The organism is Thalassobius sp. Cn5-15 (genome assembly GCF_022347685.1).
Taxonomy (GTDB): domain Bacteria; phylum Pseudomonadota; class Alphaproteobacteria; order Rhodobacterales; family Rhodobacteraceae; genus Thalassobius.
This window is the reverse complement of record NZ_JAKRGF010000005.1, coordinates 1-112,720: the sequence shown is the minus strand read 5'-3', so window position 1 is coordinate 112,720 and position 112,720 is coordinate 1. Positions and strand designations below refer to the sequence as shown.

Annotated in this window: 112 protein-coding genes, 1 tRNA gene and 1 other RNA gene (1 of these 114 cut by a window edge); 42 read left to right on the top strand and 72 right to left on the bottom strand. The window is 58.3% G+C overall.

Annotated features, from left to right (window positions below; all coding sequences use genetic code 11):
• Positions 1–374: the beginning of a signal recognition particle-docking protein FtsY gene (gene ftsY / locus MHM86_RS12320; RefSeq protein ID WP_239199994.1), read on the bottom strand. 739 nt of this gene lie to the left of the window's left edge; 374 of the gene's 1,113 nt are visible here — the first part of the coding sequence; it begins with the start codon at positions 372–374; its stop codon lies beyond the left edge, outside the window.
• 546 nt (positions 375–920) lie between these two features.
• Here ftsY and MHM86_RS12315 point away from each other — a divergent pair.
• Complete coding sequence (locus tag MHM86_RS12315; protein WP_239199992.1) at positions 921–1,919, top strand: alkane 1-monooxygenase; 999 nt, start codon at positions 921–923, stop codon at positions 1,917–1,919.
• 86 nt (positions 1,920–2,005) lie between these two features.
• Here the strand turns inward: MHM86_RS12315 and MHM86_RS12310 are convergent, their stop codons facing one another.
• The 5 genes from MHM86_RS12310 to xseA form a co-directional block, all read right to left on the bottom strand.
• Complete coding sequence (locus MHM86_RS12310; protein WP_239199990.1) at positions 2,006–3,709, bottom strand: ABC transporter ATP-binding protein; 1,704 nt, start codon at positions 3,707–3,709, stop codon at positions 2,006–2,008.
• A 7-nt stretch (positions 3,710–3,716) separates the two neighbouring features.
• Positions 3,717–4,667: an ABC transporter permease gene (locus MHM86_RS12305; RefSeq protein ID WP_239199988.1), complete on the bottom strand. Its 951-nt coding sequence runs from the start codon at positions 4,665–4,667 to the stop codon at positions 3,717–3,719.
• 9 nt (positions 4,668–4,676) lie between these two features.
• Positions 4,677–5,639: an ABC transporter permease gene (locus MHM86_RS12300; protein WP_239199986.1), complete on the bottom strand. Its 963-nt coding sequence runs from the start codon at positions 5,637–5,639 to the stop codon at positions 4,677–4,679.
• Positions 5,640–6,021: 382 nt separating this feature from the next.
• Positions 6,022–7,599, bottom strand: a complete 1,578-nt coding sequence (locus MHM86_RS12295) for an ABC transporter substrate-binding protein (RefSeq protein ID WP_239199984.1) — start codon at positions 7,597–7,599, stop codon at positions 6,022–6,024.
• 152 nt (positions 7,600–7,751) lie between these two features.
• Positions 7,752–9,281: an exodeoxyribonuclease VII large subunit gene (gene xseA / locus MHM86_RS12290; RefSeq protein WP_239199982.1), complete on the bottom strand. Its 1,530-nt coding sequence runs from the start codon at positions 9,279–9,281 to the stop codon at positions 7,752–7,754.
• Positions 9,282–9,364: 83 nt separating this feature from the next.
• Between xseA and purD the strand changes: the two genes are divergently transcribed.
• Positions 9,365–10,627 carry a phosphoribosylamine--glycine ligase gene (gene purD / locus MHM86_RS12285; protein ID WP_239199980.1) on the top strand — a complete coding sequence of 421 codons (1,263 nt, stop codon included), beginning with the start codon at positions 9,365–9,367 and terminating at the stop codon, positions 10,625–10,627.
• A 716-nt stretch (positions 10,628–11,343) separates the two neighbouring features.
• Here purD and MHM86_RS12280 read toward each other — a convergent pair.
• A complete protein-coding gene (locus tag MHM86_RS12280; protein WP_239199977.1) occupies positions 11,344–12,057 on the bottom strand; it encodes a VCBS repeat-containing protein in 714 nt (237 codons plus the stop codon).
• Positions 12,057–12,380: a 2Fe-2S iron-sulfur cluster-binding protein gene (locus tag MHM86_RS12275; protein ID WP_239199974.1), complete on the bottom strand. Its 324-nt coding sequence runs from the start codon at positions 12,378–12,380 to the stop codon at positions 12,057–12,059. The genes MHM86_RS12280 and MHM86_RS12275 overlap by 1 nt, the downstream gene beginning before the upstream one ends.
• A 253-nt stretch (positions 12,381–12,633) precedes the next feature.
• Here MHM86_RS12275 and MHM86_RS12270 point away from each other — a divergent pair, with 253 nt between their 5' ends.
• The gene (locus MHM86_RS12270; protein WP_239199972.1) at positions 12,634–13,176 is read left to right on the top strand and encodes a peptidoglycan-binding protein; all 543 of its coding nucleotides are present in this window, start codon (positions 12,634–12,636) and stop codon (positions 13,174–13,176) included.
• Positions 13,177–13,254: 78 nt separating this feature from the next.
• On the opposite strand, the gene MHM86_RS12265 is transcribed toward MHM86_RS12270, so the two are convergent.
• The 5 genes from MHM86_RS12265 to gor all read right to left on the bottom strand — a co-directional run bounded on the left by MHM86_RS12265 (position 13,255) and on the right by gor (position 18,613).
• The gene (locus MHM86_RS12265; protein ID WP_239200360.1) at positions 13,255–14,643 is read right to left on the bottom strand and encodes a Do family serine endopeptidase; all 1,389 of its coding nucleotides are present in this window, start codon (positions 14,641–14,643) and stop codon (positions 13,255–13,257) included.
• Between the two features lie 250 nt (positions 14,644–14,893).
• Positions 14,894–15,088, bottom strand: coding sequence for a DUF2065 family protein (locus tag MHM86_RS12260; RefSeq protein WP_239199969.1), 195 nt, complete (start codon positions 15,086–15,088; stop codon positions 14,894–14,896).
• A 10-nt stretch (positions 15,089–15,098) separates the two neighbouring features.
• A complete protein-coding gene (hflC, locus tag MHM86_RS12255) occupies positions 15,099–15,977 on the bottom strand; it encodes a protease modulator HflC (protein WP_239199967.1) in 879 nt (292 codons plus the stop codon).
• A 3-nt stretch (positions 15,978–15,980) separates the two neighbouring features.
• Positions 15,981–17,138 (bottom strand): FtsH protease activity modulator HflK, encoded by a 1,158-nt coding sequence (gene hflK, locus MHM86_RS12250; RefSeq protein WP_239199965.1) that lies wholly within the window; start codon positions 17,136–17,138, stop codon positions 15,981–15,983.
• A gap of 110 nt (positions 17,139–17,248) precedes the next feature.
• The gene (gor, locus tag MHM86_RS12245; protein WP_239199963.1) at positions 17,249–18,613 is read right to left on the bottom strand and encodes a glutathione-disulfide reductase; all 1,365 of its coding nucleotides are present in this window, start codon (positions 18,611–18,613) and stop codon (positions 17,249–17,251) included.
• A 289-nt stretch (positions 18,614–18,902) separates the two neighbouring features.
• Here gor and guaD point away from each other — a divergent pair, with 289 nt between their 5' ends.
• On the top strand, positions 18,903–20,219 hold the full coding sequence (gene guaD / locus MHM86_RS12240; RefSeq protein WP_239199961.1) for a guanine deaminase: 1,317 nt from the start codon (positions 18,903–18,905) through the stop codon (positions 20,217–20,219).
• Here the strand turns inward: guaD and MHM86_RS12235 are convergent.
• The 4 genes from MHM86_RS12235 to MHM86_RS12220 all read right to left on the bottom strand — a co-directional run bounded on the left by MHM86_RS12235 (position 20,216) and on the right by MHM86_RS12220 (position 23,611).
• Positions 20,216–20,608, bottom strand: a complete 393-nt coding sequence (locus tag MHM86_RS12235; protein WP_239199928.1) for a CAP domain-containing protein — start codon at positions 20,606–20,608, stop codon at positions 20,216–20,218. The two genes, guaD and MHM86_RS12235, sit on opposite strands and share 4 nt — an antisense overlap.
• A 186-nt stretch (positions 20,609–20,794) precedes the next feature.
• Positions 20,795–22,132 carry an 8-oxoguanine deaminase gene (locus tag MHM86_RS12230; protein ID WP_239199924.1) on the bottom strand — a complete coding sequence of 446 codons (1,338 nt, stop codon included), beginning with the start codon at positions 22,130–22,132 and terminating at the stop codon, positions 20,795–20,797.
• A gap of 235 nt (positions 22,133–22,367) precedes the next feature.
• Positions 22,368–23,168 (bottom strand): histidinol-phosphatase, encoded by an 801-nt coding sequence (gene hisN / locus MHM86_RS12225; protein ID WP_239199921.1) that lies wholly within the window; start codon positions 23,166–23,168, stop codon positions 22,368–22,370.
• Positions 23,169–23,239: 71 nt separating this feature from the next.
• Positions 23,240–23,611: a helix-turn-helix domain-containing protein gene (locus tag MHM86_RS12220; protein ID WP_239199918.1), complete on the bottom strand. Its 372-nt coding sequence runs from the start codon at positions 23,609–23,611 to the stop codon at positions 23,240–23,242.
• Between the two features lie 433 nt (positions 23,612–24,044).
• Here MHM86_RS12220 and MHM86_RS12215 point away from each other — a divergent pair, with 433 nt between their 5' ends.
• Positions 24,045–25,004, top strand: coding sequence for an NADPH:quinone oxidoreductase family protein (locus tag MHM86_RS12215; RefSeq protein ID WP_239199915.1), 960 nt, complete (start codon positions 24,045–24,047; stop codon positions 25,002–25,004).
• Positions 25,005–25,062: 58 nt separating this feature from the next.
• On the opposite strand, the gene MHM86_RS12210 is transcribed toward MHM86_RS12215, so the two are convergent.
• Entirely contained in the window at positions 25,063–25,914 is an 852-nt protein-coding gene (locus MHM86_RS12210) for a LysR family transcriptional regulator (RefSeq protein WP_239199912.1), read from the bottom strand.
• A gap of 136 nt (positions 25,915–26,050) precedes the next feature.
• Here MHM86_RS12210 and MHM86_RS12205 point away from each other — a divergent pair, with 136 nt between their 5' ends.
• Positions 26,051–26,269 carry a DUF1127 domain-containing protein gene (locus tag MHM86_RS12205; protein ID WP_239199909.1) on the top strand — a complete coding sequence of 73 codons (219 nt, stop codon included), beginning with the start codon at positions 26,051–26,053 and terminating at the stop codon, positions 26,267–26,269.
• 173 nt (positions 26,270–26,442) lie between these two features.
• Positions 26,443–27,201 (top strand): Bax inhibitor-1/YccA family protein, encoded by a 759-nt coding sequence (locus tag MHM86_RS12200; protein WP_239199906.1) that lies wholly within the window; start codon positions 26,443–26,445, stop codon positions 27,199–27,201.
• Between the two features lie 198 nt (positions 27,202–27,399).
• Here MHM86_RS12200 and rpmG read toward each other — a convergent pair whose 3' ends face one another.
• The 3 genes from rpmG to MHM86_RS12185 all read right to left on the bottom strand — a co-directional run bounded on the left by rpmG (position 27,400) and on the right by MHM86_RS12185 (position 29,726).
• Positions 27,400–27,567 (bottom strand): 50S ribosomal protein L33, encoded by a 168-nt coding sequence (rpmG, locus tag MHM86_RS12195; protein WP_007814563.1) that lies wholly within the window; start codon positions 27,565–27,567, stop codon positions 27,400–27,402.
• Between the two features lie 164 nt (positions 27,568–27,731).
• Positions 27,732–28,142, bottom strand: an RNA gene (gene rnpB / locus MHM86_RS12190) — RNase P RNA component class A.
• A 72-nt stretch (positions 28,143–28,214) separates the two neighbouring features.
• Positions 28,215–29,726, bottom strand: a complete 1,512-nt coding sequence (locus MHM86_RS12185; RefSeq protein ID WP_239199903.1) for a M81 family metallopeptidase — start codon at positions 29,724–29,726, stop codon at positions 28,215–28,217.
• Positions 29,727–30,136: 410 nt separating this feature from the next.
• Between MHM86_RS12185 and MHM86_RS12180 the strand changes: the two genes are divergently transcribed.
• The 7 genes from MHM86_RS12180 (at position 30,137) to MHM86_RS12150 (ending at position 38,626) form a co-directional block, all read left to right on the top strand.
• Positions 30,137–30,931 carry an N-formylglutamate amidohydrolase gene (locus MHM86_RS12180; protein WP_239199900.1) on the top strand — a complete coding sequence of 265 codons (795 nt, stop codon included), beginning with the start codon at positions 30,137–30,139 and terminating at the stop codon, positions 30,929–30,931.
• A gap of 45 nt (positions 30,932–30,976) precedes the next feature.
• A complete protein-coding gene (locus tag MHM86_RS12175) occupies positions 30,977–32,569 on the top strand; it encodes an ABC transporter substrate-binding protein (RefSeq protein ID WP_239199897.1) in 1,593 nt (530 codons plus the stop codon).
• 112 nt (positions 32,570–32,681) lie between these two features.
• Positions 32,682–33,647, top strand: coding sequence for an ABC transporter permease (locus tag MHM86_RS12170; RefSeq protein ID WP_239199894.1), 966 nt, complete (start codon positions 32,682–32,684; stop codon positions 33,645–33,647).
• Positions 33,648–33,659: 12 nt separating this feature from the next.
• Complete coding sequence (locus MHM86_RS12165; RefSeq protein WP_239199891.1) at positions 33,660–34,595, top strand: ABC transporter permease; 936 nt, start codon at positions 33,660–33,662, stop codon at positions 34,593–34,595.
• A gap of 3 nt (positions 34,596–34,598) precedes the next feature.
• Entirely contained in the window at positions 34,599–36,302 is a 1,704-nt protein-coding gene (locus MHM86_RS12160; RefSeq protein ID WP_239199888.1) for an ABC transporter ATP-binding protein, read from the top strand.
• Between the two features lie 72 nt (positions 36,303–36,374).
• Complete coding sequence (locus MHM86_RS12155; protein WP_239199885.1) at positions 36,375–37,286, top strand: LysR family transcriptional regulator; 912 nt, start codon at positions 36,375–36,377, stop codon at positions 37,284–37,286.
• A 245-nt stretch (positions 37,287–37,531) separates the two neighbouring features.
• Positions 37,532–38,626 (top strand): DUF4114 domain-containing protein, encoded by a 1,095-nt coding sequence (locus MHM86_RS12150; protein WP_239199882.1) that lies wholly within the window; start codon positions 37,532–37,534, stop codon positions 38,624–38,626.
• Between the two features lie 219 nt (positions 38,627–38,845).
• On the opposite strand, the gene MHM86_RS12145 is transcribed toward MHM86_RS12150, so the two are convergent.
• Positions 38,846–38,932: transfer RNA gene (locus tag MHM86_RS12145), tRNA-Leu, on the bottom strand.
• A gap of 102 nt (positions 38,933–39,034) precedes the next feature.
• Positions 39,035–39,604, bottom strand: coding sequence for a tetratricopeptide repeat protein (locus MHM86_RS12140; RefSeq protein ID WP_239199879.1), 570 nt, complete (start codon positions 39,602–39,604; stop codon positions 39,035–39,037).
• 93 nt (positions 39,605–39,697) lie between these two features.
• On the opposite strand from MHM86_RS12140, the gene MHM86_RS12135 reads away from it, so the two are divergent.
• Positions 39,698–40,444, top strand: a complete 747-nt coding sequence (locus MHM86_RS12135) for a rhomboid family intramembrane serine protease (protein WP_239199876.1) — start codon at positions 39,698–39,700, stop codon at positions 40,442–40,444.
• On the top strand, positions 40,441–40,821 hold the full coding sequence (locus MHM86_RS12130; protein ID WP_239199873.1) for a GFA family protein: 381 nt from the start codon (positions 40,441–40,443) through the stop codon (positions 40,819–40,821). Before MHM86_RS12135 ends, MHM86_RS12130 begins: the two co-directional genes overlap by 4 nt.
• 78 nt (positions 40,822–40,899) lie before the next feature.
• Here MHM86_RS12130 and MHM86_RS12125 read toward each other — a convergent pair whose 3' ends face one another.
• Both MHM86_RS12125 and MHM86_RS12120 read right to left on the bottom strand, forming a co-directional pair.
• Positions 40,900–41,694, bottom strand: a complete 795-nt coding sequence (locus MHM86_RS12125; RefSeq protein WP_239199871.1) for an inositol monophosphatase family protein — start codon at positions 41,692–41,694, stop codon at positions 40,900–40,902.
• A gap of 241 nt (positions 41,695–41,935) precedes the next feature.
• Entirely contained in the window at positions 41,936–42,841 is a 906-nt protein-coding gene (locus tag MHM86_RS12120; RefSeq protein WP_239199869.1) for a LysR family transcriptional regulator, read from the bottom strand.
• A 101-nt stretch (positions 42,842–42,942) separates the two neighbouring features.
• On the opposite strand from MHM86_RS12120, the gene metF reads away from it, so the two are divergent.
• Both metF and MHM86_RS12110 read left to right on the top strand, forming a co-directional pair.
• The gene (gene metF / locus MHM86_RS12115; protein WP_239199867.1) at positions 42,943–43,833 is read left to right on the top strand and encodes a methylenetetrahydrofolate reductase [NAD(P)H]; all 891 of its coding nucleotides are present in this window, start codon (positions 42,943–42,945) and stop codon (positions 43,831–43,833) included.
• Between the two features lie 83 nt (positions 43,834–43,916).
• Complete coding sequence (locus MHM86_RS12110) at positions 43,917–44,414, top strand: PaaI family thioesterase (RefSeq protein ID WP_239199865.1); 498 nt, start codon at positions 43,917–43,919, stop codon at positions 44,412–44,414.
• Here the strand turns inward: MHM86_RS12110 and MHM86_RS12105 are convergent.
• The 6 genes from MHM86_RS12105 to MHM86_RS12080 all read right to left on the bottom strand — a co-directional run bounded on the left by MHM86_RS12105 (position 44,395) and on the right by MHM86_RS12080 (position 50,193).
• A complete protein-coding gene (locus MHM86_RS12105) occupies positions 44,395–45,537 on the bottom strand; it encodes a DUF2235 domain-containing protein (RefSeq protein ID WP_239199863.1) in 1,143 nt (380 codons plus the stop codon). The two genes, MHM86_RS12110 and MHM86_RS12105, sit on opposite strands and share 20 nt — an antisense overlap.
• Entirely contained in the window at positions 45,524–47,812 is a 2,289-nt protein-coding gene (locus tag MHM86_RS12100; protein WP_239199861.1) for a xanthine dehydrogenase family protein molybdopterin-binding subunit, read from the bottom strand. The genes MHM86_RS12105 and MHM86_RS12100 overlap by 14 nt, the downstream gene beginning before the upstream one ends.
• A 154-nt stretch (positions 47,813–47,966) precedes the next feature.
• Positions 47,967–48,527, bottom strand: coding sequence for a periplasmic heavy metal sensor (locus MHM86_RS12095; RefSeq protein WP_239199859.1), 561 nt, complete (start codon positions 48,525–48,527; stop codon positions 47,967–47,969).
• Between the two features lie 16 nt (positions 48,528–48,543).
• Positions 48,544–48,993 carry a hypothetical protein gene (locus MHM86_RS12090; protein ID WP_239199857.1) on the bottom strand — a complete coding sequence of 150 codons (450 nt, stop codon included), beginning with the start codon at positions 48,991–48,993 and terminating at the stop codon, positions 48,544–48,546.
• Positions 48,986–49,570 (bottom strand): RNA polymerase sigma factor, encoded by a 585-nt coding sequence (locus tag MHM86_RS12085; RefSeq protein WP_239199854.1) that lies wholly within the window; start codon positions 49,568–49,570, stop codon positions 48,986–48,988. Before MHM86_RS12085 ends, MHM86_RS12090 begins: the two co-directional genes overlap by 8 nt.
• A 110-nt stretch (positions 49,571–49,680) precedes the next feature.
• Positions 49,681–50,193, bottom strand: a complete 513-nt coding sequence (locus tag MHM86_RS12080) for an EF-hand domain-containing protein (protein WP_239199852.1) — start codon at positions 50,191–50,193, stop codon at positions 49,681–49,683.
• 294 nt (positions 50,194–50,487) lie between these two features.
• Between MHM86_RS12080 and MHM86_RS12075 the strand changes: the two genes are divergently transcribed.
• Together MHM86_RS12075 and MHM86_RS12070 are read left to right on the top strand one after the other, a co-directional pair.
• Complete coding sequence (locus MHM86_RS12075; RefSeq protein WP_239199850.1) at positions 50,488–50,877, top strand: DUF983 domain-containing protein; 390 nt, start codon at positions 50,488–50,490, stop codon at positions 50,875–50,877.
• A gap of 30 nt (positions 50,878–50,907) precedes the next feature.
• On the top strand, positions 50,908–51,606 hold the full coding sequence (locus MHM86_RS12070) for an NUDIX hydrolase (RefSeq protein WP_239199848.1): 699 nt from the start codon (positions 50,908–50,910) through the stop codon (positions 51,604–51,606).
• Here the strand turns inward: MHM86_RS12070 and MHM86_RS12065 are convergent.
• Both MHM86_RS12065 and MHM86_RS12060 read right to left on the bottom strand, forming a co-directional pair.
• On the bottom strand, positions 51,569–52,465 hold the full coding sequence (locus MHM86_RS12065) for a DMT family transporter (protein ID WP_239199846.1): 897 nt from the start codon (positions 52,463–52,465) through the stop codon (positions 51,569–51,571). The genes MHM86_RS12070 and MHM86_RS12065 overlap by 38 nt on opposite strands.
• A 22-nt stretch (positions 52,466–52,487) precedes the next feature.
• The gene (locus MHM86_RS12060) at positions 52,488–53,534 is read right to left on the bottom strand and encodes an aldo/keto reductase (RefSeq protein WP_239199844.1); all 1,047 of its coding nucleotides are present in this window, start codon (positions 53,532–53,534) and stop codon (positions 52,488–52,490) included.
• 211 nt (positions 53,535–53,745) lie between these two features.
• Here MHM86_RS12060 and metG point away from each other — a divergent pair, with 211 nt between their 5' ends.
• Entirely contained in the window at positions 53,746–55,458 is a 1,713-nt protein-coding gene (gene metG / locus MHM86_RS12055) for a methionine--tRNA ligase (RefSeq protein ID WP_239199842.1), read from the top strand.
• Between the two features lie 235 nt (positions 55,459–55,693).
• Here the strand turns inward: metG and MHM86_RS12050 are convergent, their stop codons facing one another.
• From MHM86_RS12050 to MHM86_RS12015, 8 genes are all read right to left on the bottom strand, one after another.
• A complete protein-coding gene (locus MHM86_RS12050; RefSeq protein ID WP_239199840.1) occupies positions 55,694–56,206 on the bottom strand; it encodes an alkylphosphonate utilization protein in 513 nt (170 codons plus the stop codon).
• A 78-nt stretch (positions 56,207–56,284) separates the two neighbouring features.
• A complete protein-coding gene (locus MHM86_RS12045) occupies positions 56,285–56,941 on the bottom strand; it encodes an N-acetylmuramoyl-L-alanine amidase (protein WP_239199837.1) in 657 nt (218 codons plus the stop codon).
• Between the two features lie 12 nt (positions 56,942–56,953).
• Positions 56,954–57,667 carry a hypothetical protein gene (locus tag MHM86_RS12040; protein WP_370644137.1) on the bottom strand — a complete coding sequence of 238 codons (714 nt, stop codon included), beginning with the start codon at positions 57,665–57,667 and terminating at the stop codon, positions 56,954–56,956.
• Between the two features lie 103 nt (positions 57,668–57,770).
• Positions 57,771–59,258, bottom strand: coding sequence for an Asp-tRNA(Asn)/Glu-tRNA(Gln) amidotransferase subunit GatA (gene gatA / locus MHM86_RS12035; protein ID WP_239199834.1), 1,488 nt, complete (start codon positions 59,256–59,258; stop codon positions 57,771–57,773).
• Positions 59,258–59,545 (bottom strand): Asp-tRNA(Asn)/Glu-tRNA(Gln) amidotransferase subunit GatC, encoded by a 288-nt coding sequence (gene gatC / locus MHM86_RS12030; RefSeq protein WP_239199831.1) that lies wholly within the window; start codon positions 59,543–59,545, stop codon positions 59,258–59,260. Before gatC ends, gatA begins: the two co-directional genes overlap by 1 nt.
• 34 nt (positions 59,546–59,579) lie before the next feature.
• Positions 59,580–60,230 carry a ceramidase domain-containing protein gene (locus MHM86_RS12025; protein ID WP_239199829.1) on the bottom strand — a complete coding sequence of 217 codons (651 nt, stop codon included), beginning with the start codon at positions 60,228–60,230 and terminating at the stop codon, positions 59,580–59,582.
• A gap of 35 nt (positions 60,231–60,265) precedes the next feature.
• On the bottom strand, positions 60,266–61,030 hold the full coding sequence (locus MHM86_RS12020) for a LamB/YcsF family protein (RefSeq protein WP_239199827.1): 765 nt from the start codon (positions 61,028–61,030) through the stop codon (positions 60,266–60,268).
• 67 nt (positions 61,031–61,097) lie between these two features.
• Complete coding sequence (locus MHM86_RS12015; protein ID WP_239199825.1) at positions 61,098–62,369, bottom strand: FAD-binding oxidoreductase; 1,272 nt, start codon at positions 62,367–62,369, stop codon at positions 61,098–61,100.
• Positions 62,370–62,646: 277 nt separating this feature from the next.
• On the opposite strand from MHM86_RS12015, the gene MHM86_RS12010 reads away from it, so the two are divergent.
• Positions 62,647–62,937, top strand: coding sequence for a Dabb family protein (locus tag MHM86_RS12010; protein ID WP_239199823.1), 291 nt, complete (start codon positions 62,647–62,649; stop codon positions 62,935–62,937).
• A 314-nt stretch (positions 62,938–63,251) separates the two neighbouring features.
• Positions 63,252–63,848: a LysE family translocator gene (locus MHM86_RS12005; protein WP_239199821.1), complete on the top strand. Its 597-nt coding sequence runs from the start codon at positions 63,252–63,254 to the stop codon at positions 63,846–63,848.
• Between the two features lie 71 nt (positions 63,849–63,919).
• Here the strand turns inward: MHM86_RS12005 and MHM86_RS12000 are convergent, their stop codons facing one another.
• Genes MHM86_RS12000 through MHM86_RS11975 form a run of 6 tightly spaced genes read right to left on the bottom strand, consistent with a single transcriptional unit; the run spans position 63,920 to position 70,483 of the window.
• Positions 63,920–65,086, bottom strand: coding sequence for an ABC transporter substrate-binding protein (locus MHM86_RS12000; protein WP_239199819.1), 1,167 nt, complete (start codon positions 65,084–65,086; stop codon positions 63,920–63,922).
• 33 nt (positions 65,087–65,119) lie between these two features.
• The gene (locus tag MHM86_RS11995) at positions 65,120–66,967 is read right to left on the bottom strand and encodes a long-chain fatty acid--CoA ligase (protein ID WP_239199817.1); all 1,848 of its coding nucleotides are present in this window, start codon (positions 66,965–66,967) and stop codon (positions 65,120–65,122) included.
• The gene (locus MHM86_RS11990) at positions 66,958–67,722 is read right to left on the bottom strand and encodes an ABC transporter ATP-binding protein (protein WP_239199815.1); all 765 of its coding nucleotides are present in this window, start codon (positions 67,720–67,722) and stop codon (positions 66,958–66,960) included. Before MHM86_RS11990 ends, MHM86_RS11995 begins: the two co-directional genes overlap by 10 nt.
• Complete coding sequence (locus MHM86_RS11985; protein ID WP_239199813.1) at positions 67,719–68,510, bottom strand: ABC transporter ATP-binding protein; 792 nt, start codon at positions 68,508–68,510, stop codon at positions 67,719–67,721. Before MHM86_RS11985 ends, MHM86_RS11990 begins: the two co-directional genes overlap by 4 nt.
• Entirely contained in the window at positions 68,507–69,604 is a 1,098-nt protein-coding gene (locus MHM86_RS11980) for a branched-chain amino acid ABC transporter permease (RefSeq protein WP_239199810.1), read from the bottom strand. Before MHM86_RS11980 ends, MHM86_RS11985 begins: the two co-directional genes overlap by 4 nt.
• A gap of 3 nt (positions 69,605–69,607) precedes the next feature.
• A complete protein-coding gene (locus MHM86_RS11975; protein ID WP_239199807.1) occupies positions 69,608–70,483 on the bottom strand; it encodes a branched-chain amino acid ABC transporter permease in 876 nt (291 codons plus the stop codon).
• A 484-nt stretch (positions 70,484–70,967) separates the two neighbouring features.
• Here MHM86_RS11975 and MHM86_RS11970 point away from each other — a divergent pair, with 484 nt between their 5' ends.
• Entirely contained in the window at positions 70,968–71,963 is a 996-nt protein-coding gene (locus MHM86_RS11970) for a nitronate monooxygenase family protein (RefSeq protein WP_239199804.1), read from the top strand.
• A 64-nt stretch (positions 71,964–72,027) separates the two neighbouring features.
• Here the strand turns inward: MHM86_RS11970 and MHM86_RS11965 are convergent, their stop codons facing one another.
• Positions 72,028–74,484 (bottom strand): heavy metal translocating P-type ATPase, encoded by a 2,457-nt coding sequence (locus tag MHM86_RS11965; protein ID WP_239199801.1) that lies wholly within the window; start codon positions 74,482–74,484, stop codon positions 72,028–72,030.
• 191 nt (positions 74,485–74,675) lie between these two features.
• Here MHM86_RS11965 and MHM86_RS11960 point away from each other — a divergent pair, with 191 nt between their 5' ends.
• Positions 74,676–74,873, top strand: coding sequence for a heavy-metal-associated domain-containing protein (locus MHM86_RS11960; RefSeq protein ID WP_239199798.1), 198 nt, complete (start codon positions 74,676–74,678; stop codon positions 74,871–74,873).
• 17 nt (positions 74,874–74,890) lie between these two features.
• Here MHM86_RS11960 and MHM86_RS11955 read toward each other — a convergent pair whose 3' ends face one another.
• The 4 genes from MHM86_RS11955 to MHM86_RS11940 are packed head-to-tail and all read right to left on the bottom strand — an operon-like array spanning position 74,891 to position 78,177.
• Positions 74,891–76,162, bottom strand: coding sequence for a molybdopterin-binding protein (locus MHM86_RS11955; protein ID WP_239199795.1), 1,272 nt, complete (start codon positions 76,160–76,162; stop codon positions 74,891–74,893).
• Positions 76,159–76,671 (bottom strand): molybdopterin-guanine dinucleotide biosynthesis protein B, encoded by a 513-nt coding sequence (gene mobB, locus MHM86_RS11950; protein ID WP_239199792.1) that lies wholly within the window; start codon positions 76,669–76,671, stop codon positions 76,159–76,161. Before mobB ends, MHM86_RS11955 begins: the two co-directional genes overlap by 4 nt.
• On the bottom strand, positions 76,668–77,294 hold the full coding sequence (mobA, locus tag MHM86_RS11945) for a molybdenum cofactor guanylyltransferase MobA (protein WP_239199789.1): 627 nt from the start codon (positions 77,292–77,294) through the stop codon (positions 76,668–76,670). The genes mobB and mobA overlap by 4 nt, the downstream gene beginning before the upstream one ends.
• The gene (locus MHM86_RS11940) at positions 77,287–78,177 is read right to left on the bottom strand and encodes a formate dehydrogenase accessory sulfurtransferase FdhD (RefSeq protein ID WP_239199786.1); all 891 of its coding nucleotides are present in this window, start codon (positions 78,175–78,177) and stop codon (positions 77,287–77,289) included. Before MHM86_RS11940 ends, mobA begins: the two co-directional genes overlap by 8 nt.
• Before the next feature lie 122 nt (positions 78,178–78,299).
• Here MHM86_RS11940 and MHM86_RS11935 point away from each other — a divergent pair, with 122 nt between their 5' ends.
• Positions 78,300–78,566, top strand: coding sequence for a sulfurtransferase TusA family protein (locus tag MHM86_RS11935; RefSeq protein ID WP_239199783.1), 267 nt, complete (start codon positions 78,300–78,302; stop codon positions 78,564–78,566).
• On the opposite strand, the gene MHM86_RS11930 is transcribed toward MHM86_RS11935, so the two are convergent.
• The 3 genes from MHM86_RS11930 to MHM86_RS11920 form a co-directional block, all read right to left on the bottom strand.
• Positions 78,567–79,337 carry a substrate-binding domain-containing protein gene (locus MHM86_RS11930; RefSeq protein WP_239200356.1) on the bottom strand — a complete coding sequence of 257 codons (771 nt, stop codon included), beginning with the start codon at positions 79,335–79,337 and terminating at the stop codon, positions 78,567–78,569. It lies immediately after the preceding gene.
• Between the two features lie 71 nt (positions 79,338–79,408).
• Positions 79,409–80,137 carry an energy-coupling factor ABC transporter ATP-binding protein gene (locus MHM86_RS11925; RefSeq protein ID WP_239199780.1) on the bottom strand — a complete coding sequence of 243 codons (729 nt, stop codon included), beginning with the start codon at positions 80,135–80,137 and terminating at the stop codon, positions 79,409–79,411.
• On the bottom strand, positions 80,131–80,835 hold the full coding sequence (locus MHM86_RS11920; RefSeq protein ID WP_239199777.1) for an ABC transporter permease: 705 nt from the start codon (positions 80,833–80,835) through the stop codon (positions 80,131–80,133). Before MHM86_RS11920 ends, MHM86_RS11925 begins: the two co-directional genes overlap by 7 nt.
• Positions 80,836–81,042: 207 nt before the next feature.
• Between MHM86_RS11920 and MHM86_RS11915 the strand changes: the two genes are divergently transcribed.
• The 3 genes from MHM86_RS11915 to MHM86_RS11905 all read left to right on the top strand — a co-directional run bounded on the left by MHM86_RS11915 (position 81,043) and on the right by MHM86_RS11905 (position 83,545).
• A complete protein-coding gene (locus MHM86_RS11915) occupies positions 81,043–81,618 on the top strand; it encodes a hypothetical protein (RefSeq protein WP_239199774.1) in 576 nt (191 codons plus the stop codon).
• Positions 81,615–82,919, top strand: a complete 1,305-nt coding sequence (locus MHM86_RS11910; RefSeq protein ID WP_239199771.1) for an MFS transporter — start codon at positions 81,615–81,617, stop codon at positions 82,917–82,919. Before MHM86_RS11915 ends, MHM86_RS11910 begins: the two co-directional genes overlap by 4 nt.
• A gap of 149 nt (positions 82,920–83,068) precedes the next feature.
• Positions 83,069–83,545, top strand: coding sequence for a fasciclin domain-containing protein (locus MHM86_RS11905; RefSeq protein ID WP_239199768.1), 477 nt, complete (start codon positions 83,069–83,071; stop codon positions 83,543–83,545).
• Between the two features lie 158 nt (positions 83,546–83,703).
• Here MHM86_RS11905 and nqrF read toward each other — a convergent pair whose 3' ends face one another.
• The 6 genes from nqrF to MHM86_RS11875 are packed head-to-tail and all read right to left on the bottom strand — an operon-like array spanning position 83,704 to position 89,562.
• Positions 83,704–84,927, bottom strand: a complete 1,224-nt coding sequence (gene nqrF, locus MHM86_RS11900) for an NADH:ubiquinone reductase (Na(+)-transporting) subunit F (RefSeq protein ID WP_239199765.1) — start codon at positions 84,925–84,927, stop codon at positions 83,704–83,706.
• A 13-nt stretch (positions 84,928–84,940) separates the two neighbouring features.
• A complete protein-coding gene (nqrE, locus tag MHM86_RS11895) occupies positions 84,941–85,549 on the bottom strand; it encodes an NADH:ubiquinone reductase (Na(+)-transporting) subunit E (protein ID WP_058318173.1) in 609 nt (202 codons plus the stop codon).
• On the bottom strand, positions 85,549–86,202 hold the full coding sequence (locus tag MHM86_RS11890) for an NADH:ubiquinone reductase (Na(+)-transporting) subunit D (protein ID WP_239199762.1): 654 nt from the start codon (positions 86,200–86,202) through the stop codon (positions 85,549–85,551). The genes nqrE and MHM86_RS11890 overlap by 1 nt, the downstream gene beginning before the upstream one ends.
• Positions 86,202–87,023, bottom strand: coding sequence for a Na(+)-translocating NADH-quinone reductase subunit C (locus tag MHM86_RS11885; RefSeq protein WP_239199759.1), 822 nt, complete (start codon positions 87,021–87,023; stop codon positions 86,202–86,204). Before MHM86_RS11885 ends, MHM86_RS11890 begins: the two co-directional genes overlap by 1 nt.
• Complete coding sequence (locus MHM86_RS11880; RefSeq protein ID WP_239199757.1) at positions 87,016–88,215, bottom strand: NADH:ubiquinone reductase (Na(+)-transporting) subunit B; 1,200 nt, start codon at positions 88,213–88,215, stop codon at positions 87,016–87,018. The genes MHM86_RS11885 and MHM86_RS11880 overlap by 8 nt, the downstream gene beginning before the upstream one ends.
• 3 nt (positions 88,216–88,218) lie before the next feature.
• Positions 88,219–89,562: a Na(+)-translocating NADH-quinone reductase subunit A gene (locus MHM86_RS11875; RefSeq protein ID WP_239199755.1), complete on the bottom strand. Its 1,344-nt coding sequence runs from the start codon at positions 89,560–89,562 to the stop codon at positions 88,219–88,221.
• 177 nt (positions 89,563–89,739) lie between these two features.
• Between MHM86_RS11875 and MHM86_RS11870 the strand changes: the two genes are divergently transcribed.
• Together MHM86_RS11870 and nqrM are read left to right on the top strand one after the other, a co-directional pair.
• Positions 89,740–90,759, top strand: a complete 1,020-nt coding sequence (locus tag MHM86_RS11870; protein ID WP_239199753.1) for an FAD:protein FMN transferase — start codon at positions 89,740–89,742, stop codon at positions 90,757–90,759.
• A gap of 17 nt (positions 90,760–90,776) precedes the next feature.
• Complete coding sequence (nqrM, locus tag MHM86_RS11865; protein WP_239199751.1) at positions 90,777–91,010, top strand: (Na+)-NQR maturation NqrM; 234 nt, start codon at positions 90,777–90,779, stop codon at positions 91,008–91,010.
• A 90-nt stretch (positions 91,011–91,100) separates the two neighbouring features.
• Here the strand turns inward: nqrM and MHM86_RS11860 are convergent, their stop codons facing one another.
• Entirely contained in the window at positions 91,101–91,301 is a 201-nt protein-coding gene (locus MHM86_RS11860; protein WP_239199749.1) for a hypothetical protein, read from the bottom strand.
• Positions 91,302–91,385: 84 nt separating this feature from the next.
• On the opposite strand from MHM86_RS11860, the gene MHM86_RS11855 reads away from it, so the two are divergent.
• Positions 91,386–91,916 (top strand): CBS domain-containing protein, encoded by a 531-nt coding sequence (locus MHM86_RS11855; protein ID WP_239199747.1) that lies wholly within the window; start codon positions 91,386–91,388, stop codon positions 91,914–91,916.
• A 55-nt stretch (positions 91,917–91,971) separates the two neighbouring features.
• On the opposite strand, the gene MHM86_RS11850 is transcribed toward MHM86_RS11855, so the two are convergent.
• A complete protein-coding gene (locus tag MHM86_RS11850; protein WP_239199745.1) occupies positions 91,972–93,249 on the bottom strand; it encodes an FAD-binding oxidoreductase in 1,278 nt (425 codons plus the stop codon).
• Positions 93,246–95,435 (bottom strand): alpha-ketoacid dehydrogenase subunit alpha/beta, encoded by a 2,190-nt coding sequence (locus MHM86_RS11845; protein WP_239199743.1) that lies wholly within the window; start codon positions 95,433–95,435, stop codon positions 93,246–93,248. The genes MHM86_RS11850 and MHM86_RS11845 overlap by 4 nt, the downstream gene beginning before the upstream one ends.
• A 145-nt stretch (positions 95,436–95,580) precedes the next feature.
• Here MHM86_RS11845 and MHM86_RS11840 point away from each other — a divergent pair, with 145 nt between their 5' ends.
• Positions 95,581–96,483 carry a LysR family transcriptional regulator gene (locus tag MHM86_RS11840; RefSeq protein WP_239199740.1) on the top strand — a complete coding sequence of 301 codons (903 nt, stop codon included), beginning with the start codon at positions 95,581–95,583 and terminating at the stop codon, positions 96,481–96,483.
• On the opposite strand, the gene MHM86_RS11835 is transcribed toward MHM86_RS11840, so the two are convergent.
• From MHM86_RS11835 to MHM86_RS11825, 3 genes are all read right to left on the bottom strand, one after another.
• Positions 96,437–97,567, bottom strand: coding sequence for an aminotransferase (locus MHM86_RS11835; RefSeq protein ID WP_239199737.1), 1,131 nt, complete (start codon positions 97,565–97,567; stop codon positions 96,437–96,439). The genes MHM86_RS11840 and MHM86_RS11835 overlap by 47 nt on opposite strands.
• A 101-nt stretch (positions 97,568–97,668) precedes the next feature.
• Positions 97,669–98,319, bottom strand: a complete 651-nt coding sequence (locus MHM86_RS11830) for a glutathione S-transferase family protein (protein ID WP_239199734.1) — start codon at positions 98,317–98,319, stop codon at positions 97,669–97,671.
• A gap of 81 nt (positions 98,320–98,400) precedes the next feature.
• Positions 98,401–99,180: a transporter substrate-binding domain-containing protein gene (locus MHM86_RS11825; protein ID WP_239199731.1), complete on the bottom strand. Its 780-nt coding sequence runs from the start codon at positions 99,178–99,180 to the stop codon at positions 98,401–98,403.
• 195 nt (positions 99,181–99,375) lie between these two features.
• Here MHM86_RS11825 and MHM86_RS11820 point away from each other — a divergent pair, with 195 nt between their 5' ends.
• The 3 genes from MHM86_RS11820 (at position 99,376) to MHM86_RS11810 (ending at position 101,768) form a co-directional block, all read left to right on the top strand.
• A complete protein-coding gene (locus MHM86_RS11820) occupies positions 99,376–100,095 on the top strand; it encodes an amino acid ABC transporter ATP-binding protein (RefSeq protein WP_304651014.1) in 720 nt (239 codons plus the stop codon).
• 9 nt (positions 100,096–100,104) lie between these two features.
• The gene (locus tag MHM86_RS11815; RefSeq protein WP_239199728.1) at positions 100,105–100,842 is read left to right on the top strand and encodes an amino acid ABC transporter permease; all 738 of its coding nucleotides are present in this window, start codon (positions 100,105–100,107) and stop codon (positions 100,840–100,842) included.
• Positions 100,843–101,162: 320 nt separating this feature from the next.
• Positions 101,163–101,768 carry a helix-turn-helix domain-containing protein gene (locus MHM86_RS11810; protein WP_239199725.1) on the top strand — a complete coding sequence of 202 codons (606 nt, stop codon included), beginning with the start codon at positions 101,163–101,165 and terminating at the stop codon, positions 101,766–101,768.
• A gap of 35 nt (positions 101,769–101,803) precedes the next feature.
• Here MHM86_RS11810 and MHM86_RS11805 read toward each other — a convergent pair whose 3' ends face one another.
• From MHM86_RS11805 to MHM86_RS11795, 3 genes are all read right to left on the bottom strand, one after another.
• On the bottom strand, positions 101,804–102,580 hold the full coding sequence (locus tag MHM86_RS11805; RefSeq protein WP_239199722.1) for an ABC transporter ATP-binding protein: 777 nt from the start codon (positions 102,578–102,580) through the stop codon (positions 101,804–101,806).
• Positions 102,577–103,638 (bottom strand): iron ABC transporter permease, encoded by a 1,062-nt coding sequence (locus MHM86_RS11800; RefSeq protein ID WP_239199719.1) that lies wholly within the window; start codon positions 103,636–103,638, stop codon positions 102,577–102,579. The genes MHM86_RS11805 and MHM86_RS11800 overlap by 4 nt, the downstream gene beginning before the upstream one ends.
• A 64-nt stretch (positions 103,639–103,702) precedes the next feature.
• Positions 103,703–104,857 carry an ABC transporter substrate-binding protein gene (locus tag MHM86_RS11795; protein ID WP_239199715.1) on the bottom strand — a complete coding sequence of 385 codons (1,155 nt, stop codon included), beginning with the start codon at positions 104,855–104,857 and terminating at the stop codon, positions 103,703–103,705.
• A 544-nt stretch (positions 104,858–105,401) separates the two neighbouring features.
• Between MHM86_RS11795 and MHM86_RS11790 the strand changes: the two genes are divergently transcribed.
• The 5 genes from MHM86_RS11790 to MHM86_RS11770 all read left to right on the top strand — a co-directional run bounded on the left by MHM86_RS11790 (position 105,402) and on the right by MHM86_RS11770 (position 109,319).
• Complete coding sequence (locus MHM86_RS11790; RefSeq protein ID WP_239199712.1) at positions 105,402–105,551, top strand: hypothetical protein; 150 nt, start codon at positions 105,402–105,404, stop codon at positions 105,549–105,551.
• 121 nt (positions 105,552–105,672) lie between these two features.
• Entirely contained in the window at positions 105,673–106,584 is a 912-nt protein-coding gene (locus MHM86_RS11785; RefSeq protein ID WP_239199709.1) for a siderophore ABC transporter substrate-binding protein, read from the top strand.
• A 26-nt stretch (positions 106,585–106,610) separates the two neighbouring features.
• Positions 106,611–107,570, top strand: a complete 960-nt coding sequence (locus MHM86_RS11780) for an ABC transporter permease (RefSeq protein ID WP_239199705.1) — start codon at positions 106,611–106,613, stop codon at positions 107,568–107,570.
• Positions 107,563–108,564: an iron chelate uptake ABC transporter family permease subunit gene (locus MHM86_RS11775; protein ID WP_239199702.1), complete on the top strand. Its 1,002-nt coding sequence runs from the start codon at positions 107,563–107,565 to the stop codon at positions 108,562–108,564. The genes MHM86_RS11780 and MHM86_RS11775 overlap by 8 nt, the downstream gene beginning before the upstream one ends.
• Positions 108,561–109,319 carry an ABC transporter ATP-binding protein gene (locus tag MHM86_RS11770; RefSeq protein ID WP_239199698.1) on the top strand — a complete coding sequence of 253 codons (759 nt, stop codon included), beginning with the start codon at positions 108,561–108,563 and terminating at the stop codon, positions 109,317–109,319. The genes MHM86_RS11775 and MHM86_RS11770 overlap by 4 nt, the downstream gene beginning before the upstream one ends.
• Before the next feature lie 19 nt (positions 109,320–109,338).
• Here the strand turns inward: MHM86_RS11770 and MHM86_RS11765 are convergent, their stop codons facing one another.
• Complete coding sequence (locus MHM86_RS11765) at positions 109,339–109,632, bottom strand: DUF2218 domain-containing protein (RefSeq protein ID WP_239199695.1); 294 nt, start codon at positions 109,630–109,632, stop codon at positions 109,339–109,341.
• Between the two features lie 143 nt (positions 109,633–109,775).
• Here MHM86_RS11765 and MHM86_RS11760 point away from each other — a divergent pair, with 143 nt between their 5' ends.
• Positions 109,776–110,255, top strand: a complete 480-nt coding sequence (locus MHM86_RS11760; protein ID WP_239199692.1) for a MarR family winged helix-turn-helix transcriptional regulator — start codon at positions 109,776–109,778, stop codon at positions 110,253–110,255.
• 124 nt (positions 110,256–110,379) lie between these two features.
• On the opposite strand, the gene MHM86_RS11755 is transcribed toward MHM86_RS11760, so the two are convergent.
• A complete protein-coding gene (locus tag MHM86_RS11755; RefSeq protein ID WP_239199689.1) occupies positions 110,380–112,428 on the bottom strand; it encodes a TonB-dependent receptor domain-containing protein in 2,049 nt (682 codons plus the stop codon).
• Positions 112,429–112,720 lie beyond the last annotated feature (292 nt).

The following is a 112,720-nucleotide window of genomic DNA, read 5'->3' as shown; positions in this document are numbered from 1 at the left end:
TTGGCGGTCACGCGGGTTGCGGTTTCCACCCCCATGTCAGAGGCGATCAACAATTCCTCGAGCTGTTCCAACATATCGTCGTCGAGCACACGGCGAGTCACTTCGCGTGGCTCGGCCCCAGCCTCGGACCGGCCCATCAGGCGGCCGAAGAAACCGGGCTTTGCCGTCTCAGCCTCGGGCGCCGTTTCCGGCGCTTCTGAGGTGTTGTTCTGCGCGGGGAGAGAGGCCAGAGCCTGCGGCGCCTCAACCTGAGCGGGCTGAGTGGACTCTGCCGCCTCAACCTCGCCGCCCTCTTCGACAATAGCGTCCAGCCCATCCTCAATCCGAGAGGAGGATTTGGTCAAACGTTGCTTTAATTTGCCGAAAAAAGACATCGGGGACTCCGCCAGTGTTTGAAATGACCTAGCCAGTTCCCGCCCCCTATGGAAGGCCAAGCCCTTGTTTTCTTGGGGATTAGCCTGTGGAAAACCCTGTGAGACTCAATGTATTTTAACGCGATGAATCCATAAAAAATAAGCACTTGGCAGATGTGGGAAAACCAAATTGGCGCCACTCCGCCGATCCAGTGCCAAAACGGACACATGGAGCCAGAAAATCGCCGAAATCGCCGTTTTTCCGGCTCCGGTGCCCATTTTCGCAGAGAAAGAGGGAATCGGTTTGGTTGAAAGCACTCAATCGCAAACGGCGTGCAACCCAGCCACCAAAATGGTCAAATCATACGTTTGAACAGCACCTGTCCGCCCGAAGTATCGCACCTTCAAAACGAAACTATGGGTGGGAATTGCGCCGATAATTGTCCGATGGAATCCAATTCACAGATCTATCCACAAAACATCCCACGTGACCCTGCGCCGCGTTTGCACGCAGGCATTTGCGCCGCTACAGTTGCCCAAACGGCAGGTTTGCGGAAATTCTTAACCATGTGGCTCTTTACCTTTGCAACCTTCCTGCCAACTGCTCTGCTGATCCTTGGCGCCGTGTTTGGCGGTGTCTGGGTCTGGGCGGCGCTGCTGACCATTACAGTCTTCACTTGGGTGGTTGATAAACTAAGCGCCCGCGCCGCTAACCCGCAGGCTGAGTTTCCCAGTGGCGATATGCTCTCTGCCACTCTGGCGCTGCTGCATTTGCCGATGCTGGCACTGGCGGTCTGGGCCATTGGCGGTGACACCAGCCTGGGCATTGCAGAACGGTTTGGCCTGTTGATCAGTTACGGGCTGTTTTTCGGGCAGGTCGGCCATCCCAACGCGCATGAGCTGATCCACCGTCCCAATCGCTGGCTGCGGCGGCTGGGAAAGATGATCTATTCAACGCTTCTGATCGGCCATCACGCCTCTGCACATCCGCTGGTGCATCATGTGCATGTGGCCACAGAACGTGACCCCAGTTCCGCGCCACGCGGACAAGGGTTTTGGCAATTTGCACCACATTGCTGGCTGCGCGGGTTCCGTGCCGGCCTCGTGGCAGAGAACAGGCGATATGCAACGCGCAGCGTGCTGGCTCATCCATACCTGCACTACACCCTGATCGCACTGGCAACGCTAGGCGCGGCAGGTTTGATGGGCGTGGGGCCTCTCTTCGCCCTGCTGGCAGTTGCAGGCTATGCGCAGATCCAGATCATGCTCGCGGATTATGTGCAGCACTACGGGTTGCGGCGCGACATCATTGAAAATGGTCGCGTTGAGCCTGTTGGCCCACAGCACAGCTGGAACACACCGCACCGCTATTCATCGGCGATGATGCTAAACGCGCCGCGCCATTCGGACCATCACCTGAACCCAACGCGTCCCTACCCCGGCCTGCGGCTGGATCATCGGATGCCGCTGTTGCCCTATGCGCTGCCGACCATGGCGGTGATCGCCCTGTGGCCACGTCTATGGCGCCGCGTCATGGATCCACGGCTGGATGCCCTGGTAAAATAGTAGCAGCAGACGGCGCGTTTCATGATCCAGAAAACGCAAACGGCGCCCCGTGGGGGGCGCCGTCCTAAACTCTCTAAATCTGTGGATCACGCCCCGTCCGGCGCGTCCCCCAGATCCTCAAGCCGTGGCATCAGATCCAAGAGCGACTTGGTGTAGTCGGTCTTCGGCGCGTTAAACAACGCTTCAGTCTCTTGCAGTTCCACCAACTGACCCGCCTTCATCACCGCCACGCGGTCACACATCTGGCGCACCACCGGCAAGTCATGGCTGATAAACAGCATGGTCAGGCCCAGATGTTCCTGCAAATCCTTGAGGATATTAAGGATCTGCGCCTGAATAGACACATCCAATGCGGACGTCGGTTCATCACAGATCAGGAAGCGCGGCTGGGTGGCCAGCGCCCGTGCGATCGCGATCCGCTGCCGCTGACCGCCAGAGAATTCATGCGGATATTTAAACGCAGCCTCTGCGCCCAGACCCACACGCTCCAGCAGCTCTGCCACCCGTTGATCAACAGCCTTGCCATCCAGCAGTCGGTGGTGGCGGATCGGCTCTGCCACGATCTGGTCCACCCGCATCCGCGGGTTAAGCGACGAATATGGATCCTGAAAGATCATCTGGATCTCTTTACGATATTCTGCCTGACGGGCTTTATCGCTTAGATCACTGACCAGTTTTCCGTCAAATTCAACCGACCCACCGTCCAACTGATAGAGGCCGGAAATCATCCGTGCGATGGTGGATTTACCGGAACCAGATTCGCCCACAACACCGAAGACTTCACCCGGACGGATGTCAAAGCTGACATTGTCCACGGCAGTGAAGTAATCGCGGTCCCATGGCAAGAGGCCCTGACGCTTTATGAAGGTCTTGGTCACACCCTTCACTTCCAACAGCGGACGGGAAGGATCGTTTTCCACCTTCGGCCAAGAGCGCGCCAGATCCTCAATCGCAAAGCGTGTTTCGCGGCCACCGTAGGACAGCTGCGGGAAACGGTGCAGACGACGCTGTGGACGCGGCACGGCCGCGATCAGAGATTGGGTGTATTCATGACGCGGTGCGCCGATCACCTGCGAGGTGTCGCCTGTTTCCACCACTTTACCGCCATACATCACAGTCACCTTATCGGTGGTGTCGGCAATCACGCCCATATCGTGGGTGATCAGGATCACGCCGACCTGACGCTCATTTGCCAGCTCGCGGATCAGATCGAGGATCTGCGCCTGAACCGAAACATCCAGCGCGGTTGTGGGTTCATCTGCAATGATCACCTCTGGCTCTGAACACAGCGCCAATGCGATCACCACCCGTTGACGCATCCCGCCAGAAAACTGGTGCGGATACTGATCCAATCGGCTGTCAGGATCAGGGATGCCCACGCGATCAATAAGATCGCGAGCGCGTTTATTCGCCTCAGCCTCGCTCACATCTAGATGGGCGCGGATGGTTTCCACCAGCTGCTGACGCACGGTGAACAGCGGGTTGAGCGACGTCAGTGGATCCTGAAAGATCATCGAGATACGACGTCCGCGCAGCGAACGCATCGCCGTCGCATCCAGACCGCTGATCGCATCGCCCTGCAACTCAATCGCGCCTTGGGCAATACGGCCGGGACGTTCCAGCAGACCCATGATGGCCGCACCGATGGTGGATTTACCCGCGCCGGATTCGCCGACGAGGCCGTGAATTTGTCCCGGTTCCACCGACAGGTCGGCAGCGTCCACAGCGGTGAAGACACCGCGGCGGGTTGGAAACTCAACCGTGAGGTTTTTGATATTCAACAAGCTCATGATTTCATCACCGCAGTTTGGGGTTCAACGCATCGCGCAGCCAGTCGCCCAGCAGGTTTACACTGAGCGCAAGCGCCAGCAAGGTGCAGGCTGGGAAGAAGAGGATCCACCACTCACCCGAGAAGAGGAAGCCCTGACCGACACGGATCAAAGTGCCAAGGCTCGGCTGGGTAGGCGGCGCCCCCACACCCAAGAAAGACAGTGTTGCCTCAGCAATAATCGCCAGCGCCAGCGAAATGGTGGCAATCACCAAAACAGGCGACAGCACGTTCGGCAGGATGTGACGGAACATGATCGGAATGCTGCCGCGTCCGATCAGACGGGCGGCTTGAACGTATTCCTTATTCTTTTCCACCATAGTTGCGCCACGCACAACACGGGCAAACTGCACCCAGTCAGACAAGCCAATCGCAAGAATCAGCACCCAGATCGCCATTTGGTCGCGGTATTCCACTGGCGTCACGCCCTTGGCGATGCCGAATATCAACATGGCCACAAGGATCGACGGGAAGGTCAGCTGCACATCCGCGGTACGCATGATCAGCGTGTCAGTCCAGCCACCGTAGTAGCCAGAAACAAGACCTGCGATCACCCCCAGCGTCAGGCCCAGCATGACGGCGGCAAAGCCTACAAAGAGCGAGATGCGCAGACCATAGAGGATGGTCGAGAACACATCCCGGCCCTGATCGTCAGTACCCAGCCAGAAGGTATTGCCGGTAAAGGCGTTAGGCTCATTCGGCGGGGTGAAGCCGTTCATCAGATTCAGCGTCGCCGGATCAAACGGATTGTAAGGCGCGATCAGCGGCGCAAAAATCGCCGCAAGGATCAGCGTCATCGCCACCGCGAGCGAAATCATTGCCACGGGGGAACGGCGGAAAGCATAGGCCAGATCGCTGTCCCAAGCCCGCGCGAGGCGGGATTTGGGTCGCGATTTCGAGGTTGTTGTTGTCTCAGTCATCTCTTTTCCTCACCCGCGCAGACGTGGGTCAATCGCCACATAGAGCAGATCGACAATCAGGTTGATGCCCACGAACAGGACAGAAATCATCATCAGATAGGCGGCCATAACTGGCACATCAACGAACTGCACCGCGTTGATGAACAACAGACCAACACCCGGCCACTGGAACACGGTTTCGGTAATGATCGCGAAGGCGATGATTGAGCCAAGTTGCAGGCCGGTCACAGTGATCACCGGCACCATGGTATTTTTCAACGCATGGCGGAAGTTGATCAGCCGCTCCGACAGCCCGCGCGCACGGGCGAAACGGACGTAGTCCTGACGCAGGACCTCCATCATTTCAGACCGCACAAGGCGCATGATCAGCGTCATCTGGTAAAGCCCGAGCGTGATTGCCGGCAAGATCAGAGCCTTCAGCCCGCTGGCGGTCAGGAAACCGGTGGTCCAATTGCCCACCTGCACAACTTCACCACGGCCAAAGGACGGCAGCAGGTCCAACTCGACCGAGAAGACGTAGATCAGCAGGATCCCGATCAGGAAAGTCGGCAGCGACACGCCCACCAGTGATACAGTCATCACCGCGTTGGTCAGCCAGCCATCGCGGCGGATCGCGGTCACAACCCCCAAAACAATGCCGAAGAACAGCGCAAGGAAGCCCGAAACCAGCGCCAGTTCCAGCGTTGCAGGCAGGCGTTCAGCGATGATGTCGGTGACGGGACGGCCCTGACGGTAGGACACGCCCATGTTGCCGTCAGCGGCGTTCATCAGGAACTTCCAGTATTGCACCGGAAACGGCTGATCCAGACCCAGTTGGGCGCGCAGGCGGTCGATATCCTCCTGCGTGCGCTCCTGACCTAGCATGTTATCGATGGGATCCCCAACGAAATTGAACATCGCAAAGGCCACCAGACCCACGACGAATAGAACGATGACGGATTGCAAAACCCGTCTGACAATATAGGAAAACACGTTGTCCCCACTTTGATGATTTTGCCGCACCCACGGACGGTGCAGCGTTACATTTCAGTTTATTTGGTGTCGAAACTGATCGCGGATCATCTTGAGGTCCCAAGATCAGCCAACACTGTCTTCTGCGCTCGCTAGGATGGCTCTACCGGCCAATTATGCGAACAGTCGCTCTGCCTGCCTGTTTGGGTTGCGCCAGAGAGCGCGTACCTGAATACTGGCTGGCCCTCCAAAGGGCGACTCATGAAAAACGTTGAAACTATAGACCACCGCGAGGTGCAAGCGCTTTGTCTGCGCATGATGCACTATGGCACTGCTGGGGCGATCACAAAACACTGCCCCGCAAAAGAAACCCCGGCGCCATGTCTGGCACCGGGGCAATATCTTACTTCATGGTGAAGTATTTGACCTTTGGCTGGTCTTCGGCATCAACCTCAATGCCAACCCCATCAGCCATCGCCCAGTTCAAAACCTGGTGGTGGATCGGGATGTAAAGCTGTTGATCCTGAACCTCGGACCAGATCGCAGCGATATCTGCGTTTCGCGATGCGAGATCCGTGTTGGAAGCCAGTGATTTGATCTTGGTGTCGATCTCATCGTTATCGTAACCTGTGCCATTCCAGGTGCCGATGTCGGCTTCACGACCGTGGACAAGGAAGTTGAAGATATATTCCGAGTCATAGGTCGGCACACCCCAACCGAGCATGTAAAAATCAGTCTTGCTGTCGGTGATCAGCGGGAAGTGCTGCGCCTTGGGCTTCGCGTCCAGATTTACCTTCACGCCGATTTGCGCCAGCATGCCGACGGAGGCCTGACAGATCGCTTCATCGTTGATGTACCGGTCATTCGGGCAATCCAGACGGATGGAGAAGCCGTCTCCGTAACCCGCTTCGGCCATCAGAGCTTTGGCTCCTTCGAGGTCGGTTTTCGAAGAGGCGTCCATTTCAGCCGACCAGCCGTTCACAAACGGCGGCGAGATCATGCCCGCAGGCACCGACTGACCACGCATCACAACCTGACGGATTGCATCGCGGTTGATCGCCAGCGACATCGCCTTGCGCACGCGCACGTCGGCCAGCGGATTTTTACCCTCGACGTTGTCGGCTTCGATATCCGCAGCGCCTTGGTTCATACCAAAGAAGATCACGCGGTTCTGCGGTGCCTGTTTCACACCATACCCTGCGGCGCCATCAACGCGCTGCAAATCCTGAACCGGCATATCCTGAAGGAAGTTCACCTCACCCGACAGCAGCGCAGCAACGCGGGTCGGCGCGTTCTGGATCGGCGTGTAGATGATTTCAGTCACGTCCATTGGGAACTGATCGATGCCCCAATAGTTTTCGTTCTTGACCATGACGGTTTTCACGTCCTGCTCACGGCTGACCAGCGTGTAAGGACCAGTGCCGTTCACATTGGTGGTGGCATAGGTGATTTCACCACCTTCAAAGTCCTGAACCTTGGTGGTGTTGTTCGCCTCGGCCCAGCCTTTGTCCATAATGAACAGGTTGGTCAGGTTGTTGGGCAGGATCGGGTTCGGGCCTTCGGTGACCAGCTCAACGGTGTAATCATCCACAGCACGCACGTCGGTGATCGAACCGATCAGCTCTTTCATGTCCGAGTTGGGCTGTTTCGCGCGCTCGAAGCTGAACACAACATCTTCGGCGGTGAAGTCAGCGCCGTCGTGGAATTTCACGCCCTGACGCAATTTGAACACCCAGACGTTCGGGTCAGATTCGCTGGGCGCCCATTCGGTTGCCAGCGCCGGTTCAAACGCGCCGGACACGTCGCGGATGATCAGCGGCTCATACATCTGGTGACGGATGGTATGGGTCGGGCCCTCGTTCTGGGCGTGCGGATCCAGCGTCAGCGCGTCACCTGCGCGCGCCCAGCGCAGCGTTTCCGCCTGCGCAGCAATGGTGCCGCACATCAACGCAGCAGACAGACCGATAATACGGGTAATCATATCATTCTCCCTCGAATGGATTTGTGAGGAGAGATGACCATGAGTGCCCGCCATGTGCAAGTTTTAGCGTTAACTTTTTTGACCGCCCGGACAAACAAGCCGATCAAGCGGCTTATTTTCAAAGCAATATACACGTGCGCCGTGCGGGGCGCTCAGAACAGGTCGCCCTGTTCTGGCGGGGCTGGTTTTGGCTTTGGTTTGCTTGCGGTCTTGGCCTTGGGCGGACTGGCAGGCTTGGCAGGTGATGCCCCCCCTGCCTCTCCTGCCCTGACCGCGACGCGCCCATCGGCAAACTGGATCTCCAGATGCGCAGCGGCAGTGGCAGCAGCTTGCGTCGTCACCACATCACTGTCGCCCCGCACCACTGCATAACCGCGTTCCAGCGTCGCCTCATAGCCCAGCGTTTGGCGCAACCGCTCCAATCCATCAAGACGGGTGTGCCAGCCCTCCACCTGACGCTGGCTAACATCTGACAGGCGTTTGGACAGGCGATCCAAAGTCTCGCGCTTCTGACGCACCTCGCGGCCCAGCGCGTTCTTAAGCCTTCCCTCATAAGGGGGCAGCCGAAGTCGATCCCGCTCAATCCGCTGACTAAGGCTCCCCGGACGCAGAGCGCCAGCCGCTTTGCTCAGGCGGATTTGATGCTGCTGCACGCGCCCAGCCAGCGCCCGGGGCAGTTTGTCCCCCCACGTATCCAGCCGCTGACGCGGCCCGTCCAGCAGCGCATCAGCCCTTGGCAAGGCACGGGACAGGTCGCGCAGACGCTGGCCGCGTTGACTGATCCCTTGGCTCAGTGCGGTGGATAGCCGTGCGTTTTGTTGATCAACCCATGCCATCAGCTCCATCCGCACCGGCACGGCCAGTTCCGCCGCTGCCGTGGGTGTCGGCGCACGTTGATCGGACACATAGTCGATCAGCGTCGTATCAGTTTCGTGTCCGACCGCCGAAATCAGCGGAATATCCGATGCGGCTGCGGCGCGGGCCACCACCTCTTCATTGAAGCCCCACAGATCCTCAACAGACCCGCCACCACGGGCAACGATCAGCAAATCAGGCCGCGGCAAGGCACCGCCCGGTGTCAGCGCGTTAAACCCCTGGATCGCATTTGCCACTTCTGGCGCACAGCGTTCACCCTGTACCGCAACCGGCCAAATCAGCACCTTGCGTGGAAAGCGATCCCGCAAGCGATGCAGAATATCGCGGATCACCGCACCGGAGGGCGAAGTGACAACGCCGATGACGCCTGGCAGGTAGGGGATCGGCTTCTTACGTGCAGCGTCAAACAGACCCTCAGCCTGCAGCATCGCCTTACGCTTTTCCAGCATCGCCATCAGGGCGCCCATACCCGCTGGCTTCAGATTCTCAATCACAAGCTGATATTTCGACTGCCCGGGGAAAGTGGTCAGACGCCCTGTTGCCACCACCTCCAGCCCTTCCTCAGGGCGGGTCTGCACACGGGCGGCAACGCCTTTCCACATCACGGCAGCAATCACGGACCGGTCGTCCTTCAGGTCCAGATAAACGTGGCCTGAGCGCGGGAAAGACACGCGGCCAATCTCGCCTTTGATACGCACATGAGAGAACTCCCCCTCGATCATCTTCTTGATCGCGCCGGACAGCTCACTAACGCTGAATTCCGGGGCGTTTTCGCCCTCTCTGGGATCATCAAAAAGCTCTGACATGCCTATGCGCTGCTCTGTTCACTTGTTTCCTGTTGCCACCCACCTTAGAACGCCCCCAACAGAAGGCCAAGCGGAGAGAGCCGATGAATATCCTCATCCTCGGAAGTGGTGGACGTGAACATGCCCTAGCCTGGGCAGTGATGCAGAATCCGAAATGCGACAAGCTGATCGTCGCGCCCGGCAACGCAGGCATCGCGCAGATCGCCGATTGTGCCAGCCTCGATATCCTCAGCGGCGCGGCGGTGGTGAACTTCTGCGAAGAAAACGCCATTGATTTCGTTATCGTCGGCCCAGAGGCCCCGCTGGCCGAAGGTGTTGCTGACCGTCTGCGCGATGCAGGCGTTCTGGTCTTTGGTCCCTCAGCTGCAGCGGCGAAACTGGAAGCGTCGAAAAGCTTCACCAAGGAGATTTGCGACGCGGCAAACGCCCCCACCGCAGGGTATGGCCATTTCACCGATCCCGAGGCCGCGAAGGCCCACATCCGCGCAAAAGGCGCCCCCATTGTGGTCAAGGCCGACGGGCTGGCGGCGGGTAAGGGCGTCATCGTTGCGATGGACGAACAAACCGCGCTGGCCGCCATCGACGACATGTTCGGCGGTGAATTTGGCGATGCGGGCGCCGAGGTGGTGATTGAAGAATTCATGGAAGGCGAAGAAGCCTCCTACTTCATTCTGGTGGACGGCGAGGACTGTCTGGCCATCGGCACCGCGCAGGACCACAAACGTGTGGGCGAAGGCGACACTGGCCTGAACACCGGCGGCATGGGCGCCTACTCCCCTGCCCCTGTCCTGTCGGACGCCATTGCTGAAAAAGCGATGAGCGAGATTATCAAACCCACGATGAAGGCCATGGCCGATCGTGGCATGCCCTATCAGGGCGTTCTCTACGCTGGTCTGATGATCAAGGACGGCCAGCCGCGTCTGGTGGAATACAACGTCCGCTTCGGTGATCCCGAATGTCAGGTCCTGATGTTGCGTTTGGGTGCGCAAGCGCTGGATCTGATGCAGGCCTGTGCCGAAGGTCGTCTGGCAGAGGCACAGATCAACTGGGCCGATGATCACGCGATGACCGTGGTAATGGCGGCACAGGGCTACCCGGGTTCTTATCAGAAGGGGTCTGCAATCAACGGTCTGGATGCGCTGCCGGAAACCAGTTCGGAAATGTGTTTCCACGCCGGCACGGGGTCGAAGGACGGCCAGATCATCGCCACCGGCGGCCGTGTTCTGAACGTCACCGCCCGTGGTGCGTCGCTCAAAGAGGCGCAGGAACGGGCCTATGCGATGGTTGATCAGATCGACTGGCCCGAAGGCTTCTGCCGCCGCGACATCGGCTGGCGCGCGCTGTAAGCGTTCTAAAATCAACAAGCCCCAGAACATGGTCCTGGGGCTTGTGACATTTCTGGCGTGCGCCTTACCACATCAAAGGCACGGGGTCTGTCATTGACAGATATTGTGGGACGAGACGCGCAGTGACAGCCTTCTCAAGCCACCGACCTTCTGGTTACACTGCGGTTTTCCAGCCCCCGCAAGGCACACCGCCGTTGGGCGCAGTGTGACAACGTCCGGATCTTGCGAGACTTCCGCCGAACGCAAAACCATATATGAGCCCACCTCGCTCTGACCAGCCTTGCCGTCCAGCAACAACATCATACGCCCGTTTTGATCCGCATAAATGCGCGCAACTGGTCCCTGACCACCGGCGAAGGCTGGCGCACCTTTAACAACCTCAATCGTGGACGGCCAGCATGGCCCGTTGGCCAATTGCAGATAGGCGGGTGCTTTCTCACTCATTGAGCGTGAAATAACGGCCGCTAACGTATTTTCAGGATTGGGTGTCTGAGCAATTGAGGCGGTGGCAGATGAAAGAGCGCAAAACGCTATGTAGGCACAAAATAAGGGTCGCACGGCAGCCTCCGATAATATTGGTAGCTGCCGAAAGTCGGTGGCTTACGTCGTCGCAATGTTGTCGCGCCACCATAAGCTGATTAAGAGCAAAGTCACACCCTTAAATTCAAACAGTTAGAGACCGACAGAGGTCCGGTTGCATGCCGATTGACGCGCACTCACTCACACAGTGTCGCGCGATCCAAACTCTTTGGCCCGTCGTAGGCCCCCAAATCACGGCGCATCAGTTGGTCGCCCTCCAGCCGCGTCGCCACAATCCGTGACCAGCCCGCATCGGCGGTGATCAGTTCCGGCATGTCGTCACAGGCCAGCAGGCCACCAGCGATGAAATCCCAGCCGATTTTGTGGTTGGTCAGACCCTTGGTGCTGGCAATCTGGATCAGATTGCCATCTGCGTAGCGCCAGACGCGCAGGGTTTTGGCCAGATGAGGCCGGTCGATATAGGCTAATTCAACGTACCCATCACCATCCAGATCCGCAGCCCCGATAGGCGCCAGCCAGCGGTTGGTGGTGCCGATATGGGGCGTTTCTGCCAGCTTGCCATCAGCGTTGTAAATCGCCAGCGCTGCGCCACGCGCAGCATCAGTTTCGATCACAACCACCTCTGGCACGCCATTGCCCGTCACATCGACCAGACGCGGCGCCAGATCCTCAAACACATGATCCTGCGGTAGGGTGATGGTCACCCGCTGACGCGTATCGCCCTCAGCTACCTCCAGCACCAGCTGACCATATTCCACCGCGTCACCCAGAACCCCGTGAGGATAGCGCGTCGTCGGTTCATCAAAACGAGCCGACAGGATCAGCGGGTCCGCGGCAGCCACAGTACCGGACAGACACACCAGTGCCACAAAGAGACCCGCGCGCAGCATCAGATCTGCTTCTCAGGCATTTTGACAACCAGACCGTCCATCGCGTCGGTCACCTTGATCTGGCAAGTCAGACGCGAAGTGGCCGGGTTCGGCTCAAATGCGAAGTCCAGCATATCCTCTTCCATATCGTCTTTGGCCGGGATCTTCTCTACCCATGCAGGATCCACGTAGACGTGGCAGGTCGAACAGGCACAGGCACCGCCGCAATCGCCTTCGATGCCGGGGATGTTGTTGTCACGGGCCCCTTCCATCACAGTCAGGCCTGCGGCTACCTCAACGGTGTGTTCGGTGCCATTGTGTTCAACATAGGTGATCTTGGCCATGCGGCTACCTCCGATCGGATCGTTTTGCTGTTCATGTCCCCACCGTCCTAGCGCCGCCTGCGCGTCAATTCCAGCCCCATTGCACACCCCTGACAGATTGGTGACCCACTGCGTCCATCAGACAAGGTTCGCGCCACTTCAAGCCCATCAGATCGTGACGCTTTATCGGGGCAGTTTTTGCCGCTATGCTACCGCGCAACGAAGCACGCCCACGCAATTAAGCCAAGAAGCGGGGCGGCAAGAGGCAAAGCAGATGCGCAATGAAATCTATCCCACAGTCTTGGGCCTGCTGGGCAGTGGGCTGATGCTATCGGCCTGTGTCGAAAGCCTGCCCGTCCCACATCTGAGCGCGACACCAGAGGTGGCGCAGTTGGTCGATGATGCGCCGCCCGGTGCGCCGTCGGGCAGTTGCTGGGGTAAACGGATCCAGCCTGGTGTTTATGAAACAGTGACCGAACAAATCATCCTGCAACCGGCTGAGGTACTGGCCGATGGTACGGTCCTCAGCCCCGCGATCTACAAGACAGAGACGCGGCAGGCCGTGGTCAAACAACGGCAGGAAATTTGGTTCGAGGTGCCCTGCACCACGATGATGACACCCGATTTCATCGCCTCCGTCCAGCGGGCGCTGGCGGCGCGTGGGCTCTATCGTGGCATTGTGACCGGTGAAATGGACAACCGCACCCGCGCCGCGATCCGCGCCTACCAGCAGCCCGAAGGTCTGGACAGTGGTATCCTGTCACTGGCCGCGGCACGCCGGCTGGGATTGGCGACAGTTCCGCGCGACGGGATCTGATCCGCCACAGACAAAAACATAACATTAAAAAATGAAAGCCGCCCAATCGGGCGGCTTCCTCGTTTCTATGCGCTGCGCTTACTCTTCGCCGACCGACAGGGCGATAAAGCGTGGCTCACCGCCACGGCGTACCAACAGCAACAGCGATTTGCGGCCCGCCTCGCGCGCCTCTTCGACGCGATCCTGCAGGTCACCGACACGCGACAGTTTCTGCTGTCCCGCCTCGGTGATCAGATCGCCACGGCGCAGGCCTTTTTCAAAGGCCTCAGTGGTGTCATCAACCGACATCACCACCAGCCCCGTAGTGCCATTGGGCAGGTCCAGTTCGGCGCTCAGTTCTTCATTGACCGGCGACAGCATCATGCCCAGCACCTCAGTCGGTTCTGCGGGTTTTTCCGCATCAGGTGTGGTGGCAGGGATGGCTTCGGCATCTTCGCGGCGACCCAGCTTAATCTTCAGCGTCACGGTCTTGCCATCGCGGAAGACAACAACGCGCACGGTCTTACCGACCTCAGTGTTACCGACCTGACGCACCAGCGCGCGGGTGTCTTTCACATCAACACCGTCAAAGGTTACGATCACATCCCCCTGCAGCACACCAGCATCCTTGGCAGGACCTTCGGGCACACCAGCAACAATTGCACCGTTGGTGTTTTCCAGACCCAGCGCTTCGGCCACGTCGGCGTCCAGATCCTGAATACGCACGCCCAGCCAACCACGGCGGGTTTCCCCAAATTCACGCAGCTGATCCACCACACGGGTCACAACGTTCGACGCCATAGAAAAGCCGATCCCGATGGAACCGCCGTTGGGCGACAGGATCGCGGTGTTCACGCCGATCACGTCGCCGTCCATGTTGAACAGCGGACCACCTGAGTTGCCACGGTTAATCGCCGCATCCGTCTGGATGTAGTCGTCATAGCTGCCCGACAGCGCACGGTTACGCGCCGAAACGATCCCAGCGGAGACCGAGAAGCCCTGCCCCAGCGGGTTGCCCATTGCCACAACCCAATCGCCAACGCGGGCCATGTCACTGTCACCGAAGTTCACGAAAGGCAGCGGTTTGTCCGCCTCTACCTTCAGCAGTGCGATATCGGTGTTGGGATCAGTGCCAACGATTTTTGCTTCCAGCTCTTCGCCGGAGAAGAATTCGATAAACACTTCATCAGCGCTTTCGATGACGTGGTTGTTGGTGACGATATAGCCATCCTCAGAAATCACAAAACCGGACCCCAGCGCCGAGGACCGACGCGGGCGGTCGCCCTGATTGCGGTCCTGAAACTCGCGGAAGAAATCTTCAAACGGGCTGCCATCAGGGATATTAAAGTTCGGTCCCTGGCTGCCCGCGACAACGGTAGAGGTTGTGATGTTCACAACTGCGTCGCTAATCTCATCCGCCAGATCGGCGAAACTGTCCGGGCGGGCTTGCGATTGAACCGCCTGCAGCAGGATCAGCGCCGAGGCCATCAGCCCCAGCCAGAACGCCCGTTGCAGCAGGATCGACCGCTGCGGGAGGGGTGCGGCAATTGCCTGTGCACGTTTATGGGTCACGCCCTTAATCTCCTCTCAATATGTCAGGATCCGACATTGCGCCGAACCGTTTGGTTTAACATTGGCCGAACAGGCGCAATGTTCAACTCATCCAGACCAAAGATTATTCAACTGCCTGTGAACAGGCAAGTCGCCGCCGATAGGAAACCGACGCAAGATCAGCATCTTACGCACCCAAACTCTTGGCCAGCCACACCAATACCAACCCCAGTGCCAGCGCCGCCAGCCCCATGTTTCGACGTGTCGCCACCGGCAGCGCGCGCAGCATCTCAAGTAATTCTTCAATAAAAGAAGGGGCCAGCGCATAGGCCAGCCCCTCTACCATCAAGACCAGCCCGAGGGCCAGAATGACATGTTCCATAAAGGCCCCCTTACTGAGCCACCTGATCCGATTTCAGGTAATCAAAAAACTCGCTGTCCGGCGTCATCACCAGCGACGAGTTGCTACCCTTCAGTGCATTCTCATAGGCCTGCAGCGAGCGGTAGAAGGCAAAGAATTCGGGATCCGCACCGAACGCTTCGGCGAAAATGCCGTTACGCTCTGCGTCTGCTTCACCACGCACAACCTGCGCTTCACGTTCGGATTCCGACAAGGTTTCCACAACAGTACGATCCGCCTGCGCACGTACACGCTGGGCTGCTTCGTTACCGCGCGCAACCTCATCAGCCGCCTCACGCTCACGTTCGGCACGCATCCGTGCGAAGGTGGCGTTCAGGTTCTGCTCGGGCAGGTTGGTCTGCTTCAAACGCACATCCACCACATCCAGACCAAGACTGCGTGCCTCGGTACGGGCTTGGTCACGGATCCGCACCATCAGTTCGGCACGGTTTTCCGACAAGATGGTGTCAGAGGTCACCTGATCGGCACCCAGCACTTCGCGGATTTTCGAGTTCAGAATCGAGCTCAGACGCTCTTCGGCCAGACGCACACCGCCGGCGCCAACGGCCTGACGAAACTGCACCACATCGCTGATGCGGTAGCGGGCAAAGGCGTCCACAACCAGACGACGGTCATCGGACGGTGTCACCTCGATGGTGTCGGTGTCCAGTGACAGGATACGGTCGTCGTAACGCACCACTTCCTGAATGAGCGGGATCTTGAAGCTAAGCCCCGGTTCCTGCTTCACCGCACGGATCTGGCCGAACTGCAGCACCAGCGCCTTTTCGCGTTCATCGACCACAAAGACCGACGACAGCACGCCAACAATCGCAATCACCACGACAGGGATAAGGAATGTTATCTTACGCATGGATCAGTTCCCCCCCGTTTTGCGCAGCTCGTTCAGCGGCAGGTAAGGCACCACGCCCTGCCCGCCATCGCTACCGGTCAAGGCGCTGTCGAGGATGGTTTTATCAACACTACCCAGCACCTTTTCCATGGTTTCGATGTAAAGACGTTTGCGCGTCACCTCTGGGGCCTTGTCGTATTCCGCTCGCACGGCAGAGAAGCGGCTGGCTTCACCCAATGCGTCGTTCACCACTTGGGCACGGTAGGCTTCGGCCTCTTCCAGCTTCTGCGCTGCTTCACCACGAGCCTGCGCCAGAACGCGGTTCGAATAAGCATCCGCTTCGCGTTGCAGACGGTCACGTTCCTGTTCGGCAGCCTGCACTTCGCGGAAACTGTCGATCACCTCACGCGGCGGGTCGGCTTTTTCAAGGTTCACACGCACGATGGAAATGCCAGACTCATATTCATCCAGAATGGTCTGAATGCGGTCTTTGGCACCATCAGCAATGACACCACGGTCGCGGTTCAGGATCGGTGCAAGGTTCGATGCTGCGATAATCTCGCGCATCACCGATTCCGACACCGCCTGCACGGTCAGTCGCGCATCGCGGATGTTGAACAACAGCCGCGCAGGATCATTGATATTCCAGACCACCTGAAAGTCGATGTCCACGATATTTGCATCCGTGGTCAACATCAGGCCGGTGTCCTGCGACCCGCGCGACAGACCGATGCTTTCGGTCCGTTCAGACGTCACATTAACCACCTCTGCAGTAACCAATGGCCACGGTGCGAAGTTCAGACCGGGGTTGCCGGTTGCAGAATATTCCCCAAGGAACAGTTCAACAGACTGTTCTTCGGGCTTCACAGTATAGAAGCTGGAGAACGCCCAAAGCGCCACCGCCGCCAGACCACCCAGAACAAAGGTGCCCTTGGGCAGGCCCTGCGGGCCACCGGCACCGCCGCCACGCTGATTGCCGCCGCCATCGCGACCACCCATCAGAACCTTTAGCTGTTCCTGACCCTTTTTAACCAATTCGTCTAGATCAGGGACCTGAGGGCCCTCATCCTGCGGGCCACGACCACCATTGTTACGGCCGCCGTTATTACGACCCCCGTTATCGCGGCCGCCGCCACCATTGTTTCCGCCGCCGCCCCAAGGGCCGCCAGAATTGCCTGACATGGGCTATGTTACCTCTCTACGTTGACACCGATTGCACGGGTTATGACACAACCTGTGCAATCGGCGGAAAATTTCAAGCTCTTTGGCTTTTTTGACGCAACTTGTAGCGCTTAACCAGCGGTGCGTGTTGGAGTCTTCATTGTTACCATCTCCTCGGACATGGTGGGGTGCACGGCAACCGTACGATCGAAGTCCTCTTTGGTCGCACCCATTTTAACCGCGATACCGGCCAGCTGAATCATTTCACCGGCAGCAGGTGCCACGATATGACATCCCAGAACCACACGGGTATTCGCATCCACAATCAGCTTCATCAGCACCTTTGCATCGCTGCCCGCGAACATCGAGCGCATCGGGCGGAAGCTGGTGGCATAAACCTCAATCGGGCCTTTGGCAGCGGCTTCTTCCTCGCCCATGCCGACGGTGCCAATCTCGGGCTGGGTGAAGATCGCGGTGGGGATCAGGTCGTGATCCACCTTGGTCGGGGTGCCTTTGAACACGGTATCAACAAAGGCCATGCCTTCGCGGATCGCCACCGGCGTCAGGTTCACACGGTCGGTTACGTCACCAACGGCGTAGATCGAGGGCACATCGGTCTGGCTGTAGTCATCCACCACAACCTCACCCTTGCGGCCCAGTTTCACACCGGCCTCTTCCAGCCCCATATCGTCCGTGTTGGGGGCACGACCAGTGGCAAACATCACCTGATCGAACAGATGCTCAGCGCCATTGGTGTCCACCACTCGGATCGCACCCGATGCGTCACGCTCCAGCGACACAACGTTAGTGTTCAGCTGCAAATCGATGCCGCCACGGATCATTTCATCCGCGACCAGCGTGCGGGTTTCATTGTCAAACCCGCGCAGGATCTGCTCGCCGCGATAGAACTGGGTGGTTTTCACGCCCAGACCGTTCATCACACCGGCAAATTCGCTGGCAATATAGCCGCCACCCACGATCAGCATAGAGCCGGGCAGTTCATCCAGATGGAAAATCTCGTTCGAGGTGATCGCCAATTCCGCCCCCGGCACGTCCAGCTTGACTGGGCGCCCCCCCATCGCCAGCAGGATATGTTTCGCGGTCTTGCGTTCACCGGTGGACAGCTCAACAGTATGAGCATCCACAACTTTGGCCCGCGCATCAAAGGTTTCCACGCCAGAATTGGCCAGCAGACGGCGATAGATACCTTCGAGGCGATCCAGTTCCGCGTGCAGCTTGCCCTTGAAGCTGCCCCAGTTGAAGTCACCTGTGGGCATGACCCACCCATAGGCGCGCGCCTCGGCGGCCATTTCGGGGAATTCGCTGGCAAAGACCATCAGTTTCTTCGGCACACAGCCACGAATGACACAGGTGCCGCCATAGCGGTCCTCTTCTGCCAGGGCGACTTTGGCGCCAGTATCGCCGGCTGCAACGCGCGCTGCACGCACACCGCCAGAACCGCCACCAATTACGAAGAGGTCAAAGTCAAAGCTCATCAGGTCATTACCTTCATGTGAATCCCAAGTGTTTGCGCCAAACTAATGGCAAGGGCGCCCCGTTGTAACCCAGCCCACACAGATATGTGATCCAAGCGCAGCGCAACACCTTCTCTCTGGCAACGACAATAGCGATAAAAGGTGTAGGCGCCACGCCGATTTGCACTACCGATCCAGAAAGATTACGTCACCTCCCCTCAGTTTAACGGTGCAAGGGTTTCCATCCCGTTCATCCCCATCTAAAATTTAGGAAGAACGCTGCTTTTTATTATAGATCAAAGGATTGCCCATGCCGAACCCGACACCAGATGCGGTCCTGCTGATCGGCCAGACCCTGCAGTTCAGCGGTGATCCATTGGTGGAAGGACTATCAGCCGTCCGCCACAACAGTACCGGTGCCGTTCTGATCCGCGGCGGCCATATCGCAGAGGTCGGCGATGCGACCAGCCTGCGCGCGGCCCATCCGACTGTTCGCGTGCAGGATTACGGCGACCACCTGATCGTCGCAGGTTTCGTCGATGCGCATGTACATTATCCGCAGACTGCCATCATCGCCAGCTGGGGCAAGCGGCTGATTGACTGGCTGAACACCTACACCTTCCCCGAAGAAATGCGGTTTGCAGACCGCGTCTACGCGGATGAGGTCGCAGCGCGCTATCTGGACCTGACGCTGAACCACGGCACTACAACCATCGCCAGCTATTGCACCATCCACCCTGAAAGCGTCGATGCGCTGTTTGCGGCCGCACAAGCGCGGGGACAACGCGTTGTCGCGGGCAAGACCTGCATGGATCGTGACACGGCCCCTGGAGCTCTGCGCGACACGGCGCTGTCGGCCTATGATGACAGTAAGGCCTTGATAGAACGCTGGCACGGGGTGGAGCGCCTTTCTTACGCGATCACGCCACGGTTTTCGCCCACCTCCACCCCCGATCAGCTACGTGCGCTCGGTACGCTATGGGACGAACACCCCGATGTGTTGATGCAAACCCACCTCAGCGAGCAGGTGGATGAAATCGAATGGGTCAAATCCCTCTACCCTAAGGCGCGCGATTACCTTGATACCTATGAGGCCTATGGGCTGCTAGGCAAAGGAGGGCTCTATGGTCACGCTATCCATCTGGAACAGCGGGAAAAAGACCGCCTGAAAGAGACTGACGCCAGCCTGATCCACTGCCCTACGTCCAACACCTTTATCGGCTCGGGCCTCTTTGACATGGCGGGTCTCAGCGCTGAGGGTTTGCGCATTGGTCTGGCGACAGACACCGGCGGCGGATCCAGCTTTTCAATGCTGCGCACTATGGCCAGCGCCTATGAGGTCGCGCAATTGCGCCACCACCCCCTGCACGCGGCAGAGCTGATCTATCTGGCCACAGCCGGTTCCGCGCGCGCCCTGCGGATGGAGGATAAAGTGGGTAATATCACCCCTGGGATGGAGGCGGACCTGGTTGTTTTAGACCTACACTCCACCCCAGACATCACCCAGCGTGCAGACCGCGCAGATGATATTTGGGAGGCACTGTTTCCAACGCTAATGATGGGTGATGATCGCGCGATTGCCGCCGTCTGGATGAACGGCACCTGCCGCAAAGAAGCTAGCGACTAAACGCAGGGTCCGGCCAGCACCATCACGTAGTACCCCTGATGGCTGGCCACGCCATAGCGGGTGTAATGCGGCCCCATCATGTTGCGCTGATGTCCGGGCGATCCCAGCCAACCCTGAAACACCTCTGCATCATCGGCCTGACCTGTTGCGATGTTTTCTGCCACTGCCGCACGGCAGCCGCCTGCCGCCCGCATGCGGTCCGTCGGTGTGCCTCCATCGGGGGCGACATGGGCGAAATAGGCCCGCGCCGACATATCCCGCGCATGAGCAGCTGCGGCACGGACAAGGGCGGGATCCTCGACCACAGGGCGCAGGCCGCGCCAGATGCGTTCACCGTTAAGCGCCGCCTCCATCCGGCCATCACCGGCAACGGTGGTCAGCTGCGGCACTTGTCCTCCCTTTGGCGCAACTGCTGCTGTTGTGGACGTGCCCCCGCTACAGGCCGCGAGCACACCAACAAGAGCCAAACCCAATCCCAGTTTCAAACGCCGCATCTCTGGCCCCTTGCCTACTTATTGCCGTCGCAGGATTGCAGGCACCGCCCCCAAAGCCAAGCCCCCAATTCAGCCTCAGCATCACCGCGCCGCCAATTGCAAAGCCAAGGCACGCTGCCGTTCCAACACCTGAGGCAGATCCAGCGTCGCCATCTGATAATCGCGCACCACCTGTCGCCCCTCGACCAGAAGGTGGCGCACCTTCTGCGGCCCCGCCAAGAGCAGCGCCGCCGGATCCCAGCTGCCCGCGCTTTCAATCCCGCGCACGTCCCAGATAGCGATATCCGCACGTTTACCGACGGCCAACTGGCCACAATCAGACCGGCCCAGCACCTCTGCCCCGCCGCGGGTGGCAATCTCCAACGCCTCGCGCGCACTCATCGCATCCGCACCGTAGGCAACGCGCTGCAACAGCATGGTCTGGCGCGCCTCAGCCATCAGATTGCCACTGTCGTTGCTGGCTGACCCATCAACCCCCAATCCCACCTGCACGCCCGTATCACGCATAGGGCGCACCGGCGCGATACCGGACCCCAGACGACAATTGGAACACGGACAATGCGCAACGCCAGTGCCCGAGCGGGCAAAAAGATCGATTTCCTGCCCGTCCAGTTTCACACAATGGGCATGCCACACGTCGGGACCGGTCCAGCCCAGATCCTCGGCGTATTGCCCGGGGCGGTAGCCGAATTTTTCCAAAGAATAGGCGATGTCCTCGTCATTTTCAGCCAGATGGGTGTGCAGCATCACGCCCTTATCCCGCGCCAGGATCGCAGCATCGCGCATCAGATCGCGACTGACTGAGAATGGCGAACACGGCGCAACGCCGACGCGACACATCGAGCCATCGCTGGCATCATGATGGGCATCAATCACCCGGATGCAGTCGTTCAGGATATCCTCTTCCCGCTCCACCAACACATCGGGCGGCAGGCCTCCATCGCTTTCGCCGATACTCATCGCGCCGCGTGTGGGGTGGAATCGCAACCCCACCTCTGCCGCTGCGGCGATCGTATCATCCAACCGTCCGCCGTTCGGGTAGAGGTAAAGATGATCAGAGCTGAGCGAACAGCCAGACAGCGCCATTTCTGCCAGTCCGACCTGAGCAGAGACAAAAAACTCTTCCGGCCCGAAACGCGCCCAGATCGGATAGAGCGTCTGCAACCAGCCAAACAGCAATGCGTCCTGCCCACCGGGCACCGCACGGGTAAGACTCTGATAGAGATGGTGATGCGTATTGACGAGGCCGGGTGTCACCACGCAGCCGCACCCGTCGATCACCTCCCCCCGTATGGGCAGGCTCTGCCCAATCTCTTTGATCTGCCCCCCTGCCACGTAAATATCCGCGCACGCCAGTTCACGGCGATGATCATCCATCGTCAGGATGTGATCCACATTGCGCAAGGTAAATTCAGTCATGCCCTAAAACTCCACACACGATTTAGCCCCCTTCGGTGTTCGTGTGTGGCCCGCGCGACAGAAAGGGGCAAAGGACTCGCGCAGATCCAAGGATTTTGCGCAAAGCTGTTCTGGAAGCAAGAGGATAAGGGCGCTGCCCCTCTTTGGTCATCACAGATGCCCAAATTTATCCCGGGATATTGCTGGAATAGCGAAAGCGCTTTTCACTGTTCCAGAATACCCATGCCTATGGCGGTTAGGCAGACGCGACTTTGCATAGGTAAGCCAGAGCCGCCGCATGTAGTTCTGCCGTGGCAGCGGCAACCACGCGGCCGCCATCGTGAGCCGGACCGCCCTGCCAGTCAGTGACAATGCCGCCGGCGGCTTCAATCACTGCGATGGGGGCCTGAATGTCATAGGCCTGCAGGCCTGCTTCGATCACCAGATCAATCTGACCAGCAGCGAGGAGCGCATAGGCGTAACAATCCATGCCGTAGCGGGTCAGTTTGACCTGACGCATAACCGCCTCAAAACCAGCGCGTTCTACCACCGTGCCGACTTCTGGAAAGGTGGTGAACAGGACCGCATCCTCTAGCGACGTGACCTTGCGCACCCCCAAGGGACGTGCCCCAAGCGGACCCTGCATCTGGGCCTCTGTTGCGTTGCCCCAGAACCGTTCGCCGATATAGGGCTGATCGATCATGCCAAACTGCGGACCCGTCGCATCCGACAGGGCAATCAATACGCCCCACGTCGGTGTGCCGGACATAAATCCACGGGTGCCATCAATCGGATCCAGCACCCAATGCAGACCGCTGGTGCCTTCTGTAGTACCAAACTCCTCGCCGAGAATACCATCGTTCGGGCGGCGCTCTGCCAGCACCTCTCGCATCGCCAGCTCCGCCGCACGGTCGGCGGCGGTGACGGGATCAAACCCTTCGCTCAGCTTGTTTTCAGTCGCCAATTCCGTACCACGGAAATAGGGCAGGATCACCGCTCGCGCCGCATCCGCCATTTTATGTGCTGTTTCTAGAATATCCGGGTCGGTAAAGGCCATTATCTTATCCCCAATCGCTTTGATCGAGTGGTACTATGACCGCCCCAATGCGGCAAGCCTTGGCGGCCCTCTCAGGCCACGTCAGCCAGACAGCGCACCAATTCGAACAGACGCTTACGTTGATGACCGGGGATCGCATAGTAGGAGCGCACCAGATCCAGCGCTTCTTTATCACCGATCAAATCGGCAGGACCGATACCTGCGGGCAGGCCTGGCTCTTCATCACGTTCAAGACCCTCGAAGAAGAAGCTGACGTCCACCTTCAGCGCGTTGGCAATATGCCAGAGCCGTGAGGCACTGACCCGATTAGCGCCAGTTTCATATTTCTGGATCTGTTGGAACTTGATTCCCACTTCGCTGGCCAGATGTTGCTGTGTCATACCTGCCATCCAACGACGGTGGCGAATACGTTTGCCCACATGCATATCAACGGGATGAGCCATCAGTTCTTTCCTTCATACATACCTTGGAACGCCCCAAATAACCGCGCTGCGCGCAGCAGAAAGGGCGCTCACCGAACCCCAGTTCCGGTCAAGCAACACCAGCGCAACTCACATAACTATAGGTTTAACTTACAATTTTATCTCGCGCGACCCAACAGAATCCAAAGGTAAACTTGTGTATTTCTGGCGCAGCCTTTCATAAATCGCACAAAATTTAATCACTTTATCAACCTATTGATGCGGCCACACCAAAGGATTTAGCGATCTGCGGCCAATCGGAATAACGCCGCAGAATAAAGCGACAAAGCGCGACAATCAGACAGAATCACTCATATCAACACAACCGGACGCCTTGCTGCCGCAGCGCAATTTTTGACTCAATTGCCGCAACGCGACATAAGCAGGCCGCATATCGTCGCGCAGGGAGGGGTAGATGAAAGCGTTTCAGGTTCACGGATTTGAGGAAGCACCGAAACTGGTAGAGGTTGCAGAGCCGACCCCAGCACAGGGGGAGGCGCTCTTGCGCATCAGCGCCTGCAGTCTGAATTTTGCCGACCTCTTGATGAGCCAGGGCAAATATCAGGACACCCCTGCCCTGCCATTCACGCTGGGTCTGGAAATGGCCGGCGAGGTTGTGACACTGGGACCGGACACCGAGGGCCCTGCCGTTGGCACGCGGGTGGCAATCTACGCTGGTCAGGGCGGTTTGGCCGAATATGGCTGTTTTCCGGTCGACCGTCTGGTGCCGCTCCCCGATGCCATGTCCTATGAAGATGCCGCCGCCTTTCAGATCGCCTATGGCACCAGCCATGTGGTCCTCAATCACCGCGCCCGAATGCAGCCCGGTGAAACACTGCTGGTGCTCGGCGCTGCGGGTGGCGTTGGCCTGACCGCGGTTGAAATTGGCAAACTAATGGGTGCCACAGTGATTGCCTGCGCCCGCGGGCAGGACAAGTTGGAGATCGCACGCGCCGCAGGCGCCGACCATCTGATCGACGCCAAAACCGCCGACATCCGCGCCGAGGTGAAGGCGCTGGGTGGTGCCGATGTGGTCTATGATCCAGTGGGCGGCGCACAGTGGGAAGCAGCCTTTCGCGCCTGCAAGCCAGAGGCGCGACTGATCCCGATCGGATTTGCCAGCGGGGATGTGCCGCAAATTCCGGCCAACCATGTGATGGTGAAAAACCTGACCATCCTTGGCCTCTACTATGGCGGCTACCGCAACTTTGCCCCCGAGGTACTGACCGACAGCATGACACAATTGTTCAAATGGTATGAGGATGGAGCGCTGAAACCCCATATCAGCCATGTCCTGCCTCTGGACCGTGCCGATGAGGCGCTAGAACTGCTGCGTCGTCGTAAATCCACCGGCAAGGTGGTGGTGACGCCCTAAAACGCGCCCCCCAAAGGCAATAGTTCCAGAGACTGGGGCGTGTCTATTGGATGCGCCCCTACATCATCGTAAAGGCCTGCCGTAGCTGATCGCACAGGGCCTCTACCGCTTCGCCTTTGCCTTTATCGGCAGCATATAGGTTGATCTTTTGCTGGGTCAGCTCAGGCAGCGCGCCACCGTGGTCAATGACCTCCAGATGATCGGGCTTCGTCCCCTCCAGCATCGCTGCAACCGCCAAATCGGCGCTGACTGTCGCTTCGATCGTGCGATCGCTTTCGGTTTCCACCGCCATGTCCCAGGCAATGGCCCGTGCCTCTAACGATTTGATCGCGCCGCTGCGGAAAATGCAGTGGCGGCCAAAGGCCAGCCGCAGCGGGCGCTGTTTCCATGCGCTGCCATTCAGTGCGCCGACCCATTGCAGGGGTTTGCTGGCCAGCGTCTCGCCCTCGGGATCAATGCCGATTTCAGTAGTCAAGATCACATCCACTTCACCCCGGCGGTATTGATCCTTCAATTCGCGGGTGTAGCTGGTCAGCAGTTGCACCTTCATGCGCGGAAAGCTGGCATTAAACATCTGCAGCACCTTGGGCACCGCCGGATAGACGATGTCATGCGGCACGCCCAGAATAATCTCCCCCTGCAGCGATTGATCGGTGAGGCGCGACATGACCTCATCATTCAGGCTGACCATACGGCGCGCGTAACTCAGCAGCTGTTCGCCAGAGGCGGTCAGGCTGACCGCGCGACTGCTGCGGTCGATCAAAGAGAGGTTCAGCAACTCCTCCAGACGCTTCAACTGCATAGAGACGGCAGATTGCGTGAGGTTCAGGAAACCCGCAGCGCGGGTCACGCCGCCCAGTTCCGCAACCGCCACAAAAGAGCGCAGGGTGGTGACATCGAGATTTCGCATTCATCACACTCCTTGATGATAACCTTGCCAAACATTCATTTTCAAAATGAACCACATTGCGGCATACACATCAACAGAAATGATGCGACATCGCACGTTCATCACAAAACGAAAACAAATAGAAGGTGAGACAGCCATGACCACGATGACCAACCGGCGCGCTGCTGCGCTGCGCTCCTCCCGTCCCTTTTCGCTGCTGAGCCGCATGCTGGCAATGCAATCGCTTTACCGTCAGCGCCGCGCCCTCAGCGCGCTTGATTCGGCCGCTCTTAAGGATCTGGGCCTGACACGTGCAGAGGCCGAAGTAGAGGCCGCGCGCCCGATCTGGGACGCGCCGAACCACTGGACCAACTGAACCCGTTAAAATAAGGCTTAAATGCCCCGCCTTTTTGCGGGGCATACCGGCGAATGAAGCGCAAAAATACGCTCGAACCCACCTGCCGCGCCTTGAAAAAGACGCATCTGTCACCGATATTTGAGTTAACCCTCCGGATCACCGGGGGATGGTCCATATTATCGGAGGCTATAATGGCTGAATTCGACACCATCCGAAGCGCAGCGGGTGCCCGTGCCGCACAGATTGACGAGGGTCTGCGCGCCCACATGAACAAAGTTTACGGCACCATGTCTGTTGGCATGCTCATCACCTTCCTTGCCGCATGGGCATTGGCAGGTCTGACCGTTGTGCGTAACGACGCTGGTGAGATGATAGGCCTGACCCAGCTAGGCGCCACCCTGTACGCTTCGCAGCTGAAATGGGTTGTGATGTTCGCGCCTTTGGCCTTCGTCTTCGGCTTTTCGGCGATGATCAACCGTATGTCAGCCGCAACGGCGCAGGTAGTGTTCTACGCGTTTGCCGCTGTCATGGGCATCTCGATCAGCTCGATCTTTCTGGTATTCACCGGCCAGTCGATCATTCAGATCTTCTTGGTCACCGCGATCGCCTTTGCTGGCCTGTCCCTCTACGGTTACACCACCAAGAAGGATATCTCCGGCTGGGGTTCGTTCCTGATCATGGGCGTTATTGGCCTGTTTGTTGCGTCAATCGTCAACATTTTCCTAGGTTCTGGCGTTCTCAGCATGGCCATCTCTGCCATTGGTGTGCTGATCTTTGCCGGCCTGACAGCCTATGACACCCAGAACATCAAAACCACCTACCTGGCACACGCCCATCACGGCGACCAGGAGTGGCTGGGCAAAGCAGCCATCATGGGCGCGCTGAGCCTGTATCTGGACTTCATCAACATGTTCATGATGCTTCTGAACCTGCTGGGCGAGCGTGAATAAACACTTCGACATAGCAAACAACAAAGGCCGGTCATTTCGACCGGCCTTTTCTTTTGGTGATATGATCGCCGAAATTTGGTGCTAATTCAGCTTGCGAAAAGAACGCCATTTTCGCCGCCCCAAGGCTGCAGCTACGCAAAAGAAAACGCCGTGCAGGACCTTTCCTACACGGCGCTTACTTGTCCAAGAGGGCCGATCTTACTTGATCTTGCCTTCTTTGTATTCGACGTGCTTACGCACAACCGGGTCGTACTTACGAACAACCATTTTTTCGGTCATGGTGCGGGCATTTTTCTTGGTCACATAGAAGTGGCCCGTGCCAGCGGTCGAGTTCAGACGGATTTTGATCGTCGTCGGCTTCGCCATTGTTAAATCTCCAGTCGCTTTCGATACGGGTCAGTCGGGCCGCCCGCGGAATCCTTGAAGCCTGCCTTTTAAGGGATCACCCCCCCGAGTCAACAGCAATATGACAGGTTTCTGTGCACAAAAGGAAAAGGCAGGAATTTCCTTCACAAAAACCGAACATAAACATACGCGGAGGGCCTGTAAGCCGGATTCTGTCATAGATGGTAACCCATCCGAGATGACCATTCATCTAGACCTGCTGTTACCAACAGATCTCTAGCTGCCAACCCGGGCCTCTGGGTCAAGGCAGACCCTGCGGACACGCCGCGTGAAGCCCCTATTCGGCATTGCTCCGGGTGGGGCTTGCCGTGCCGGTTCTGTTGCCAGACCCGCGGTGAGCTCTTACCCCACCGTTTCACCCTTACCCCGACGGGGATCCCTATGGCGAACCAAAGAGCCGCGGGGCGGTCTGTTTTCTGTGGCGCTTTCCCTGGGGTTGCCCCCGCCGGGCGTTACCCGGCACCCTTACCTTGTGGAGTCCGGACTTTCCTCTCGTGGCCGGTTACCCTGCCACCAGCGGCCATCCGGCCCTCCGCGCTTGGCTGGTGTAGGCAGTTCGCCCCGTAAGGTCAATCATCCACCGTAATCCATCGACGCGCTCTGAGTGTTCAGCGCGGTTCATTCACAATACCAGCCTCTGCTGCGCACCAAACCGTTTCTGCATCCAGCGGGTGGATCGGACGCGGTGTCCGTTTGAACGGGATGCGCGACAGAACCGGCGTGGTCAGACCCGGCCCGTCAATTTCCACGACACGCTCTGGCGGGAAGTATTCATCAAAGCCCGCACGAAAATGACCCCGGGATTTCACCACAACGGTTTGAAAATCGGCGATCTCAAGCCCGAACCGCTCAATAAACGCTGGATCACAAAGCTGGCGGCGAATACTTGAGATGATGACCAGCACGCCATCACACTCCAGCAGCGCGCAAACACCCAGATCCTGACGACTACCCGCGTAAAGACCACGCCGGCAATCCACCATACCGTCTGCCACCTTCAATACTCTGACCTCGGTGGTCAATTTGCCGGATTGCGGATGTTCCTCGGCCCGGTTGAACCGCGCCTCAAATGTGGCCCCTTCCCCTAATGTGGCCGCTTCAGCGGCAAGCGCAGGATCATAAAGCATGCCGACAATGGCATTGGTCACCCCGCCTTCCAGCATCGCCTTCAAGGTAGCCAATGTGTTACCGCGCCCCCCGCCGCCAGGGTTGTCAGCCACATCACCATAGATATGCGCCGCCGCATCCGATGCCATCAAAGCAACCGCATCGGCAACGGGCGTGAGGGAGATATTAAACTCCTCCCGGGCGTCCCAGAACGCCTGCCCGATGTCGCGCGCCGTACGCAGCGCCACCTCATCAGTGTCGGCGGTCACGGTGACATTCACCCCTGCCTTAGAGGAATCACCGACCGAAAACCCGCTGCAAAGCGACACATTCCAAACCGCGCCTTCAGCACGTGCCACCGCCGCATCCATCATCCGACCATAAGGCCCCGCATCAGTGTTGAGCGTGGTTGAAGGTGGAATAAACGGCAGCTGTACCAGGGCGCGCGCGGTCTTTTCCCCCGCAAATAATCGCCGCATCGCGCGCCCTGCCTCCTGACCACGTTCGAACTGATCGACATGTGGATTGGTGCGGTAGGCAGACAGGAAATCCGCACCGTTGATCATTGCAGGGCTGACGTGGCAATGCAGGTCCAGCGTTACAACCAACGGCGTTTTGGGTCCGATAATGTCGCGCACCAACGTAATCAGCGTACCATCGGGATCTTCATCATTGGTTGCTATGCAGGCGCCATGGGCATCCAGATAGACGGCATCAATATCGGCAGGCAACCGGTCCCGCACGACCTGCAGCAATTCATCAAAGAAGTCCCCCTCCATCATACCACCTGCCCCTGCGGAGGCATCAAAGATCGCCACTGGTTCAAAATCACCAAACGCCTGCATGAAACCCTTCGTGCCTTTTGAGGCGACGGGGGACGGACGTCCCAGTTTTTCTTGATACGCATCCCCCAGCGCAAGGCCTTGGGCAGCAAATTCACTCCGGTCCGTTACAGGAGCGGAACGATTGCTTTCCAGATGGAAGTGAATGAGTGCGATACGTTTGCGTTTCATGGTGTCATGTCCAATTTAGCAATACCTGACAACAGGCGAAGCTGCCCTAAGGTAAAAACAGGCAACACAGGGGCGCTTGGATCATGTTTAGGCTCGCAAATCCTGCGCCACCGTTTGGCCGACCGGTGCGGCCAGCCCGTTTCGGTTCATATTCGTGATTAACGATCCCGAATTTCACTGACCACCTTATTGCTCCTTTTTATGGCCCCATAAGCCAAAGTGCATAACTATAAATTATACCCCCAACAGACTCGACAATAAGCTTTTCAGGAATCGTCCCGGCTCTTACTTTTTATTTCAAGCGTAAACCCAAGAAGGACCGAATAGGCGATATTGCGATGCAAAAACGATCCATAAGCGAAACAGAGAGAGAGTCAGTTATCTCGACCACACACGGGGACACCCCCCTGATGCTGTCCTTTCCCCATTCGGGTGACGTCTACCCTGAGGATTTCGGCTATGATCCGGCCCTCAGCTATTCGCAGATCGACCACCCGTCGGATAAGTATGTCGATGAACTTTTTGGCGCGGCCGCAAATCTCAGCCTGCCCACCATTAAGGCAGAATTTCCCCGCGCCTATGTGGATGTGAACCGCCATCAGCACGATATTGATGCCGATATGCTGGACGACCCCAAAGCATGGCCAGGCCGCTTTCTGCCCAGCGGATCGGTTGAGGTGGGCGCCACGCTGTTCTGGTCAAAGTCCTACGGCACACCGATCTACAACCGTAAACTCAGCGTGGATGAGGCACACAGCCGCTTGTCGCGCTACTTTATCCCCTATCACCAGACCATGACCCATATGGTTGAAAACCTGCGCCGTGAGCATGGTGAAGTCTATATCATTGATTGCCATTCGATGACCCAGTTTGACCACAAGCTGCGCGGCGGCGGCGAACGGCCCCAGATTGATATCGGCACACGCAACGGCTCTTCCTGTGCGCCCGATCTGGCGGAAAAGATGGCCGAGCTGTTCACGGCCCGTGGCTATGATGTGGGCATGAACAAACGGTTTATCGGCGGCGAGGTCACCCTGCGCTATGGTTGGCCCAAGATCGGTCAGCACATTCTGCAGGTCGAGCTGCGCCGTGACCTCTACATGAATGAGGCAACACGCGAGCGGAATGAAAACTTCGCCAAGGTTCAGGCAGACTGCGCCTGGGTTCTGGAACACTACAAAACCTACATTGAAAACCGCGCGTAACCCGCACAAGCGGTTATCGTGACGGTACGACAAGGGAGAAGAAAAATGAAAAAAACACTGATCACACTTAGCTTCGCAGCGGCGCTGGCCATGCCTGCCCTTGCCTCGGCGGATACGCTGCGCATTGGCTTTGCCTCTGCACCGCGCTCCATTGACCCCTATCCGTTCGGCGGCACCCCCACCGCATCGCTGAAAGAGCATGTGTTTGAGGCACTGGTTGCCGCTGACGACAGCCCGCTGCTGGCCGAAAGCTGGGAATGGACCAGCCCGACCTCGCTGACCGTCAAGCTGCGTCAGGGGATTTCTTTCCACGACGGTGGTGCGCTGACCGCGCGTGATGTGGTGTACTCCGCCTGCCGGATGATGAACCTCATCGACGGCAAGCGGAACCTGCTGACCAGCTCAATGGGTCCGGTGGCCGATGTTGTGGCGGTAGATGATCACACTGTCCGCTTCGACATGAAGGCGCCCTACCCGCTATGGGTCCAGAAGATGAAGTTCCTGTCGATCCTGCCCGCCTCTGGCGCAGATACCCCCGCAGGGGCAATCAGCTATGATGATCAGGGCGATTGCGGCATCACACGTTACCCCACCCGCGCCGAATTTGAGGCAGGCGATGCTGCGATCGGTACCGGCCCCTACACCTTTGTACGGTTTGACAAATCCGGCGAAGCGGATCTTGCCAAAAACCCCGCCTACTGGGGCGAAGCGGCTGAATGGGACAATGTTGAAATTCGCACCATCGGCAATGCAGGCGCCCGTCTCGCCGGCTTGCTGGCAGGGGATTTTGATATCATTGAAAACCCCACGACCGAAGATCTGCCAGGCCTGAAAGCAAACCCTGACCTCACCTATACCGCGATACCGTCGTGGCGGTCGATCTTTATGGTTCTGGATGTGAACCCCGAAGGTGCCCCCGGTGTCACCGCCGCAGACGGGTCCGCTCCGCTGGCTGACCTGCGCGTGCGTCAAGCCATGTCAATGGCGATCAATCGTCAGGCCATTGCCGACCGTCTGTTCGGCGGCGAAGCCACCGCAGCCAACCAGTTTGCGCCCAGCTACCGTGCTGGTGCCCCCGAGATGCCCGCGCTGGAATATGATCCGGCCAAGGCAAAGGCCCTGCTGGCCGAAGCGGGCTATGCGGACGGGTTCGAGATCAACTTCTTCGCACCCTCCGACCGTTACGCCAACGGATCGCGCGTGGCGCAGGCGGTGACCCAATATCTGTCGCGCGTCGGCATCACTGTAAACCTCAAGACTGAACCTTGGTCTGTCTTTGCCGGCAAACGCCGCGACCGCGAATTGGGGGCCTTCCTCTATGGCTGGGGCCACCCGCAGGGTGCGGCGCAGATGATCTCCTTTGCTTTTGCATCGCGTGACAAATCGCTGGGCCTTGGGGCTTCGAACTACTCGAATTACCAAAACGACGCGTTTGATGCAGCGATGCAGGCATGGGCGGTTGAAACCGATGATGCCAAAGCCAACGCACACCTTGGTGACGCAATGCGTGTCGCGGTCGCGGATCTGCCGGGTATCCCACTCTACTATCAGCACAGCATCTGGGCTCACCGCGCGGATCTGGTTGTTGATGGCCGTCAGGACGAACGCACCAGCGCAACCACCGTGTCGCGTAAATAAAAACGCCATGCGCGCGCCCCGGGCCCGGCTGCCCTTTGGTTCGGGGCGCGCGCACACGTAGTCTTTTCTTCACAAAACATCCTTCACAGGTTCGTTCACAGGGGGTGAGTCCATGTTGAGTTTCGTCGGCAAACGGTTGGGACAGAGCGCCATTCTGATCCTTATCATGTCTGCCTTGGTTTTCTTCGGTATGTACGTCATATCTGATCCGGTCGCGGTCCTCGCAGGCGAGGATTTCACCGAAGAGGACCGGTTGGCATTGGCTGCAGAACTGGGCGTCGACCGCCCGCTGATTGCGCAGTACATTACCTTTCTGGGCAACGTCATACGCGGTGACTTCGGCATCTCCTTTGTCTACAATCGCCCCGTTCTGGACCTTATCCTTGAACGCCTGCCTGCCACGCTAGAAGTTGCCTTCTTTGCGATGTTCATCGGTCTGGTCGTCGGCATCCCGCTGGGCGTCTACTCCGGTCTGAACCAAAAGGCGCGCAGCACCAAGACGATCAGCTTCACCACCACGGTCGGCTATTCGATCCCGAACTTCTGGCAAGGTGTCCTGCTGATCCTACTGTTTTCTGTCTGGTTCAAAGTGTTGCCAGCATCGGGCCGCGGCGACACCGTTGATATATTCGGCGTCGGCTGGTCGCTCTTTAGCCTTGATGGCCTCAGCCACTTGATCCTGCCAGCGCTGAACCTTGCGATCTATACGATCTGTCTGCAGGCGCGACTGGCCCGATCCGGTACCCAAGAGGTGATGTATCAGGATTATATGACTTTTGCCCGCGCCAAAGGTATCAGCCGCAACCGCATCGTGCGCCGCCATCTGGTGCGCAACATCCTGATCCCGATTGTGACCATCACCGGTCTGCAACTGGGCGGCCTCATCGCCTTTGCCACAGTCACCGAAACGGTGTTCTCCTGGCCCGGTATCGGCAAACTGCTACTGGACAGTATCCACAGTTCCGACCGTCCGGTTGTTGTCGCCTATCTGATCCTGATCACGCTGATGTTCGTGACCATCAACTTCATCGTCGACGTGCTCTATGCACTGCTCGATCCGCGCATCCGCTACACCTGAGGGAGGGAAGACATGTCCAGCGATGTAACGAATACTGATGTCGAAACTCTCGATACCGTCAACACAGGCGAACCCACCTTTTCCGAGAAGTTCTGGAAGGTCTTTCGCGGTCATCCGGGCGCACTGGCAGGGCTGATTGGGATCACCATCTTTGTCCTTCTGGCCATTTTCGCGCCGCTGATTGCGCCTCAGGACCCCTATGACCAGGCGCAGCTTGATATCCTTGATGGTTTATTGCCACCAGGATCCACCTTGTGGGACGGCACACCCAGCCTGCTTGGCACAGATGCGCTTGGCCGCGATATCCTGTCGGCAGTTCTTTACGGTTTGCGTATCTCTCTCTTTGTGGCGCTGGTGGCAGTGATCGTTGGGTCTGCCATCGGGGTGTTTATGGGCCTCTTGGCCGCGATGAAGGGCGGCTGGGTCGAAACAGCGATCATGCGTGCCGTGGACCTCAAGATGAGCTTTCCCGGCATCCTGCTGGCACTGATGGTTCTGGCGGTCTTCGGGTCAGGCATCGACAAGGTGATCATCGCGCTGATCATCGGTGCATGGGCATCAGAGGCACGGCTGGTCCGCGCGGTGGCCTTGTCGGAGCTAAAGAAAGAATACATCGACGCCGCCCGACTGGCAGGCCTGTCGGACTGGCGCATCATGGGGCGGTTCTTGTTCCCCAACTCGATCTCGCCGGTGCTGGTGGTATTGCCGATGTCCATCTCGGGCGCAATTGGTGCAGAGGCCACACTGTCCTTCCTCGGCGTGGGCGTGCCGATCACCGAACCCTCGCTGGGCCTGCTGATCGCCAATGGCAACGACTACATCCTCTCGGGAAAATGGTGGATCAGCCTCTTCCCCGGTCTCGTACTGGTGGCAATGGTGCTGTGTATCAACATGGTTGCCGACCGCCTGCGTGACCACGCCAACCCCTATCTGCGCGGAAAGGATTGATCCATGACAGAGCACCTTATTCATGTCGAAGATCTGACCATCGCCTACCCGATGGCCGACGGAGAAAAATTCCGTGCCATCGACGGGTTCTCAATGACCGTAAACCGTGGCCAGATCGTTGGCGTCGTTGGTGAGAGCGGCGCGGGCAAGTCTACCATCGGCAAGGCCACGTTGGGGCTGTTGGATGAAAACGCAGTGATCGACACCGGCGGCGTGTCGCTGGATCAGGTGATGGTCACCCAACTGGAAGAACACGCCTTCACTGACATTCGCGGCAACAAAGTCGGCTACATCTACCAAAATCCGATGACCGCGCTGAATCCAGTGCTCACCATTGGCGAACAGATCGTAGAGGCGATCGAAGCCAACACCGACAAACGTGGCAGTGCCGCGCGTGATTATGCCATCACACTGCTGGAACAGGCGGAGGTCCCCCACCCCGAAGAACGGCTGTCGAAATATCCGCACCAACTGTCAGGCGGCCTGTGCCAGCGGATCGTCTTTGCTATCGCGATCAGTGCAAAACCCGATCTTATCATCGCGGATGAACCGACGACTGCACTGGATGTTACGGTGCAAAAGGCGGTGTTGGACACGCTGGTCAAACTGACCCGTCAGGAAAACATCGCCATCATCCTCATCACCCACGACATGGGCGTCGTGGCTGAGATGTGTGATTACGTCTATGTCCTGCGCCACGGCAAACTGGTCGAAGAAGGCCCAACCGCGCAGGTGCTAAAACATCCGACACAGCCATATAGCCGGGAATTGATGGCCGCGATTCCGCGCATCGACACCAAGATCGAACGCTTTGCGGTACCCGGCGGTCTCGGCAAGGCAGAAGACCGCCAGCGCGCCATCGACTACCTGATGTCGCGCAAAACTGACGCCGGCGTCGAAGGCACCCCGCTGCTGAGCGTACGCAACCTGTCCAAGACCTTCACCAACAACGCCACGGCCCTGAAAGCGGCAACTGACTTCAAGGCGGTATCTGACGTTAGCTTTGACGTCTATCCCGGCGAAACACTGGGCATTGTGGGCGAAAGCGGATCCGGCAAATCCACCGTAGGCCGGATGATCCTTGGGCTACACAAACCTGATGCAGGGTATGAAATCACCTATCGCGGCCGCAATATCGACGATCTGAAGTCCCGCGCGGACAAACTGGCCCACCGGCAATCGTTGCAGTGTATCTTTCAGGATCCCTATTCGTCGCTCAATCCGCGGATGACGGCCGGTGACAACATCACCTACGCGCTGCGTGCCCACGGCACCCTGACACGCCAAGAGGCGCGCACCCTTGCGGGTGATCTCATGGAACTGGTCGGCCTGCCCCGCGCGTCCGCCCGCAAGATGCCGCATGCTTTTTCGGGTGGCGAGCGTCAGCGGATCGGAATCGCACGCGCACTGTCCTTCCGGCCTGACTTCATCTTCTGTGACGAACCCACCTCAGCCTTGGATGTGACGGTTCAGGCAGAGCTGCTGAACCTGATGAAAGATCTGCAGGACCAGCTGGGTTTGACACTGCTGTTTGTCAGCCACGATCTGTCTGTGGTGCGTCAGATGTGTGACCGCGTCATGGTCATGAAAGCGGGCGAAGTGGTCGAAGCGGGCGATTGCGAAAAAGTTTTGGTTGCCCCTGATCACCCCTACACCCAAGGCCTGCTGGCCGCGATGCCGCGGTTCCGCCCCGAAGAGGCGTCATAAGAAAGCTTTTGCAGTTTTGCGTGATCGGTGCTGAAATGAGTAAAACCCACCGATCACGCATAAGGACACGCTATGCCCAAGTCCAACCGGATTCGGCGCCTGAAACATATCGAGGCCTTTTCCGCCGTCGTTTCCACGGGATCTTTCTCCGCCGCAGCACGTCAGCTGGGCGTATCGCAGCCCGCGATCAGCCAATTGATCAAAGTGCTGGAAGATTCCATCGGCGCACCGCTGTTCATCCGCCGCAACGGCGCTGTTTTCCCCACCAACCGCGCCGAAAGTCTGCGGGAGGACGCGGTCAGCCTGCTGGCGCATCTGGACCGGTTTCAGGCTCAGCTGTCTTATGGTCACACCGGCCTGCTATCGACGATCCGACTGTCCGCGTCGATGAGTATCGCCAATGAAATCCTGCCCCAGATGGTTAGCAAGATCACCGCTCATCACCCCGAAGCGATGTTCTACGTCAGTTCCGTTCCCCTGCCCGACATGGTGCAAGCATTGGTGCAGGGCCACATTGATTTCGCCTTTCACACCCGCCGGTTCGATCATCCCGGCCTGCATTCGGAAATCATCGGCGCCGCGCCGCAGGTTGCCGTACTGCCCGCCAGCCACCCACTGGCCGCACGCGACACCTTGGCAGTAGCCGATTTTGACGGACAGAGAATTGTCACCTCTACGCGCAACGATCCGGCCTACCGCTATTTTGCCCGCCTATGGCAGGAACACGGCATCTCAGTCAAAACTGTCTTACAGTCGCCCTTTGCAGGTTTTTCCATTCAGATGGTCAATGCCATGTCCGCAGTAACCTTCAGCAACGCACTGGTCGCCAAACACATCTGCGATCGAAACAGCGACCTTGTCTATAGAACCGTGGACGGGGTCGAATATCAAACGCCCTTCTATATGGCCTGCGCAGACTGGCAGGCGACGTCTGACACCCGCGAATTGTTGATGAATAGTTTCCCTGAATATTCCACTCAATGAGCGAACACTCGAAGCACTGCTTGCAGCGCGCAGAACTCGCGTCCCCCCTCTATCGGAGTAACGGGATTGATCGGCGTTCGCCTTGATCTTTTAAGGTATCAAAGGCCGCCGAACCAACAGTCAAAATCACGCTTATTCCGAACGCAAGTTTAGTATTATAAATATGACATTCACTTGCCCATAGCATTTGGAACTTATACCTAGAGTTAAATATCTCGAAGACCTTTCATATAAAGGACGCACACTTGGCTAGATTTGTGTTTTTAGGGAACAGTATTACCCATCATGAGCCCAATACTTCGATCGGTTGGTTAGGAAACTACGGGATGGCAGCCAGCAGTGCAGATCGCGACTATGCCCATCTAACATTCGGGGCGCTCGGGGCAAGCACTGACACTCTCTTTATCGAGAATATGTACCCTCTCGAATGGGACAGCACATCACTGTCGGCAGACATAAATGATGTTGCTCCTGATATCATGGATGCGGACTTTCTAGTACTACAATTTGGCGACAACGCTGCCTTCCCTGACAATGCAGATGAACTCAGCGCTCTGTATGACGCAATATCGTCAAACGTCACGAGTTCAACTGAAGTATTCGTCACAAGCACCTACTGGCGAACCCAAGAGACAGACGCTCTAATTTACCAAAAATCCTCGGCATTGGGCGCAGAATTCATTTTCTTAGGAGATATCTTCCTGACGCAAAAAGCCAAAGACTTTCCTGTTTTTGATCATCCTGGTGTCAATATACATCCGAAAGACCACCAAATGGCCGAGATCTCCAAACGTATAGTCGATCGTCACGAGGCCGCTAGAGACATAGACCTTTTGGAAGGCATTGAATTCTCAGGCACCAAAGGCGTACTTGATCAGGGATACCTTACCAGTACTGGTGTGAGCGGGTTCAAAATTAGCTTTGAGGGGGCTGAATCATCCGCGACTAATGCCCTGAGCATATACGAAGTGACCGTAGATGGGGAAATTATAAACGCCCGCATCTTGGCCAGTGACAGTAAAGCTGCTGAAGGAACGAGCATAGAAGTCACCGATATGACGGCAGCAAACAAAATCGGCTTCTTTATTGTGAAAGGCGGCGCTTCTATAGAAGATGAATTTGTGTTTACACGGAATGGCACATCTAGCGTCAGAGGTGCAGTCTATGATGGTGAAATTTACCATTCATTCGCTTCAAGATTGAATGCAGATGGTATAGAGCATGTCGTTACAGCTCATACAGAAAAGGGTTTCATGATGGGTTTTGAGGACACCCGAGGCGGAGGAGACCGAGATTTCCAAGACGCGGTTATTTATATTGAAGACTTTGCGCTCTTCTGACGCAAAGAAAACAACTCCAACCCAATTTCAGCCAGCTACCATCTGCCCATGACGATACTTCCAGACAATACCCGCGAATTGTTGATGAATAGCTTCCTGAGGTACCTACCGATCTGAAGTCACACTGCCCCCCGTCTAAGCGCATCGCATGGTAGGCTGCTATACGCGGCCACGCGCTGGGATTTCCGTGCATTTTAGCATCTAACTGAGCTTGTAAAGTGGTACCCGCGGCCGGACTCGAACCGGCACGGCCTATACGGCCTAGAGATTTTAAGTCTCCTGTGTCTACCATTCCACCACGCGGGCAGCCTGCGGAGGGGCCTGCCCCCCGTGAATGGTCTGGCGGACCATAGCGAAAACCTGCGGGGTGTAAAGCCGTGCTGTGACACATCCGGCGATCAATAGAAATCAGAGGTCCGTATCAGACCGCAGGGCATCTTCTGGCAACAACATGCCGCGTTCCGGCAACCACGGGTTCAGCGCCAATGCTTGCCTTAACAACGCCTGCCCTTCCTCCAGCTTATTTAGCGCCATCAGCGTCAGTGCCTTGCCAGCCAATGCAGCCACATGGGTTGGGGAACGTTCCAGCGCATGATCCAGATCCGCCAACGCCGCCGTGTATTCTTGCGTCAGGAAAAGCACGAAAGCGCGTTGATTATAGCCTTCGGCATAATCTGGACAGTAAGCCACAAGCGCATCAAAATCCGCCTTTGCGCCGACGTAGTCAAACGACGCACGCTTGGCCATACCGCGATCCAGTATCGCCTGCGCCACTTCATCAGGAGCTTTCGCCCAAATCGCCCACATCTCATTGCTAATCAACTGGCCGGACCGAGCATCAGGTGCAATTCGCGCCTGATTGAGAAGCGCTGCGATCTGATCCCCGTGATCCACCGCTGGTGGACAGTCCGCCGCATGAAGCGGGCCAGACAGGATGGCAATCAGGAGGGTGGCGGAGGGGGACAAGACGCGTTTCATATCCCAAATCGTCGCATAATTTCGCAACCAATCAAGTCACGGCTGCGCGATCTGCAATTGACTCCGCCCGCTGCAATGCAGAGATTTCAAGGCATGTTTCCCATTCGCGACCACAATCCGTCCAGCCGCACGCCCTTTGTCACCTATGCACTGATTGCGATCAACGTGCTGATATTCATCGGCTATTCCGATATGTTCGACAATCCGCGCAGGCTTTACGCTTTTTTTGACGCATGGGCGCTGTTTCCTGATCGCGTCAGCCGTGGCGAGGATCTGCACGGGCTATTTAGCACCATGTTTTTGCACGGTGGCTGGATGCATCTGAGGGGCAATATGCTGTTTCTGTGGATATTTGGCGACAACCTTGAGGATGAGATGGGCCATCTGGGCTACCTCTTCTTCTACCTTGCCTCAGGCCTTGCTGCGGCGCTGGCTCATGTGATTGCCGCGCCGTGGTCGGATGTGCCGACGGTCGGCGCTTCGGGTGCGATTGCGGGCGTCATGGGCGGCTATCTACTGCTGTTCCCACGCGCGCGGGTGGATATCCTGTTCTTCATCGTCTTCTTCATCCGCATCTTCACTGTGCCTGCGTGGATTGTTCTGGCGGCATGGTTCGGCTTTCAAATCATCGGCGGCGCGGGGGCAGATGCGACAGGTGGCGGTGTCGCCTATTGGGCCCATGCGGGCGGGTTTGTCGCCGGATTTGTCCTGACCCTGCCCCTGTGGCTACGGCGAGGTGCGACACGCTACTGGCAACGCCAACATGGCCGCCCGCCCCATCCAGAGGTCCAGTATCACTATTCCAGCAGCCGCATTCCCACCGTAAGGAGAAAGAGATGACCACGCCCCTAACTGATCCTGTCACACTGACCTGCCACTGCGGCGCGGTTGAGTTGCGTGTTCGTCTCAGCGATGGGCTGAACACAGCAAGACGCTGTGACTGTTCGTTTTGCCGACGTCGCGGCGCCATCGCGGTTTCGGCCCCGCTGGATGGGATTGAGGTGGTGAAGGGGGCAGAGAACCTGACGCTTTACACCTGGGGCACAGGCACGGCGAAGCACCACTTCTGCAAGACCTGCGGCATCTACACCCACCACCAGCGTCGGTCTAACCCGAATGAGTACGGTGTGAACGCCGCCTGCATCGAAGGTGTTAATCCACGTGATCTGGGACAGGTGGATTGGGCGGATGGCGTTAATCATCCCAGTGATCGCTAGACCCACGCCCACAAAGAAAAACCGCCCGACTGTCTCAGTAGCGGGCGGTTTCCAAACTGTCACACAAGATCGCGCGGCTTAGTCGCGGGCGCAGATAATCTTGGAGAATTTTTCGAAGATGTCGTTGTTGGCGATCACCAGATTACCGTCCTGCAGGGGATCCTGACCTTCGCGGATCGGGCCGATCATCGCGCCTGCCTCAGTTGCAATCAACGTACCGGCGGCGATGTCCCAGATGTTCAGTTCACGCTCCCAGTAGCCATCATAGCGGCCAGCAGCCACATAGGCCAGATCCAGCGCAGCAGAGCCGAAGCGGCGCACGCCAGCACATTCAGGCATGATACGCGCCAGATCCTGCAGGGTGGCAGGCAGGGTACGTTTTGCAGCAAAGGGAATGCCGGTGGCAAAGACGGCTTCGATCATCCGGTGACGACCCGACACACGCAGACGATTGCTGTCGTTCAGCCATGCGCCCGCACCTTTTTCCGCGTAGAACATTTCGTCCTTGGCAGCATCATAGACAACGCCGGAGACGATCTGACCCTTATGCTCCAGCGCGATAGAGATCGCCCAGTGTGGCAAGCCGTGCAGGAAGTTGGTGGTGCCGTCCAGCGGATCCACGATCCAGCGACGGGTCGGGTCCTGGCCCTCTTCCTCACCGCTTTCTTCGCCCAACCAGCCATATGTGGGACGTGCGCCCATCAGTTCGGCCTTCAGGATTTCTTCGGCGGCCATATCAGCCTTGGAGACGAAGTCACCTGCGCCTTTCATCGACACCTGCAGGTTTTCCACCTCACGGAAGTCCTTCACCAGCGACCGGCCTGCCTTGCGGGCGGCTTTGATCATGATGTTGAGATTTGCACTGCCTTGCATCGGTGAGGCTCCTCGAGTTTGCGGACGTTTGATCGGCACGTTTTATTGGCGGGGCGCCGTGGCGCGCGTTCAAGCCGTGCGTATAGGCCGGGTTTGCCTTTTTGCCAAGGGGGTTTCGCCTTGCGGAGCGTGCATATCTGCGTTGCGGTTTAACGTATCATTGACGCAGGGATGGGGGCACTTCCCCCGGTTCGACCGGACCTTCCCCGCAGTATTTTTGGAACATTGAAAGGGACGGCGATTATTGGCGTTGCAGTTTCACAGGTTCCGTTCGCGCCAGCCGGATGAAATGAGAGACAAAGGGACGGCTCACATCGTCAGACCGTACGGCGGCGTATAGGCGTTTGGTCAGGCCGTTTTCCGTGATCGGACGTGTCACATAATCAGAGGAGTACTTTACCTCCCGCACCACCCAATCAGGCAGGACCGCGACACCGCGGTTGGAAGCGACCAAGAGCAAGATCACCGCTGTCAGTTCAACCTTTCGCTGGGCAGCGGGTTCCACGCCTGCGGGGGTCAGCAATTCAGTAAAAACATCCAATCGGGCGCGGTCCACCGGATAGGTGATCAGGGTTTCGCCCGCAAAATCTGCGGCCTCCACCCAATCCTTCTGCGCCAACGGATGCGTTGCGGCGGCAACAAACACCGGCGCGTAGTCAAAAAGCGGAATGAACTCCACCCCCGGAATATCCTCTGGGTCGGAGGAGACGACCAGATCCACCTCTTCCTTCTGCAAGGCGGGCAGCGCATCAAACGACAGACCGGGGCGGATATCCACATCCACCTCGCCCCATGCTTTGCGGAACTGTTCCAGCACCGGAAACAGCCATTCGAAACAGGCGTGACATTCAATGGCGATGTGCAAGCGGCCCGTCTTGCCTGACAGGATGCCCTTAAACTGTTCCTCCAGCGCGGCCATTTCTGGCAGGATCTTCTCCGCTGATTGCAGTAGGCGCCGACCGGCGGCCGTCAGCTGCATCGGCTTTGAGCGGCGCACGAACAACTCCACACCCGTTTGTTCCTCAAGGTGTTTAATCTGATGCGACAGTGCCGACTGGGTGATGTGCAGTTGATCAGCCGCACGGGCCAAACTGCCCGCTTCATCAATCGCCTTGATCGTGCGCAGGTGGCGCATTTCGATATGCATTATGAGCAATCCTCAAGTTGACCATTAGTATTATGAAGTTGTCTCACATTGCGGATTTGGCGACAAGAGGCACGACACGTCATTCTGTTTGGAGTACCCCCATGTCTGTTTCCCAGCCTGCTGCCACGTCTGTCCCTGCTGTATCGTTCGAGTTCTTCCCGCCGCAAAATCTGGAAGCCTCGTTCCGTCTGTGGGACACAGTTCAGGTTCTGGCACCGCTGGCACCACGCTTTGTCTCTGTCACCTATGGCGCGGGCGGCACCACGCGGGATCTGACCCGCGATGCGGTGGCAACCTTGCACAAGACATCAGGCCTCAACGTGGCGGCGCATCTGACCTGTGTGGAGGCGACGCGCGCTGAAACGCTGGCAATTGCCGATGAATTTGCCGCTGCCGGCGTCACTGACATTGTGGCACTGCGTGGCGACCCACCGAAAGGCGCCAACGGGTTTCAGCCGCATACCGATGGTTTCGCCAGTTCGGTCGAGTTGATCGAAGCGCTGGCCGCCACCGGCACGTTCAACATCCGAGTCGGTGCCTACCCTGAAAAGCACCCCGAAAGCCCCTCCACCGCTGCGGACGTCGACTGGCTAAAACGCAAGCTGGACGCAGGCGCAGATGAGGCCCTGACCCAGTTCTTCTTCGAGGCAGAGACATTCTTCCGCTTCCGCGACGCCTGCGCCAAGGCGGGGATTGAAGATCGCATTGTGCCCGGCATTCTGCCAATTGAGAACTTCAAAGGTGTGACGAAATTTGCCGAACGCTGCGGCACCTCTGTGCCCGCATGGGTGACACAGGCCTTCGAGAAGGCAGAGCGGATCGATCAGCAGGACCTCTTGGCCACGGCGCTGTGTACTGAACTGTGCAGCGAGCTGATCGAAGGCGGCGTGGACAAGCTGCATTTCTATACACTGAACCGCCCCGAACTGACCCGTGATGTCTGTCACGCGCTGGGAGTCACCCCGCAAGTGGCGCTGCAGAACGTAGCGTAAGCAAAATCAGCCTGTCCCGTCCTACCCCTTGCCAAATGGGGGCAGGCACGCAACCCTCCCGCCTTGGAAAAGGGAGGTTTCATATGTCTGTAGTACACGCACCGTGGTTTGCCAAAACGCCAGCGGATCTGCTGACCGGGGAAGAACTGCTGGCCGTGTCCGGTCTGGAAGCAATGCAAAAGGTTCTGCGCGGCGAGGTGGCAGGTGCTCCGATCGGGCAGTTAATGGGCTTCATCCTGAGCGAAGTGGAGGACGGGCGCGTCAGCTTTGACGGCGTACCAGACTTTCAGGTAGCGAACCCAATGGGCACAGTGCATGGCGGCTGGTACGGCACTGTTCTGGACAGTTGCATGGCCTGCGCAGTGATGACCAAGGTGCCGCAGGGCAGTGTTTACACCACAATGGAATACAAAATTAACATCATCCGCGCCATTCCGCTGGGGACCAAGGTGCGCGCCACCGGCGTGGTACAGCATGCAGGCCGGTCCAGCGGCGTCGCCAATGGAGAAATCCGCGGTGTCGAGGATGATCGTCTTTATGCCACTGGATCGACCACCTGCATCATCCTGAAGATGAAGTAACCTCACCGCCAACGTGTTCAGGCAAAGGGTCGGGCAAAGGTTCAGCCAGGTGTTCGGTCACAGAAACGCCCGGCGGGCGCAAGGGCGCGGGCGCAGTGGGCAATGCTGTGGCAGTGGCATGCAAATGTTCCGAAATGTCCTGCCCGATGCGGCGTTTTTTGCGCAGCAGAAACATCTTGCCCCAGCCCCGCCATGATCCGACCGAAGGCGCGCCAGGGTCACAAGGGAAGCGTGTGCGCCATCCCTCGGGCAACGACAGACCGCAGGCTTCGGCATGTTCCAACATCCAGACCAGCGGAATATTGGCCAGCGGACGCGAGGCATGGGACATGTCCAGCTGCCCGCCCACATCGCCATGGGTGCCGCGGAACCAGACCTGCTCGACGCGGCATGTGCTCGGCTTTTCACATTCCCACAGGATCGGCTCAAATACCTGTCGTGTTTCATCCAGTGCCAACGCATGAAACCCATGTTTGACCGAAGCACCGAGGTGATGGTTATGGAACCCGTGCTTCACCTCTGCCCAGCGCCATAAAAGCGGCAGCCGCACGCCCAACGCCTTCACCGTGTCCCAGACCCCGATCATCTCAATCGCCACATCATCGTGACAATACGCCAGCGTAAAGGTCGCCGCCGCATCACTGCCCGGGGTGCATTCGTAGTGCCGGTAGGCTTGTTGAATATTGCGTTCAGTCGCATGCTCGGTGCGCAAGAGGCCGACCTGATCAATCACCCCCGCAAGGGAGCGCACCGCGTAGGCACCGCGTGAATATCCCAACAGAAAGATCTGATCGCCGGGACGATAGCGGGATGCCAGATAGCCATAGGCGCGGCGGATCTGACGATTGATGCCCCGCCCCATCATCACGTCTGGTGCATGACGCCATTGGCCCCATTGCACGCCCGCCTCATAGTAGACAGACACCGGCGATCCGATTTCCGAAATGAGCCGATAGGCCAACCCTGCATTCGTCTCACACCCCGGTGTCAGCGACGACATGGTGCCATCTAGAATGATCACATGGGTGACGTTGCTCCGTGTCACCGGCATCGGGGACCGGCCTGACCAGCGGTCGGGCTTGATCCAGTCGATGAGGCGTTTGGCAACGTTAGTGAGCGGCATCCTGTAATAATTCCCATGTTCTAAGCGGCGTAAGCGGCATATCCACATGTCGCACTCCACGCGACCAAAGCGCGTCGAGCACAGCATTGGTACTACATGCCATTGCACCAACCGTGCCAGCTTCGCCGCAGCCCTTCATTCCCATCGGGTTTGCGGTGCTTGGCACAGCCTCGGTTGAAAACTGGATCATCGGCAGATCGGCAGCGCGTGGCATAGCGTAATCCATGAAGGACGCGCTCAAGAGCTGGCCCTGATCATCATGGACCACATGTTCCATCAACGCCTGCCCAACCCCTTGTGCAACACCACCGTGAACCTGCCCCTCGGCAAGCATCGGGTTGATCAGATTGCCGAAGTCATCAACGACCGTATAGCGATCAAGCGTAATTTCACCGGTATCGGGATCCACCTCCACCTCGGCCACATGTGCCCCATTGGGGAAGCTGCGGGCCGGTAGGGTTGCGCGTGCCTCATGGGCCAGCAAATCCGCACGGCCATCCACGCGCGCCATCTCTGCCGCCTCGACCAAGGTTGGCGTCATGTTCGATCCCGGCGCGCGGAAGGTTTCATGGTCAAATGTCACATCTTCCGTTGCCACACCCATTTTGTCCGCCAGATAGGGAGCAAAGGCGGCGACCATCACATCCACAGTTGCCAGCATAGCATTGGCCTGAACAGTGACAGAACGCGATCCACCAGTGCCCCCACCCTTCTCAATCCGGTCACTATCGCCCTGCACAACAGTGATCAGATCCGCCGGAATACCCGTCTGATCCGAAAGGAAGGTAATATAAGCCGTTTCGTGTCCCTGCCCATTTGATTGCGTGCCTACATAGATTGCCACGCTCCCATCCTCATTAAACTCTACCTTCGCGCCTTCCGCAGGATCGCCCAAAATACTTTCGATATAGTAACAGGTCCCCATGCCGCGCAGCTTGCCCGCGGCCTCACTGGCGGCGCGGCGCGCGTCAAAACCTGCAAGGTCAGATCGTTCCGCCGCCGCATTCAGCACGCGGGTGAAGTCGCCCACGTCATAGGTTTCACCCGTTGCAGCCTTATAGGGGAACTGATCCGGCTTGATGAAATTGATGCGCCGCAACTCCCATGGATCCACACCCAACTCCCGCGCGGCAGCGTCCATCATGCGTTCCAGAAGATAGATCGCCTCTGGTCGGCCCGCCCCCCGATAGGCGTCTGTATAGGTGGTATTGGTGTAGATGCCTTCGACGTGGATATAGGTGTCCTGCACGTCATAGGTACCTGCCAGCACGCGGGTGAACAGCTGCGTCTGCATGATCTGACCGAACTGGCTGTTATAGGCCCCGAGGTTGCAAAGCGTATGCACCTTATAGCCGATGATGCGATTGTCCGCGTCAAAGGCCAGCGCCGCGTCAGAGATCAGATCGCGCGCCTGATGGTCCGACAGCATCGCCTCGCCCCGTTCCGACACCCAAGCGACCGGACGTTTCAACATCCGCGCCGCCTGCGCCACGGCGAGATATTCGGGGTACATCATCGTCTTCATTCCGAACCCCCCACCCACATCAGGTATAGTGACCCGCACATCGGATTTATCCATGCCCAGCATACGGGCAAATTCATCCCGAGGTCCCCAAACCCCCTGCCCACTGAAACAAACGTGCAGGCGGTCCTCCTCCATCTCTGCGTAGCAGCCGCGTGTTTCGAGTGAATTGACGATCACACGGTTGTCACCAACCTGCATGCGCACCACCTTGGCCGCGCGATCAAAGGCCGCATCAGTTGCCGCCTCATCCCCCAAGGCCCAATCAAAAGCGCGGTTGTCCGGTGCCACCTCATGAATGGTTGGCCCACCAACGCTAAGGTCTGTTTTGACCTCCAGATCCTCGTAATCGAGCATGATCATCTCTGCCGCGTCGCGGGCCTGATCCAGTGTTTCAGCCACAACCAAGGCCACCGCTTCGCCAACAAACCGCAGTTGGTCACCTGCCAACACAGGCCGATGCGGTGCCGCAGCCTTCGTGCCATCGCGGTTGGTCAGCAGAATTGCGTGCATGTTTTGTGTAATGCCAGCGGCCAGCAGATCCGCGCCGGTCAACACCAGCTGCACACCGTCTGCCTCCCGCGCGTCTGTGACATCCAATTCAGTCACCCGCGCATGGGCGACGGGCGAGCGCAGGACAACAGCCCGCAACGCGCCGTCGGGCAGCACATCCTCCAGATACCCCCCTGCCCCTTTGAGGAAGCGGATATCTTCAACCCGTTTAACCGGTTGGCTTTTGCCGAACTTATCCATGCGCTGTTTCCTGTGACACCATATTTCCTGACTCACAGGTTAATGGGATCACGCCACATGTCCAGCCGCCTATCCGGAAAGTGAGAGAAGCGGCGCAAACAAGGCGGTTTGCGCCGCATTGCGGAATTCATCGAGGCGGACAATCAAGACAGTATCAGGGACGCATCCCCTCAGGCTTGGGCGGACGACCGTCTTTAGAAGGCTTGCCACCTTTGCTACCTTTTGAGCCGCCTTTGCGCTTTTTCAGCGCCTCTTCCAGACGATCCGCATAGGCCGCACGTTCCGCCGCGTCCATATCAGAAAGATGCTCGATCAACAGGGCCTGCCCCATCTCGGCACGGGCATGACCAAAAGCGATCTGCTGACGCAGCACCTGCGCCAATGCATCACGATCCAGCGGGTCACGGCGCAGCAACTGCAAGACCTGATTGTGGGATTGGCGAATGCTGGTGCGGCTAGGCAGATCAGCGCTTTGACGGCGCATGTCATGCCAGATAGCACGGCGATCGGCAGGCGTCAGCGCGTGCGTATAGGCGCCAGCAATCTGGCTGGCCTGCACAGGCCGTTTATCACTGTCCGGCCCGCCGAAACGTAGGAAAGCACCGGCGACGATACCCAGCACCGCCAAGTTAAGCGCCAGTGATGCAAACAGCAGTACACGCAACCACAGTTTCGGCTTTGAAACAGGCTGCGCCTTTGGGGATTCTTGCGCCATATCTTTGCCCTTCTCCTTAGCCTTCGCTCAAAAGCGTATCAAATTCGGATGCAAACCCGGGGAAGGCATCCACCAGATACTCATCACTGTCCAGCGCCAGAACCGTGCTTGCGCTGTCCAGCATCACATCCGACGGATTCATCCCGATCCACACCCCAGCGACAGAGGCCGTGACCAGCCCTGCCAACGCAGGCCAACCACCGAGTGCGGCCAGCACATCGCGCAGCAAGGAGCGTGTCTTGGGGCCCGGCGCGGGTGCTATAACAACGGCCGCTTGCGCCTGCACGGCCATAGCATCCGCCATCACACGGTCCATAAGATCCATACTGGTTTGCAGATCATTACCCTGATCGTCGACGCCACGCGCCAGCGCAAACAGGTCATCCAGCGCTGCCAGATCGTCCGCTGACACATCATCGAACGCTAGACCCTCTGCCTTGTCTTCCTGATAACGCTTCTTATCCATCGCTATACCCCAAATCCTCGCGCCGGCCGGCCAGTGCCGCCGCCAGCGCGCGCTTGCCCCGCGCAGTCAGACTTTCGACCGCTTCAGTGCTGATGTCCATGATGGCGGCAATCTCGGGATTGGCCAGCCCTTCTATATGGCGCAGCGTCACCGCCTGACGCTGTCGGTCCGGCAGCGAGTCGAGCGCACGGTAAAGCGCATCCAGACGGGCGCGGTCCTGCATACCATCTGCCACGCTTGCGCGATCGTCTGCGGGTTCGGGGATCGCTTCGATCCCCACGCTGGGACGACGCCGCAGCCGATCCGTGCAAAGGTTTGCCACAACACGATACAGCCAGGTTGTTACTTTGGCCTCGCCCTGTCGCCACTCTGGCGCAATCTTCCACAGGCGCATCATTGCATCCTGCGCCACATCTTCTGCCTCTGCTCGATTGCCCAGCATGCGCATCGCCTGCGCAAAAGCCCGCGGTGTCAACCGCAGAGCTAGTGATCGCGCAGCATCCGCATCGCCATTGGCAAAGAGAACCAAAAGGGCGTCATCTGGGATCTCACTGAGTGTGTCGAGCGCCATATCCATACCAGTTCAGGCGTATCCTGTTCCCGCGCACAGAACAATCGTCATGCGCAATTGCCATGGGCATTGATGCCCCCCACCGCACCAGTGATCCGACAGGGGGCGCACAGAACTTAGCTTTCGTCTTGTTTGCCGCCTTTGTGCTTCTTGCCGAAACGCTCTTTCATTGCAGCGAATTCTTCTTCGCTCACCGCGCCATCACCATCCGTGTCCAGCTTGCTGAAGAAGCGGCCCTGACGTTTTCCGGCCTTTTCACCACTGGCGCGCATTTCCTCAGCACTCAACAGGCCATCGCCATTGGTGTCACGCTTTTCGATGATCTTGCTGATTCGCTTTTGCATCCGCGCGGCCTTTTCGCTGTCAGCTTTCGCCAGCATCTCTTCAGCGCTCAATGCGCCGTCGCCATTAGCATCTGCATCAGCAAAGCGTTTCGCGGCCCGAGCCTCCATCGCGGTGGCCATTTCGTCCTGTGTAACCTTACCATCGCTGTTCAGATCCAGCGCGCTGAATTCCCACTTCGGACCTTTGCCGTGTCCGTCTTTACCGCCGCCCATAGCCGAGGCGGTGATGGCTGTACCAGCAAGGGCGAAAATGGTCAGGCCTGCAAGCAGTGCGGTGCGTTTCATGGTGGTTTCCTTTTCTCAATCATCTCGGACGATTGTGCCGTCCTTGGTTTCGCTCACCGGTGTTTCATCCGGTTTGTGCAGACTGATACGGGGGGGCGAATATCTTCCGTCGCTGAAAAATAAAAAAAGATCGAAAACGGGAAAACCACCAGCATACCTCGCTACAGAAGGACGCCATTAAAGATGCACAAAAGAGGTGCCTTTTGCGACAACAGGACGCGGCGACATAGAAAGGGCTTTCATCCTATCTAGTTTGGTCCATCCTTCACGGATCAAATTGTAAGAGAGCCCCCGATGACCGACGTCACGACAATCGCCGAAGTGCGCCCAACCAAACCCGCAATGCTACGCGGCTGGCGCCGCAAATGTCCAAACTGCGGCACGGGTCCGATGCTGAAAAGCTACCTGAAAGTGCGTGACACCTGCCCTGTCTGCCGTGAAGAACTGCACCATCACCGTGCTGATGACGGCCCCGCCTATCTGACGATCCTTGTTGTCGGCCACCTTCTGGCACCGCTTCTGCATTTCGTATTCGAGACCTGGCGCCCGTCGCCTATCGTGATGATTGAAATCTTCGGTATTGGCACCGTGGTCTTGTCGCTCTACCTTCTGCCCAGATTGAAGGGCGCAATGATCGGCTACCAATGGGCCCGCCGCATGGGTGGGTTCGGCCAGAACAGCTGACGCCCGCCACTTAACACGAGACGGGACAGCATGGACAAAACGGCGATTCGCGACGCGTCAACCATCATCGTGGTACGCAACCGTCATTCGGATCCGCAGATCCTGATGGGACAACGCGGGGCCAAGGCGGCCTTTATGCCGAACAAATTTGTCTTCCCCGGTGGGGCAGTGGATGCGGCGGACGCTGAGGTGGCACTGCTGTCTCCGCTGGCTGCGATCTGCCGCAACCGCATCGCAGAGGATGCGCCGCGCGACATGTCACATGCGCTGGCCGCCGCGGCTATTCGGGAACTGTGGGAAGAAACGGGCCTGATACTGGGTCAAAAAGCCGATTGGCCTGATGCTCCAGACGACTGGGCTGAGTTTGCCGCCCGCGGCTATCGCCCCAGTGCGGATGCCCTGCAGTTCGTGTTTCGCGCCATCACCCCCACCGGCCGCCCGCGCCGATTTGATGCCCGGTTCTTTCTGCTGGATGCAGAGGAGATCGCCAGTGACATCGACGATTTCAGCGCTGCCTGCGATGAACTATCCCATCTGCAATGGATCCCGCTGCCAAAGGTCCGTGAATTTGACCTGCCCTTCATCACAGAGGTGGTGCTAGCCGAGGTCACCGCGCGCCTTGATCAGGTGGAACCGCCCGCATCGGTCCCTTTCTTTAAGAACGATGAGGAACATAACCTCTTTCTGCGTCTTAAAGGGATTGGACCAATGTCATCACACTCAGAGTGATCAAAACCATCCCCCAAACCTCATTTTTAGTAAGCTTCTCCCGAAACACCATGGTGGAGACGAAGATGGAAAAGATCACCTCCACCTGACCCACTGCAAAAACATAGGCCGCGTTTTGCAGCGTAAACGCCCAGAACCAGCACAGCGACCCGCCAAGGCCCGATAGCCCGACCCAAACCGCCTGCCGCCAACTGGCCAAGACACGCCCCACCTCCCCCGGTTCCCGCCAGCGCAGAAACAGCGACAGGCCCACCGCCTGCGAAGCGGTGACAAACATCAGCGACACCATCGCGCGCAGCAGCGGATCGTCGCTGCCCACTTCCAGCGTCGCCCCGCGATAGCCGACGGCGGAAATGGCAAAGAACGCGCCGGACAACAGGCCAAGTGCCGCGCCTTTGTTGAGGAAACCGCCCTTACCCTCTGGCCGGCCAGAGAGCACCAGAACGCCGCCAAGCCCGACAAAGATCGCCGCCAACCCCACCATCGAAATGCGATCGCCCAGTACAAGGAAGCCGACGAGCGCGGTTTGCACCACCTCTGTCTTCTTAAACGTGATCCCAACGGCAAAGTTGCGATGATGGAACAGCGCCACCACACACCACGTCGCGAGGATCTGCGCCAATGCGCCCGCCAGCGCAAAAGGCCAAAACTTCGCGCCCAAGGCAGGGAAGCCCACGCCCTGAACGTTCAGATAGCCCAGCGTCAGGAGCGCCACAAAAGGCGCCGCATAGACAAACCGCGCCAAGGTCGCGCCGCCACTGGACAACGTGCCCATGGACAACAGTTTTTGCACCATAAACCGCAGGGTCTGAAACCCTGCGGCCATCATGGCGATGAAAATCCACAGATGTGCGTCCATGCGCCTCGTCCCTAAACGCGACTTAGAACGGCATCGGGTGCTGTTTGTGGATCCGGTCAATCGCTGTCATCACCTCATCGGACAGAACCAGATCCTTGCCTTCCAGAATGTGCTGCAGCTGCGCCTCAGTGGTGGCCCCAAAAATGACCGAACACATAAAGGGCCGCTGCCGCGCCCATGCAAGCGACATGTTGGTCAGGTCCAGACCATGTTCCGCCGCCAGCGCCGCATAGGCATCCACGGCGGCGAAGGCCCGTTCGCCTTTGCGCCCACCCAGATCGCCGTTGATATCCATCCGCGATCCCGCGGGCACCACGCCGTTCTGATACTTGCCGGTCAACAGACCCGCAGCCAGCGGCGAATAGCAGATAAGCCCCACGTCTTCGTTCACCGACACCTCGGCCAGATCGGTGTCATACATCCGGCACAAGAGCGAATATTCGTTCTGAATCGTCGCCACACGCGGCAGGTCCAGACGATCGGCAGCATTGACCCATTGGGTGGTGCCCCACGCGCTTTCGTTCGACAGACCGAAATGGCGGATATTACCTTTATCGACCTCACGCTGCAGCGCTCCTAAGGTATCTTCGATGTTTGCCAAAGTCTCCGCGCGGTTCTGCAAGGAGGGGTCGAACGCCCAGTTTTTGCGGAACATGTAGCTGCCGCGGTTCGGCCAGTGGAACTGATACAGGTCGATGCAATCGGTCTTCAGTCGTTTCAGCGATCCCTCGACAGTGGTCGGAATACTCTCTGCGGTGATCGGCGCGCCATCACGCACGGCCATCAGGCCAGCGCCGGAATGTTTGGTCGCCAGCACAAATTCATCACGGCGACCGGGATTGGCGGCAATCCAGTTACCGATGATTTCCTCGGTGCGGCCAATGGTTTCCTTGGCCACGGGGTTTACCGGATACATCTCGGCGGTATCCATAAAGTTCAGCCCGTGATCCAACGCCATTTCGATCTGACGGTGGCCCTCGGCTTCAGTCGTTTGGGTGCCGAAGGTCATGGTGCCAAGACACATATCCGTGACCATCACGCCCGTGCGGCCCATCTCTTTCTTTTGCATTGCCTGTTCCTAAAATCGAATTTCCGTTGCCGCGACCATAGCGCCACGCCCGCGCAGTGCCAGCCCCCAACGCCGCCGATACCTCAAGAAACTGTAACTCCCCGCAAAATGCCCACGAACCCCGCACAAATCACAACTCGCATCTAGCGGTGGCACAGGTCGCGCCCTTGCGCTAAAGGGAAGGGCAACACGTATATCTGGACTTGGGTTTATGGCACGGCATCTGATCACCTCGGCACTTCCCTATATCAACGGGATCAAACACCTCGGCAACCTTGTGGGCTCTCAGCTGCCTGCGGATCTGTTTGCGCGCTACCAGCGCGGTCGCGGCAATGAGGTGATGTTCATCTGCGCCACCGACGAACATGGCACCCCCGCCGAACTGGCCGCCGCCAAGGCCGGTCAGGACGTCGCCAGCTACTGCGCCGAGTTGCACGAAAAACAGGCAGAGATTGCTGCCGGTTTCGGCCTCAGCTTTGACCACTTCGGTCGCTCCTCGTCCGAGGAAAACAAACAGCTGACCCAGCATTTCGCCGGTGTGCTGGCCGACAAGGGCCTGATCCGCGAAGTGTCTGAAAACCAGATGTATTCCAACGCCGATGGCCGCTACCTGCCCGACCGCTATATCGAGGGCACCTGCCCCAACTGTGGTTTTGACAGCGCCCGTGGCGATCAGTGTGACAACTGCACCAAGCAGCTGGATCCGGTGGATCTGATCAATCCTTATTCGACCATCTCCGGCTCCACCGATCTGGAAATGCGCGCAACCAAGCACCTTTATCTGGGACAAAGCCAGATGAAAAACCAGTTGAACGACTGGATCGACAGCAAGGGCGACTGGCCGGTTCTGACCACCTCGATCGCCAAGAAATGGCTGAACGATGGCGACGGGTTGCAGGATCGTGGCATCACCCGCGATCTGGATTGGGGCGTGCCAGTCAAACGCGGCGATCAGGACTGGGACGGCATGGAAGGCAAAGTCTTCTACGTCTGGTTCGACGCCCCGATCGAATATATCGCCTGTGCGCAGGAATGGGTTGCCGCCGGAAAAGGCACCGACTGGGAACGCTGGTGGCGCACCGACAAGGGCGCCGATGACGTGACCTATACGCAATTCATGGGCAAAGATAACGTGCCTTTTCATACGCTGTCGTTCCCGTCGACCATCCTTGGATCCGGTGAGCCGTGGAAGTTGGTGGATTACATCAAATCCTTCAACTACCTGAACTATGATGGCGGCCAGTTCTCCACCTCGCGCGGGCGTGGCGTGTTCCAGGATCAGGCGCTGGCGATCCTGCCCGCCGACTACTGGCGCTGGTGGCTGCTGAGCCACGCACCGGAAAGTTCGGACAGTGAATTCACCTGGGAAAACTTCCAACAATCGGTGAACAAAGATCTGGCGGATGTTCTGGGCAACTTTGTCAGCCGGATCACCAAGTTCTGCCGCTCCAAATTCACCGAAGCGGTGCCTGAAGGTGGCAGCTTTAGTGATCCGGAACAGGCGCTGATTGACGATCTGACCACCAAGGTCCGCGCCTATGAAGGTTTCATGGAAGCTAAAGAGGTCCGCAAAGCCGCGCAGGAGCTGCGCAGCATCTGGGTTGCGGGCAACGAATATCTGCAGGCGGCCGCCCCTTGGTCGACCTTCAAAACCGATCCCGAACAGGCCGCGGCGCAGGTGCGTCTGGGCCTGAACCTGATCCGCCTATATGCGGTTCTGTCAGCACCGTTTATCCCCTTCACCTCTGCCAAGATGCTGGAAGCGATGGGCGCAAGCGATGACAGCTGGCCCGGCGACGTGGCAGAGGCCCTGAACGCCCTGCCCGCCGGTCACGCCTTCGCCGTGCCGGATGTGCTATTTGCCAAGATCAGCGATGAACAGCGCGAAGAGTGGCAAGAAAAATTCTCTGGCACCCGCGACTAAGGGCTGCGCCGTAAAGAACAGAGAAAGCCCGCCAATTTGGCGGGCTTTTGTTTTTGTGCTCGGCTCCTCAAAACTTAGCACGGGCGTCAGCCCGGGCCGCGCCCGACCCTCCCCCATGGGAGGGCGCATTTACGATGTCTTAATGCACAATAAGGCCGCTCTGGTTCGAACTTTCCCGCACACCACGCTGGTTGGATGCGCCCACCCGAGGGTCGGTCGTGGCCCTCATCCGCAATCAGCTCTTCTTCACAAACTGGGTCAGGATGACAATGCGCTGACCTTCGACACGACCCTCGATGTGAGTCTCATTGTCCTGCACGAGCGAGATGTTGCGCACTGCGGTGCCGCGTTTGGCGGTGAAGCCTGCGCCTTTGACCGGCAGATCCTTGATCAGCACCACGGTATCGCCCGCCGCCAAAACCGCGCCGTTGCTGTCGCGGTGGATGACGTCCGGCGCCTCCTCCAGCCCCGCCTCGGCCCACGCCAATACATCGGGTTCCAGATAGGCGATATCCAGCAGGTCACGCGCCCATGCGGCCTCTAGCCGGTTCAGCAGACGCCATGCCAGCACCTGCACCGCCGGTGTCGTGGACCAGATCGCGTCATTCAGGCACTTCCAATGCGGTACGTCCTGCGGGCCATCACTCAATCCTGCCTGACAAACCTCGCACAGCTGCACCTTATCATCGCGCGGGGTAACGGTGGTCGGGGTCACATCGCGATCGGCGGTGCAGAGTTCGCAGGTCATAGCGGTAATCCTTTGCTCATTCACGCCGCAGCAATGCGCCTCAACATCGCAAATGACAAGGGTAATCCGGCTTTTGGCTTAGCTAAGCACAGCGAGGTCTCCCGCTGACAGCGGGCCGGAAATCCCATAGCGGTAGCGCAGGCGCACCGCCGCCAACAGGTCCGCATCGGATACATTCGCTGGATACCCACGTGCAACAGCCAAGGCACGGAACGTCTCAGGATCTGTCGACAGGTCCTGCGCCCCACCCTGACGGCAGCGCGCCAACCCCTGACGTTCCAGCCGGGGCCAGTCGAAACGTGGGCCAGGATCACGCTTGCGCCCCGGCGCCATGTCGGAATGACCGATCACAGCGGTCGCCGTAATATCCCAGCGTGCCATGACATCGCGCATCAACGCTTCAAGAGAAGACATAAGCCGTTCGGAAAAAGGCTCATCCCCACTGTTCGACAGCTCAATCCCAATCGAGCGGGAATTTACATCGCCCTGTCCGTTCCAAGAACCGGCCCCTGCGTGCCAGGCGCGCTTGCCCTCATCCACCAACTGCCAGATCTGACCGCAACGACCGATCAGGTAGTGTGCAGAGACCTCAAACTCGGGGTCGGACAGCCGTGTCAGCGCCGCCTGTGCGGTCGCCATCGCCGTATAGTGCAATACGATCAGCGAAGGGCGCGCACCATCGCGACGGTCGCCGAAATTTGGCGACGAATGTTGGAGGATGCCCAGATCAGCCATAGCGCTGCAGGATCAGCCACCGCTATAGGCGCGGAACGGGGTCGGATCCCAGCGGCAGGCGTAACCGTCACCATCAGGGTCCAGCCCCAGGCGATCGCGCTCTGGCCCGCCTTTGGCGAGGAAAGCCGTCTGCGCCTGATCGTCAGAGGCATAGGCCGCACAGTTGCGCAATGCACGCTTTTCCGAGGCAGCAAACAAGCGTTTGTATACTGGCTGGCCAACAGAATGGCGGGTCTGAAGCGCATAAGCGACGATGTTCGGCCCCTCGGCCCCGTTGCGGGATGGCAGCGCGGTGGGGGTGACCACCTGATACTGAGCCCGGTTCTGTTCTATGCGTGCCTTGTCACCTTCAATGGAGCGCAAAGAGGACACATTGCCAAAATCGTTTTCATCCGAGATGCCTGCCGCATTCAGCGCCACTTCTGGCGCGGGATTGGACGGGCTGGCGTTCAACGGCGCATCACCAGAATTCAGCGCCGCTGTAGTATCAGAAGCCAAACGCTCTGCCTCTGTCGAATTTGGGGCGCCTGCAGGCGACAGCGTTTCAGACGACACCGCGCTGGCTGACGGCAGTGCCTGACCGTTCAGTTCTGCCTCACGGGCAGCCAGTTCACGCTGATAGGCGCTATAGTCACCGAACCCGACGCCCGCCGCGGAATCCGGCACCGTTGTCGTGCAGGCACCAAGCGCCACCAGTGCCAAAGTCCCAAAAACATACCGCATCATTCACCTGCCTGTGCTGTCACTGCGTCTTGTCTGATCTATGGGATCACAAAATCCCACAAAGAAAAAGGCCCGAGCATCGCCCGGGCCCTGTCAACGGGGGTGTTTACCACCACTGGCCGGGTTTGGCTACAAACCCTGCCGCGCCTTCCAGCGCGTAGGCGGTATTCAGCAGATCGCCCTCTTCCCATGGACGGCCGATCAACTGCAGCCCCAGCGGCAGACCTTGCGCATCCACACCGGTGGGAACCGAGATACCGGGCAAGCCAGCAAGGTTCACGGTCACGGTGAAGACGTCATTCAGGTACATTTGCACCGGATCTGCGTCGGTCATTTCACCCAAGCCAAAGGCCGCCGACGGAGTCGCCGGTGTCAGGATCGCATCAACGCCTGCGGCGAACACATCGTCGAAATCCTTCTTAATCAGCGCGCGCACGCGACGGGCACGGTTGTAGTAGGCGTCATAGAAACCCGCCGACAGTACATAGGTGCCAACCATCACACGGCGCTGCACCTCGTGACCAAACCCTTCGGCGCGAGATTTTTCATACATCTCGGTAATGCCGTCGCCCGCATCCAGCGTGGCGCGGTGACCAAAACGCACACCGTCGTAACGTGCGAGGTTCGACGAAGCCTCTGCCGGTGCAATCACGTAGTATGCAGGCAGTGCGTATTTTGTGTGCGGCAGGGAGATATCCACGATCTCGGCACCTGCGTCTTTCAGCATCGCCTGACCGTTTTCCCACAGTTTCTCAATCTCGGCGGGCATACCGTCCATGCGGTATTCCTTGGGGATACCGATTTTCTTGCCCTTGATGTCACCGGTCAGCATCGCCTCAAAATTCGGCACTGCCAGATCAGCACTGGTCGAATCCTTTTCGTCGTGACCACACATCGCTTCCAGCATGATCGCCGCATCGCGCACAGATTTGGTCATCGGGCCTGCCTGATCCAGCGAGGAGGCAAAGGCCACAACGCCCCAACGCGAACAACGGCCATAGGTCGGCTTGATGCCTACGGTACCGGTGAAAGCTGCAGGCTGACGGATGGAACCGCCGGTGTCAGTGCCAGTCGCCGCCAGACACAGATCCGCTGCAACAGCCGAGGCAGAGCCACCAGAGGAGCCACCGGGTGTCAGATCAGCGTCAGACCCTTCGCGGCGCCACGGGTTGACCGCGTTACCGTAGACCGAAGTCTCGTTCGACGAACCCATGGCAAATTCGTCCATGTTCAGCTTGCCCAGCATGACCGAGCCCGCGTCGAACAATTTCGAGGTGATGGTGGATTCGTATTCCGGCTTGAACCCTTCCAGAATGGCGGATGCCGCCTGACTGGGAACACCTTTCGTGCAGAACAGATCCTTAATACCCACGGGCAGACCGCACATAGCAGGTGCATCGCCTGCTTTGATCCGGACATCCGCGGCCTTGGCCTGCTCCAATGCAATTTCCGGCGTCTTGTGCACAAAGGCGTTCAGCGCACCGGCTTTGTCGATTGCCTTGAGGCAACTCTCTGTCAGTTCGACCGAGGTCACATCGCCCGCCCGCAGTTTGTCACGAGCATCGGCCAGCGTCAGTTTGTTCAGTTCAGACATTATTCAACCACCTTCGGAACCGCAAAGAAGCCCTCGCGCGCATCAGGCGCGTTTTTCAGGACCTTGTCCTGTTGACCACCGTCGGTGACCACATCAACGCGGCGCTTCAGGCGCATCGGCGTGACCGAGGTCATCGGCTCCACACCCTCAACATCCACTTCGTTGAGCTGCTCAATGAAGCCCAGAATGGTGTTAAACTCATTGGCCAGCGCCGGCAGCGCCTCATCTTCCACCTTGATGCGGGCCAGCTTGGCCACTTTGGCGGCGGTTTTCGTGTCGATCGACATCTCGAGAGATCTCCGTTTTCGCGTTGCTACGCGTTTAACGTCCTGCCTGCCCCGCTGCAAGCATATGGCTACGATAAACAAGGATCATATGCATCAGCATCACCGCGTTGAGGATATGCCACATAAAATGCGTGCCCATTGGCCAGATCCCACACAGCGGTTCATCCAGAACCCGCATGAGAATCGAGCCACAGAGGATCCCCGCCCCAATCGCCAGCCCACGCGCCACCTGCGGCAGGCGGGAATGTAGCAATGCCGCATGGATAAAGATCAACAGCGGGATCGGTGCATATGCGGCAGAGGAGCCGAGGCCGGGCACCAGTTGAAACAGCGGCAGGGTCAGAGCAACGTAGGGAATAAACAACGCTAAAAACAACGCGGTTTTCGGCCAAGAGTGCTGCCAATAGACGCGATGCGACAGGGCGATATAGACCAAGACATAGATCAGGATCGGGATCACATCGGCAATAGATGCCCATGTTTGCGCAAATGAATGAAACAGCGCGGACCCCACCCCGATCGCAAATAGCACCACCGCCAGCACTTGTCCCCAGACCATTCCGCGCACCTGTGGCCAGACATAAAGGGCTGCCAACATGAAGGCTATATTGGTGACAAAATTCACCGGCTCTGACCAGAGGCTGGCATCCAAACGTTCGCAATAGCTGTCTATGTGTTCAAACATCTTTCGTCCCCTCTATGAGACGGTCGCCCGCGATCTCAGGTGCCGAAGGTTTTGACCACGATCCCCTCCCCCTCCAGCGAGGCGCGGACCGAACGGGCGATTTCCACCGCCTCTGGCGTGTCACCGTGCAGGCAGATGGTGTCGATGCCGGTTTCAATATGCTTGCCGCTCTCCGTAATAATCGCGCCTGCCTTGACCATTTTGGCAATGCGCGGGCCAGCAAGGGCCGCATCATGAATGACCGCGCCGGGTTTCGATCGATCAACCAGCGTGGCGTCATCATTATAGGCGCGGTCTGCAAAGATTTCGCCCACGAACCGCGCGCCCATTTCCTCCACCGCACGTTGCTGGGCGGTTGCGGCCAGCACCATGATGACCAGATCCGGCGCCACTGACAGTGCCGCGTCATAACAGACACGAGCCAGCGCCTGATCCTCACTGCTCATATTCGACAGCGCCCCGTGCAGTTTCAGATGCCGCACCTCACCGCCCGCAGCCCGCGCCATCGCCTGCGCCGCGCCGACCTGATAGCGGATCTGGTTGGCCAGCGTCGCGTGTGGCACACTCATCCGGTAGCGGCCAAAGCCACGCAGGTCATCAAAACCGGGGTGTGCGCCGATGCCCACGCCATTCGCCACCGCATTGCGCATGGTGTGCAGCATCACATCAGGATCGCCTGCGTGAAAACCGCAGGCCACATTGGCAGAGGTCACAATTTCCAGCAGCGCGGCATCGTCGCCCAGCGACCAAGAGCCAAAGCTTTCGCCCATATCCGCGTTCAGATCGACTGTCAGGCTCATGATGCCTCTCCTTTACGTCTTTGCCTGCTGTTTGTGGCAGGCTTCGCCGTCTCAGGCAATCGGCGGATCAGCCGTTGCCGAATCTTGACAGGCTATAGGGCGTCAGATCAAGGTTCGGCACCTGCCCCGACAACATCTGCGACAGAAGGCGTCCCGTCGCTGATCCACCCGTCAGGCCAACGTGCTGATGGCCGAAACCGACAAAGGCGCCCGCGATCCCCGGCACCGCGTCAATCACCGGCAGCGCATCCGGCAAGGTCGGGCGGAAGCCCATCCATTCCGTCTCTTCTTCCCATGTCAGATCCGGCATCACCCGGGCAAGGTGTTTGCGCAATAGGTTGAACGGTGCACGCGACGGACCTGCCTCCACCCCGCCCAATTCCACGATGCCTGCCAGCCGCAAACGCCCCTCCATCGGGGTGATCACGAAGGCACCGGCAGAAATCATCGCAGGATGATTGGTCATTTTTGAGGGATTCCACAATTCGATATGATAGCCGCGTTCAGTATCCAACGGCACCTTCAAACCCAAATCACGGGCCAGCGGACCAGACCATGCACCGGCAGTGATCACCGCCCGATCGCAGGCAATCAGATCACCATCCACCCGTACGCCAGTCACCTGCCCGTTTTCACGGGCGATCCCCTGTACATCCCCTTTGATCAGCTGGCCGCCACCCGCGACCATATGATCGGCCAAGGTCCGCACATAGGCGGCGGGGTCCGTGACCCTGCCATGATCCGGCACCACGGCAGCAAAACCAACTGTGTCAGACAGCGCAGGTTCCAAGGTGCGCAATGCCGCGCCCTCCACCTCCTGCGGATGAAAGCCCAGAGAGGTTTTGATATCCCATGCATATCCCCCCGCCAGATACGCCGCGCGGTCCTTGTACATGTAGAGGTAGTCCGTTGGCACGATGTAGTGTTCCGCCCCCGTGCCCGCCGCCAGCGCCTGATGATCCGCCAGACTGTCGCCGATGATCGGGTAAAGCGCACGCGCTGTCGCACGGGCCTGTTTGTCCGTTGCCTTGGCCATAAACTGCGCCAGCCACGGGATCATACGCGGCAGATAAGACCAGCGTAGAAACAGCGGACTTTCAGGATCGAGCAGCATCCCCGGTGCTTTAGTCCACAGATCGGGCGTGTTGACCGGCACCACGGCAGAGGAAGCCAAAAGACCCGCGTTACCCGCAGAGGCCCCCGCTGCCGGACCTTCGCGATCGACAAGGATCACCCGATGTCCAGCACGCTGCGACCAGATTGCAGTTGCCACCCCAAGGATACCTGCCCCAATCACCACCACGGTTTTCGCGGTCTGTGGCTGTATCTGATTGATCATGGCGGCGTCCTTCTGTCGTCGTGTGGTCTTGCGTCGCCACTCTAGCGCTAAGTGCTGCATCACGCATACCGGAGATCCCGCAAACAGCTACTATTTTTCGTGCCCAACGTACGGAAATTGCAACCAATTCCAGCACAAAGGGGAAAAAGACGATACCCTTCCCCCTAAAGTGAAAGGCGCGGATCAAAGTAGTTGTCACTGTCGATTGATCTGACGCCGCTGTCAGGCCACACCCTGCAACACAGACCCCGAACCGCCGCTAAAAGCAGGAGAGCACATGCTGCGTCACATCGTTTTCTTCACAGCACGTGATCCCAAGGATTGTGATACCATCTTTGACGGGCTGTCCCTGCTAACGCAGAGCACACACGCCAATCATCTGGAGGTGGGCCGCAATCTGAAATCCGATCCGATCGACGGGGTGGTACCGGATTTTGTGGTCTACGGCGAATTTGAGGATGAGGCGCAGCTCGCCGCATTCAAAGCGGACCCACTCTATCAAAAATCCATCGACCGCGTGCGTCCGCTGCGCGACATGCGGATGGCGGCAGATTTCCTGACAGGCTGAGCGCAATCCTCAGGATCCCAAACTTATTCACACTTGTTTGAGACATTTATTACTGTAAGCCTACGGGCCACCTGTCTACTCAAACACATTCAGATCGCTGGTTCCTATCTTGCGAGAATTCGCACTGAAATCGAAAAGTGATCTTTCGTTGTTCTGGTCAGCACAGTTCTGGTCAGACGAAAAACAACTGTAGGAACAGGGGTGTACCCTATCACGTAACACGCTACACCGCCTGACAAAATGCGCATGAAACGGGTTTATGAACCGCTTTAAGTGCCGCTAGATCGCCCCTAAAGGCTTTCGGAGGCATTTACATGACCCAGACGACAATCGCCCTTGTGCTGTTTCTCTTCCCTTTGGCCTACAGTCCCGGCCCCGGCAACTTGGTCTTTGCCGCAAATGGTGCCAAATTCGGTTTTCGCGCGACAATGCCCGCCAACCTTGGCTATCACGTCGCGACTTGGTGTGTCACCGCAGCGATCGGGCTGGGTTTCATCGCTACCTTGAACGAGTCTCCCATATTTTTCAAAGCGCTGCAGGCCATTGGTGCGTGCTACATCTTTTGGATTGCCAGTAAAATTCTACGTGCTAGCACGTTTACTACTGCCGACGCTGTCAAACCGCTACGCTTTCAGGACGGCGCGGTTCTGCTGCTGCTCAATCCCAAAGGCTATGTCATAATGGCGTTGATGTTCACGCAGTTTCTGGAGACGGACCAAACTGATGACGTGTTTGCAGTTCTGCTGATCACCACGATTTTCACGGCAAACAATGCAATCGCCTTCATCGTCTGGACCCTCATCGGGGATCGCATCGCGCAACTCTTTCACGCCCCGCAGCATAAACAGATCATAAACACGGTGTTTGCCATCCTTCTCGGAGCTGTCGCAATTTGGATGGTGCTAATCTGAGGTGAACCGAACGGAAAATCCCCCGACAAGGTCGAGGGATCTGTTCCTAAAACGACTGTATCAGAAACCGCTCACTCCAGCGTTTGCAGTAGCTTCCACGATCCGTTTTCCACAGCCGATACAAAAACTGCCGTGCCAGATACATGGTTCCCCGGATCCATTGATACCGTGTAGCCCGCGATTTCATCGTCGTAGTTCAGACCTTCCATGCCCGCGATGAAAGTTTCGTGGCTCAGATCAGGACCTGCAGCCTCCAACCCGCGCACCAGCAGTTCCGCGGCAGAGCGGCCCAGCAAAGCGCCAGAGCCTGGAAACTTCTCTCCCGTGGCCTCGGTATAGGCCTTCACCCACGCACCCACTGCCGGTTCACCCAGCCGTGCTTCCAAATCCTGCCAGCCAGCACCGGCGTAAACACCCGACATCACGCCTTGCGCCGCCAGACCTTTGGCCACAACCGTGTGGAATCCGGCAGACGAAAGGACAAATTTCATGTCCGACATGCCAAGTTTATTCGCAGTCGCGATAGCGTTGATGATCTGACTGACGCCCAGCGCCAACCCGACTGTATCACAGCCGCCATCCTTCAACTTGCCCAGTGCGCCGGAGAAATCAGTTTCATCCGGTTTGTGCTTGGTTTCTACTGCAAAGGTGCCACCTGAGGCGTCAGCGCCCGCTTTCAGGCCCTCTTTGATCTCGATCCCGAAGTCGGTGGGCAAATACATCAGACAGAAGGTCGAAGACCCGTGTTCCGCCGCCATATATTCCGACGTCAGTCGCACCCCATCATAATAGGATGCGTTGGCCGAAAATTTCCACGGTTCGGGCGGGTCGATCATCTGACGGGCAGTGGTCAGCGGACTGATGTTGGGAATACCTTTAGGGCCCATCAGTTTGAACATCGCCAGATTGTGCGGCGTGCCGAGGTTCAAGAGCATGGCAAAAACCTGATCGCGATTAACCAGTTTATTGGCTGCCTGCACCGCCTTTGGCACCTGATAGCCGTGGTCCTCAACAATATAGGTGATCTTGCGGCCATGTACGCCACCGGCGGCGTTGACCTCATCAAAGTAGAGCTGCGCTGCCTTCACTGCAGGAACCGAAAAGGGCGCGAAGATGCCCGACAGGTCATGTGCACCGCCAATTTTAACCTCATCCTCTGTGACACCGTTTTCGGCCTGTGCCGCCGCGCCAGCCAGTGCCATCGCGGCAGAGGCTGCCAATGCTTTCCACAATTTCATGTTCGTCCTCCCTGAGATGCCGCATGAGGCGGCTTAGTACATGCTGTCAATCAGCGCGGCATGGCGCTGGTTTACGTAGTTCCTCTTCAGTTTCATTGTCGGCGTCAGCTCCTCATCTTCGGCCGTCAGTAGGATGTCGATCAGGCGAAAATCCTTGATCTGCTCCACCTGAGCAAACTCTTTGTTCACCGATTGCACGACGTCGCCAATCAGCGCGACCACTTCGGGTGCACGGGTCAGGGATGCGAAATCGGAGAAGGGGATCTGCCAATCCTGTGCAAAACGTTCAACGTTTTCCTGATCAATCATCACCAGACAAGTCAGATATTTGCGCCGGTCGCCGATCACCACTGCATCAGAGATATAAGGCGAAAATTTCAGCCGGCTTTCAATTTCCGCAGGGGTGATGTTCTTGCCACCGGCAGTAATGATAATGTCTTTCAATCGGCCTGTGATCACCACTCGTCCCTGATTGGTCAGTCGCCCCACATCACCGGTGCGCAGCCAGCCATCCTCGGTAAAGGTTTCAGCGGTCTTGTTCGGTTTGTTCCAATAGCCAGCAAAGATCGCGGGACCTTTGATCTGAATCTCACCCCCCTCAGCGATCCGGAACCCAAGGCCGGGCAAGGGCACGCCAACAGTGCCCATATCGTTGTTTTCTACCGTATTGACCGAAGCCACACCAGCAGTCTCGGTCATGCCGAAACCTTCGCGCAGGTGGACGCCGATCGCCTCGAACCAGCGCAGCAGTTCGGGGCTGATCGGAGCAGCGCCAGTGGTGCACCGGCGTGTGCGTGATAGGCCGATAAGGCCACGCAAATTGCGCAGCACTAACAGATCCGCCAGCGCCAGATTGACCCGTTCAAGGGGGCCAAACGCACGCCCCTCCTGCTGCGCGGCCACCTTTTTCATCCCCGCAGCCACTGCCCAGTCAAAGGCACGCTGACCGAACCAGCCCGCTTCGCCACGCATAATTGCCAGCCTTGAATGGATCTTCTCCCAGATACGGGGCACCCCGGTGAAGCTGTGCGGACTGACCTCCCGCAGGTTGTCAAAAACAGTCTCTGGACTCTCGGCGAAGTTCACTTTGCAGCCCACCAGAATAGGCAACTCGACCGAGATCAGCCGTTCCAAAACGTGGCACAATGGCAGGAAACACAGCAGTTCATCCGTTTCCAGAAAGCGCAGGGTTTTCAGGCTGGCCTGCATCTGAAAAAGGATATTACGGTGAGTGATGATCGCGCCCTTCGGCGGGCCTGTGGTGCCAGAGGTGTAAATCAGCATGCGCGGATCCTCTGGGCGTACCTGATTCAACGCCTCCTCAAAACGGGTGGGATTGGCGGTGGCCTCCTCCAGTCCCAGAGCGATAAAATCGTCCCAGAACATCACCTGTGGATCGCTGAAACTGGCCAGTCCGTCGCGGTCAAACACGATGACCTTCTCCAATTGCGGGATCTGGTCGCGGGCTTCTAGCAGTTTATCCAGCTGTTCATCGTTTTCCACGAACAGAAAGCGTGCGGCGGAATCGTTCATCAGATAGGCCAGCTGGGACGCGCTGTCGGTGGTGTAAACGCCCGATGGCACACCGCCCATCGCCGCGATGCCAAGGTCACAGTAGAGCCATTCGCGGCGGTCCTCGCTGAGGATCTGCGCCACCTCACCACGCTGGAACCCCAGATGCGCCAGCGCCAAGCCGACTGCGCGGGCCTGCGCAAAATAGTCATGCCAGCTGTAGGCCTGCCAGATTCCCAGCGTCTTGTCGCGGTGCGCAATTGCGTCGCCTTTCAAGTGACAGCGTTGGGCCCAGAGGGCGACAACGGTATTGCAGCCCTCAACCGCGATGTCTCGGTCATCGGCGATAATATCTGCACTTATCTCCATGTTTTGCGCCTTTTCCAGCGTTTCTGGCCACGTTGGCCTTCGTCCTGTTTGCCTAAGTAGAACTCCTGAATATCGTCCGACTCCCTGAGCGCGGCGCAAGTATCGCCCATCACGATGCGCCCCATTTCCAGCACGTAGCCATAATGCGCGGTGTTGAGCGCCACATTGGCGTTTTGTTCCACCAAGAGCATGGTGACGCCCTGTTCAGCATTCAGGCGCTTGATGATGGCAAAAATCTCCTGCGTCAGCAGCGGCGACAGCCCTAGGCTGGGTTCGTCCAGCAGCATCAGTTTAGGCCGCGCCATCAAGCCACGCCCAATTGCCAGCATCTGCTGCTGCCCACCTGACAGGAAACCCGCCGACTGACTGCGCCGTTCTTTCAGGATAGGAAAATAATCGTAAACCAGTTCGATATCTTCGTTCACGCCCGGCACCTTGCGGGCGTAGGCGCCAAGGCGCAGGTTTTCCTCAACCGTCAGATAGGGAAACACCTCGCGCCCCTCAGGCACATGCGCCAGACCCTGGGCGACAACCTTATCCGGTTCCAGCCCGTGAATGGGTTTACCGTTAAATTCCACCGTACCCTTTTCCGCGTCCATCAGGCCGGACACAGTTTTCATCAGGGTGGTTTTACCTGCACCATTGGCGCCTAGGATGGTGACAATCTGCCCCTCTTCGACGTCAATTGACACGCCACGCAGGGCCATGATGGCGCCGTAGAAACTTTCGACGTTGCGCAGTTTTAACAGGCTCATGCCACGCCCTCCTCTGCCGCGAGGAAGGAATCACTGCCTAAGTAAGCCGCCTGCACCTCTGGATCGTTCTGCACCTCCGCCGCACTGCCAAGGGCAAGCGAGCGACCATTAGCGACAGCCAACACACGGTCACTGACCTGCGTGACCAGCCGCATATCATGTTCCACCATCAACACGCTCAGGCCCATGTCGCGGCGCATATCCTCAATCCAGAAGGCCACATCCTGACTTTCTTCCACCGACAGACCGGATGCCGGTTCATCCAGCAGGATCAGCTTTGGTCCCATCGCCAACGCGCGGCCAATCTCGACCACCTTGCGCACGCCATAGGGCAGGCCGGCGATCATCTTGTCGCGGTAGGCTTCCAGCTCCAGAAACTCCATCACCTCTTCGACCTTTTGGCGATGCGCACGCTCTTCGGTACGCACCTTGGGCAGGAATAAAAGATCCTGCACCCAATTGGTGGCGCGGTGGCCGTGACGCCCCATCAGCAGGTTGTCCAGCACGGTGGAATGATCAAACAGCTCGATGTTCTGGAATGTCCGCGCAATGCCGAGATCGGCAACCGCATGGGCGGGCCGGTTGCTCAATTCTTCACCGTTGAACAGGATCGACCCCCGGGTGGGCTCATAAAGACGTGAAATCAGGTTGAAGATGGTGGATTTCCCCGCTCCGTTGGGACCAATGATGGAAAATACCTCGCCCTCTTCGACGTCGAAGGACACACCATCCACCGCCTTCACCCCGCCGAAATGCACCGCCAGATCAGTAACTTGTAACAAGCTCATCGCATCCGCTCCGTCTTCAGGTAGGTCTTCTGGCGGCGGAACATGTCGCGCCGCGCCAGCGGGAACAGTTGGACATAAGCCCGCATCTTCAGCCAGCGACCGTATAGGCCGGTGGGTTCATAGATGATGAAGCCCACAAGGATGACCGCAAAAATCAGCGTATCCAGACCCGGTACCGATCCCAGATCAATCCCTACGGTGGCGTTCAGACCATCGCGCAAGATAGCAATCATTTGCGGTACGGCGGTGATCAGAATGGCGCCAAAAAACGCCCCCTGAATGAAGCCCAGCCCACCGATGGTCACAACCAGCAACAGGTTGATGGAGATGAAGATCGAAAACAACTCGTAGTTAAAGAACGAGATGAAGTGCCCCATCAACGCCCCTGCCAGCCCCGTCACACCACAGGACAGGCCAAAAACCACCGCCTTCGTCCGTGTCACGTTGATGCCCAGCGCCCGCGCCGAAACCTCGCTATCGCGCACGGCGAGGAAACTGCGCCCCGTCGGGCTGCGCAACAGGTTCGCGTAGGCCCAAGTCACCAGCGACACCACCACCAGCACCAACCAGTAGAAGTTGGACAAGCTGGCATAGCGGTCAAAATCGATGCCAAACAGCATGATAGAGGGTGCGAACATTCCCCCAACCCCGCCAGTGAGGGGTTCCAGAATGATGATCATTTCCTCAACGATCACAAACAACGCCAGCGTGGCAATCGCCAGATAAATCCCTGACATCCGCACTGCAGGGATCGCGACCAAGGCACCAAAACACCCAGCAGCCAACCCCGCCAGCGGGAAAGCAATGATCCACGGCACGCCCGCCGTCATCAGCCCCGCATCCACATAGGCACCAATGGCCATAAAGGCCGCGTGTCCAAGTGACACCTGCCCGGAATGCCCCACCAGCACCATCAACCCCATACCGGCCAGCGCCCAGATCAGGGTGTTTGTCGCCTCTGCCAGATAGTATTCGCCCACCAAAAACGGCAGCAGGGCCATCAGAACCAGCAGCGCCGCGATCTTGCCGCGATCCCACCAGTCGGGGTGCAGGTCGATGTCTTTGTCGTAGCTTGTTTTGAACACCACCCGCATGACTTACACCTTCTTTGCGTGGATCTGTGCAAACAGGCCACCGGGGCGCGTCGTCAGCACAATCAACATCAGGACATAGGGCGACATCTGGCTGAAACCGGACGGCAGGTAGCGCGCCGCGACAGGTTCCACAACCCCGATCAGCAGGCCGCCCAATAGCGCACCAGGCAGGCTGCCAAATCCCCCGATCACCGCGGCGGCAAAAGCCTTGATCCCCAAGAGGCCAATATTGGGATCAATCGCGCCCTTCGCGGCATAGAGCACGCCCGCGACCGTGGCCACGATGCCCGACAGCCCCCAGATCATCGAATTGATCCGCCGCACCGGTACACCAACGATATAGGCGGCCATTTGGTTCTGCGATGCGGCCTGCGCCGCCAATCCCAGTTTCGTGCGGCTGAAAAACGCCCAGAGGGCCAGCGTCAACACAGCAGTCACCACAATGGTGATCACATCCTCATAGCCCAGAACCAGACCGCCAAACCGCACGCTCTGACCCGCAAACGGCGTTTCCAGAACCAAGGGCGTGAACCCCCAGATCGCACCCGCGACGAAGCGCAGCACAAACCCCAAAGCGATGGTCAGGATCACCAGTGCAAACTGCGGCTGACCAAAGATGCGGCGCACCACAAAACGGTCAATGCCGTAGCCGACGCCGCCCATGATGAAACAGGCCAGCAGGATGCCAGGAATGAACGGCAGCGCCCAATATTCGCTATTCACAAGTCCTAGCGCAACAAAGGCGCCCAACATCATCATGTCGCCTTGAGCAAAATTCACACCCTCGCTGGCCTTGTAGATCAACACAAATCCAAGCGCCACGAGGCCATAGATACAGCCAGAGGCCACGCCACCGATCAGTAGCTGAATTATCTCCATGTGCCGACCTCCCCTGTCACTCCCACAGGGCGGTTCGCACACAGATCGCACAGGAACCGCCCACGGGCGATTCCGTAAAAACGTACCTTCATGCAGCCTCCTCCCCAGACTTTATGAACGGTCAACGGGGGCAGCAAAGCATGTCGTTTTTGGACCTGTCAACGTCTCAATAGGCACCCAAGGTGGGATTTCCTACGCAGGGTCACAACCAAAGACGCTTGACCCGCCGCCAACAGAAAGGTCAAAAATTTACGTAGGTTAGAGGGAGGTAAAGCTGCGAAGCGATGTTGAGGCGGACCCGAAAGTGCGAAGTTTTCGCGCCAAGGGGCTTTAAAATAAGGCTGCACCCCTACATGGACCGCCCAGCACACCAATCGCCTTTGAGTGGCATTCATCCGCCACCCACACGCCATACCTCCTCCCCCCCAAGCTTCGGTTGCCGCAGCGGCAACTTAACCCCTTTAAAAAGTGATGAGAGGCCCAAATGTCCCTTCCCACCGCCCTGCAGAACCTGCGAATTCCGCTCATCGGCAGCCCGCTATTCATTATTTCCAACCCCGATCTTGTCATCGCGCAGTGCAAAGCGGGAATCATTGGCTCTTTCCCGGCGCTGAATGCGCGTGAAAAAGACGGTGATCCGATTGAGCTGGAACGCTGGCTGACCCGCATCAACGAAGAGTTGGACCGCCACAATCAGGCCAACCCCGACACCCCTGCCGCGCCTTATGCGGTGAATCAGATTGTGCACCGCTCCAACGGGCGCCTGGAACGCGATGTCGAGATCTGTGTGAAACACAAGGTGCCAGTCTGGATTACCTCATTGGGGGCGCGGGTGGAAATCAATGAGGCGGCCCATAGTGTTGGCGGCATCACTCTGCATGATGTGATCGACAACCGATTTGCCAAAAAGGCGATTGAAAAAGGCGCCGATGGTCTGATTGCCGTCGCCGCTGGCGCGGGTGGCCATGCGGGCAGTCAGTCGCCGCTGGCGCTTATTCAGGAAATCCGCAGCTGGTTCGAAGGACCGCTGTTCCTGTCTGGCGCTATTGCGCGTGGGGATTCCATTTTGGCAGCGCAGGCGATGGGGGCAGACGGCGGCTATGCCGGTTCCGCCTTTATCGCAACCGAAGAAGCCAACGCGGATCAGCGCTACAAAGAGATGATCACCGAATGCGGCGCGGGTGACATTGTATATTCCAACCTGTTCACCGGCGTCTGGGGCAACTACCTGAAGCCTTCTATTGCTGCGGCGGGCATGGACCCGGATGCGCTGGAACGCTCTGATCCATCGGCGATGGATTTCAGCGGCAGCGATAAGCCAAAAAGCTGGAAAGAGATCTGGGGTTCCGGCCAAGGCATCGACGCCGTGAAGGAGATATTGCCAGCGGCGCAGTTGGTGGATCGCCTGGCACGCGAGTATGTCGCCGCGCAACAAAGACTGGCGGCGCAGTCCGCCCCCTATATGAACGCAGTGCGCTAAAGCACCATAGGCACGCGGATGGTTCAAAAGGGCGGCCTTTCGGTCGCCCTTGCCCCGTCATTCTTCAGGCCGCTACAGGCGTCACGAACCGCAGGCGCAAGGCGTTGCTGAGGACAAACACACTGGACAACGACATCGCGCCCGCTGCCAGCATCGGCGACAACTGCCAGCCGAACAGCGGATAGAACACCCCTGCAGCCACTGGAATGAGCGCCACATTATAGCCAAAGGCCCAAAACAGGTTCTGGCGGATATTGCGCATCACCTTTCGTGACAATTGCAGCGCGGTCAGCACCCCGCGCAGGTCCCCTGACATCAACACCAGATCGGCACTTTCAATCGCCACATCTGTGCCGGTACCAATCGCCAGCCCCAGATCCGCCGTCGCCAACGCGGGCGCATCATTGATGCCGTCGCCGACAAAAGCGACCACGCCATGCTCTGCGCGCAATGCCTCTAGCGCTGCGACCTTGCCCTTTGGAAGGACCTCGGCGATCACATGATCAATGCCCAAATCTTCGGCTATTGCATGCGCCGGAGCGGTATTGTCGCCGGTGATCATCGCTGTTTTGATGCCGATGTCATGCAAGGCCTTAATCACGGTGGCAGAAGTCTCCTTCACTGGATCGGACACCGCGATCACCGCTGCCAACTGGCCGTCAATGGCCGCATAAAACGGCGTTTTGCCTTCGCGCCCCAACCGTCCAGCCACCGCTGCGAAGGGGGCTATGTCGATCTTGCGCCGCTGCATCAAACGGTCGGCACCGACCATGACGCGCTGGCCTACGACCGTGGCTGCGACACCGTAGCCTGCCATCGCACCGAACTTTTCTGCCCGTGGCAGGTTGCTGCCCGCTGCGGCGACAATCGCCGCTGCGATAGGATGTTCAGAGGCACGTTCAACGGCGGCGACCAGACGTAACACATGATCGCGATCTAACCCTTCGACCACCTCGAAATCCGTGAGCGTTGGACGACCTTCGGTCAGGGTCCCCGTTTTGTCAAAGGCCACCAGCTGCACGTCCTGCAGCCGCTGCAGCGCGTCCCCCTTGCGGAACAACACTCCCAGCTCTGCCGCGCGGCCCGTGCCCACCATAATAGAGGTCGGCGTTGCCAGCCCCATCGCGCAAGGGCAGGCAATGATTAGCACTGCAACACCTGCAACCAACGCATGTGTCAGTGCCGGTGCAGGACCGAAGATCAGCCATGTCAGTACCGTCAACGCCGCCACCGCCAAAACCACCGGCACGAACCACATAGTCACGCGATCCACCAGCGCCTGAATAGGCAGCTTAGCGCCCTGCGCCTCCTCCACCATGCGAATGATCTGGGCCAGCATGGTATCCGCGCCCACATGGATGGCGCGGATCTGCAAGGCGCCAGTGCCATTCACTGTACCGCCAGTCACACGATCGCCAACCGATTTCGTCACCGGCAAAGGTTCGCCGGTGATCATGCTTTCATCCACTGGACTGCTGCCGTCAACAACCACACCATCCACAGCGATACGTTCACCCGGGCGGGTCAACAGTGTGTCGCCGGTGGCAATATCCTCAATCATCACCTCAACCGGCTGGTCGTTTTCCAGCCGCATCGCGGATTTGGGCCGCAGTCCAACAAGCGCACGGATGGCAGCGCCTGTGCGCCCCTTAGCCCGCGCCTCTAGCGTGCGCCCCAGCAGGATCAGCACGACAATCACCGCCGCACTTTCGAAATAAACCGCACGCACATCAGCGGGCAACAATGCGGGCAGGAAGGTGGCCACAGTGGAATACCCATAGGCAGCCAATGTGCCCAGCGCCACCAGCGCGTTCATATCCGGCGCGCCCCGCACCAGAGAGGGAATGCCTTTCTGATAAAACCCACGTCCGGGGCCAATCAGTACCAACGTGGTCAACACAAACTGCACCAGCCAAGAGGTCTGTGTACCAATAGTCTGCATAATCCAGTGGTGGAACGGTGGATAAAGATGCCCGCCCATCTCCATCACAAATACCGGCAATGCGAGAGCTGCCGCAAGCGTCAGGCGGCGCTGCAAATCGGCAGCCTCCTGCGCCTTGCGTTCGCCAAGATCCGCAGTGCCCGCCTCAGCATCACCAACCGGTGCACCGCTATATCCGACGTCTTTCAATGCTCTCAGCAGGGCATCCACACTTTGGCCGTCCGTCAGATCCACCTCTGCTTCTTCGGACGCAAGGTTCACACGTACGTCGATCACCGATGGCAGCGCACGCAAGGTGCGATCCACACTGCCCACACAGCTGGCGCAGGTCATCCCCTCAATACGCAAGCGTATGGTCGTCAACCGCGCCGGATACCCCCCAGCGGCCAACGATGCCACGATCTGCTCCACCTCTGCTGGAGCGTGATAGCGCAGTTGCACCGTCTCCGACGCCAGATTTACTTGCGCCGCCGAAACGCCGGGGATCGCCTGTAACAGACGTTCTACACGCCCAACACAGGCGGCACAGGTCATCGAGGTGACCGACAGCCGCAGATTATGTGCTTCGGTATCTGGCATAGCTGCCTCTCTGAAATCGTTCGTTCGCAATACGCTGTCCTCTTTCTGATAAAAGAGACCGTATCGTAAAGGTCAAGGTGCAGCGGTTGCTGACCGGCTGATCCGGCAACTTTGTCGCGGCTGTGCAGCCTGCACTTGACCTGCGCGGCCGGAGGGTGTCCACATCGCGCCAACGACGTAAGGACAGAGTGATGATTACATTCAACGTACCCACCATGCATTGCGGAAAATGCAGCGCAAAGATCAAAGCCGCCGTGCAGAATCTGGACCCGACCGCACTGCTGACATTTGATATGCAAGCCCGCACCGTTGAAGTCGACAGTGCCGACCCGGTCGAAGATCTGGCGCAGGCCATAACCGCTTCCGGCTTTGAGGCCACGCCAGCCTAAAGACGCTTCTGTTCAGGTCAGTTGAAACAGCTATAGGGCAGGAACCGCACGGGCGTGCCTGTTGTGATCTCTGCCGCTTCATGGGGCAGCTCGACCAAGCCATCCGCCCATGACAGTCCGCTAATGCGGCCCGACCCTTCGGATTTGAACACCTCAGCTTGGCCATCGGTGTTGAGGCGGGCGCGCAGAAACTCACGCCGTCCGGGCTTTTTCGATTTAGCGAAGGCCGCGGGCACCATGAACCCCTGCGGCTCCCGCCACGCCTGCCCCGCCATCACCCCCAACGCAGGGCGTGCAAACAACAGCGCAGTCACAAAGGCCGCAACAGGATTACCCGGCAGACCAAAGACCGGCAGCAACGCCTCGGCTGCAGGCCAGAGCCCCAGCGCCAGCGGGCGGCCCGGCTTGATCGCAATGCGCCAACTGTCTATCTGCCCCTCGTCGCGCAACAGGGCGGATACGTGATCCTCATCCCCTGTCGACACCCCGCCAGAGGTCAACACCGCGTCCACCTCTGCCACTGCAGAGGTCAACCGGTCGCGCAGCGCAGCGCGACTGTCGCGCACATGGCCAAGATCCACCGCGTGAAAGCCCCAGTCGCTGAGCAGCGACAAAAGCATGGGGCGGTTGCTGTCATAAATTTTGCCCGCTCCCATATCTTCGGGCGCGATCGTGCCGGGCATCACAACCTCATCACCATTGGAAAAAACACCGACGCGCAGCGGGCGATAGACCGGAACCTCTGCCAGACCCGCCGCAGCCAACAACGCGGCATCTTCAGGGCGCAAACGACGCCCTTTGCGCAGGACAACATCACCTGCACTGAAATCCTCACCCGCGCGGCGCAGGTTGGCCCCCTGCTTCAGGGGGCCGCGAAACTGTATTTTGCCGCCCGCGATCTCCACATCTTCCTGCAGCACCACGGTCTCCATCCCCTCGGGCACGATGGCACCTGTCAGGATGCGCAGCGCATGGCCGGCAGGCAATACGCCACCGTAGGGATCACCGGCGGCAGAGCGGCCATCAGCCAGAGGCAGTGTTACCAGCTCATCAAGTGCCGCCCCGGCGAAACCGTAGCCATCCACAGCCGAATTAGGCGCAGGCGGATTGGCCCTGAGCGCCACAATATCCTGCGACAGTATACGGCCCCGTATGGCGTTAAGCGGCACCAGATCTTCACCAACCACAGGTGTCACGCGATCGCGCAGTCGCGCCAGCGCATCCTCCAGCGGGATCCAGTTCACACCGGGCGGCAGGGCAAAGCAATCGTTGCGCAGTTTAGCGGTCATGTCGGCATCAGTCCCAGATCTTGCAGAATAAAAGTAGCAATCGCATCGTGATCATTAAGATCAAAGATCGGGCGGCCCAGATCCCCATGCGCCTCTGCCGGTTGATCAGAGGCCAGCGCGCGGATCGTCTGATCGGCCGTCGCAATCAAGGGCTGGCCCGCTGCTGCGCGGTGCGTTTCGATCTTGGGGTGAGGTTCGCGTTTATAGCCCTCGACCAATACCAGATCGACGTCGGAGAGTTTTGTCAGCATCTCAGCCAAAGGTGGTTCCTCTGCGCCGCGCAACTCATGCATCAACGCCCAACGGCTACCGGAAATCAACAAAACCTCCTGCGCGCCCGCTTCGCGGTGGCGGTAACTGTCACGCCCCGATTGGTCGACGTCGAAGCTGTGGTGCGCATGTTTCACAGTGGAGACGCGATAGCCGCGCGACGTCACTTCGGCCACCAGCCCTTCCATCAGGCCGGTTTTACCGCAGTTTTTCCATCCGGTGACACCATAGATCTTCATTTTATAGCCTTTGCACATGCCGCCATTGCGCGGGCTTGCTCCAGATCTTCTGGGGTGTTCACGTTAAAAAACGGCTCCATCGCGTAGCCATCAAACAACACCTCTGCCGCACCGTGGCGGCTGGTCCAAATCACCACCTTGCGCAGACCATCCTGCAATGCCGCCCGCAGATCATCGCGCAAGGCAACGGGCCAAAAGCCAAAGGTCGGCTGCCGAACCTGCCCCCGTTTTGGATCCATGCTGGCTGCCAGCGCTATCACTGCATCACCGCGCCCCTGGCCAAGCCGCGCCACAAGATCAGTCGGGAAAAATGGCGTATCGGCGGCGACTGACACGATATGCGTCGCGCCACGCTCTGCCGCCCAATCCATGCCTGCCAGAACGCCCGCCAAAGGCCCTGCGTAATCCGCGATGCCATCTGCCACGACAGGCAGCCCATAGGCATCAAAACGGCTGGCATCACCATTTGCGTTCAGCACCATGTCCCCCACCTGCGGGCGCAGACGGTCGATGACATGACCCAGCAATGTCGTATCACCTAGCGGCAACAGCCCCTTATCGCCGCCGCCCATGCGCGACGACAGACCACCGGCAAGGATAACGGCAGGTATCTGGCTACGCATCCCCTGCCCCCTTGCGCCGCGACTTTTTGGTATCCTCAGCCACCGCAGACAGATCGGCGTCATAAATCAACCGCTCTGCCCCACTGAGGCAGGTGAAACGTTTGCCCCGCATCCGGCCGATCAGCGTCATGTTCAGCTTGCGCGCCAGATCTACACCCCAAGCGGTAAAGCCAGAACGGGACACCAGTGTCGGGATCCCCATCTGAGCCGCCTTCAGCACCATTTCAGAGGTGAGGCGTCCGGTGGTGTAAAGGATCTTGTCCCCCGCCTCCGTGCCTTCGGCAAACATCCAGCCGGACACTTTGTCCACTGCGTTGTGGCGGCCCACATCTTCCATATAAACCAGCGGGCGGTCCTGTTGACACAGAACCGTTCCGTGGATCGCGCCCGCCTCAAGGTATAGACTGGGGGTCCGGTTGATCTGATGCGCCAGTGTGTAGAGCCACGAGGTACGCACCGGCGTTGCGGGCAAAGTCAGATCCTCCAGGCCCTCCATCATATCGCCAAAAACAGTGCCGACCGCACAGCCTGATGTGCGGGTCTTCTTCTTTAGCTTTTCTTCATAGTCGGTGGCGCGTTCGGTGCGCACCACGACGACCTCCAACTCCTCATCATAGTCCACACCGGTGACAACATCATCGGCCAAGAGCATGCCCTGATTGCGCAGGAAGCCCAGCGCCAGATAGTCAGGGTAATCGCCAATGGTCATCGCTGTGACAATCTCCTGGCTGTTGAGGTAGATCGTCAGCGGGCGTTCCTCCACAACCGAAATCTCCTGCGCGACGCCATCCTGATCCACACCGATGACAGCCGCTGTCAGGCCTGCACGGCTTGGGGTCGGCGCAACTATGTAAGTGTGTAATGTGTCGGTCACTTTTGCCAAGGGGCTAGTCCTGTTCAGTTCGGGCGCTGATCCACAGTTACGCCCTTTGGGTGGGAGTTCAAGCACTTCGCAGACTGTATCACAGCATGGACAAGGTAAGGGGCAAGTTCTACACAAGACGCATGACGGATAGATCGACACAGACACTGGACATTGACGCCCTTGGCCTATTGTGCCCGCTGCCGGTTCTACGGTTGCGCAAACGGATTCAGGGGCTGCCAACCGGGTCTGTTGTGACCGTTCTGGCCGATGATCCCGCAGCCCTGATCGACATACCGCATTTCTGCCATGAGGCAGGACATAGCTATGAAGGTGCCGAGGAACTGCCACCAGAGACGGCCAGCAGCGAGGGCAAGGCACCGTATCGCTACCGACTGGTGTTGGGCTGATTATTCCGCCGCGTTGAAGGTGAACAGCGCCTCGCCATTCAGACGGTAGCCGTTGATCAGCTCCTTGGCGATGTCCGAGACCAACCATGCCTCCAACTGCGCAGCCAGATCGGCCTTTACGTGCGGATGCAGCTCCACGCTCACTGGCAGGTAGGCATATTGATTGAACAGCACCGGATCCCCGGCGAACAAAAGTTCCAGATCGCCTTTGTTAGCAAATTTAAGCCAGCTGGCGCGATCAGACATCACATAAGCATTCATACCAGATGCGGTATTCAGCGTCGCGCCCATGCCTGCGCCTGCAGCCTTGTACCAGTTGGGGGCCAGCGCGGCCGCGTCGAGGCCAGCGTTTTGCCAAAGGCTCAGCTCTTTCTTATGGGTGCCGCTATCATCTCCACGGCTGACGAACGGCACTTCTGCGCCACGGATCGCCTCCAGCGCAACGGCGGCGTCAGCGGCATCTTTGATCCCGGCAGGGTCCGCAGCGGGGCCGATCAGCACGAAATCATTATACATGATTTCCGTACGGTGCGGCCCATAGCCACCGACAACAAAAGCCTCTTCAGCCGGTTTGGAGTGCACGAGGATCGCATCCACATCGCCCGCCTGCCCCAGCCGCAGCGCCTGACCAGTGCCGACGACCAGCAACTGCACCTCCAGATCCAGATCCGCCTTGATTTGCGGCAACAGCACATCCGACAGGCCGGAATTGTGGAACGAGGTGGTCACCGCCATGCGCATTGTATCCGCAAAAGCCGCGCCCGTGCCCATCGCGCTAATGGTCAAAACCAGCGCAGCGCAGCGCAGGGATTTGCCGCACATCTTCTCGGCAAATTTCAGTGTCATAGCAAAATATCTCCATTTACGAAGGCGCGGGCCTCTGCCGTGGCGGGTCCCTCAAAGAAAGTGTCAGCAGGCGCAGCCTCATGCACGCGGCCCTTGTAGATAAATAGAACATCGCGCGCCAAACGCCGCGCTTGGCCCAGATCATGGGTGATCATCACGATCCGCGTGCCGCTTGCGTGGGCGCGGTTTAGGATCGCCTCAATATCACGGATTGCGCCGCCGTCCAGACTGGCACAGGGTTCGTCCAGAAAAAGGATCTGCGGATGACGGATCAAGGCGCGGGCCAACGCCAGCTTCTGCCGTTCCCCCCCCGACAGAACCCATGCAGGTTTACCCAGGCTGTCGCCTAGACCCACATCCGTCAATGCCGCTGCCGCCCGATCTCGGGCCTCAACGCGCCGCGTTCCATGAACTGTCAGCGCGTAGGCCACATTGTCCAGCACTGACCGCCGCATCAACGTGGGATGCTGAAACACATAGGCCTGATGGGCACGCGACGTATCCTCATCTGCGGCCCAGGTCACGGTGCCTGTCGCTGGCCGTTCGAGCCCGTGCATCAACCGCAGCAGCGACGTCTTGCCCGCCCCGTTTGGGCCAAGGACGATGGTGAAGCCATCACGCCCCAATGTCAGGTCTATCGGACCAACCAGCGTGCGCCCACGCCGTTTGACCGTGGCAGCGCTGAGCTCTAGCGGCAAAATCCGAGAATGCGTTGCACTTACCATCGGCTGCTGACCTCCGTTCGGGAGGCAAAGTGGATCGCCAGATTCACCCCAATGGCAATGGCGATCAGCACAAAGCCAAGTCCCAGTGCCAGCGCAAAGTTGCCCTTGCCGGTTTCCAGCGCAATCGCCGTGGTCAGCACCCGGGTGGCTTGGTCGATGTTCCCACCTACAATCATGATCGCTCCCACCTCACCGATACCGCGTCCGAATCCTGCAAGGGCAGCGGTCAATAATGCACGGCGTGCGTCCCACAGCAGGGTCACAATACGCTGCCGTCTGGTGGTATTCAGCGAAATCAGCAAATCATGATATTCCGCCCACAACTCGCGCAGAGCCTGATGGGCGATTGACGCGATCAACGGCGTCAGAATCACCACCTGTGCGATGATCATCGCAGCGGGCGTGAACAGCAGGCCAAACACGCCGAACGGACCAGATCGCGACAGCAGAAGATAGACGATCAGCCCCACCACCACCGGCGGCAGACCCATCATCGCGTTCATCAGGGCAATCACACCGCGCCGCGCGCGAAAGCGATAAACCGCCAGCATCCCGCCCAGCGGCAGCCCAATGGCCGAGGCAATCAGTGTCGCGCTCAGCGTGACCTGCAACGAACGGGCCGAGATCTGCAAAAGATCCGGATCCAGGGTTGCTATCAAAAGGGCGGCCTGTCTCAAGCCTTCCCAGATCTCGGTCATCTCACACTCACTTTAGTCGCTATGGCGTTTGCTGGTCGCTACTGCCCTAACTTAACGGCATAATTTCGCCCGTGCGATGTGAGAAACGACAGATCATGCACGGTTTTGCAACCATACGCGGGGACCGGGACGGCAGACGACGCGGGCGATTTTAATCCAAGGCGGCGCGCGGCCCGTATCTTTCCTATAGTTCGAAAGGACCGCAAGATGCCCACCGCATGTCGTTTTCCCAAACCCCGCCTTACACCACAGCGCGCCGCACTTTTTGCCCTGTGCCTGAGCGTCACGAACCTCTTCCACACCGCCGCATCCGCAAACGACGCCCCACCGGCGGAGGTTAAATCCGCCTTGCCCGCCGCCGCAGAGCTTGGCGCGGCGAAGGTCCGTTGGTTTGGCTTGCCGATCTATGATGGTCGCCTGTTCACCACCAAGGCCGCCGCCTTTGACTGGCAGAAGCCTTTCGCGCTGGAACTGACCTATCAACGCGGGTTTTCTCAGGAACAATTGCTGACCGCCACCAACAAAGAGCTGATCCGGATGGAAGGGCGTCTGCCAGATCAGTCGATGATCGTCGAAAAGCTGACCCAGTGTTATCGCACCGTAGCCAAAGGAGACCGTTTCGTCGCTTTCGGTGCACGCAAAGATCGGATCACCTTTTTGTTTAATGGCCAACGGTCCTGCGATCTGGACCATCCGGACGTGCGCAAACGGGTGATGTCGATCTGGCTGTCGGATCAATCACGTGATCCTGCGCTGTCGCGAAAACTGCGTGGTGAGGAATGACGCGCGCGTCTTCTGCCGGGATCCCCTCTGGCCTCTACCCGCGTGTGGGGATATTTTCTGCAATCCTCGCCAGTGCAGGTCTGCCTCTTTACATTCACCTGCCCAGTTTCGCGGCCCGTGATTACGGGATGGATCTGGCGACGCTGGGCGCGGTGCTGATCACCATCCGGCTGATGGATCTGGTGCAGGATCCGGCACTGGGATGGATGGTCGACCGCTTTGCCCACCGTCGGCTGGCGCTGGCCAATCTGGGGTTGGGGGGGCTGGCACTGGGCTTTGCTCTATTGTTCGTGCTGCCACCGCTGTTGGCGCCCGTGTGGTGGATGCTGTTGGCGCTGGTGGTTGTCTTCACCAGCTATTCGCTGTTGCAGATCCTGTTCTATGGTCAGTCGGTGCTACTTGCTGGCGCGGCGGGGGACCAACACCTGCGACTCGCAGGCTGGCGCGAAGCGGGGCTGCTTGCCGGTGTGTTGATTGCGGCCAGCGCGCCGCAGCTGCTCATCGCGGCGCAGCGCGTGGCACCCTATCGCGATTTCGGCCTGTTGCTTATTGCGCTTATCGCGGCTTGTGCCCTGCTGACGCCGATGCTGTGGCGCCCCCGCGCACGCCCGGCATCCTCGGGAAGCCAAATCGCCTGGCGCCGCCTGATGCAGCCTGCTGTTCTTTGGCTCTTGGCGCTTGGGTTGTTGAACGCGCTACCAGTAGCGCTGTCGTCGACGTTGTTCGTGTTCTTTGTCGAGGATCAGTTGCAGATACCGCAACTCACCGGCCTGTTCCTGATCCTGTTCTTCGTTGCAGCAGGCGTCGCGGCGCCGCTATGGTCGCGCGCTGCACGTCATTGGGGACCACGCAACGCCTTGTTGGCAGGGATGATCCTGGCGATTGTGGGATTTGGCTGGGCCGCCAACCTACCCGCAGGGTCAACAGCGGCCTTTGCAGTGGTCTGCCTGGCCTCTGGCGCGGCCTTGGCTGCGGACATGGTGATCCTGCCTGCTGCCTTTGCAACCGTACTGGGCCGTATGGATCTGCCCGAAGGATTAGGCTTCAGCCTGTGGACCTTCGCCGCGAAACTGGCCCTAACGCTGGCGGCCGCTGTCGCGCTACCGGCGCTGGCTTGGGTGGGCTATGATCCAACCAGCACTCAAACGCCGCAGCCTGCGGCCCTGAACGCACTGGCATTGGCCTATGCGTTGATCCCCTGCCTGCTGAAATTGCTGGCGATCGCATGGCTATTTGCCCTGCCCAAAGGGCTAATCGATGGGCGCAAAAGCGCAGAAAATAGATCACAAAAACGTGTTTGAAATCATTTCCACTGCTTGCTTAGCCTCGCATCCCAGCGTTTCAAGGCCTAAATCACGCGAAAACCGCAGATCCAAATCCCAAAATGCCCCGTAACGGTCTCAGATGTCCAACAGGCATCGCAGTTAGAACCCAACCCGGAGTAGACACAATGATCCGTGCAACCGCATTCGCAATCGCCACCCTGCTGGCCAGCCCCACCTTTGCTGACGGCCATTCCAAAGACATCGTAGACACTGCAATGGGCGCTGGTGATTTCACCACCCTTGTTGCTGCCGTGAAGGCCGCCGGTCTGGTGGACACATTGAAGGGCGACGGCCCCTTCACCGTATTTGCCCCGACTGATGCAGCCTTCGCTGCCTTGCCCGAAGGCACGGTTGAAACCCTGCTGAAGCCCGAGAATAAGGATCAACTGGTCGCCATCCTGACCTACCACGTTGTGCCCGGCAAGGTGATGTCCACCGATCTGCAGGACGACATGAAAGCAACCACCGTACAGGGTGGCGACATCACCATTGATATGGACAATGGGGTGATGGTGAACGACGCCAATGTCGCAGCCGCTGATATTGCCGCCAGCAACGGCGTGATCCATGTGATCGACAAGGTTATCCTGCCCGGCAGCTAAGTCAGCCCCCCCAAATCGACAAACAGGGGAGCAGGACCTTCCCCATAGCGCAGCCCCCCTGTCAAAGACTCGCCGTCGCAAACGGCGGGCCTTTTTAGTTGCGCAACGAAAAACGCCGCAGACGAGCTGCGGCGTTTTTTGAAGTCTTTATTTTGCGATCAACCGCCGAAGTCGTCCAGCATGATGTCTTCGCGGTCGACACCCAGATCCAACAGCATGTTGATCACCGATTGGTTCATGATCGGCGGACCACACATATAGAATTCGCAATCCTCAGGCGCGGGGTGGTTTTTTAGGTACTCTTCCAGCAGCACGTTGTGGATGAAGCCGGTGTAGCCTTTCCAATCGTCCTCTGGCAGGGCATCAGACAATGCCACGTGCCATTCAAAGTTATCAAACTCGTCGGCCAGCGTGTCGAAATCTTCGACAAAGAACATCTCTTTCTTTGAACGCGCCCCGTACCAGAAGGTGATCTTGCGATCACGGTTTTCCAGACGCTTCAGCTGGTCGAAGATGTGGCTGCGCATCGGCGCCATGCCTGCACCACCACCGATGAAGACCATTTCCTTCTGAGTCTCACGGGCGAAGAACTCGCCAAACGGACCAGAAATCGTGACCTTATCACCCGGTTTCAGGTTGAAGATGTAGGACGACATCTGACCCGGTGGGATGCCTTGCGACCCCGGAGGCGGCGAGGCCACACGCACGTTCAGCATGATCAGACCCTTTTCATCAGGGTAGTTCGCCATGGAATAGGCGCGCTCAATCGGCTCAGCCACGGTGGATTCATACTGCCACAGGTTAAATTTATCCCAGTCTTCGTGGTACTCTTCACCAATGTCGAAGTCTTTGTAGGACAGTTTGTGCGCAGGTGCTTCGATCTGGATATAGCCACCCGCACGGAAGTTTACGTCTTCGCCTTCGGGCAGTTCCAGCACCAGATTTTTGATGAAGGTTGCGACGTTGTCGTTGGAACGCACGGTGCATTCCCACTTCTTCACGCCGAACACCTCTTCGGGCACTTCAATGTTCATGTCCTGCTTGACCGCAACCTGACAGGACAAACGGTCGCCACAGGCGGCTTCACGTTTGGTGATGTGGCTTTCTTCAGTCGGCAGGATCGACCCGCCGCCCGAATGGACCTTCACACGGCACTGCGCGCAAGTACCACCGCCACCACAGGCCGACGGTACGAACAACTTCTGATCGGCCAACGTCTGCAGCAGTTTACCGCCTGCGGGCACAGAAACGGTTTTCTCACCGTTGATGGTGATTTGCACGTCGCCGGTGGACACCAGCTTCGAACGGGCCGCCATAATGATCGCCACCAGCGCGATAACGATCAGCGTAAATAGGATGATCCCCAGAGCAAAAGTTTCCATTCCAGATCTCCTATCAGAGTTTCACGCCGCTGAATGACATGAAGGCAAGCGCCATCAGGCCAGCGGTGATGAAGGTGATGCCAATGCCCTGCAGGCCATCGGGGATATCGGAATACTTCAGCTTTTCGCGCACACCAGCCATTGCGGTGATTGCCAGTGCCCAACCGAAACCGGAGGAGACACCGTAGGTCGCAGCCTCTGCCAGATCGTAACCACGTTCCACCATGAACAGCGACCCACCAAGGATCGCGCAGTTCACCGTGATCAGCGGCAGGAACACACCCAGCGCGTTGTAGAGCGGCGGGAAGTATTTATCGAGAACCATTTCAAGGATCTGAACCAGCGCGGCGATCACACCGATGTAGGAAATCAGACCAAGGAAAGTCAGGTCTACATCAGGGAAACCGGCCCATGCCAGCGCGCCGGGCGCCAGCAGGTAGGTCAGGATCAGGTTGTTCGCTGGCACGGTGATCGACTGAACGATCATCACCGAAATCCCCAGACCAATCGCGGTCGAAATCTTCTTCGACACGGCGATAAAGGTACACATGCCCAGGAAGAAGGACAGCGCGAGGTTTTCAACAAAGATCGCTTTGACCGCGAGGGAGAGCAGCGCTTCCATCAGTGGGCCTCCACAACTTGAATTTTGTATTCACGCTCTTCCACCTGTTCCGGCTTCAGCGTGCGGAAGGCCCAGATGATCAGGCCAATGATGAAGAAGGCCGACGGCGGCAGTAGAAGCATACCGTTCGGGACATACCAGCCACCGTTGTTCACGGTTTCCAGAATGGTCACACCAAACAGCGATCCCGCACCGAACAGTTCGCGGATCACGCCAACCATCATCAGGATCAGACCGTAGCCCATACCGTTGCCGATACCGTCAACGAAGGAGGCGATCGGCGGGTTCTTCATTGCGAAGGCTTCGGCGCGGCCCATCACGATACAGTTGGTGATGATCAGACCCACAAAAACTGAAAGGGTTTTGGAAATCTCAAAGGCGTAAGCCTTCAAAACCTGATCCACCATGATCACCAATGATGCGATAATCACCATCTGCACGATGATACGGATCGAGCTGGGGATCTGGTTGCGGATCATCGAAATGAACATCGACGAAAACGCCGTCACCAGCGTCACCGCGATGGACATCACAAAGGCCACCTGCAACGACGAGGTCACCGCCAGCGCCGAACAGATGCCCAGAACCTGCAGCGTAATCGGGTTATTGTCGACCATCGGGTCGATCAGCAGTTCTCTTTTGGTTTGTGCCATCAGATTTCTCCTGCTTTGAGATTGGTCAGGAAGGGGGCAAAGCCCGCTTCGCCCATCCAGAATTTCACCAGATTGTCCACACCGCGCGATGTCAACGTGGCACCGGCCAGCGCGTCTACGTGATACTCAGCCCCTGCGGCAGGCACCGATTTGGCAACGGTGATCTGCAGCATGCCGTTTTCATCGGCCAGCTTCTTGTCACGCCACAGCGATTTCCAACGGGGGTTGTCCACCTCTGCGCCCAGACCGGGGGTTTCGGCATGGCTATAGAACTGCAGACCGTAGATGTCGTTGCCGTTCTCTTCCAGCGCGATGAAACCGTACAGCGTGGACCACAGGCCATAGCCGTGGATCGGCAGGATCACCTTGTCGATGGCACCTGCATCGTCACGCAGCAGGTAGACGGTGACAAACTGCGACTTGCGGCCAATCGCGGCCGGATCGTCGGTCAGCGCAACCGAGGTGTCGGGGTTGTCAGCAGAGGCGCGATCGTCAAAGGTTTTGGCGTCGAACTGATCGGTGAAACGACCGGTTTCCAGTTCCAGCACATGCGGTTCAAAGGCGGCAAATGCCTCTGCCACATCAACGCCTTTCTCATAGACACCCGCGACCTGCAGAATGTTGACCTGCTTATCTTTCAGCTTGTTCACCTCCTGCGCGGGGCGCAGGGCAACAGCGACGGCCGATACGATCATCGACGCGACCAGACACAGGGTCACGGCCACAAACAGGGTCTTGGGCAGCGTATCCGCCGGCATCGCCAGAAAGCGACCGATGGCACCTTTGGGAGCAGTGTTTTGCACGTTCTGATCCTCAGACATTGCGACGAGCCCTCCGCTTGATGTTGGCCTGCACGACGAAGTGGTCGATCAGCGGTGCAAAGACGTTGCCGAACAGGATTGCCAGCATCATACCTTCAGGGAAGGCCGGGTTGATCACACGGATCATCACCACCATCACGCCAATCAGTGCGCCGTAGATGTAGCGGCCCACGTTGGTGTGGCTGGCCGACACAGGTTCGGTCACCATGAACACCAGACCAAAGGCATAACCGCCCACGACCAGATGCCAGTACCACGGCATTGCAAACATCGGGTTGCTGTCAGAGCCAATCAGGTTCAGCAACAGCGAGAAGCCGATCATGCCCCCCAGACAGCCCAGAACCAGACGGAAGTTGGCAATGCGGGTCACCAGCAGGAAGGCCAGACCGATCAGACAGGCCAGCGTCGAGGTTTCGCCGATGGAACCAGGGATCGTCCCGATGAAGGACGAGGTCCAGGTCAGACCCTCAGCCGCCAGTGCTTGAACGCCATCTGCGGCGGTCACAGCCAGTGCGGTTGCACCGGTGAAGCCATCCACAGGCACCCAGATCGCGTCACCCGACATCTGCGCCGGATAGGCGAAGTAGAGGAACGCACGGCCTGTCAACGCAGGGTTAAGGAAGTTTTTACCAGTGCCACCAAAGACCTCTTTGCCGATCACAACACCAAAGGAAATCCCCAGCGCAACCTGCCACAGCGGCGTGGTTGCGGGCATAATCAGAGCATACAGCATCGAGGTTACGAGGAAGCCCTCGTTCACTTCGTGACGACGCACTGTGGCAAACAGCACTTCCCAGATACCGCCAACCACAAGCGTGGTGATGTAGATCGGCAGGAAGTACAACAGACCGTGCAGGAAGTTCGCCAGCGGGTTCTGCGGGTTAAAGCCGATGCCGAAAAATTCAATCAGCGCCGCACGCCAGCCGGTGGCCGGGAAATCAGCAAGCGCGGTATTGGCCTGCAGACCCACGTTATAAAGGCCCATGAGGATACAGGGGATCGTCGCGATGACCACATAGGTCATGATCCGCTTCATATCGACATAGGACCGTGCGTGAGGCGCGGCGGTGGTTACGGTTTTCGGGGTGAAGAGAAAGCTCTCGACCATTTCGTACATGGGGAAGTACCGCTCATAGCGGCCACCCTTAACGAAATGGGGCTCGATGCGATCAAAGAAACTGCGGACGCCCAAGCGTTAGCCCTCCTTCTCGATCTTGGTGAGGCAATCGCGAAGTGCGATGCCGTATTCATATTTAGCGGGGCAGGCAAAACCCATCAGGCCCAGATCCTCTTCGTCGAGTTCCAGAGCGCCAAGGGCTTGTGCCTGATCGGTGTCCATCACCAGCATTGCGCGCAGCAGTTGCGTGGGCAGGAAATCCTGCGGCATCAGCTGCTCGAAGGTGCCGATCGGCACCATGGCGCGGCGGCCACCGTTCAGGTTAGAGGTCAGGTTGTAGATCTTCTTGCTGAAGGCCGATCCCAGAACCGGCTGAACAGCGTATTTCGAGGGCATGGCACGAATCCACCCCATCGGGATCTGTTTGTGATCTTCTTCGATCAGGGTGATCTGACGTGCGTAGCGGCCCAGATAGGCGCTGACGCCTTCACCAGCGCGGCCCGACAGGATTGAACCGGACACGATACGCAGCGGGGTATCTGTCGCCAGATCCTCGGCCAGCAGGTCGGTCATCGACGCACCCACAACGGTGCTGACAAGGCGCGGGCGCTTGACCATTGGGCCAGTCAGCGCAACCACACGGTCGGCAGGGTAAATGCCGGTTTCCAACAGGCTGCCGATCGCCATCACGTCCTGATAGCCGATCGTCCAGACCATTTTGGCCGCAGTCGGCGGCTCAAGGAAGTGCATGTGCGTGCCAGCCAGACCCGCGGGATGCGGGCCCGAGAAGCCTACCGCCTCAACACCCGCCAGATCGCCACCGGGCACGTCTGCGCCGATTTCATGGCATAGGTAGGTCTTGCCCTCGGTCAGTGCGGTGATCGCGGCCAGACCTTTGGCAAACGCCGTCGGCGCCAGCGCGATGATGCGCGCGGCATCTGCTGCCAGCGGTTCACTGTCCATCGCCGTCACATAGATTGCGGCCGGACGATCGCTGGATGCGGGCACCTTGGAATAAGGACGGGTGCGGAACGATGTCCACAGACCAGCGGCGCACAGGCGTTCTGCCAGACCGTCGGCGGTGCTAACGTCGCCCACGGCAGAGAAGTCCACCGGCGCAGCAGCGCTGGCGTCCACTTCGATCTCCACGCTGATCAATGCGCGACGGGCGCCACGGTTCACGGCCTTGATTCGACCGGACACAGGCGCCACGACTTTCACATCGGGGGTGTCTTTGTGGGCAAAGACCGGTGCGCCAGCGGCGATCACATCGCCCTCTTGCACATTCAGTCGAGGTTTCAGCCCGATGTAGTCCGCGCCCAATATAGCAACGGTCTTTACATCAAATGGGGTAATTTCCCCCTGATCCGGGGCACCGGACACAGGGAGGGTGAGGCCTTTTTTCAGTTTAAACTGCTGCACGTCCACTACGCTTTCGCTGTCACGGGCGCGGCATTGTTACCACCGCGCAATTTGAGGCACCGGATATTCGATGTGCTGAGTGAAGCCACGGGTCAAAACGAGATTGCGTCAATATGTCGCAAGTCACTTCGCGCATGTGTGCGTATACGTCACACCAGCAAAAAAGAGAGTTCCTCAGTGACCAAAAGCATCAAATTCTCCCGCCGTACCGTCCTGTGGCTCCCCGTTGCGCTGGCCGCCTGCCAATCGCGTTCCAACGTGATTGAGATGTCCGGCGTCACCATGGGGACGACCTACAAGATCACCGCAGTAGATCACAAAAACGCCGTCACCCAAGCGCAGGCTCAAGACGCAGTTAACATGGCTTTTGCCCGCGTTAACACCTTGATGTCTAACTGGGATTCTAACTCTGAAGTGTCGCGCCTGAACGCCGCCAATTCCAGTCAGACCCTGACCGTTTCACCTGAACTGGCCGAAGTGCTGCAGGCTGCAAACGACATCAACGCCGCCAGCGATGGCCAGTTTGACGTTACCCTCGGCCCACTGATCGACCTTTGGGGTTTCGGCGCAAAAGGCACCACCAGCGCCGCACCTTCTGCTGCAGAAATCACCCGCGTTGCGGCCGTCACCGGCCAGCAAGACGTGCTGGAGATTCGCGGCACTCAGGTTCGTAAGCTCAAAAGTGACGCAACCGTTTACCTGTCTGCCATCGGCAAAGGTTTCGGCGTAGACGCCGCAGGCAAGGCGCTGGCAGCGCTGGGTCTGCAGGACTACATGGTCGAAGTAGGCGGCGACATCGTCACCGCAGGCAAGAACCCCGATGGTCTGGATTGGCGCATTGGTGTGGAAACTCCGCTGACCGCTTCGCCCGCGCTGCAGCAGGTTGCGCGCCTGTCAAACATGGGGCTTGCCACTTCTGGCGACTACCGCAACTATTTCGAGCAAGACGGCCAGCGTTATTCGCACATTCTGGACGCCAAAACCGGCCGCCCAGTGACCCACCGCACCGCATCTGCAACCGTACTGGCCGACAACGCCATGCTGGCAGACGCATGGGCCACCGCAATGCTGGTCCTGGGCAAAGAGCGCGGCATGGAAATCGCCAAACAGCAGAACCTCGCCGTTCTGTTCATCGAACGTGGCACCAGTGACTTTGTCACCACCGCCAGCCCGCGTTTCCAAGCTCTGCAAGCCTGATTTAAAGGAGGCGCGTCATGCAAACCTTCCTCTTCACCTTTGCCTTTTTCGCAGTTGTAATGATCGGCATGTCGCTGGGCGTCATGCTGATGGGCAAGCGGATCAAAGGCAGCTGTGGTGGCCTCAATGCCATCGCGGATGCGGATCATTGCCTGGTCTGCAAAAAGGAAATCGATCCCGACAGCCCACTGCGGGAACGTCTGGCCTGCCCACGCGCACGCAAGATGGTCGAAGATATGGAAGCGCACTAACGCGCCCAAGGCTGATCAGCCTGAAGAAAGACCAAAACGCGGCCCTAACAGGCCGCGTTTTTTGTTGCCTTAATTATTGTAACCGTCGCCTCAGCCTGCGATCGGAACAAAGCCCAAGATCAACAGGCATCCCCCTGCCAGAAGCCCGCACCCCCACAGTTGCGCAGCAGAACCTTCGGCCTTCCACACAGACCGGTATCGGGTGCCTGCCAGCACCGCGACCACGAACAAAAAAGTGGCAACAGCCGGGCTCAATGCCAGTTCGCCGCTGATCAGATATTGTGACAGCACTTTGATTTTCCTTGCCTAAGGGCCTCTCGCTGCGCTTCACTGACATGGCATCATGGGTGCGATCAAGTCAGGAGGAGCGTAAAGATGCCGACATCATACCAACCACCGACCCGCGGCGACAGTGCGAGTAATACCCGCACCAGCAGCCAAAGCCTTACCAGCAACACCTTTGAAACCAGCGCCACTGTCGCCGACCTCTTGTCCGGCAAAGACCGCGTGGTGCATTCCGTGACCCCCGACGACACGTTGCGGGACGCGGTGAGGATCCTGCGAGATCAGAAAATCGGGGCGCTGGTGGCTGTGAACCTCGACGGGACGCTCTGCGGCATCCTGTCAGAACGCGATATCGTGCGCCAACTGGCCGCGACAGAGGCGCCGGATCAAACACTGGCCCAACGGGTCGGCGAAATCATGACCCACGACGTCCTCAGCTGCACACCAGAGGATACGCTGATGTCTGTCCTCACAACCATGACCGACGGCCGTTTCCGCCATATGCCGGTTGTGGAACAGGACCGCCTATGCGGGATGATTACCATCGGCGACGCGATCCAGCATCGTCTGAAACTTCTGGAACATGAGGCGTTGCAACTGAAACAGTTGATTGTGGGCTAAACACACACAGCGCCGGATTAAGAGGGGCAGCGCCCCTCACCCAACGTTCTGATGATCAGCGCAGCCGTTGCAGGCTGTGCACCATTGTGGCACCAAACTCGAAAAACGCACCCTGGGCTGCGGTGAAACGTTCCGCGTAAGCCTCAACTGGCGCAACCGGCAACACGGCTGTCTTGCCAGTCAGCAACGCCTCTGCCGCAGTTGCACCAAAAACCGTGCCGGGCCCAATCCCACGTCCCGAATAGCCAAAGATCGCATAGGCGTTCGGCCCAAAGATCTGCACCTTCGGCACATGATCGCGTGTCATCGCAATGCGCCCCGTCCAATGGTGTTCAAACGGCATATCGCCCAGATCAGGAAACAGGCGCTGCAGTTTATGCCGCGCCCAGCCGGCATGCAGCGGCCCGCCCAATCCGGTGCTGTTGCCCATACCACCAACGATCAACCGCCCCGCCGCATCACGGCGCACGGATGACATCACCTGCGCGGTGTCCCAACAGCCCTCGCCCGCTGGTAAAAACTGTGCTTGCTGCGCCTCGCTCAGCGGCGCAGTGGCGAACTGACAGTAGTTCACCGCCACATACTGCGGGCGCTGGGGCAGTGCCGCCGCCTCGGCATAGGCATTGGTTGCAACCAGCAACGCCTTAGCACGAACAGATCCGTCGGGCGTGAACAGATGCCACTGCCCCCCCTCATGACGCAGCGCCTGAACGGGTGAATGCCCGAACAGCCTTGCCCCCGCCCCCTGCGCCGCGCAGGCAAGGCCATGACAATAGGCCAACGGCTGCACCGTCCCCGCCGACGGGTTCAAAAGCGCGCCGTGAAAAGCATCCGATCCGGTACGCTGCCGAACCTGATCCGCGTCAAGAAGCTGCAGCGCGGCGCCGAACTGATTGCCCTGTCGGAACCGATCCTGCAGATCATTCAAACCACTTGGCGCATGGGCCAAATGTAACGTGCCCGCGCGGGTTGCCTCGCAGGCAATTCCATGCCGTTTGATCAGACCAAACACCTGATCCGGCGCACGCCCCAGCGTGTCAATCAGGCGGCGCCCCGCGACTTCGCCCATCTGAGCAACAATGGTTTCGGGTGGCAGCCATAGGCCCGCGTTGACCAACCCCACATTGCGACCCGATCCGCCATAACCAATCTCATGCGCCTCTAGTAGCGCGACGCTGGCACCACGTTCCGCCGCCGCAAGCGCTGCGGCACTGCCGGTAAAGCCCCCTCCAATTATTGCCAAATCGACGCTGAGGTCGGCAGTGAGCGGCGCGGCTTCCACCGCGTTTGTCAGGCTTGCCGCCCAAAGGCCCTGTGCATGATTATCGCTCATGACCTTTTGCCCATCAATTGTAACGCGGCAGCGGTGATGCTGTCCTTGGACGGCATGGTGGCAGCATAGGCGGGGCCGGTGGCAATAAAGCTGTCTTCGGCCGTTAGCCGCGCCAACTTCGCCTCTGATACCTCATGGAAATGCGCCATCAAGCCTTCAGCGACGCCACCAGAATGGCGGGTTTCGTCAACGATCAGAATGTTGTGACAATTGGCGGCCGCCTGTGTCAACGCGTCCTTCGGCAAGGGCGACAGCCAGCGCGTGTCGATGATCCGCACTTTGATCCCTGCCGCCTCAAGTGCGGGCAGCGCCTGGTGGCTGAGGTAGGTGCCATTACCAAAGGTCACAATCGCCAGATCCTGCCCGTCGCCATGAACGCCAACCTCGCCCAGCGCAATCGTTTCCGCCGGATCGGGATAGTGCTGCATCCAGCCGCCATCTTTATCGTCGTGCAGATCCCGCATTGGGTAAAGCGCGATGGGCTCTAGGAACGCCACAACCCGCTGTTCTTCGCGCGCCAATCGCACGCATTCGCGTAGCATCTTGGCCGCATCCGCGCCATTTGACGGACAGGCCAGAATAACGCCCGGAATATCGCGCAGAACGGCGACGGAGTTGTCGTTATGGAAATGTCCACCGAACCCCTTCTGATAGCCGAGGCCTGCGATCCGCATCACCATCGGGTTGGTGTATTGCCCCGTGGAGAAGAAGGGCAGCGTCGCGGCCTCGCCCCTGATCTGGTCCTCAGCGTTATGCAGATAGGCAAGGAACTGAATTTCCGGCATCGGGGTATAGCCGTTTTGTGCCATACCAATGGCGAGGCCCAGAATGGACTGTTCATCCAGCAACGTGTCGATCATCCGGTCTTGCCCGAAGCGTTGGCGCAGTTTCTGAGTAACACCGTAAACTCCGCCCTTCAAACCGACGTCTTCGCCCATCATCACGATTTCACCATGTGCCAGCATCAGATCTGTCAGTGCCCAGTTTATCAGCCGCGACATGATTTGCGGTTCAGCCATGGCGCGCAGATCACTGCCGAATACGGCCTCCCGCGCTGCCGCGTCAGGCCCATTTGCAGGTCTGTGATTTCGCGCAGGAGGGATGAGAGAAGTCATGACATCCTCCGCCGATTGCAGATGTGGGCGCGTGGCGGCCCAGTCGCCCAGCGTCTCTACCTCTGCCAACGCATCGCGGTAGATCGCCAGCGCCTCTGCCGGTTGCAACGCGCCTGAGACGCCCAGCAAACGAACTGAATGCAACAAAGGATCATTGGCCTCGTCCCGCTCCACCTCTGCCTTCGGCAGATAGCTGGTGGCTATATCCGCACCTGCGTGACCGTAAAGGCGCACGGTGCGCACATGCAGGAAGGCAGGCTTGCGCTTTTTACGGACATAGTCTGCCGCGGCCAATGCAGTGGCGTAAGTGTCGTAGATATCCAGACCATCACAGGCGAAATACTTGATCCCCGGGCGGTTCCGAAAATTGGCGGCGATCCAGCCCTTCGGTGTTTTGGTGGAAATGCCAATTCCGTTATCCTCACAGGCAAAAAGGATCGGCATCGGCACCGATTGAAACGCCGTCCAGCCCGCTGTGTTGAACGCGCCCTGCGCGGTGGAGTGATTGGCCGAGGCATCGCCAAAACTGCAATAGACAATACTGTCATCTGCCAACACCGCATGTTCGGGACGATGCCGCTTGGCCTGCGCGATGGAATAGGCCGCACCAACCGCCTTAGGCAGATGACTGGCGATGGTAGATGTCTGCGGCGGGATGTTCAGCACCTTGGAGCCCAGCACCTTGTGCCGGCCGCCGGAAATGGGATCCTCGCTGGAACAGGCAAAGCTGAGCATCATGTCCCGCGCGACCTGCTGATCCGGCACCTGTTCGCCGCGCTGAATTTGAAACGCGGCATCACGGTAATGCAGAAACGCCATATCCGTGGGCCGCAGCGCCGCCGCGATCGCCGCCATGCCTTCGTGACCAGAGGAGCCGATGGTGTAAAACCCCTGCCCCGCCTTCTGCATCGCGCGACTTTTCAGATCCATCGCCCGCGACAGGCAACCTGATCGGTAGATCGACACCGCATCCTGCGGCGAAAGTGGCCCAACAGGCGCATTCCCCGCAGGCAAGTCGCCAGCAGCAACACGGTCCAAAAAGTTCTGATGCACAATTGCAGCACGGTCCATAGCGGTGTTTCCATCTGAATAGCGGCGCCATGCTACGCGCCCGAAAATTCGCGCCCAGAGAGGCAGGTGTTCATATTGGTAAACTATCATTTCGATTTAGGGAAAAATAACGCTAAGAAATCGCAGACATTGGAGAAAAGCTCACATGGTCACCCCAAGACGGTTCCTACCATCCATCAATTCCCTCATGGCGCTGGAAGCAGTCGACAGGCTGGGGAGCGCCACGGCGGCGGCGCAGGATCTGTCGCTGACACACTCAGCCGTCAGCCGTCAATTGAAGGTGCTGGAGGAACAGCTGGGCGTCACCCTATTTGTGCGTGATGGCAAGGGGCTGAAGCTGACACTGGCGGGCGAAACCTATGCCCAATCGGTGCGCAGTGTGCTGAAACAACTAGCGCAGGCCAGCCTGAAGGTGAAGGCAACGGGGTCGCGCAGCAGCCTGAACCTAGCGGTGTTGCCGACCTTTGGCATGTATTGGCTGACCCCACGCTTGCGCGACTTCTGCGGTGCGCATCCAGAGGTCCAGATCAATCAGGCCACACGCGTGTCGCCATTTGACTTCCAGCAAGAACCGTTCGATGCGGCGCTGCACTTTGGCAGTCAGAACTGGCCCGGTGTGCATTACCTGCCACTCGCGGCTGAACGGGTGATGGCGGTTTGCGCCCCCGATTTTGCCCCTGCCCTACCGCTGTCACCGGAACAGTTGCTGGAACTACCGCTCTTGCACCTAGAAAGCCGCCCCGGCGCGTGGGAGGCATGGTTTGCCCAGCACGACCTCATCGCCAGCCGGTTGCGCGGCATGCTGTTTGACCAGTTCACCAATATGACCGAAGCGGTGGCCGAAGGTTTTGGCGCGGCGTTGCTGCCCGAATACCTCGCCCGCGCCGAAATTGCGCGCGGTCGCGTGGTGCCCGCCCACCCTGGCCTGCAAGAGGCCGAGGGGACATATTATCTGGTCTGGCCCAAAACCGGCGGCCAGAGCACTGCGTTAGAGCAGTTGATCAACTGGCTGGAGCGTGACGTTTCAGAAACGATGACAGACGCTTAAGGCCCGCCTTCAGATCCTCGGTCGGGTTCGTGTAGCCAATACGCAACCAGCCCTCCATGTCCATCGCGGAGCCGGGGGTCAGCAGCACACCTTCCTCTTGCAACAGCGTGACACAGAAATCGCGCGACGACATATCAAGGTCATAGCGCAGCAGCGCGGTGGTGCCGGATTTCGGCTTTACCCAGTTGATCAGAGGTTCCGCCGCAATCCAGTGATCCAAGATCGCAAGGTTATCTCGGGTTATCTGACGCGAGCGGGACAGGATTTTGTCCCTATTTTCCAGCGCGATTGCGGCCAGAAATTCGTCAATCTTGCCGACAGAAATGGTGTTGTAATCGCGGTGTAGCAAGACGTCATGCAGCAGCTCTTTCGGCCCTGCAATCCAACCGACGCGCAGACCGGCCAGTGAATAGGCTTTGGACATGCTTGCGGTGCTGATCCCCTTGTCATAGAGATCAGCAATTGCGGCCGTCATACCATCGCCCACCTGATCGATGCCGCGATAAACCTCATCACACAAGAGCCACGCATCGACAGAGCGCGCCATCTCAACAATCTGCGCCAGACACGCGCGATCCATCAGCGCGCCGGTAGGGTTGTTGGGATTGTTGATCGCAATCAGCCGCGTGTCAGGACGCACCATCTGGCGCAGCTCTTCCAAATCCGGCAGAAAATCGTTTTCCGCCCGCAGGTGCAGCAGTTCCACCTCAGCGCCGATGCTTTCGGGGATAGAATAGTGCTGCTGATAAGTGGGGACGACGGAGATCACATGATCGCCACGAGCCACCAACGTCTGATGCACCAGCGAATTGGCCCCGATGGTGCCGTGGGTGGTCAGGATATTGTCACGGGTTTGATGATCATAGAGGCCGCAGATCGCATCGCGCAGACGGTCAGATCCTTCGATCGCACCATAAGTCATCTGCATCGAGGTCAGCTGTGGCCACAGCGCATCGCCTTGCCCCGACAATTCCACCAGATCGCCAAGGGTCATGGCGGTGACACAGGTTTCAGCAAGATTGAGTTCGCATTTGGTCTCAAACTCGTTCATCCACATTTCAACGCCAAAGGGTCGGATATACATGTGCTTGGTCCTTTCTAGGCAATGACGAATGACGGATGCCTCCCCTGCTTAGACTGCCGATGGCCTCTCCGTAAATCCGCTGGAACTTCGGTATGGTGAGCCTAGGCGGCAGGATAAGCCTTTGTCATGTAGCCATCCATCGCCCCCCGGTAGACGGCAAATTCATCCGCCACCGAAGCATGCGCCATCAACCGTGCCTCGTAGGCCAGCACCCCATCGGGCCATGTGACCTGCAGCCCACAGCCCTTTTCAAATTCACGGATCCAGCTCAACGTCACCGCAAATCCGCAATCCGCGATATAGAGTGCGTCTGGATCCAGTGGGCTATGATCCAGCAATAATTCCAACGCGCCCATGATAGTGCTGAGGGCATCGCCCAGTTCCTTCACCTTCGTAGGATCGCGCCCCTCATAGGCGACCTGTGGAAAGAATGCGCGCACAGCGGGTTCCAGTTTGGTGTCGTGAAACCGGCTCTTCTCTCGCGCTTTGGCACGCAGCTGAAGATCTTCGGGCAACATCGGCACATCCGGAAAGGCTTCATTCAGATATTCGGCAATCGCCTCGGAATCCGCCAGTTGCATCCCCTCATGCAGGATCGCAGGCAGGGTACCGGAAGGCACGATACGACGATATTCAACGGACCCATAACCACCGGGGGGCGGCAGTTCCTCAAACGCGATGCCTTTGTGGCGCATAAGAATGCGCAGCTTCGCACAATAAAGGGACACCGGATCGGAATACATCTGCAACATAGGCGGGATCTTTCGGGATGTGGGAAATAAAAACGGGACAGAAGTTCCCCCCTGCCCCCTTTTGTCAGTGCAAAAAACGGATCACTCCGCCAGCAGTTGCCATTTACGGCCCAGCTCATCAAAGAAACCGCGTTCCTGCTTCAGCGCGATCCAGGTGTTTACATAGTTGATCCACACCTGATCATCCTGCGGCAACAGCATGGCGATCGGAGTGGGCGAGCGGCCTTCGCTCACCGGTACGATCATCAGTTGATCATATTTAGCGACCAGCTTATTCGCCTCCACGTTCGAGGTGATGTTGGCATCCGCACGGCCTGCCAGCACCTCTTGGAAGTCACGCGCGGGCGCTTCGACAATGCGGTGGGTGGCGTTGGGGAAATACTGCTTCACCTGCGTTTCCTGCGTGGTGCCCAGTGTTGCGGCAACGGAAACGTCAGCGGTGTTCAGGTCGTCCCAGTCGTTAAAGCGGCCCTCATTCGTCTTCAGCGTCAGCGGCACGGTCGCCAGCGAGAAATAACTTTCGGAATAGCCTGCTGTTTTCGCCCGAGACGGCGACACAGAGGCAGAACCGGTGATGTGATACTGACCAGAAGTCACACCTGCGACCAGCGTTTTCCAGTCAGTGGGGACGAATTCGACTTCAACCCCCAGATCGGAGGCCAGTTCAGTCATCACATCTATGTCATAACCTTCATAGGAATTGGTCGCGACATTGCGCATGGTCATCGGGTTCCAGTCACCTGTTGTGCCCACTTTCAGCACGCCAGAGCTGAGGATTTCGCTCAATGCGGACTCTGCCGACGCTTGGACGCCGGACACAGCCATGACCGCAACCGCGGCAGCAATCTTGAAGAATTTCATATCTTTCCCTTTTAAACCGTTTGCGCATATCTAGTTTGCCAAAGAGCCATGGAAAGAGCGACCTCAAAAGGGATCAATTTTTTGTGGCAGACCCGTATTTTAATTGTTGTTGCCAAAGGGCCGACCAATCCGATGACCAATGCCTCCCCTATCGCAGCGCCAGACATCACTGAAGAAACCACTCCGGTCATCTCGATGCGCGGTGTGTCCAAGTATTTTGACGATTTTCAGGCGCTGAAATCGGTGTCCTTTGATGTGCAGAAAGGCGAACGCGTGGTGGTCTGCGGCCCCTCTGGCTCAGGTAAGTCGACGCTGATCCGCTGTATAAACCAGCTGGAGGCACATGAGGCGGGCGAAATCACTGTCGAAGGCACCACCCTGGACGACAGCCGCACCAGTCTGGACCAAATCCGCGGTTCCGTTGGCATGGTGTTTCAGCAGTTCAACCTCTTTCCCCATCTAACCGTTTTGCAGAACCTTACCCTTGGCCCTCGCCGCGTGCTGGGATTGAGCGAGGACGAGGCCCGCAAACGCGCCGTAACCTATCTGGAGCGGGTGCAGATCCCAGATCAAGCCGAGAAGTTCCCCCGCCAGCTGTCCGGCGGCCAGCAACAGCGCGTCGCCATCGCACGCTCCCTGTGTATGGAACCACGCATTATGTTGTTTGATGAACCAACATCCGCCCTTGATCCCGAAATGATCGCCGAAGTGCTGGATGTAATGACCGAACTGGCCGACAGCGGCATGACGATGATCGTGGTCACTCACGAAATGGGCTTTGCCCGCCGCGTGGCCGATCGCATGGTCTTTATGGACAAGGGTGAGATTGTCGAAACTGGTACGCCCGAGGCGTTCTTTACCGCGCCTAAATCCCAGCGCTGCGCCACTTTCCTGCAACAAATCCTGAACCACTGAGGCGCAGATATGAAACGTTTCCTCCTTCTTCTGCCTGCCCTGTTTTTGCTGTCTGGTTGTTCGGGCAACTGGGGCTGGTATGTCGTTGACCCTACGACCCCCAATGGCGCGGCGAACCTGCGGTTTCTGATCAGCGGCGCCTATAACACGGTGCTAATGTCGGTCACGGCGATCCTGATTTCCATCACGCTGGGTCTGCTGATCGCGCTGCCAGGCCTGTCAGCCAAGCGTGGCTGGCGCGCATTAAACCGCACCTATGTGGAAATTGTTCGGGCGGTGCCCATTCTGGTGCTGATCCTGTGGGTCTACTACGGCCTGCCACAACTCAGCGGCATCACCCTCAACGTGTTCTGGGCCGGTGTTCTGGCACTGGCGCTGTCAGACAGCGCCTTTCAGGCAGAGATTTTCCGCGCAGGCATCCAGTCGATCCACAAAGGCCAGTACGAGGCGGCGCAGTCCATATCCCTCAGTTATCGCGACACCATGCGCTATGTAATTCTGCCACAAGCCATTCGCCGCATCCTGCCCGCATTGGGCAACCAACTGGTTTATATGCTAAAAATGTCATCACTGGTGTCGGTGATCGGCATGCAGGAGTTGACGCGCAAAGCAAACGAACTGGTCGTATCCGAATATCGCCCGTTGGAAATCTACACCATTCTGGTGCTGGAATATCTGGTGCTGATCCTGATCGTATCCGCCGGCGTACGTTGGCTGGAACGACGCATGAACGCGGCTGAAGCCTGAAAACTGCGGGCCGTCTAGAGCGGACACACAAATGAGGGCTGGCACCACTCACGGACCAGCCCTCACCCTCGCAGGGCATCTACACAAACACATAAATCCCGGACCAAACCACGCCCCAAATTCTGACGCGGCTGGCGATTTTACCCAAAGTCCCTCGGACCATACTCTTTACACGCACTCGTAAACCAAACCGAACACAGAATAATTTCCAAACATCGGTCACTGACGCACTGAATGGGTTGTAACCAATGACAAAAAGAATGGACATACTGATAAGCTGTACCTTACCCATCTATCACACGTCATAAGATTGTCATTAAATGAGCACTTCTGAAACAAATATAGAACATGATGGCCACGCCCTTGCCAAAATACGGCGTGGATTCGGGTGGTCACAGGACGAACTGGCAGATGCGCTACGCATTTCCCCCTCGACCCTGTCGCGTTGGGAACGTGCGCCCAAGATGATGAACCATCTGGTGGTGTCGCGTCGCCATCCCAATCGCACGCTGGCCTATCTGCGGGCGATGGTTGAACCAGCTATTCTGGATGGGGTTATGGGCTCGGACCGCATTGGCGGACTGTTTTATGGCGAAAGCTATATTCTGGTGGCGATCAGTCAGGGCATGGCACAGCGGTATCACCTGACCGGTGCAGCCGTCGGCTTTCCGGCTATGCCCTTTGTGCGCGGCGTTGCGGCCCGTGCCATCCACAATCACATCGACCAGATCCGTGCCGTATCGCGCACGCCGGGGTCCGGCGCGATCTGGCGGATTCCCAGCGATCTATCAATGATCGTCAAAGACGGCTGGACCATCTCATTCAATGCCATTGGCGGTAATATGGTCTCTGCCGACGTCGAACTGATGCGACCCGAAGAGGCGCACCTTCACGAAGGTGCGCCAGTGGAGTTCTTTGGCCTCTGACAGGTATCAGGCCTATTGCACCAGCCGTTCATAAATCACACCGCCGGCAGACGTGCATCTACGTAAAGCGCGCCGCGGCGGGTGTGTTCCAAATCGGTTTCCACGCGGTAGGTTTCGCCAATTTCTGTCAGCGCCAGAATTTCCGCTGGCGGGCCATCAGCCAGCACCTCACCTGCGCGCAAAAGGACCAAGCGGTCGCAAAATTTGGCCGCCAGATTTAAATCATGCAATGCTGCCATAATCACCGGCTGGCGCCGCTGCATCTCACTGCGCACGGAGGTCAGGATCGACAGTTGGTGATGCAGATCCAATGCGCTGGTGGGTTCGTCCAACAGGATCACCTCTGGCGCGCGCACAATGGTCTGCGCTACCGCCACCATCTGCGCCTGCCCCCCACTGAGGTCCGCAATACCTCGATCCGCCAGATGGGACAAACCCAACGCTGACAGGGTGTCAGCGACACGGTCCAGATTATCCCCCTGTACCCGCCAGCCGGTGGTCTGTTTCAGCGCCAGCAGAACGCTTTCAAACACGCTCAGCAATGCGTTGCAGCCATAGGCCTGCGGCATATATGCGATACGGCGCGCGCGGTCGCGGCGCGGCAGGTGGGTAATGTCATCACCGCCAAGTGTAATCCGCCCTGCCATCGGTGCCACCAATCCCGCCAATGACTTGAACAACGTAGACTTTCCCGCAGCATTGGGACCAATCAGCCCGACAAAGCTGCCAGCCGTCATCGCAGGGATCGTCACATCCTTCAGGATACGGGTGCGACCATAGCCTGCTTGCAGATTTTCTACGCTTAAGGTCATGACAGCTTCTCCCGACGGGTGCTGAGGATGATGGAGATAAAGACTGGCACCCCGATCAGTGACGTAATGATGCCAATGGGATAGATGATCCCCGGCGTGATAGATTTTGAAATCAGCGAGGTAAGCGACAGAACCAGCGCCCCGACCAGCGCCGACAGCGGCACGAAGTAGCGTTGATCCTCCCCCACCAAGAGACGCGCGATATGCGGCCCCACCAGACCAACGAACCCGACTGTGCCCACAAAGGACACCGCCGTGGCTGCCAAAAGCGAGATGCAAATCAACATCTCCACCCGCAGACGGCCCACATCGACGCCCATGCTTTCGGCGGTCGCCTCGCCCATCCGTAGCGCTGTCATCGGCCACGTCCGATAAAGGCTGAACGGAATAGCGACCGACAGCAAAAGGCTTGCCAGCCCGATTTTTTCCCAGCTGGCGCGGCTGAGCGAGCCCATCATCCAGAACACGATCCGCGCGATCTGATCCTCTGACGCCATATATTGCATCAAGGCCAGCAACGCCGAAAAAGTGAAGAAAATCGCGATGCCAAAGAGGATCATGGTTTCCGACCCCACGCCTTTCAGACGCGTTGCAAACAGAATGATACCGCAAGTCGCGAGCGCAAAGACAAAAGCGTTGGTCGTGACCAGTAACGGCCCCACCGCAGGGATGACCGACACCCCCAGCACAATCGCCAGCGACGCCCCAAAACTAGCCGCAGCCGACACCCCCAGCGTAAAGGGTTCGGCCAGCGGGTTGTTCAAAATCGTCTGCATCTGGGCGCCAGCAACGGCCAGCAACGCGCCAACCAGAACAGCCGTCACCGCCACCGGCAGGCGATAATCCCAGACGATCACCTTCAGCCGCACGCCGTGCGACAGGGGATCGGTCAGCACTTCGGCCACGGTGGACAGCGGGTAGTGCCCCGGCCCCGTCGCCACATCCAGAAAAAAGCTTAATGCCAGCAAACCTGCCACCGCTGCAATCATGCCATAGCGGCGCGCAACCTGTGAGGCATAGGCCTGCCGCATCTGATCTGCGGTCAGTTCAACACTCATGTCATATGTCCCGAAAAAGAATACCCCGCCCGTCAGCATGCGGGCGGGGCAGATGGCAGCGTGATCAGCTGCCAGCGTCCAGCGTGCCCCAGAAGACACCGGAATAGTCGATCGGCAGGAACTGATCGTGCAGCGCCTTCATGGTCGCGTCTGGATCAACATCGGCAAACAGCTCCGGGTGCAGCCACTTGGCAAAGGCCTGCATCGCCACAAAATGATAAGGGCTGTTGTAGAACTGGTGGTAAACGGAATGGAACCGGCCGTTCTTGACCGCCGACAATTCGCCCCAGCCTTCACGCGCAGCAAGGCCAGCCAAACGGGACTGCACGGTCGCCTCATCTGCTTCGTAGCCGAACAGAACAGCGATGGTGTCGGGGTTGGCTTCGGACCAGTTGGCACCGGTGCCGATGATCACCTCTGGGTCGTCGGCAAACAATGCCTCAAGGCTGACGTTGGTTTTGAAACCGGGGAATTTCAGCGACCCCCAGTTGCGACCACCGGACAGGTCCACCAGACGGCCAAGGTTCGCCGCGCCATAGGTCGAACAACATTTGTTCGGGTTATAACCAGCCGCGTTTTCGATGAACACGATGGGGCGCTCTTCGGCGGGGATTTTCGCGACGCGCGAATAGATCAGCTTGGTCTGTTGCTGATAGAAATCAGCAAAAGCGTCGGCCTCATCACGTTTGTCAAAGATACGGCCCATCAGTTGAATCGACGGCATGGAGTTGGCGGTGGGATCCTGACGGAAATCCACAAACACCGTCGCCACACCGGCCTCTGCCAGCTTGTCAATGATACCGCTTTCCTGCGCTTTCAACAGGTTGCCGAGGTTCATGAACACAACCTCAGTGCCCAGCGCGATCACCGCCTCAAGGTTCCATTCATCGGAATAGGGGCTGCCAAAGCTGGGCAGATCCTTGATTTCTGGATAGGTCGCCAGATACTTGCGGTAAGCATCCGGGTCATAGTTGATCATGTCATCTTTCCAGCCAACGACACGGGCAAAGGGGTTGTCCTGATCCAACAGCGCGATCGAATAGATCATGCGGCCTTCACCGATCACCACTTTGGATGGGTTCTTTTCCACTTCGACAACGCGGCCTGCGATGTCTGTGATTTTGATGGTCTCTGCAAGGGCGATCGTGGCGGACGCGAAGCTAAGCGTCAGTGCTGCGGCAGCGGAGCAGAGACCCCGTGTCAACGATGTGACTTTCATGGGTCTCTCCTAAACTGAGTGTCATGCGCAGTGCATGATCGCGGGCTATGTGCAGTAGTATACAGAAACTGTCAAGTAACCGCCGCACGCGCGACGCTGCAAGGCTTCGTCGTTTTCGGTGCTCAGGGAGGCAATCAGCACACCGCCCGCAACAGCGAAGTTATTCTTGGCCGTAGCACTCAGATTTTTGTTCACGCCGTAGGCGCTAACCACATCCATTTCCTTTTTATTATAAATGAGTTGCAGAACCGGATCCCACTGCCCCAATTTCTGGGTATTGGCATAGGTCAACGTGTAGGAGATACGGCGCGACAGCCCGTCGCTCAGGATGTTAGAGCCGCTTACGGTGCCAGCAAAGTCGGGCGGATAAACACCATGCCACCAATACCGACCTGCGAAACACGCACGCCTGCATCTTCGGTCCGCGAGGCGACGAATTCCAAACGGTGCCCTGCCATGTCGGCCGCCGCTTCTCCCGCCGAGGGGCACCAAACCCCGCACTGTTTTCCCGAATTCGGATGTATTTTCCGGGCTTGTTACAGCGGTGAGACTGCAGGAAGGTCTGGGGTTGCACAGCCTTGAGGCCGCAGCGGAGATGGCTGGCTATGCCCCCACCGCCAATTTCGCCGCCGCTTTCCGCCGCGCCTTTGACGCCGCACCGTCCGAGGTACGGCGAAGATACCGCACCAGCTAGGTGAGTAGTGACGCGCAATTTCTACTCTGGACGCCCCACCCGAACCGCCTTAGGTTGCCGCCAACCCTCCAGCCAGCCACCGCCAGCTTTCCAATTCTTCTTGCTCTACGTGGTGTTCCTAATGGCTTTGACCAACCTCCGTACCCTTCTTTCTGTTGCTGCAATCAGCCTTGGCTCTGCCGCTGTTGCCGATGATGTGACCCTGTCGACCTATCGCGGTGACACGCAGGTCGCGAAAGCGCCCAAAACCATTGTTGCGCTGGATATTGCCGCCGTTGATACGCTGAACGCACTCAACGTGCCGCTGGCTGGTGTGCCGGGCAACCTCTACGTCAATTATCTAGATCAGGTCGCCGCCAGCGCCAAACCGGCAGGCAGCCTGTTTGAACCGGATTTTGAAGCGATCGCAATGATGGCACCCGATCTGATCGTTGCCGGTGGCCGTTCCTCCAAGCAGTATGAAGCGCTGGCAGAGATTGCCCCGACAATCGACATGACCATCTGGGGAGAAGGCCATATGGACATCGCGCTGGACCGTTTGCGCGGTTACGGCGCCCTGATGGGCAAAGAGGCTGAAGCCGCCGCACTCGAAGCGAAATTTAACGCCGCACTCAGCGCCGCACAGGAAGCGGTTGCGGACAAGGGCACTGCGTTGATCGTGCTGACCAATGGCCCCAAAGTTTCAGTCTACGGCAAAGGATCACGCTTTGGTTGGGTACATGAAGCGCTCAACCTGCCCGAAACGGTCGAAGGCGTGGACGCCCAGACCCATGGCGAAGCAGTGTCCTTCGAATTTATCGCTGAAGCGAACCCCGACTGGATGCTGGTCGTTGATCGCGCCGCAGCGATTGGCCAGAAAAACGATGCCGCAAAGACGACATTGGACAATGCTTTGGTTGCCAAAACCACCGCGTGGCAAAAAGGTCAGGTGATCTATCTGAACGCTGCCGATATCTATATCGCCGGTGGCGGGTATCAGTCGGTGATGCGCACGCTGGATGACATCACCCATGGCTTCAACGGCGATCGCTGATTGCAACACGCAACACAGCCACCTCCATGCAGCCACGCCACTATTACATGCTAACCTTTAGCGGACTGCTGACCCTCTCGGTCGGCAGTCTGTTTCTTGGGGCGCAAGCTCTGACTCTGTCGGGCCTGCTAAATGACCCTCAAAAGCTGCAGCTGCTGTTGATCAGCCGCCTGCCGCGCACATTGGCGACCCTGCTAACGGGGGCCAGCATGGCGGTGGCGGGTGTGATCATGCAGCTACTTGTGCGCAATCGCTTTGTGGAACCCGGCACAACTGGCACCAATGAGGCGGCGATGCTGGGGTTGCTGGCTGTGACCCTTCTGGCACCGGACTGGCCGATTGTCCTGCAGATGACCATCGCGGCCCTGTCGGCATTGGCGGGCACGCTGGGTTTTCTACATTTGTCGCGCCGCCTGCCGCCGCAACAGCCGCTGCTGATCCCGCTGGTCGGGTTGATCTATGCCGGGGTGCTGATGTCGATCGCGACCTTCTTTGCCTATCAATTTGACTTGATCCAGTTCATCGGCGTCTGGATGAGTGGCGAGTTCTCCGGCGTGCTGGCTGGCAGGTATGAGCTGCTGTGGCTGGCAGGCGCGCTGTCTGTTCTGGTCTATTTCGCCGCTGACCAGTTCACCATTGCGGGCCTTGGTCAGGGACTGGCGATCAGCCTAGGCCTGCGTTACGGTCAGATCGTGGCACTGGGGGTAGCGACAGTTTCTATGGTGTCAGCGCTGGTGATTGTGACCGTTGGAGCCCTGCCCTTTGTCGGACTGGTGGTGCCAAATGTGGTGTCACGGCTGATGGGGGATAACCTACGACAAAGCCTGCCCGTGGTCGCAGGCATTGGCGGTGGGCTGGTGCTAGTCTGCGACATGCTGGGGCGGGTCCTGCGCTCTCCCTATGAGATCCCCGCTGGCACCATCTTTGGCATCGTCGGCGCAGTGGTTTTCTTGTCGCTGTTGCTCGGGCGGCGATCCCATGCATGACATCAGCTTACCCGCCCCCCCGGCCTATCGCGGCAACAGCCCGCACCCATTAACGAATCGCCACCTGTGGGCGTTAGCACTGGCGCTGGTGGTGGCTTGTGGCGTGTTCCTGTTCTGGGGCGGTGGCTGGCAGTCCAGCTATATCCTGCAACTGCGGCTGGTGAAACTGGGCGGCCTTCTTTGTGTCGGAGCCTCTGTCGGGGTGGCGACCGTTTTGTTTCAGACGCTCACAAACAACCGGATCCTGACACCTGCGATCATGGGGTTTGATGCGCTGTTCCTGCTGATGAAAACGGTCCTCGTTTTCTTCAGCACAGCGCTGTCGCTGCAATTTTGGGACAACACCACAGTCTTTCTCGGCGACACGGCTATGATGATCGGCGCCACAATGGCGATTTTTGCCGCGGTGCTGCGCCGCGCCCGCCACGACATCCAACTGTTGGTGCTGGTCGGGGTGATCTTTGGCCTGTTGTTCCGCACCATAACCGGTTTTCTGCAACGGCTGCTGGATCCATCTGAATTTGCCATGCTGCAGGCCGATATGTTCGCCCAATTCGGCGGCATCGACCGCGACGCGCTGACCATTGCCGCCACGCTGATGGGCGCGCTGTTCATCTGGTTGGCTGGCAGCCACCGCAGGCTGGATGTACTGGCACTGGGGCGCAACAGCGCCCAGTCGCTGGGCCTGCGCTATGATCGACTGCAACTGCAAGTACTCGCGGCGATTGCTGTGCTGGTCTCGGTTTCTACCGCATTGGTGGGACCACTGGCTTTTCTGGGGCTTCTGGTTTCTGCGTTGACCCACAGCCTGATGCGCAGCCACCGCCACGGTCTTTTGCTCCCCGCCGCGGCGCTGATTGCCTGCCTGATCCTTGTCACCGGCCAAACCCTGTTCGAGCGCATCCTGAACCTGCAATCCTCCCTTGCGGTGGTGATCGAGTTCTGTGGCGGCCTGTTGTTTCTGACCCTGCTGGCACGAGGAAAAATCAAATGATCGACGTCTCTCACCTGTCTTATGTCATTGCAGATCACCAAATCCTGAATGACATCACAACCCAGCTGCCGCGCAATCAGATCACTGCGCTGATCGGACCGAACGGAGCAGGAAAGTCCACTCTGCTGGGGGCCATTGCACGGCAATTGACGCCTTCGGTCGGGGAAGTGCGCATTGGCGGCGAAAACCTGACGCAAATTGATCCACAAGTTCTGGCCAAGCGCATGGCCATTGTCGCGCAGCAGCTTCATGTGGGCAGTCGGATCCGGGTTGCGGATCTGGTTGGCTTTGGCCGCTGGCCACACAGCCAGGGCCGGCTCTCAGCCGCAGATAACGCCGCCATCTCCGATGCGCTGAAGCGATTTGATCTAACCGCCCTGCACCATCGGTTTCTGGATGAACTGTCTGGCGGCCAGCGTCAGCGGGCTTTTCTGGCAATGGCTTACACGCAGGACACCGACTGGCTTCTCCTCGATGAACCACTAAACAATCTGGACCTGAAACATGCCCGCAGCCTGATGGCGCATCTGCGTCAGATGGTCGATCATGGCGGAAAAAGCGTGGTTGTCGTACTGCATGACCTGAACTTTACCCTCGCATGGGCCGACCATGTGGTGGCAATGCGCGCAGGTCAGGTGGTGTTCAGTGGCCCTACCACTGAGGTGGCAACCAGCATCGCACTCAGCGATCTCTACCAGACAGAGATTGAAGTAACGTCACTCAACGATCGCCGGTTCGCCCTTTATCACCGCTGATCCTGCGCTAAACCTCTGACTAAACCTCTGACACGGTGGTCCAGGCCAGTGGTTCCGGCGCTTCACGGAAGGCAAAGCGCAGCAGGTGCCGTTCCACCACATCACAGGTCATCTCCAACGCCGCCGTATGCGGGGCGGTGATGTCGATCACAATCCGGTTCTCCGAGAGGGTCAGATCCGCTGTACCGCACACAAAAAGCAGATGCGCCCCTGCATCCGTTTTCTGTACTTCGATCTTTTGCGAGAAGTGTTTGACCATCGTTTCAAAATACTTCACCGCCCAGGGCGAACGGAATTCAGCATTCGTTTTCACAGCAAACCTCCTGCAGTAACACGCCTCACCACAAAGCATTGCAGCACATGACGATTTTAGATCTTATATATATGATATAAAATGATAATATAGCTCACATGCAATTGCAACAAACATCCCCTGACCGACCACAGGACACCCCCATGACGGCTTCAGATCCCATTGCAGACATTCTAACGTTTTTTGACGATGACGATCACAACATTGCCTTCAACCGTGCTTGGTTCGGCATCATGCGCGCCCACCGCAGGCTGTTGCCGCGGCTTACGAAGACGTTGAAAAAACACGGGGTCAACGATCCAATCTGGTTCGAAATCCTGCTAGAGGTGGACCGATCCGGCCCCGAAGGCCAACCAATGGCCGCATTGGAAGAGAAACTCTCGATCCCGCAATATGCCTTGTCTCGCCACGTGGCCCGGCTGGAAAAAGAAGGGTTTGTACGGCGCGAGTTCATCACCGATGGCCGTCGCAAGCAGATCCTGTTCCTGACCAGGGAAGGCACTGGATTGCACGAAAAAATCTGGCCGATTTATGCAGAGGCGATGCAGCAGGAACTGGCCCCCTTTATGAGCACGGATGAAGCCTACGCACTGTCGTGGCTACTGCTGAAACTCAACCGCTGAGGTATATTACGGAATATCTGGCATAAAACAGCACGGGTGGCTCCCGCGCTGTTTTCCTTTTGACCATCTTCCAATCCCCCGCCGTTACCACGCTCCTGCGGGTCCGGCGGGGCTGCCAAATCGCTTAAAACTTAGAGCTCAGGACCAGCGAGAAGGTGCGGCCCGGCTCTTTCAGCGTGGCGAAAGTCGCGCCCTCGGTATAATCACCGCCATATGTCGCCCGATCTGCATAAACGCGATCAAACAGGTTGGTGACCTGCGCACGGATCACCAGATTGTCCACCGACGGCGGCTGATATTCGGCGAACACATTGACCACCTCATAGCTGGCAAATTCTTCCACCGCATAGGGATCGCCGACCGGGTCGTGATCGTAGTCCAGTGCCACATCTACGCCACCACCGACGACCATGTTCCATTGTGGCAATTCTTGCTGCAGCTGCAGCGCCAGAACCTGCCCCAGCGGTGCGCCAGAATCGAGCACCTGATAGCTGGAAGCGTTTTCACCGTTCACCTTGTTTTCGCTGTTGGAATACGTCAATCGTGCAAAGCCGCTGCCCCAATCATAGCTGGCGCCAAGGTTGACGCCGCGCGCCTCAAAGTCGTAGGCATCTACAGTACGAACCCCACGCACCGGACGGCCGGTTTCGCGTACATTATCCAATTTGGTGCGGAATACCTCTGCCCCAAGTGTCCAGCCACCAGAGGTCCAATCGGCACCGACAACGATGTTCTGACCACGGCGCGTTTCTAAACCATTGTAGAGGAAGAAACTGTCAAACAGGAAGTTGTCTTCGACCTGATAGCCGCCGAAAACGTTGGAGTAACCCGCTCGCAGGCTCAGAGCATCTGTGACACCAAACGCAACAGAAAGGTTGGCACTGGCACCCTGTTCTTTGTCTTCGAAGATATTGCCTGTCTGGGCTGCATCATTGCCGGTGAAATCGTTCCAGTCATAGCGCACCCCCGCAGAAACGTTCAGCCGTTTAGTCGGCTCCAGTCGGGCCTGTGCGAACACACCGAAGGTCTTACTCTTTTCAAAGGGAGTGTTGCCTGGTTGGCTATTGCTCTCGGCGCTGCTGCGTTGGTCCAGATAGTCGACACCGGCGGTAATGGTGTTGTTCTGCGACAGATAGAATTTGTTCTGCAGCGTCGCATTATAGGATCGCGTGGTACCGATGAAGCGCAACCCATCATAGGGCGACCCAGCCAGCAGTAGCAGCGTGTCCACTTCGTTTTCGGAAAAACCAACAGTGGCGCTGGGGTTCCAGAAACCTTCGCCATTGTCATTTTCATAGCGCAGCGAATGCACAGTCCGCGTCGTGTCGTAACGGCGCGCAACCGGGTTATTTGCCGACGGGCCAAAGTTTGCGCGGAGATTGCGCAAACCATCATCAACCATCTGCTGGCTCGACAGCTCCACGCGGTGACCCTGATCTGACTCATAGGCCAGTTTAAGAAGTTTGACGTTAATATCGGGTGCGGTGCCTGACACCTCATCGCCGTTGCCATCGTCGTATTCATCGCCGGTAACACGTTTTACGTAGCCCAGCACCTCAAACCCGTTGCTGCGTCCGGCCAATGTCAGTGACCCCGCTTTAGTGCTGCCGTTATTAGCGTAGCTCAACCTTGTCTGACCGCCGAATGTCGCACCCTCGTCCAGAATGTCCGCCGCATCAACGGTTTCCAGAACCACACGGCCCGCAATCGCTGCAGGACCGGCATCCGCTGGGGCGACGCCCGGATCGACCCGCACAGCTTTCATCAAACCGGGGTCGAAGGCGTTGGCACTGGCGTGGTGGAAAGTACGGTTGTTCTGCGACACGCCATCAACCTGAATGGCAAGGTTTAGCATATCCACACCGTTCACAAAAAGCTTCTGCGCCACCGGAATAGCGCCGCCAACAGAAACAGAGGCGATACCAGCAAACAAGTCCTTCAGATCGCCCATTGCAGCCCGCTCAATCTCTGCAGCGCTGACATAAGCCGACGTGGCACGGTCCGCCGCTTCGCCCAGCGGGTCAAGCGCACGCATGTCGATCGGGTCGAGGGAGTAAACAGTCAGATCTTCGTCAGTGACGGCGTCTTGCGCAAAAGCAGGCAGAGCCGACAACATCACGAGAGCAGTCCCGCAGAGCAGACGGGACCGCGAAAACACGGTCGGATAGGTCATTTGGTTCCCCAAGAATCAGAGTTGGTCCGGGCTTGCCCTGACTCGGGGCTGGCGAGGGTGTCTGTGCGTGTCCTAAACGAAAACGCCCTCGACATGCAAGTGCATGTTAAGGCTCAGCGGCGCAAAACCAGCAGATTTACACGTATGTAGAGGCGCCAGTTGTACGGTAATCCTCCCGCAAAATCGTGGTGTTCAAAAGTAGAATTTTTCCGGCAGGAATGACCGAGGAGAATTCGGATGAAGAACGCAAGATTCAGCGACGCACAAATCATGGCGATCCTGCGCCAGGCAG

Excerpts from the sequence above, each read along its gene's own strand:
- MHM86_RS12315 (WP_239199992.1), top strand. The coding sequence starts at position 921 with ATGTGGCTCTTTACCTTTGCAACCTTCCTGCCAACTGCTCTGCTGATC.
- MHM86_RS12310 (WP_239199990.1), bottom strand. The coding sequence starts at position 3,709 with ATGAGCTTGTTGAATATCAAAAACCTCACGGTTGAGTTTCCAACCCGC.
- MHM86_RS12305 (WP_239199988.1), bottom strand. The coding sequence starts at position 4,667 with ATGACTGAGACAACAACAACCTCGAAATCGCGACCCAAATCCCGCCTC.
- MHM86_RS12295 (WP_239199984.1), bottom strand. The coding sequence starts at position 7,599 with ATGATTACCCGTATTATCGGTCTGTCTGCTGCGTTGATGTGCGGCACC.
- xseA (WP_239199982.1), bottom strand. The coding sequence starts at position 9,281 with ATGTCAGAGCTTTTTGATGATCCCAGAGAGGGCGAAAACGCCCCGGAA.
- purD (WP_239199980.1), top strand. The coding sequence starts at position 9,365 with ATGAATATCCTCATCCTCGGAAGTGGTGGACGTGAACATGCCCTAGCC.
- MHM86_RS12280 (WP_239199977.1), bottom strand. The coding sequence starts at position 12,057 with ATGCTGCGCGCGGGTCTCTTTGTGGCACTGGTGTGTCTGTCCGGTACT.
- MHM86_RS12275 (WP_239199974.1), bottom strand. The coding sequence starts at position 12,380 with ATGGCCAAGATCACCTATGTTGAACACAATGGCACCGAACACACCGTT.
- MHM86_RS12270 (WP_239199972.1), top strand. The coding sequence starts at position 12,634 with ATGCGCAATGAAATCTATCCCACAGTCTTGGGCCTGCTGGGCAGTGGG.
- MHM86_RS12265 (WP_239200360.1), bottom strand. The coding sequence starts at position 14,643 with ATGGCCTCGGCGCTGATCCTGCTGCAGGCGGTTCAATCGCAAGCCCGC.
- MHM86_RS12260 (WP_239199969.1), bottom strand. The coding sequence starts at position 15,088 with ATGGAACATGTCATTCTGGCCCTCGGGCTGGTCTTGATGGTAGAGGGG.
- hflC (WP_239199967.1), bottom strand. The coding sequence starts at position 15,977 with ATGCGTAAGATAACATTCCTTATCCCTGTCGTGGTGATTGCGATTGTT.
- hflK (WP_239199965.1), bottom strand. The coding sequence starts at position 17,138 with ATGTCAGGCAATTCTGGCGGCCCTTGGGGCGGCGGCGGAAACAATGGT.
- gor (WP_239199963.1), bottom strand. The coding sequence starts at position 18,613 with ATGAGCTTTGACTTTGACCTCTTCGTAATTGGTGGCGGTTCTGGCGGT.
- guaD (WP_239199961.1), top strand. The coding sequence starts at position 18,903 with ATGCCGAACCCGACACCAGATGCGGTCCTGCTGATCGGCCAGACCCTG.
- MHM86_RS12230 (WP_239199924.1), bottom strand. The coding sequence starts at position 22,132 with ATGACTGAATTTACCTTGCGCAATGTGGATCACATCCTGACGATGGAT.
- hisN (WP_239199921.1), bottom strand. The coding sequence starts at position 23,168 with ATGGCCTTTACCGACCCGGATATTCTAGAAACAGCACATAAAATGGCG.
- MHM86_RS12220 (WP_239199918.1), bottom strand. The coding sequence starts at position 23,611 with ATGGCTCATCCCGTTGATATGCATGTGGGCAAACGTATTCGCCACCGT.
- MHM86_RS12215 (WP_239199915.1), top strand. The coding sequence starts at position 24,045 with ATGAAAGCGTTTCAGGTTCACGGATTTGAGGAAGCACCGAAACTGGTA.
- MHM86_RS12210 (WP_239199912.1), bottom strand. The coding sequence starts at position 25,914 with ATGCGAAATCTCGATGTCACCACCCTGCGCTCTTTTGTGGCGGTTGCG.
- MHM86_RS12205 (WP_239199909.1), top strand. The coding sequence starts at position 26,051 with ATGACCACGATGACCAACCGGCGCGCTGCTGCGCTGCGCTCCTCCCGT.
- MHM86_RS12200 (WP_239199906.1), top strand. The coding sequence starts at position 26,443 with ATGGCTGAATTCGACACCATCCGAAGCGCAGCGGGTGCCCGTGCCGCA.
- rpmG (WP_007814563.1), bottom strand. The coding sequence starts at position 27,567 with ATGGCGAAGCCGACGACGATCAAAATCCGTCTGAACTCGACCGCTGGC.
- MHM86_RS12185 (WP_239199903.1), bottom strand. The coding sequence starts at position 29,726 with ATGAAACGCAAACGTATCGCACTCATTCACTTCCATCTGGAAAGCAAT.
- MHM86_RS12180 (WP_239199900.1), top strand. The coding sequence starts at position 30,137 with ATGCTGTCCTTTCCCCATTCGGGTGACGTCTACCCTGAGGATTTCGGC.
- MHM86_RS12175 (WP_239199897.1), top strand. The coding sequence starts at position 30,977 with ATGAAAAAAACACTGATCACACTTAGCTTCGCAGCGGCGCTGGCCATG.
- MHM86_RS12170 (WP_239199894.1), top strand. The coding sequence starts at position 32,682 with ATGTTGAGTTTCGTCGGCAAACGGTTGGGACAGAGCGCCATTCTGATC.
- MHM86_RS12165 (WP_239199891.1), top strand. The coding sequence starts at position 33,660 with ATGTCCAGCGATGTAACGAATACTGATGTCGAAACTCTCGATACCGTC.
- MHM86_RS12160 (WP_239199888.1), top strand. The coding sequence starts at position 34,599 with ATGACAGAGCACCTTATTCATGTCGAAGATCTGACCATCGCCTACCCG.
- MHM86_RS12155 (WP_239199885.1), top strand. The coding sequence starts at position 36,375 with ATGCCCAAGTCCAACCGGATTCGGCGCCTGAAACATATCGAGGCCTTT.
- MHM86_RS12140 (WP_239199879.1), bottom strand. The coding sequence starts at position 39,604 with ATGAAACGCGTCTTGTCCCCCTCCGCCACCCTCCTGATTGCCATCCTG.
- MHM86_RS12135 (WP_239199876.1), top strand. The coding sequence starts at position 39,698 with ATGTTTCCCATTCGCGACCACAATCCGTCCAGCCGCACGCCCTTTGTC.
- MHM86_RS12130 (WP_239199873.1), top strand. The coding sequence starts at position 40,441 with ATGACCACGCCCCTAACTGATCCTGTCACACTGACCTGCCACTGCGGC.
- MHM86_RS12125 (WP_239199871.1), bottom strand. The coding sequence starts at position 41,694 with ATGCAAGGCAGTGCAAATCTCAACATCATGATCAAAGCCGCCCGCAAG.
- MHM86_RS12120 (WP_239199869.1), bottom strand. The coding sequence starts at position 42,841 with ATGCATATCGAAATGCGCCACCTGCGCACGATCAAGGCGATTGATGAA.
- metF (WP_239199867.1), top strand. The coding sequence starts at position 42,943 with ATGTCTGTTTCCCAGCCTGCTGCCACGTCTGTCCCTGCTGTATCGTTC.
- MHM86_RS12110 (WP_239199865.1), top strand. The coding sequence starts at position 43,917 with ATGTCTGTAGTACACGCACCGTGGTTTGCCAAAACGCCAGCGGATCTG.
- MHM86_RS12105 (WP_239199863.1), bottom strand. The coding sequence starts at position 45,537 with ATGCCGCTCACTAACGTTGCCAAACGCCTCATCGACTGGATCAAGCCC.
- MHM86_RS12100 (WP_239199861.1), bottom strand. The coding sequence starts at position 47,812 with ATGGATAAGTTCGGCAAAAGCCAACCGGTTAAACGGGTTGAAGATATC.
- MHM86_RS12095 (WP_239199859.1), bottom strand. The coding sequence starts at position 48,527 with ATGGCGCAAGAATCCCCAAAGGCGCAGCCTGTTTCAAAGCCGAAACTG.
- MHM86_RS12090 (WP_239199857.1), bottom strand. The coding sequence starts at position 48,993 with ATGGATAAGAAGCGTTATCAGGAAGACAAGGCAGAGGGTCTAGCGTTC.
- MHM86_RS12085 (WP_239199854.1), bottom strand. The coding sequence starts at position 49,570 with ATGGATATGGCGCTCGACACACTCAGTGAGATCCCAGATGACGCCCTT.
- MHM86_RS12080 (WP_239199852.1), bottom strand. The coding sequence starts at position 50,193 with ATGAAACGCACCGCACTGCTTGCAGGCCTGACCATTTTCGCCCTTGCT.
- MHM86_RS12075 (WP_239199850.1), top strand. The coding sequence starts at position 50,488 with ATGACCGACGTCACGACAATCGCCGAAGTGCGCCCAACCAAACCCGCA.
- MHM86_RS12070 (WP_239199848.1), top strand. The coding sequence starts at position 50,908 with ATGGACAAAACGGCGATTCGCGACGCGTCAACCATCATCGTGGTACGC.
- MHM86_RS12065 (WP_239199846.1), bottom strand. The coding sequence starts at position 52,465 with ATGGACGCACATCTGTGGATTTTCATCGCCATGATGGCCGCAGGGTTT.
- MHM86_RS12060 (WP_239199844.1), bottom strand. The coding sequence starts at position 53,534 with ATGCAAAAGAAAGAGATGGGCCGCACGGGCGTGATGGTCACGGATATG.
- metG (WP_239199842.1), top strand. The coding sequence starts at position 53,746 with ATGGCACGGCATCTGATCACCTCGGCACTTCCCTATATCAACGGGATC.
- MHM86_RS12050 (WP_239199840.1), bottom strand. The coding sequence starts at position 56,206 with ATGACCTGCGAACTCTGCACCGCCGATCGCGATGTGACCCCGACCACC.
- MHM86_RS12045 (WP_239199837.1), bottom strand. The coding sequence starts at position 56,941 with ATGGCTGATCTGGGCATCCTCCAACATTCGTCGCCAAATTTCGGCGAC.
- MHM86_RS12040 (WP_370644137.1), bottom strand. The coding sequence starts at position 57,667 with ATGATGCGGTATGTTTTTGGGACTTTGGCACTGGTGGCGCTTGGTGCC.
- gatA (WP_239199834.1), bottom strand. The coding sequence starts at position 59,258 with ATGTCTGAACTGAACAAACTGACGCTGGCCGATGCTCGTGACAAACTG.
- gatC (WP_239199831.1), bottom strand. The coding sequence starts at position 59,545 with ATGTCGATCGACACGAAAACCGCCGCCAAAGTGGCCAAGCTGGCCCGC.
- MHM86_RS12025 (WP_239199829.1), bottom strand. The coding sequence starts at position 60,230 with ATGTTTGAACACATAGACAGCTATTGCGAACGTTTGGATGCCAGCCTC.
- MHM86_RS12020 (WP_239199827.1), bottom strand. The coding sequence starts at position 61,030 with ATGAGCCTGACAGTCGATCTGAACGCGGATATGGGCGAAAGCTTTGGC.
- MHM86_RS12015 (WP_239199825.1), bottom strand. The coding sequence starts at position 62,369 with ATGATCAATCAGATACAGCCACAGACCGCGAAAACCGTGGTGGTGATT.
- MHM86_RS12010 (WP_239199823.1), top strand. The coding sequence starts at position 62,647 with ATGCTGCGTCACATCGTTTTCTTCACAGCACGTGATCCCAAGGATTGT.
- MHM86_RS12005 (WP_239199821.1), top strand. The coding sequence starts at position 63,252 with ATGACCCAGACGACAATCGCCCTTGTGCTGTTTCTCTTCCCTTTGGCC.
- MHM86_RS12000 (WP_239199819.1), bottom strand. The coding sequence starts at position 65,086 with ATGAAATTGTGGAAAGCATTGGCAGCCTCTGCCGCGATGGCACTGGCT.
- MHM86_RS11995 (WP_239199817.1), bottom strand. The coding sequence starts at position 66,967 with ATGGAGATAAGTGCAGATATTATCGCCGATGACCGAGACATCGCGGTT.
- MHM86_RS11990 (WP_239199815.1), bottom strand. The coding sequence starts at position 67,722 with ATGAGCCTGTTAAAACTGCGCAACGTCGAAAGTTTCTACGGCGCCATC.
- MHM86_RS11985 (WP_239199813.1), bottom strand. The coding sequence starts at position 68,510 with ATGAGCTTGTTACAAGTTACTGATCTGGCGGTGCATTTCGGCGGGGTG.
- MHM86_RS11980 (WP_239199810.1), bottom strand. The coding sequence starts at position 69,604 with ATGCGGGTGGTGTTCAAAACAAGCTACGACAAAGACATCGACCTGCAC.
- MHM86_RS11975 (WP_239199807.1), bottom strand. The coding sequence starts at position 70,483 with ATGGAGATAATTCAGCTACTGATCGGTGGCGTGGCCTCTGGCTGTATC.
- MHM86_RS11970 (WP_239199804.1), top strand. The coding sequence starts at position 70,968 with ATGTCCCTTCCCACCGCCCTGCAGAACCTGCGAATTCCGCTCATCGGC.
- MHM86_RS11965 (WP_239199801.1), bottom strand. The coding sequence starts at position 74,484 with ATGCCAGATACCGAAGCACATAATCTGCGGCTGTCGGTCACCTCGATG.
- MHM86_RS11960 (WP_239199798.1), top strand. The coding sequence starts at position 74,676 with ATGATTACATTCAACGTACCCACCATGCATTGCGGAAAATGCAGCGCA.
- MHM86_RS11955 (WP_239199795.1), bottom strand. The coding sequence starts at position 76,162 with ATGACCGCTAAACTGCGCAACGATTGCTTTGCCCTGCCGCCCGGTGTG.
- mobB (WP_239199792.1), bottom strand. The coding sequence starts at position 76,671 with ATGAAGATCTATGGTGTCACCGGATGGAAAAACTGCGGTAAAACCGGC.
- mobA (WP_239199789.1), bottom strand. The coding sequence starts at position 77,294 with ATGCGTAGCCAGATACCTGCCGTTATCCTTGCCGGTGGTCTGTCGTCG.
- MHM86_RS11935 (WP_239199783.1), top strand. The coding sequence starts at position 78,300 with ATGACGGATAGATCGACACAGACACTGGACATTGACGCCCTTGGCCTA.
- MHM86_RS11930 (WP_239200356.1), bottom strand. The coding sequence starts at position 79,337 with ATGGGCACGGGCGCGGCTTTTGCGGATACAATGCGCATGGCGGTGACC.
- MHM86_RS11925 (WP_239199780.1), bottom strand. The coding sequence starts at position 80,137 with ATGGTAAGTGCAACGCATTCTCGGATTTTGCCGCTAGAGCTCAGCGCT.
- MHM86_RS11920 (WP_239199777.1), bottom strand. The coding sequence starts at position 80,835 with ATGACCGAGATCTGGGAAGGCTTGAGACAGGCCGCCCTTTTGATAGCA.
- MHM86_RS11915 (WP_239199774.1), top strand. The coding sequence starts at position 81,043 with ATGCCCACCGCATGTCGTTTTCCCAAACCCCGCCTTACACCACAGCGC.
- MHM86_RS11910 (WP_239199771.1), top strand. The coding sequence starts at position 81,615 with ATGACGCGCGCGTCTTCTGCCGGGATCCCCTCTGGCCTCTACCCGCGT.
- MHM86_RS11905 (WP_239199768.1), top strand. The coding sequence starts at position 83,069 with ATGATCCGTGCAACCGCATTCGCAATCGCCACCCTGCTGGCCAGCCCC.
- nqrF (WP_239199765.1), bottom strand. The coding sequence starts at position 84,927 with ATGGAAACTTTTGCTCTGGGGATCATCCTATTTACGCTGATCGTTATC.
- nqrE (WP_058318173.1), bottom strand. The coding sequence starts at position 85,549 with ATGGAAGCGCTGCTCTCCCTCGCGGTCAAAGCGATCTTTGTTGAAAAC.
- MHM86_RS11890 (WP_239199762.1), bottom strand. The coding sequence starts at position 86,202 with ATGGCACAAACCAAAAGAGAACTGCTGATCGACCCGATGGTCGACAAT.
- MHM86_RS11885 (WP_239199759.1), bottom strand. The coding sequence starts at position 87,023 with ATGTCTGAGGATCAGAACGTGCAAAACACTGCTCCCAAAGGTGCCATC.
- nqrM (WP_239199751.1), top strand. The coding sequence starts at position 90,777 with ATGCAAACCTTCCTCTTCACCTTTGCCTTTTTCGCAGTTGTAATGATC.
- MHM86_RS11855 (WP_239199747.1), top strand. The coding sequence starts at position 91,386 with ATGCCGACATCATACCAACCACCGACCCGCGGCGACAGTGCGAGTAAT.
- MHM86_RS11850 (WP_239199745.1), bottom strand. The coding sequence starts at position 93,249 with ATGAGCGATAATCATGCACAGGGCCTTTGGGCGGCAAGCCTGACAAAC.
- MHM86_RS11845 (WP_239199743.1), bottom strand. The coding sequence starts at position 95,435 with ATGGACCGTGCTGCAATTGTGCATCAGAACTTTTTGGACCGTGTTGCT.
- MHM86_RS11840 (WP_239199740.1), top strand. The coding sequence starts at position 95,581 with ATGGTCACCCCAAGACGGTTCCTACCATCCATCAATTCCCTCATGGCG.
- MHM86_RS11835 (WP_239199737.1), bottom strand. The coding sequence starts at position 97,567 with ATGTATATCCGACCCTTTGGCGTTGAAATGTGGATGAACGAGTTTGAG.
- MHM86_RS11830 (WP_239199734.1), bottom strand. The coding sequence starts at position 98,319 with ATGTTGCAGATGTATTCCGATCCGGTGTCCCTTTATTGTGCGAAGCTG.
- MHM86_RS11825 (WP_239199731.1), bottom strand. The coding sequence starts at position 99,180 with ATGAAATTCTTCAAGATTGCTGCCGCGGTTGCGGTCATGGCTGTGTCC.
- MHM86_RS11820 (WP_304651014.1), top strand. The coding sequence starts at position 99,376 with ATGCGCGGTGTGTCCAAGTATTTTGACGATTTTCAGGCGCTGAAATCG.
- MHM86_RS11815 (WP_239199728.1), top strand. The coding sequence starts at position 100,105 with ATGAAACGTTTCCTCCTTCTTCTGCCTGCCCTGTTTTTGCTGTCTGGT.
- MHM86_RS11810 (WP_239199725.1), top strand. The coding sequence starts at position 101,163 with ATGAGCACTTCTGAAACAAATATAGAACATGATGGCCACGCCCTTGCC.
- MHM86_RS11805 (WP_239199722.1), bottom strand. The coding sequence starts at position 102,580 with ATGACCTTAAGCGTAGAAAATCTGCAAGCAGGCTATGGTCGCACCCGT.
- MHM86_RS11800 (WP_239199719.1), bottom strand. The coding sequence starts at position 103,638 with ATGAGTGTTGAACTGACCGCAGATCAGATGCGGCAGGCCTATGCCTCA.
- MHM86_RS11795 (WP_239199715.1), bottom strand. The coding sequence starts at position 104,857 with ATGAAAGTCACATCGTTGACACGGGGTCTCTGCTCCGCTGCCGCAGCA.
- MHM86_RS11785 (WP_239199709.1), top strand. The coding sequence starts at position 105,673 with ATGGCTTTGACCAACCTCCGTACCCTTCTTTCTGTTGCTGCAATCAGC.
- MHM86_RS11780 (WP_239199705.1), top strand. The coding sequence starts at position 106,611 with ATGCAGCCACGCCACTATTACATGCTAACCTTTAGCGGACTGCTGACC.
- MHM86_RS11775 (WP_239199702.1), top strand. The coding sequence starts at position 107,563 with ATGCATGACATCAGCTTACCCGCCCCCCCGGCCTATCGCGGCAACAGC.
- MHM86_RS11770 (WP_239199698.1), top strand. The coding sequence starts at position 108,561 with ATGATCGACGTCTCTCACCTGTCTTATGTCATTGCAGATCACCAAATC.
- MHM86_RS11760 (WP_239199692.1), top strand. The coding sequence starts at position 109,776 with ATGACGGCTTCAGATCCCATTGCAGACATTCTAACGTTTTTTGACGAT.
- MHM86_RS11755 (WP_239199689.1), bottom strand. The coding sequence starts at position 112,428 with ATGACCTATCCGACCGTGTTTTCGCGGTCCCGTCTGCTCTGCGGGACT.